The organism is Kitasatospora sp. NPDC101235, assembly GCF_044767505.1.
Lineage (GTDB): Bacteria > Actinomycetota > Actinomycetes > Streptomycetales > Streptomycetaceae > Kitasatospora.
Window position 1 is genome coordinate 301763 of sequence record NZ_JBIWNZ010000001.1, and the last position, 111101, is coordinate 412863.

Below are 111101 nucleotides of genomic sequence, written 5' to 3' on the forward strand. Positions count from 1 at the left end.
CCTCTCCACTGCCGATCCGGACACCGTGCTGGACGCGCTCGACCGCCGCCTGGTGTGCGCGCTCCAGGTGGACGGACGGGCCGAGCCCGGCCGGATCGCCGAGGTGCTGGGCGTCTCCGCCCGGACGGTCACCCGCCGCCTGGGCCGGATGCGGCAGGCCGGGGTGCTGCGGGTGGTCCGGCTGCCGGACGTCGAGGACGCCGCCGTGGGCGCGCTGCTGCTGCGGGTCCGGGTGCTGAGCGGCCGGGTGGACGCCATCGCGCAGGCCCTCGCCGACCGCCCCGACGTCCCGTTCGTCGACGTGATGCTCGGCGGCCACGAGGCCGGCGCCGTGATGCTCACCGACGCCGGCTCCCGCGACCGGCTGCTGTACGGGCAGCTGCCCGCGACCGGCGCCGTCACCGAGACCACCGTCCACGCCGTGCTGCACGCCTTCGCCGACGCCGGGCAGTGGCGGGCCGGGTACCTGACCGAGGAGGAGGCCGCCGCGCTCGCCCGGAGCGCCGTCCCGCGCCCCGCCGCACCGCCGCCGCTGGACGGCCTCGACCGCGCGCTGCTGGAGCGGCTGGGCGAGGACGCCCGGCAGTCCCACGCCGTGCTGGCCGCGGCCGTCGGCGCGCCCGAGTCCACGGTGCGCCGCCGGCTGCACCGGCTGGACGGGGCCGGGCTGCTGCGCACCCATGCCACCGTGGACCCGCGGCTGCTCGGCATGGCCGTGGACGCCAACCTCTGGCTGGACGTGCCGCCCGGCCGGCTCGCCGAGGTCGGCGCGGTGCTGGCCCGCCATCCGCAGGTGCACGGGGTGTTCGCCACCAGCGGCCCGGCCAACCTGCTGGCCACGGTGTTCTGCCCGGACCACGGCGAGCTGTACCGCTTCCTCACCGGCACCCTCGGCCCGCTCGGCGTCGCCCGGGCCGAGACCACCATCACCGCCCGGGCGGTGAAGCGGGCGGGCGTCCTGCTCCGGCAGCCGCCCCGGCGGCCGTGAGGCGTGTCCGAGGGATTCCCGCGGGGGAGCGCGGCGGAGAGGAGGCCGCCGGGGTCGCGGCCGGCCGGCCGTTACCTGTGGGGTAATCGACGCCCGCCGCTCCACCGGGCAGGGTGGTGGCACCCGGCGAGGCCGCCACGGCCCCGGGCTCCCACCCCCTGACAGGAGGCGATCCGCCATGTCCGCCCACGCGAACACCCTCACGCCCGCCCGGCCCGGTTCCGCCTTCTCACTCCGGACGGTGCGCGGTGCCCTCGCCCTGGACGCCCTGGTCACCGGCGGCAACGGTCTGGCCTACCTGGCCTTCTCCGGCCCGCTCGGTGAGCTGCTCGGCGCCGGCCGCACCACCCTGGTCGACGTCGGGCTCTTCCTCCTCGGGTACGCGCTCGCGGTCGGCGCGCTGGCCGCCCGCCGACGGCCGCCGGTGTTCGGGGTGCGGACCGTGATCGACCTCAACCTGGCCTGGGTGGTGCTCAGTCTGGTCGCGATGGAGCTGTGGCTGGAGCCGACCACCGCTGGCTTCGTCTGGATCCCGGCGCAGGCCGCGACGGTGGCCCTGTTCGCGGTCCTCCAGTTCACCGCCCTGCGGCGACAGGCCCGCGAGCAGGGCTAACGCTCCGGCCCGACCACGGACTGCAGGAACCGCACCGTCTCCGCGTCGGCCGGCAGGAAGGTCTCCATGGCCAGCTCGGAGACGGTGACGTCCAGCGGCGTGTTGAAGGTCGAGATGGTGGAGAGGAAGGAGAGCACCCGCTCCTCGTGCCGGATCCGCAGCGGCAGCGCGAACGGGAACCCGTCGGCGGCCGGACCGGCCGCCCGGTCCTCGGCCCGACCGTCCGCCGGGGACCCGACCGGCTCGGGATAGCTGCGGACCTCCTCGTACAGCCGGCGCAGCGGCTCGGCGCGGACCAGCTCCAGCTGCCGTTCCATCCGTTCCAGCAGGTGCCGCCGCCACTGCCACAGGTTGACGATGCGCGGTGCCAGCCCGTCCGGGTGCAGGGTGACCCGGATCGCGTTGAACGGCGGCTCCAGCAGGTGCGGGGCGACGCCGTCCACGAGCAGCCCGAGCGAGCGGTTGGCCGCCAGCACCCGGAAGGACCCGTCGACCACGACCGCCGGGTACGGGTCGTGGGCGGCCAGCAGCCGTTCCAGCCCGCCGCGCAGCGCGTCCATCGACGGGTCGTCCAGCGGCGTCTCGGGGTAGTGCGGGGCGTAGCCGGCCGCCAGCAGCAGGGTGTTGCGCTCGCGCACCGGGACGTCCAGCTGCTCGGCCAGCCGCAGCACCAGCTTCTGGCTCGGCCGGGAACGGCCGTTCTCGACGAAGCTGAGGTGGCGGGCCGAGGAGTCCGCCCGCAGCGCCAGTTGCAGCTGGCTGAGCTGCCGTCGTTCCCGCCAGCCGCGCAGCAGCGGGCCGACGCCGGTTCCCGTCGGGCTGCCCATGCCCGCCATGATCGTCATGGCCCAGGACGGTACTCGAATGAGCCCGGTCGGCGGGAGAGGGCGGTCCGAAGGGGGGCGCGACGGGGCGGTCGCGAGCGGGCTGCCGGGCTCAGACGCCGGTGCTCGACCCCGGGCGGATGACCATGAGCACCACGACCACGGCCCACAGCAGGTTGAACACCCCGGCGGTCATCGGCAGCATCTTCAGGCCGCTGACGGCCTTGGCGTGCTGCTCGTCCGACTGGTCGAGATCGAGCGCGTCCACGGCGGCCTGCTGGCCGGGCAGCACGAAGAGCAGCAGCGCGAGCGCGGCGATCGCGGTCAGCACCATCGAGACGATCACCCAGGACTGCCCGAGCACGTCCATCACCTGGGCCAGGCCGATGCCCAGCACCGGAACCGCGACCCCGAGCAGCGCGTAGACCTGGGTGATCCGGTGCAGCACGCGCAGCACACCGGCGTCGGAGGCCCGGTCCGGCCCGCCGGCCAGCGCGGCCTTCGCCCGGCGCGGGAACATGCTGACGGCCACCGCGACCGGGCCTATGAACAGGACCGACACGAGGACGTGCAGGCTCAGCAGGAACTTGGCCATGGCGGGGCACCCTTTTGAATCCGGTGGGCAACTGGTCGGTGGGCACACGCGTTCGGCGCGCCCACGACCAGGCACGCTAACACCGCTTATCCACCGGCCCGCCGCGCGGGTGGGCGCCGGGGCCCGCCCCGGCCCCGCGTTCAGCCCGCCGCCGTGAGCTCCACGATCCGGGGCGGGGCGGTGCTGACAGCGGCGACGGCGGCCGCGTGCTCCGGGTCGCTCCAGTCGAGCAGGTGCAGGTCCTCGTACCGGCTGCGCAGCGGCGCGCCCGGCGGGACGGACAGCGGCAGGGCGGAGAGGTCGACCCGGCCGAGGGTGTCCAGAGTGGCCCGCCCGATCTTGATCAGCGACTCCTTGCGCACCCAGAGCCGCAGGAACGCCGCTTCCGGCTCCGGGTCGGCCTCGACCAGGGCGAGCTCGGCCGGGGCGAGCACCCGGCGGGCGACCGAGCTCAGCGAGCCGCCCCGGTTGGACAGTTCGACGTCCACCCCGACCGGCTGGAGCCCGGCGCCGGCCGCGACGACGCCCCGGGTGTGCGACAGGCTCACGTGCACCCGGGGGTGGTCCGGCAGGTAGGGCTTGCCGTGGTCGGCGAGTCCGCAGTCCGGGCACTGCTGGGCGAGGACGAGGCCGGCCACCGGTACGCCGAGCAGCCGGGCGGCGCAGAGCCGGACCAGCAGGTGGCCGGCGGTGAAGTCGATCCGCCCGGACTCGTGCCGGAAGCGCGCGGCGCGCTCCCGCTCCACGGCGGTCAGCAGGTGCTCGCCCGCCTCGGGGTGCCGCAGCACGGCGTCGGCGGACGCGACGGCGACGAGCGGCGCGCTCTGTTCCTGGGCCTCGGTGGTCATGGTCCAAAACTAGGGCCTCGCGGCCCGTCAGCGCCTGCCCGGGGGCTGACTGCTCCGTACCGTCCCGGCGCCGGCCTCGCCGTCGGCCGGTGCGACGACGTCGAGCGCCGGTCCGGCCCCGACCGGCCATCACCCGACCGATGAGCCGACCGGCCACCACCCCGGTGGCGGCGGTGAGCTGCCCTCCACCGGTGCCGGCAACGCCCCGGTGGTCTTCGGCCTGGCGGGCGTCGGCCTGCTCGGCCTCGGCGCACTGGCGGTGCTCGCCGTCCGCCGCCGCGGCCGCCACGGCTGACGGCCCGTACGGCCGAGGAGCCGAGCAGCCGGACAGCGGTGCAGGCCGCCCGAGTCGATCCGACCGGGCGGCCTGCGCCGTTTCCGTCTCCGCCCGTGCGCCGTTCGCCGTCTCCGGCCGCCTACCGCCCGGCCGGGTAGTGGGCGAGGCCCGAGGCGAGCAGGCCGAAGGACCGCTCCACCGCCGCCTCGACCCGGGTCCGCACCGCTTCGGCCGGCTCCCCGGCCACCACGGCCCGCCGGACCTCGCCGAGCACCGCCCGGTGGGCCCCCGCGACGGCTCCGGCCACGATCCGGGGGAGCGGGTCCCGGGGCTCGGCCCCCGACTCCTCGGCCAGGACGGCCGCCAGTGCCGCCTCGGCCCGTTCGCCGAGTTCCAGCAGCCGGGCCCGCAGCGCCGCGCTGTCCTCGACGATCCGCCAGAACGCGGCCATCCCCGGGTTCAGCCCGACCGTCGGCTCCCCGCTCGCGAAGGCCGCCAGCAGGTCGGCCCGGACGGCGTCCACGGCGGAACCGCCCGCCGGGCGGTGCCGGACCACTTCGGCCAGGTGGGCGACCACCTCCTCCTGCCGGTCGAAGAACAGGTCCTCCTTGGTCGGGAAGTAGTTGAAGACCGTGTTCGGCGAGACCCCGGCGGCCCGGGCCACCTCGACCACCGTGACCCGGTCGAACCCGCGCTCGGCGAACAGGCCCATGGCGGTGTCGGCGAGCAGCTCCCGGGTCTGCTGCTTCTTGAGTTCGCGAAGTCCCATGGCCGGATTCTATCCGCAGATCATGGTGTCACTTCAAACTTGCAGTGACACCAAAAATATCCGCTACGGTGGCGGCATGACCTTCACCTTCGGCATCTACCCCGGCGGACTGGTCGGTGACGACACCGGCGTGATCGTGCCCGCCCGCCCCGACGACCCGGCCCGGACCACCGCTGCCCTGCGCGAACTCCAGGGCGGCGCGGCGGAGTTCCTGGTCCGCGCCTACCGCTCGTACCCGGGCGGCGAGCACACCCCCGAGCGGCCCGGGCAGTACGCCGTCGAGGGCCGCCGGCTCGACCTGGTGGTCCAGTACCGGGAGCGCAGCGGGGAGTTGGCCGGCTGGCTGGACTTCGTCCGGCGGACGGTCCGGACCGAGGGGCGCCGCCTCGCCCTGCTCCAGATCTGCGAGGAGCCCAACCTCGACCTCCCGCCCGTGGACGGCAGCATCCCGAACGTTCGCCGGGCGCTGGTCGAGGGTGTGGTCGCGGCCAAGGAGGAGGCGCTGGCCCGTGGATTCGGCCACCTGGCCGTCGGCTTCAACGCGGTGCCCTCCTTCGACCCCGCGGACACCTTCTGGTCCGAGCTCGGCCGGCTCGCCGACGAGCGCTTCCACCGCGCCCTGGACTACGTCGGCCTGGACTTCTTTCCGGACGTCTTCCGCTCCGTCCCGCCCGGGCAACTCGCCGACGCGGTACGGGCGGTGCTCACCGGCTTCCGCCGGGACTCGCTGCCCCGGGCCGGGATCGGGCCCGACGTTCCGCTGCGGATCTGCGAGAACGGCTGGCCCACCGGCCCTGGGCGGAGCGAGGCGCGGCAGGCCGAGGTGGTGGCGGAGGTGGTCCGGACGGCGGCCGGGCTCGCCGCCGAACTCAACGTCACCGGTTACGCGTTCTTCGCCCTGCGCGACGCGGACAGCGCGGGCGCCGGGCTGTTCCCGCACTTCGGCCTGCTGCGCGACGACTACACGCCCAAGCCGGCCTTCGCGGTCTACCGCGGACTGGTCGAGGAGCTGACGAAGAGCTGACGAACAGCGGCGAACTGGTAGGCGGTGCAGGCTAGTTCGCCTCGAAGAAGCGCTCCACGGTGCGGCGCTGTGCGGCGACGTCGTGCACCGGCTCGCCGATCACCCGGCCGGCCAGCGCGACGGCCAGTTCGCCGACGTCCTGGCGCAGCAGGCGGGCCGCCTCGGCCCGGTCGGCGGCGATCCGCGCGCGGCCGGTGGCGAGCAGTTCGTCCCGGTCGCGGATGCCCTCCGCGCGGGCGGCGGCCATCGCCGCCGCGCCGCGCTCGGCGTACTCCTCCCGGATCCGGGCCGCCTCGTGCCGGGCCTCGGCCAGCTCCCGCAGGCGGGCCTCCCAGGTGGCCTCGGCCTCGGCGAGCAGGGCCTCGGCGCGTTCGGTGCGCCCCTCGGTGGCCTCCCAGCGTTCGGACTGCACCCGTTCGATCCGGGGGAGCAGGTGGCGGCCGAGCGTCCACAGCAGCAGGAAGAACAGCGCCAGGCCGAGGATCAGCGGGGCCGGTTCGGGCTTGAGCGGGCCGACTTCGAGGTTCACGTACGACCTCCCCGGGTGTGACGTTCCGTCAGTCGGAAGTTTCCCCAAGGGCGACGGCGGTCGAACTCGGCGCGGAGATGAGCTGCGTCACGGCGGGGCCGAAGGCCCGTCCCCGGTTACGTCACCTCGCCCCGGCGGGAGAAGCGTTCCGCCCGCCACTCGCCGCTCTCCAGCACCTCGGCCAGCTGCCGGGCCGCGTCCCACACCTCGGTGTACGACAGGTAGAGCGGGGTGAAGCCGAAGCGCATCAGGTCCGGCGCGCGGAAGTCGCCGATCACCCCGCGCTCGATCAGCGCCTGCACCACGGGGTAGCCGTCGGCGTGCCGCAGCGCGACCTGGCTGCCGCGCCGGGCATGCTCGCGCGGGGTCACCACCTCGACGCCGTCCAGGCCCTCGGTCAGCGACACGAACAGGTCGGTCAGCGCCAGGCTCTTCGCGCGCACCGCCGCCAGGTCGACCCGCTCCCAGACGTCCAGTGAGGCGCCGAGGGCGGCCTGGCCGAGCAGCGAGGGCGAGCTGGTCAGGAACCGGCCGATGCCCGGCTTCGGGTCGTACCCGGGCTCGAAGGCGAACGGCCGGGCGTGGCCGAACCAGCCGCTCAGCGGCTGGAGCGGGCCGGCCGCCAGGTGCCGCTCGGCGACGTACAGGAAGGCCGGCGAGCCGGGGCCGCCGTTCAGGTACTTGTAGGTGCAGCCGATCGCGAAGTCCGCGCCGGCGGCGTCGAGTCCGACCGGCAGCGCGCCCACCGAGTGGCACACGTCCCAGATCATCAGGGCGCCCGCGGCCTGCACCCGGGCGGTGATCCCGGGCATGTCCAGCAGCTCGCCGGTGCGGTAGTCCACGTGCGAGAGGACGACCGCGGCGACGTCCCCGTCCAGGTGCCGGTCCAGCTCCTCGGGGCGGATCAGCGCGCTGCGCGCGCCCTCGACGAGGCCGGTCACGCCCTCGGCGATGTACAGGTCGGTCGGGAAGGCCTCGGCGTCGCCGAGCACCGTGCGCCGGCCCGGGCGCAGCCGCAGCGCGGCCGACAGCACCTTGAACAGGTTGACCGAGGTGGTGTCGCAGACGACCACTTCCTCCGGACCGGCGCCGACCAGCGGCGCGATCCGCCGTCCCAGCCGGTACGGCTGCTCGAACCAGCCGGCGTCGTTCCAGCTGCGGATCAGGTCCCTGCCCCACTCCTCCTCGACCACCTGGCGGACCCGCTCGGACGTGCGCACCGGCAACGCGCCCAGCGAGTTGCCGTCCAGGTAGATCACCCCGTCCGGCAGGGCGAACTCCTTGCGGAACGCCGCCAGCGGGTCGACGGCGTCCAGCGCCGCGCAGTCCTCGCGCGTGGTCATGCCCATCCCCTCGTTCCCCTCGCTCACAGCCTGCTCCGTTCCTGCCCGCTCTGCTCCTGCCCGTCCCGTCACAGTCCGTCCCGTCACAGTCCGTCCCGTCACAGTCCGTCCCGGATCGTCCACAGCTCCGGGAACACGTCCTGCTCGGCGGACCTGCGCAGCCAGGTCAGCCCGCTGGAGCCGCCCGAGCCGGGCTTGCCGCCCATGGTCCGCTTGACCGCGGAGAGGTGGCGCTGGCGCCACCGGGTGACCCGCTCGGCCACGTCCAGCAGGGCCTCGCCGAGCGGCTGGAGCGCGGCGAACTCCGGGTCGGTGTAGACCCGCCGCCAGGCCGCCTCGATCTCCGCGGACGGCTGGTAGCGCTGCTCGGAGGGTGCCCGGTGCGGGGCCAGGCCGCGGCGCGCCAGGAGCGCCAGCGCCTCGTCGTACAGGCCGGGGGAGCGCAGCGCCTCGGTCAGTTCGGCCTGCGTGCCGGGCATCCCGTCGTACATCTTCAGCAGCGCGGCGTTCTTGTTGCCGAGCAGGAACTCCAGCCGCAGGAACGCGGCGGACTGGAAGCCGGAGGCCTCGCCGAACAGCGAGCGGAAGGAGTTGAACTCGTGCGGGGTCATGGTGGCCAGCAGGTCCCAGGACTCCACCAGCACGTCCTGCGCGTGGGTGCCCCGGCGCAGCGCGGCCAGCGCCGCGGTCAGGTCGTCCTCGCGCAGCGCCTGCCGGGCGAGCGTCCACTCGTGCCGCAGCAGGTCGAACAGCAGCTCCATCACCTGGGTGGTGACGATGAACGACAGCTCGGCGGGCTCCTCGCTGCGCGGGTGCTGCAGGCCGTGCAGCTCCTCCAGACGCACGTACTGGGCGTACGGGGTGCCCCGGCCCGGCGCTCCGCCCCGACCGAACGACAGGTTGGGTGTCTCCACCGTGTCGTGCCCCATCGCGACTCCTCCTGATCCTTCCGGGCCCCGTCGCCCGGTCCGGTGAACCAGCCGGACTGCGGGGTTCCACCGGGTGCCCATTGTGCGGCGGAGGTGCCGCCCGCTTGAATGGTCGACGGGCATCGCAACCGCCTTCGGAGCTTCTGTTCGCGAGGCGTTCCGCCGGTTCGCTTTACGAATGGAAATCCCTTGATCCCGACCACCCGGGAGGCCGTCTTGGACGCCGTCGACCGCCGCCTGCTCGCCGAGCTCCAGGCCGACGCCCGGCTCTCGTACAACGAACTCTCCCGCCGGGTGAGCCTGTCCGCACCCGCGGTGGCCGAACGGGTCCGCAGGCTGGAGTCCGAGGGGGTGATCAGCGGCTACCACGCCCACGTGGACCTCACCCGGGCCGGGCTGCCGATCACCGCGCTGGTCCAGATCCAGTGCTACGGCCCGCGCTGCGTGCTGCGCGACCCGGACGTGCCGACCTGGCCGGAGGTGGTCCAGCTGCACCGGGTCACGGGCGGGGCGTGCTGCGTGCTGCTGGTCGCGGTGTCGACGATGGCCGAGTTCGAGGCGGTGTGCGACCGGCTCGGCAGCTACGGCCAGCCGTCCAGCTCGATGATCCTCTCCAGCCCGGTGCCCTGGCGGCCGGTGGTTCCGCGTTGACCGCGGCGGGCGGCTGGCCTTGACGCGGGCGTCAAGGAGTAGGTTGCCCGGCATGCCGAACGAGCGCCACATCCTGCTGCTGCCCGGGAGCCTGCGGGCCGGTTCCACCAACGAGACCGTGCTGCGCACCGCGGCCGCGGTGGCAGCGGACGCCCCGGGCCTGCGGACCACGTACTACGAGGGACTGGCCGGGCTGCCGCACTTCAACCCGGACCACGACACCGACCCGCTGCCGGAGCCGGTGGCCGCGCTGCGGGCCGCGATCGAGGCGGCCGACGCGCTGCTGGTCTGCACCCCCGAGTACGCGGGGACGCTGCCGGGCGCGTTCAAGAACCTGCTGGACTGGACGGTCGGCGGGGTCGAGATCTCGGACAAGCCCACCGCCTGGATCAACGCCGCCGGCCCGGGCCGCGGCCTGGGCGCCGAGGCCACCCTGCGCACCGTCCTCGGCTACACCGGCGCGGCAGTGCTGGACGAGGCCTGCGTCCGGCTTCCGCTGGAGCGCGGCGCGGTCGGCCCGGACGGGCTGGTCGCCGACCCGCTGGTGCGCGAGCGGATCGGCGAGGTGCTGGACCGCCTCGCGGCGGGCTGACCGCCGCCCGCCCCGGGCTCAGTGCCCCTCCGGCAGGTGCACCCCGAGCCCGGCCAGGCCCTCCAGGAACAGCTCGATGCCGACCGCCGCCAGGAGCAGTCCGAGCAGCCGGGACAGCACCTCCAGCGAGGTGCGGTGGGTGCGTCGCATCAGCGGTGCGAGCATCGCCACACAGAGGTAGTTGATCACCGCGACGGCCACGTACGCCCCGGCGACGGTGGCCTTCCAGCCCCAGTTGTCCTGGTTGAGCGAGGCGACCAGGACGGCCGTGATGGCGAGCGGGCTGGCGATGTACGGCAGCAGCAGTTCGCGGATGCCGTCCACCATCGGGTTCGCCAGGTGCTCGTCCTCGTCACCCTCCCCGCCGAGGTGGACGCCGAAGACGAGGGCGACGGCGTAGACGAAGAAGATCGCCCCGCCGGCGAGCTGGAGCGACTGGTCGCTGATGTGGAAGAGGGTGGTCAGGTCGTCGGCCCCGAAGCCGAGCACCAGGCCGATCACCGACGCGATGGCCGTGCTCAGCGCCGCCAGCCGTCGCAGCTCCCGGTTGCTCCTGGTCCCGGCCAGCCGGGCGAAGGACAGCAGGACCTTCGGCGGGCCGACCACGGCGAAGAAGGCGATGAAGGCGCTGCTCAGGTTGAAGACGAACATGAGCCAAGCATGGCCGTGGGCCCCCGGGCGGCCGGTCCGCCACGCCCCGCGGCCGGGCGTGGCGTGAATCTCCTCGCCGGGCGGTTCATTCCTGGTCGCGGGCGAATTCGCCCGAATGGCGGTCCCGGCTCGAAGCGGCGGGCGCTCTCGGGTGCTATGGAGGAAGGGCTGCCACCGAGCAGGCCACTTCGCCGCGGAAGCGAGGATGCGACATGTGCCTGAACCGTAAGGACCTGGGCCTGCTGGCCCTGCGCGGCGCGGTCGGCGGTGTGCTGATCGCGCACGGCACCCAGAAGCTGTTCGGCTGGTTCGGGGGCGGCGGCCTGGAGGGCACCACCCAGGCCATGGAGCAGATGGGCTTCCACCCGGCCCGGCAGAGCGCGCTCGCGGCCGGTCTCGGCGAGGCGGGCGGCGGCGCGCTGCTGGTGGCCGGGCTGGCCACCCCGGCGGCCGGCGCGATGGTGGCGGGGACGATGGCGGGTGCGGTGTCGGTGCACGCGCCGGCCGGTTTCTTCGCGATGTCCGGCGGCTACGAGTACCCGGCCTTCCTCGGCGCGACCGGGCTGGCGATCGGCCTGGCCGGCGCGGGCCGGTACTCGCTGGACCACCTGACCGGCCACGTCTTCGACCGGCCGTGGGTCGGCCTGGTGTCCTTCGTGGGGAGCGTCGCCGGGGCGTACGGCGTGGTCTCGCGGCGCCGGCACCTGGTGCGGCTGCGCGAGGAGCGGGCCGCGGTGGACGCGGACGAGCAGGAGGGCTCGGGGCTCTCGTAGCAGCCGCTTCACCCGGAGGCAGCAGCCCTGCTGGCGGCGGTCCTCCGGCTCTCGGAGGGTGGGCCGGTAGGTGTGCCGGGTAGCCCGGCGCCGACCGGAAACGAGGGACCGCATGGACCGTCAGCCACTCACCCGCACCAGCTCGCCGCGCCCGCCGAGGGCGACCGCACAGGACCTGGACGCACCGCCGCTTCGCCACCAACGGCGTGCGGTGGCAGGGGTGTTGGCGGCGGTGGTGGCCGGCTCGGCGGCGCTCGGGGGCTGTTCCTCCGGCAAGAGTGCGGAGAGTGTGGCCTCCTCGGCGGCGGCCGCGGTGGAGAAGGGTGCGAGCGTCGCGGCCTCGGCCGCCTCGGCGCTGGCCTCGGTGGCCGGCGGGGCGGGTGCGGCGATCGCCTCGGCACAGGCGCAGGCCTCGGCGGCGGTGTCGGCGGCCTCCTCGGCCGTCGCCGGGATCAAGGGCGGGCTGGACGCCAAGGCGGACATCACCACCGGCGCGGTGACCACCGGTTCGGACGGCAAGCCGCAGGTGTCGCTGACCGTCACCAACCACGGGCAGCAGTCGAACCGGTACGTGATCCAGCTGAACTTCACCGACGAGTCCGGCAAGGTGCTGGACGCGACGGCGGTGACCGTCCAGGACGTGGCCCCCGGGCAGAGCGCCCAGGCCACCGCGCACGCCAACCGGGACCTCTCCGGCGCGGTCAAGGCCGAGGTGGCCAACGCCGTCCGCTTCTGACCCGGGCCCGGGGTCCGTCTTCGAACCCCCGTCCGCGGGCCCCGGCGGCCCGGCTCGGCGCGGGGGACGGAACCTTAAGCGGGTCTCAAGGCCCGACAGCACCTCTTGACGGGTGAGTTGGTCTAGTCCATTTTTATTGCCCAGGTGCAGGGAGCCCCTGAACCGGCGTCAGCAGCCTTGTGCTGCCGGCGCCGGTTCGGCACATCCCGGTAGTCCGTCATGGTCTGATCCCGCTCGATTCCCCACCCATGCCTGTCATGTCCCGGTCGTCCGGCCCCACCCCGGACGCGCGCCCCCGGGACGACGGGAACCCCCACAACCAGGAGTCACGCACCCATGCTGCGCTCACGCATTGAAAGGGCCGGGGCCCCGGCTCCGCAGGGCGGCCGCCGACGCCGCCCCAAGAGCATGGCCGCCGTCGCGGTCGGCACCGCCTCCCTGCTGCTCGGCGCCGGCCTCGCGCTGTCCGGCGGCCCCGCGGCCAACGCCGCGACCACCAACTCCACCGGTGCGCCCGCCACCAGCGGCGGCATCAAGGTCGCCTACTACGACCAGTGGTCGGTCTACGCGAACGCGTACTACCCCAAGACGATCCAGGACACCGGCGTCGCCGGGAAGCTGGACTACCTGATCTACGACTTCGCCAACATCCACCCGACCGACCTGGGTTGTTTCGAGGCCACCAAGGCCGCGGACACGAACGACAACAACCCCAACGCGGGTGACGGCGCGGCGGACGCGTTCGCCGACTACCAGAAGAGCTTCGGCGCGGACATCTCGGTCGACGGCGTCGGCGACGTCTGGAACCAGCCGATCGCGGGCAACTTCAACCAGCTGAAGAAGCTGAAGGCGAAGAACCCGAACCTCAAGGTCCTGCTCTCGCTGGGTGGTTGGACCTACTCCAAGTACTTCTCGCCGGCCTCCGCCACGGACGCCTCGCGCAAGCACCTGGTGTCGTCCTGCATCGACATGTTCATCAAGGGCAACCTGCCCGCCGACGCCGGCTTCGGCGGCCCGGGCTCGGGGGCCGGCGTCTTCGACGGCATCGACATCGACTGGGAGTACCCGGGCGGTGGCGGCCACACCGGCAACATCTCCAGCCCGGCCGACAAGCAGAACTTCACGGCGCTGCTGAAGGAGTTCCGCACCCAGCTGGACGCGCAGGGCAAGACGGACGGCAAGACCTACGCCCTGGCGGCGGCGGTCGGCGCCGGCCAGGACAAGATCATGAACGTCGAGACCGACAAGATCGGTCAGTACCTGACCTTCCTCGACGTCATGACCTACGACATGCACGGCGGCTGGGACGCGCAGGGGCCGACCAACCACCAGGCCGCGCTCTACTCGACCCCGGACGACCCGTCGACCCCGGCCAAGCCGGGCAACGGCAAGTACTCGATCGACAACGCCATCAAGGCGTGGACGGTCGGCGACAAGGAGTACGGCATCCCCGGCGGCTTCCCCGCCAACAAGATCAACATGGGTGTGCCGTTCTACTACCGCGGCTGGACCGGGGTGAAGGACAACGGCAAGCACGGCCTGTTCCAGCCCGCCACCCAGCCGGCGGCCGGCGCGGCGATGTCCGGCAACGTCCCCGGCATCCAGATGTACAAGGAGCTCGCGGGCTTCGTCGACAACCCGTCCAAGACCTTCTGGGACGACGCGGCCCAGGCCACGTACTTCTACGACGGCAACACCTTCTGGAGCGGTGAGGACGCCAAGTCGATCCAGGCCAAGCTCGACTACGCGCACTGCAACGGCCTCGGCGGCTCCTTCGCGTTCTCGCTGTACGACCTGGGCACCAAGACCGCCCTGTTCGACAAGATGGTGAGCGCCACCAACGGCTCCGCGGCCTCCTGCCCGGCCCCGCCGACCGGCACGCCGACCCCGACCCCGACCGGCACCCCCACCGGTACGCCGACCGGCACCCCCACGGGCACGCCGACCGGTACCCCGACCGGCACCCCGGCCACCTGCCCGAACGCCCCGAGCTGGGACGCGAACACCACCTACGCGGCCGGCGGCACCAAGGTCTCGTGGAAGGGCCACTACTACACCAACAAGTGGTGGACCAAGGGCGACGACCCGAGCCTGAGCGGCCAGTGGGGCGTCTGGACCGACAACGGTCCCTGCTGACGGCCGACCGGACCGCCGAGGGCCTGACGGACCCTCGCCGCACCTGAAGTGACGAGTCCGGCCCGCCGGGAGGAGCCTCCTCCCGGCGGGCCGGACTCGTCTGCCTTCCCGGACCCCCGGGGTCAGGTCAGGTCGGCGGTGCGCCCGAGCGGGTCCGGCCGGCTCTCCTCGATCCGCCGCAGCATCCGGCCCAGCATCGCGGAGAGCGCGGCGCGCTCCTCGCCCGCGACGTCCTGGAGCAGTTCCTCCTCGAACACCGCCGCCATCCGCATCGACTCCAGCCACTTGTCGCGGCCGGTCTCGGTCAGCTCGATGATCACCCGCACCCGGTTGGTCTCGTCCCGTTCCCGGGTGACCAGGCCGTCGGCCACCATCCGGTCGATCCGGTGCGTCATCGCCGCCGGGGTGAGCCCGAGCCGCTTGGCCAGCTCACCCGGCCCCAGCTGGTACGGGCTGCCGGAGACCACCAGGGCCTTGAGCACCTCCCACTCGGCGGAGGTGATTCCGAGCACAGTCAGCTGCCGGTCGTACGCCACGCCCATCCGCCGGGAGACCCGGTTGAGGGTCTGCACGATCGTCTCCACCTGGGGGTCGACGGTGGGGAACTCCCGCTGGTAGAGGGCCACCTGCTCGGCGATGCCGAACTCCAGGGGGGTGGCCGGGGCGGGCTTGCCGGCAGCCGGCCGCGGCTTGTCCGTAGTCATGCGGACCAGTGTCGCACGAGCATGCACTCCTTAAGCCTTTGACTCCGCACTCTTCTGGTGCTAAGACTTTACCTCGTCAAACTTTAGCTCTGAAATCTTCTGGACTTAAGAGTATCCAGTTGAAACCAGGAAGGGGTGTGCACGGTGACCGGCACGGTGAAGCAGCAGAGGCAGCAGCGGCGTGGAGCGGGCGGCCCGCTGCGCCGCGTCCAGATCGGCAACGCGCTCAGTGCGTTCGGCAGCGGGTTCACGATGCCGTACATGTTCGTGTACGTGGACCAGGTGCGCGGGCTGGGCTCGCTGTCGGCCGGGATGGTGTTCACCGTCTTCGCGCTGGCGGCCCTCGCCGTCCTCCCGTTCATCGGCCGCGGCATCGACAGGTACGGTCCCCGCCCGGTGCTGCTGGCCGGTACGGCACTCGCCGCCACCGGCGCGTTCGCCTTCGGCCACGCCACCGGCACCCCGGCCCTGCTGGTCTCCTCCTTCCTGTTCGGCGCGGGTGTCACCACCTGCCAGCCGGCGCTCGCCACGATGATCGTCCGCTGCTCCACGGCGGCCACCCGCTCGCACGCCTTCGCGCTCCAGTTCACCCTGGTCAACCTGGGTATGGGCATCGGTGCGCTGGTCGGCGGGCAGATCGTGAACGTCACCGACCCGGCCAGCCTCACCCGGCTGTTCACCATCGAGGCGGTGACCTTCCTCGGCCTCGCCCTGGTCACCGGCACCGCCCGGATGCCCAAGGCCCAGCTGACCGTCGTCCAGGAGCGGACCGACGGCCCGACCGGGCTGCGCGCGCTGGTCGCCGACAAGGCGATGGTGCGGCTCTGCCTGCTCGCCGGGCTGATCTTCTTCACCTGCTACGGCCAGTTCGAGTCCGGCGTCGCGGCCTTCGCCACCGACACCGTCGGCACCGCGCCCTCCACCCTGGGCTTCGCGATCGGCGCCAACGCGCTGACCATCGTGGTGCTGCAGATGTTCGTCGTGCGGATCACCGCGCGCCGCCGCCGCACCACCGCGATGGCCGCGGCCGGCGTGGTCTGGCTCGGTGCCTGGGCGATGGCCCTGGTGGCCGGCCTGATCCGGACCGAGACCATGGCCGCCACGGTCGCCATCGTCTCGATCTACGCCCTCTTCGGTGTCGGCGAGTCGCTGCTCGCGCCCACCATGGGCCCGATCGTCGCGGACCTCGCCCCGGCCCGGCTGCTCGGCACCTACAACGCCGGGTACGCCCTGGTGAAGCAGATCGCGATCGCGGTCGGCCCGGCCGTCGGCGTGCTGCTGGTCGGCTCCGGCACCTGGCCGCTCTACCTGGCGGCCATGGCGGGCTCCACGCTGCTGATCGTCGCCCTGGCGCTGCGGCTGCGCCCGCACCTCACGCCGGAGCAGGACAACGCGGCCCCGGTCGTGGTCCGCGCCGTCCCGGTCCGGGAGCTCCAGACCGCCGCGTAGCGAAAAGGCCCGCAAGGGCGTTCGAAGCGGGCGTCGACCAGGTCACCTGGTCGGCGCCCGTCGCGCTTGGCTTCGCGCGCACCGCCACATAGTGTCGGTGGCTGTTGACCGCCCGGCCCGGCCGGAGTGGCAGGACCCGGGCGGAGCCAGGACCCGGGCAGAGCAGACAGGCGAATCGGCGAGGCTATGACGCAAGCGGCGCTCACGCACCCACCGGTGGCTCCGGCCCCCGCCGCCCCGGCACCGGCCCCGCGCGGGGGCCTGGTCCGCTGGGCGGCCGACCGCTCCGGGTGGCTCGGTCCGATCGCCGTCGCACTCTTCGCCGGCCTGCTGCGGTTCTGGAACCTCGGCTACCCCAACGCGTTCGTCTTCGACGAGACGTACTACCCCAAGGACGCCTGGTCGCTGCTCCAGCAGGGCTACGAGGGCACCTGGCCCGACCACGCCAACGCCGACATCCTGTCCGTCCCGCAGTCGATCCCGCTGAGCTCCGCGCCCGAGTTCATCGCGCACCCGCCGCTCGGCAAATGGGTGATGGCGATCGGCGAGCAGCTGTTCGGGCTGAACCCCTTCGGCTGGCGGTTCATGACCGCCCTGCTCGGCACCGTCACCGTGCTGATGCTGGCCCGGATCGGCCGCCGCCTCTTCGGCTCCACCCTGATCGGCTGCACCGCCGCGCTGCTGATGTCGGTGGACGGACTCCAGCTGGTGATGAGCCGGGTCGGCCTGCTCGACGGCATCCAGATGTTCTTCGTGCTCGCCTCCTTCGGCAGCCTGCTGATCGACCGCGACCGCACCCGCGCCCGGCTCGCCGAGGCCGGCGCCGCCGAGGACGCCGACACGGTCCGGCTCGGATGGCGCCCCTGGCGGATCGCCGCCGGGGTGTTCGTCGGCGCCGCCTGCGCGGTCAAGTGGAACGGCGCCCCGATCCTCGCCGCCTTCGGCATCCTGACCGTCCTGTGGGACCAGGCCGGCCGCCGCGGCGCCGGCGCCCGCCACCCCTGGCGTTCCATGCTGCGCCGGGACGCCGTTCCCGCCTTCCTCGCCATGGTCGGCTCCGCCGTGGTGGTGTACGTCGGCGCCTGGAGCGGCTGGCTGGCCAGTGGCGGAAACAGCGGGGGCGGTTACGACCGGCACTGGGCCGACGGGCGCGCCGGGCTCTCCCCGGACAGCGTCCTCGGGATCCCGCTGCCGCAGGTCTCGATGAGCTGGGTGCCCGCGCCGCTGCGCAGTCTGTGGCACTACCACTCACAGATGTACGACTTCAACACCGGTCTGAGCACCCCGCACACCTACCAGTCCAACCCCTTCGCCTGGCTGGTCGACGGCCGCCCGGTCTCGATGTACTGGGAGCAGGTCCCGTACGGGCAGCGCGGCTGCACCTCCTCGGGCGGCTGCGCGGCGCAGATCCTCGGCCTCGGCACGCCGTTCCTGTGGTGGACGGCCTGCTTCGCGCTGGTCTACCTGCTGTGGCGCTGGTTCTTCCGGCGGGACTGGCGCTCGGGCGCGGTGCTGTGCGCGGTGGCCGGGATCTACCTGCCCTGGTTCCGGTACCAGGAGCGGACGATCTTCTCCTTCTACATGGTCGTGCTGGTGCCGTTCCTGTGCCTGGCCGTCGCCCAGATGCTCGGGGCGATGCTCGGCCCGGCCGGGTGCAGCCCCGAGCGCCGCCGGATCGGGGCGATCGGGGCCGGGGCGATCGTGCTCGCGATCGTCGGCTGCTTCGCCTTCTTCTACCCGCTGTACACGGCGGAGGTGATCCCGATGTCGTCCTGGCAGGACCGGATGTGGTTCACCAGCTGGATCTGATGGGCCGGATCTGATGGCCCCGGCGGACTCGGCCGTCCCGGCGATCCCGGCGATTCCCGCGATCCCCGTGGACCTGGCGGTCCCGGCGGACCTGGCAGCCTCCGGTGGTCAGCTGCTGCCGGTCACCCCGGTGCTCGGGGTGGTCACCGCGGTGCTGCTGCTGGCTGCCGTCGCGGTGGCCGGGCGGGGCCTGCTCGGCCACGGGCACGCGGTGCTGCGGGCCGGCTTGCGTGCGGTGGTGCAGCTGGCGGCCGTCGCCGCGGTGATCACCTGGGTGGTCGGTTCGCTCTGGTGGTCGGCGCTGTTCGTGCTGCTGATGTTCTCGGTCGCGGTGCGCACCGCCGGGCGGCGGATGACCCCGGGCCCGGGCTGGCTCTGGGCGGCCGCCCCGATCGGCGCGGGCGTGCTGCCGGTGCTCGCCCTGCTGCTGGGCGTCGGACTGCTGCCGGCCGAGGGCCTGTCCGTCATCCCGGTCGCGGGCATCCTGATCGGCGGTGCGCTCAGCGCGACCTCGCTGGCGGGGCGGCGGGCCCTGGACGAGCTGCGGCTGCGGCGCGGCGAGGTGGAGGCCGCGCTGGCGCTCGGCTTCGAGGAGCGCGAGGCGCGGCTGGAGATCTGCCGGACGGCGGCGGCGACCTCGCTCGTCCCGGCGCTGGACCAGACCCGGACGGTCGGCCTGGTCACCCTGCCCGGGGCGTTCGTCGGGATGCTGCTGGGCGGGGCCTCGCCGGTCCAGGCGGGGGCGGTGCAGCTGTTCGTCCTGATCGGGTTGCTGGCGGTGGAGTCGGTGGCGATCGTGGTGGTGCTGGAACTGGTCGGGCGCGGGCTGGTCGCGGCCGAGCCGGACGGGGGCGTCCGGTAGGCGGGTCCGTCTTTCGGGCCGGGGCGGTGCAGGTCCGGTGGGGCCGGCGACCTCGCCGGACGGGCCGGTCGGCGACGTCCGGTACGCTTGGGCGCGTTGAAGGGGAGTAGCCCTCCACCGGACCGTCGACATACTGGCCCCCAGGGGCCCGGCGCCCGGGGCACCGCTCGATGAGCGTTGCCGGCGAGACCTTCGGCCGCAGTGCTGTGACCATGAACCAGTGCTGTCGGGCCGGAGCGTCCCCTGACGGAGCCGCGGCGGCCGGGCAGCCCGACCGAGGAACCCTTGATGAGTCTGACCGTTGCCGCGTTGACCTTCGGCATCATCTTCCTGGCCGAACTGCCGGACAAGACCGCGCTGGCCAGCCTGGTGCTCGGCACCAAGTACCGCGCGAGCTTCGTCTTCGCGGGCATCGCCGCCGCCTTCGCCCTCCAGGTGGGCCTCGCGCTCGCCGCCGGGCACCTGCTCTCGCTGCTGCCGCACCGCTGGGTGGAGGGCGTCACCGGCGTGCTGTTCCTGGTCGGCGCGGGGATGCTGCTGTTCCACGGCGGCGAGGACGAGGACGAGCACGCCGCCAAGGAGCCGTCCTCGAACAGCTTCTGGAAGGTGGCCGGGGCCAGCTTCGTGGTGGTCGCGATCGCCGAGTTCGGCGACCTGACCCAGATCATGACCGCCAACCTGGCCGCCAAGTACGCCGACCCGCTGGCCGTCGGCCTCGGCTCCTGGCTGGCGCTGTGCGCGGTCGGCGGGATCGCCATCGTGGGCGGGCAGAAGCTGCTCAAGTACGTGCCGATGAAGCTGATCATCCGGGTGGCGGCGGCGATCATGGTGGTGCTGGCGGGCATCAGCCTCTTCGGCGCGATCACCGGCTGATCTTCGGGCCGACCGCTGACCGCCGGCCGATCTCTGGCCGACCGCCTGCTGACGCGCAGCCGTCAGCAGGCGGGGTGCTTCTCCAGGGCGGCGCGGGTGTTGGGCCCGAAGACGCCGCGCTTGTCGCCCTTGACGTCCCACATCCGCTGGACGTAGCCGACGGTGTTCACCGTGATGTCGTCGTACACCCCGGTCACCGGTATGGACGCGAAGCATCTGATGGCCACGGCGAGCTTCTGCTGGAGGTCGGTGACGTCGGGGCCGCTCATCCCGTACTGCAGGACCCGCGGGGTCGGGGTGGCAGCGGGTGTCGGGACCGGGACGGGGGGCGCGGGCGCGGTCGGCGTGGGGGCCGGGGCGGGGGGAACGGCCGGGGCCTCGGCGGTCGGCGTGGCGGCCGGCGGCGGGGTGGCCGTCTTCGTCGGGCTCGGCCTGCGGGTGGGGGTGGGTGTCGGGCTCGGCGCCTCGCTGGTCGGCGCCACCGTGCTCGGGGCGGGCGCCGCCAGGGTGGGCGGGTCCACCGGCGCGGGCACCAGGGTGCTCGTCGGCAGCGGCTGTGCCTGCTTGGCCGGCGGCTCGCCGGAGGGCGTCACCGCGTACGCGACGCCGATGGTGAGCGCCACCAGGGCGGCGCCGATCCCGGCGAGCAGCCCCTTGCGCTGGGCGAGCGGGCGCAGGTCGGCCTGTTCGGCCGCCCGTCTGGCGGCCCGGCCGCCGCCGGCCTCCGGCCCGGGCGTGTCCGGGGCCTGCCCGAAGGGGAAGAGGCCGATCTCGTTCGCGTCCGGCCCTGTCGCCGATCCTGTTGCCTGCGGCTGCGCCGGGTACCCGCCCGGCCCGGTGGGCGGCGCCGGCGGCATGACGGTGGTGGCGTAGGCGTCGGCATCGGGCCCGAGCGGGGCCTGCCCCGGGGCGACGGGCGGCAGCACCGTGGTGGCGTAGGCGTCCGCGTCCGGTCCGAGCGGTGGAGCGGCCGGCGGCCCGGGCTGCCCCGGGGGGACCGGCGGCAGCACCGTGGTCGCGAACGGGTCCACCACCGGCGCGTCCGGGTGGGCCTCGTCGGCCACCTGGCCGGCGGCCTGCGGGACGTACGGGCGGACCAGCGGCGGGCCTTCGAGGTGGGGCAGGACGGCGGTCTCGGTGAGGCGCGGGTCCGGGACGCAGCCGCACCCGGTGGAGCGTGCGGTGCCGCACGTCGGGCAGTGCTGGTCCGGCATCGGCCGGTCCTCCTCGGTTTCGCGTCGACTTCGCGGGCGGTCGTTCGGTCGTTCGGCGCACGTTCCGGGCGGACCGGGGCGCACGATCGCGCCTGATTATGCAGGACCGCCCGAAGGGTGGACAGGGGCGTCCGTCCCCAGTCGGGAGTGTTGTGTCGGTTGGTGCCGGTTGGCTCCTCGGGGAACGCCCGGGGCGCGGCGGTTGTCCCCGGCGCTTACGCTCGGCTCAACCCGACGGAACACATCGGGATGAACAGGCCAGCGCTGTGAGCTGGGAGTGATCATCCGCACGGCCCGGCCGACGGGCCAGCGACCCCACGGAGACGCCATGCCCACGGAGACGTCGTGATGTCGACGGAGACGCGATGATGCCCGCGGAGACGCCGTGGGTGCTTGCGGAGACGGCGTGCACTCCCGCGGAGGCGCCGTGCGTGCCTGCGGAGACGGCGTGCACTCCCGCGGAGACGCCGTGCGTGCCTGCGGAGACGCCATGACCGATCCGCACGCCGCGTCCGACCGGAGCCGCGCGGGCGAGCCCGGCCCGCCGGCGGTCACCGTCCCCAACCTCTGGGTGCCGATCGGCGCCCTGCTGCTGGCGATGCTGCTCGCCGCCCTCGACCAGACCATCGTCTCCACCGCGCTGCCGACCATCGTCAGCGACCTCGGCGGCCTTGAGCACCTCTCCTGGGTGGTCACCGCCTACCTGCTGGCCTCCACCGCCGCCACCCCGCTGTGGGGCAAGCTCGGCGACATGTACGGCCGGAAGCGCTTCTTCCAGGCCTCCATCGTGATCTTCCTGATCGGCTCGATGCTGTGCGGGATCGCCCAGAACATGGGCGAGCTGATCGCCTTCCGGGCGCTCCAGGGCCTGGGCGGCGGCGGGCTGATCGTGCTCTCCCAGGCGATCGTCGGCGACCTCGTCGCGCCCCGGGACCGCGGCCGCTACCAGGGCCTGTTCGGCGCCGTGTTCGGCGTCACCAGCGTGCTCGGGCCGCTGCTCGGCGGACTGTTCGTCGACCACCTCAGCTGGCGCTGGGTCTTCTACATCAACCTGCCGATCGGTGTCGTCGCCCTGGTGGTGATCGCTGCGGTGCTGCACGGGGTGGAGGTCCGGAGGGAGCACCGGATCGACTACCCGGGCACCGTCCTGATCGCCGCCGTCGCCACCTGCCTGGTGCTGATGACCTCACTCGGTGGGACCACCTGGGCCTGGAGCTCCTGGCAGATCGTCGGCCTCGGGGTGCTCGGGCTGGTGCTGCTGCTCGCCTTCGTCCTGGTCGAGCGGACCGCGGTGGAGCCGGTGCTGCCGCTGCGGCTGTTCCGCTCGCGGACGTTCAGCCTGGTGGCGGTGATCTCCTTCGTGGTCGGCTTCGCGATGTTCGGAGCGCTGACCTACCTGCCGACCTTCCTCCAGGTGGTCCATCGGGTCTCGCCCACCATGTCCGGCATCCACATGCTGCCGATGGTGCTCGGCATGCTGCTCACCTCGATCGGCTCCGGCCAGATCGTCGCCCGGACCGGTCACTACCGGGTCTTCCCGATCGCCGGCACGGCCGTGACCACCGTCGGGCTGCTGCTGCTCTCCCGGCTGGACGAGCACAGCAGCACCGCCGAGATGAGCGTCTACTTCCTGGTCTTCGGTCTCGGGCTGGGCCTGGTGATGCAGGTGCTGGTGCTGATCGTGCAGAACTCGGTCGGCTACGAGGACCTCGGCGTGGCCACCGCGGGCGCCACCTTCTTCCGCTCCATCGGGGCGTCCTTCGGCGTTTCCATCTTCGGGACGGTCTTCGCGAGCGGACTGCGCAGCCGGCTCTCCGACGCCCTGGCGGGCGTGCCGCTGCCGCCCGGCTTCCGGCCGGAGGCCATCACCTCCGACCCGCGGGTCATCTCCCGGCTGCCGGCCGCCGTCCAGCAGGGCGTCTACCACGCCTACGCCGAGTCGATCACCCGGGTGTTCCTGTACGCGGTGCCGGTCGTGGTGGTCGCCTTCGTCCTGTCGCTGTTCCTGCGCGAACAGACGCTGCGTACCACCGTCACCGCGCCGGACCTGAGCGAGTCCATCGGGCTCAACCCGGTCGAGCGCACCTCGCTGGACGAGATCGCCCGCGCGCTCTCGGTGCTGAACAGCCGCGAGGCCCGGCGCGACCTCTTCCGGCGGATCACCGAGACCGCCGGACTGGACCTGCTGCCCGCCTCCAGCTGGCTGCTCCTCCAGATGCACCAGCACGGCTCGGTCGAGCCGGCCGAACTGGCCGAGCGGCGGATCGTCCCGGTCGCCGTCATCGAGGAGGCCGTCCGGGAGGTGGAGAGCCGGGGGCTCGCGGCGCGGACCGACGATCTGCCGCTGAGGCTCACCGAACCGGGGGAGGCGGTGGCGCTGCGGCTGGTCGCCGCCCGGCGCACCCAACTCGCCGAACTCCTGGGGGACTGGGACGAGCAGCGGTACGGCGAGCTCTCCGGGCTGCTGAACCGGCTCAGCTCCTCCCTCTGTGCGGGCCTGCGCGACCGGCCGGACTCGTCGGGGCCGGAGCCGCCGTACCGTGGGGAGGGGCGGTCGTTCTGACGGCCTGAAGGACGGCGGGCCTGTGACCGGGAAGGGTGGTGCGGCATGCCGCTCGAAATCGAGCGCAAGTTCCTGCTGGGTTCCTTCGAGCCGCCGGAGACGGCGGTGCGGCAGCACATCGAGCAGGGGTACATCGCCATCAAGGACGACGGGACGGAGGTGCGGCTGCGGCGGATCGGCGGCAGCGGCGTCCTCGGCGTCAAGCGCAAGGCGTCCTCGGCCGGCGCCCCCGTACGGATCGAGGTGGAACGCGCGCTCGGGGAGCAGGAGTTCACCGAGCTCTGGTCGGCCACCGAGGGGGCCCGGCTGGTCAAGGACCGGTACACCTTCGACTCGTCCGGCGTCACGGTCTACGTGGACGTCTACCAGGGGGAGTTGGCCGGGCTGCGCACCGTCGAGGTCGAGTTCGGCTCGGAGGCCGAGGCGGAGGCGTTCTCGGCGCCGGACTGGTTCGGCGCCGAGATCACCGGCGTGAAGGCGTACAAGAACCAGACCCTGGCGACCAGCGGGATGCCCAAGTCCTGACGCCCCAAGGGTGCTGATCGCCTACGGCGCGCCGAACCAGCGCGGGGTGTCGAGGCGGAACGGGTCGCCGGGGGCGAGTCGGCGCAGGCCGTCCTCCAGCTGTCGCAGCTGCTCCTTGCCGAGGGCTGTCGACCACTCCTCGCGCAGTTCGTCGAAGATCCGGGCGGAGCGGAGCAGGCAGTCCACCCCGCGCTCGGTGAGCCGGACCAGCTTGCGCCGGGTGTCGGCCGGATCGGCGGCGCGCTCCACGTAGCCGAGCTGCTCCAGATTGTCGATGGTCTTGCCCGCCGCCTGCTTGGTGACGCCGAGGCGGCGGCCGAGCTCGGAGGCGGTGGTGCCGTGCGGGCCGATCGCCTGGAAGACGAAGCCGTGCATCGGGCGCAGGTCGGGATGGCCCTCGCGGGCGATGCGCTCGTGCAGCTCGTCGATGGTCATCCGGAAGGCGAGCAGCAGGCGCAGCGGCAGTTCGAAGCCCGGCGGGGGCGGTTCGCTTGACACGATAGACAACCTCATTGACGATATGGACAACTTCATTGTCCACCTTAGGGGGTTCCTTCGCCATGCCCGTCATCCGCCGGACCGACGCCCGCCGCACCGAGACCCCGAACGCCCGCATGACCACCTACGCCTCGCCCACCCAGGGCTCCACCTCGCTCGCCGTCTGGCACGTCGACATGACCGCCGGCGCCCAGGGCCCGCTGCACGCCATGGACACCGAGCAGGTCTGGACCCTGCTCACCGGCACCGCCCGGGTCGACCTGGCGGGGGAGACCTTCACCCTCGCCGCCGGCGACACCGCCGTCCTCCCCGCCGACACCGCCCGCCAGGTCGCCACCGACACCGGCTTCACCGCCGTCGTCGCCTCCCCGTCCCCCGCCCACGCCTACAACCCCGACGCCCGAACCCCCGAAGGTGCCTGCGCCCTCGCCCCGCGCGACGACCAGCGCGTCCTGCCGCCGTGGATCGCCTGAGCCTGACGCTGGTGGGGGCGGCCGAGAACTCATCCTCGGCCGCCCCCGCTCGCTGGACTTCGCTACTGCTCGCCCTCGATGTCGTCCCGCAGGTCGTCCAGGTTCTGCTGGCCCTGCTGCTGGCTCTCGGCGGCCTTCTGCTGAGCCTCATCCTGCTGAGGCTTCCGCTTGCCGAGGCGCTCCTTGGCCTCATCCTCGAGCTGCTGGGCCTTGTCCCGGAACTTGTCACCGATACCCATGACCGTTCCCCTGTTCCTCGGGTTCTGGGCTCTACCTCCAGGCTGGCACTCCGGCCCCTTCCTCGCACATGGGCACTTCGCTACCGACCGTAACCATCGCGCCTGCGGACCGCCCGGCCGTGAGGTGTAGGAGACTGCTCCCCGTAGGCAGTCATCGGACCGGCGGCCGCACCAGCGACCCCGGCGGAGCAGAAGGAGCGCCATGTCCGTCGTCAAGATCAACGTCCTGACGGTACCGGCCGAGCAGCGCGAGGTGCTGGAGCAGCGCTTCGCCTCCCGGGCCGGCGCGGTGGAGAACTCGGACGGCTTCGAGTGGTTCGAACTCCTCCGCCCCGTCGAGGGCACCGACCAGTACCTCGTCTACACCCGCTGGCGCGACGAGGAGTCCTTCAAGGCCTGGATGGAGGGCCCCATGAAGGCGGCCCACCAGCACGGCGGTGAGGGCGAGGCCCCCAAGCGCCCCGCCGCCTCCGGCTCCACCCTCTGGTCCTTCGAGGTCGTCCAGTCCGCGGGCCCCAAGGCCTGACGTCCGAAGGGCAGTTGCGCGCCCCGGGGTTCCGTGAACCCCGGGGCGCGCGGCTGTGTGCGGGCTCGGGCGGTCAGGCGGCGGCGTCGAGGAGGGCACGGAGGCCCGGGAGGGGGTCGCGGGCGGCGCGCCACAGGAGGCGGAGACGGAGGGGCGGGAGGTCGAGGGGGAGGCGGACGAGCGTGCCGGCGGCGAGGTGGTCCTGGACGGCGCAGGCGGGGAGGAGGGCGATGCCGAGGCCCTGTTCGGCGCAGGCGCGGGTGACGGGGAGGGCGCCGGTGTGGAGGCGTTGGACGTGGTGGCCGAGGAGGCGTTCGCCGGCGAGGTGGTAGGAGCAGGCGGGGGTGTCGACGAGGAGGCGGTGACCGCGGAGGTGCTCGCGGGTGAGGGTGGTGGCGTGGGCGAGCGGGTGGGTGGGGGAGGCGACCAGGGCGAGGGGGACGTCCTGGAGGTCGAGGTGGTCGAGCGGGGCGGGCGGCAGGTAGAAGCCGAGTGCGCCGAGCGGGCCGGGGGAGTCGAGGATGAGGGCGGCTTCCAGGGCCCCGGCCGCGACGCCGCCGAGCAGGCCGTCGCGGGCGGTGTCGGTGTGCAGGGATATCTCCAGGCCGGGCCGGCGGTCGGCGAGACGCGCTAGGACGGCCGGGACGTGGGTGGCGGCGATGGCCGCCAGGGCGCCGAGGCGCAGGCGGGCCCGGGTGGCGACGACGTCGCGGCGGGCCTGTTCGGCCTGGTCGAGGAGTCGGCGGGACCAGGGCAGCAGCCGTTCCCCGGCCGAGGTGAGCGTCATGTCGCGTCTGGCCCGGTCGAACAGTTCGGCGCCGAGGCTGTGTTCGAGGGTGCGGACCTGTTCGGAGACGGAGGACGGGGCGAGGCCGAGCGCCACGGCCGCGCCGGTGACGGTGCGGTGGGCGACGACGGCCTCGAAGACGCGCAACTGACGTAGTTCCACTGGCTCCCCCGAACGGCCTCGTTCCCGGTGCTGCGGGACAGCGTACGGGGGCGGAAGGGGGCGTTCCTGGATTCCGGCCGGTTCGGCGGCTTCAGAGGCTCACCGCCGTCTCCCGTTTCATGTGGGTCAGCTTCTCCGGGTTGCGCACCGAGTAGATGCCGGTGATCCGCCCCTCGTCGAGGCGCATCGCCACCACCAGGTCGATCTCCCCGTCGACCCGCAGGATCAGCGCCGGGTGCCCGTTGACCTGGGCGGACTCCGTCGTCCCCAGCGGTCCCCACACCGCCACGCCGGCGGCCAGCAGGCGGGCCACCGGCCCGGCGCCGACGGTGGGCCGGGGCATGGCCTGCTTGACGCCGCCGCCGTCGCTCATGGCGACTACGTCGGGGGCGAGGAGGTCCAGCAGCTGCTGCAGGTCGCCGGTCTCGACGGCCCGTTGGAAGGCGGCGATGGCGGTGCGGGCCTCGTCGGCCGAGACGGCGCCGCGCGGTCGGCGGGCGGCGACGTGGGCCCGCGCCCGGTGAGCGATCTGGCGGACCGTGACCGGCGTCTTGTCGACGGCCTCCGCGATCTCCTCGTACCCGAGGCCGAACACCTCGCGCAGCACGAACACCGCCCGCTCGGTGGGCGCGAGGGTCTCCAGGACCATCATCATCGCCATCGAGATGCTGTCCGCCAGCTCGACCTGCTCGGCCACGTCCGGCGAGGTGAGCAGCGGTTCGGGCAGCCACGGGCCGATGTACGACTCCTTGCGCCGGCCGATCGTGCGCAGCCGTCCGAGCGCCTGCCGGGTGGCGATCCGGACCAGGTAGGCGCGCTGGTCCCGCACGGTGGCGAGGTCGACGCCGGCCCAGCGCAGCCAGGTCTCCTGGAGGACGTCCTCGGCGTCCACCGCGGAGCCGAGCATCTCGTAGGCGACGGTGAACAGCAGGTTGCGGTGGGCGACGAACGCCTCGGTGGCCGGGTCGGGCCGGCGGCCGTCCGCGTGCTCGCTGCTCATCTCGGGTCTCCTTCCGGTCGGCTGGTGCCTCCCACAGGACGCCGGCGCCCGCCGATCCGTGACACCCCACACCGTGTGACCTGTGTCATACCGGCGCCGGTGTCACGCGGCGTGGCCCGCCGGCATCTTCTGCCCGACCGAACGAAAAACGCAACGCGTCGGCAGGAGGCCGAGATGACGGTGGTACCCGAGATGAAGGTGGTCGTGCTGGGCGCCGGTTACGCGGGCATGCTCGCGGCGAACCGGGTCGCGAAGAAGGTGCGGGCCGCCGAGGTGACGGTGGTCAACCCGCGCCCGGACTTCGTGGAGCGGGTGCGGCTGCACCAGCAGGTCGCGGGGACGGGCGCCGCCGCGACGCCGATCGCGTCGATGCTCCGGGCGGGGACCACGCTGAAGGTCGGCACCGTCGACCGGATCGGCGACGGCCTCGTCGCCCTCGACGACGGGACGGGCCTCACCTTCGACTGGGCGTTCCTCGCCGTGGGCAGCACGGTGCGGCCGATGCCGGGCACCGTCCCGGTGGGCAGCTGGGAGGGCGCGGAGCGGGCCCGTACCGAGCTGGCCGCGCTGCCTGCCGGGAGTGCGGTCACGGTGGTCGGCGGCGGTCCGACCGGGATCGAGACGGCGGCCGAGGTCGCCGAGGCGCGGCCGGACCTGCGGGTGCGGATCGTCGGGGCGGCGGTGGCCGAGGCCTTCTCCGGCACGGCGCATCGGAAGGTTCGGGACGGGCTGGCGGGCCTGCGGGTCGAGGTGGTGGACGACAGCGTCGTGCGGGCCGCCGACGGTGCGGTGCACCTCGGGTCGGGCGTGGCGCTTCCCTCCGACCTGACCCTGTGGGCGATCGTGTCGGGCGTCCCCGACCTCGCGGCCCGCAGCGGCCTCACCGTCGACGAGGACGGCCGCGCGGTCGTGGACGCGTCCCTGCGCAGCGTCGACGACGAGCGGATCTTCGCCATCGGCGACTGCGCGGCGGTCCCCGGCGCCCGCTTCGCCTGTGCGCTCGCCGGCCCGCAGGCGGCTCACGCGGTGGACAACCTGCGCCGCCTGCTCGCGGGTCGCACGCCCGCGCCCTACGAACCGCGTTACATCGCCCGGGCCGTCACCCTCGGCCGGGGCGACGCGGTCGGCCAGTTCACCCGGCGCGACGACACTCTCCGGCGGACGCACGTCGCCGGACGCGCCGGGGTCATGATCAAGGAACTGGCCTCCCGCGGCGGCAAGTTCGGCGCCCGCACGGGCATCGGTGGCTGACTGCCCTGTTCAGCCGGCGAGCGCGTGGGCCTCGTGCAGGGTGGCGGTCGCGTCGGCGTTGTCGCCGTGGACGAGTTGTGCCATGGCCAGGTCGGTGAGTGCCCTGACCAGGCGCCGGGTGTCGTCGGCGGGGTCCGTCGCGTGGAGGCGGCGTTCGATCTCGACGCTCCGCCGCAGCCGGGGGAGCGTGAGGTGGGTGTAGCAGGTCGGGTGGTCCCCCAGGACCGCCCGGCGCAGGTCGAGCCGCCGGGTGAGGGTGCCGAGGGTGGCGAGCAGGTCGCGGTCGTCCGGCAGGGGCGGCGGGCCGTCGGTGTGCTCGGGCGTGCAGTCCTCGTCCGGCGGGCAGGAGGCCTCGGGCGTTCCGGTGATGGCCTCGACGGCCTTCGCGAGGACGTCCAGTCCGTCCTCGAAGGACGCACGCAGGCTGAAGGACCAGTGGTGGAGGCTCAGACCCAGCACCGGCTGGAGGCGTTGGCTCGGGTCGACACCGAGCGCGAGCGGGTCCGGGGCGTCGGCTGCGGCCTGTTCGTCCCGCACCCCGGAGCGGGCGAACAGCGAGCTCCGCAGGGCTTCGTGGAAGCCGAAGTTGCCGCCGCTGCCGCGGGCGGGCAGGCGCTCGCAGGAGCGGGCGGCCTCCGCGAGCAGGTGGTGGGCCTGCCCGGGGTCGCCGAGGTCGGCGAACCACAGTGCGGCACCGGCGGCCCGCAGTGCCGTGACGGGGCTGCGGGCCGGTTCCGCACGGTCGTCGCGCAGCCAGGCGAGGGCCTCGTGTTCGACGGCCACGGCCTCCTCGGTGCGGTCCGCGAGGCGGAGCATCAGCGTGAGGTCGAGCAGCCGCCACGTCAGGTCGCTTCCGCCCTGCTCGGTCACCGCCCGGGAGCGGTCGGCCACCGCGCGGGCGGCGTCCACGGCTTCGTCGAACCGCCCCGCCTCGGCGAGGCCGTGGGCGAGGTCGGCGCGCATGACGGCGGCCCGGCCGAGGTCCGGTACCGGTTGGTCCGCTTCGGCACGCCGGGCCAGGTCGGCCGCCTCCTGCCGGGCGGCGAGGGCTCGGTCGTCGGCGTGGGCCAGGGAGTGGTGCAGGGCGAGGGAGGACAGGGCGTGGCAGGCGGCGCCCAGGTGTTCGGTGCCGCCGTCGGCGACCAGGGCGCGGTAGATGCCGGCGGACTCCTCCAGGAACGGGATGGCGTCCTCGGGCCCGGGCCTGGGATGGTTGTAGGCCCGGCCCCGCAGCGCCTCGGCCAGCGCGGGCAGGCCCGAGGCGGGGTCGGTGCGGGCCTGGACCCGGAGCCGGGCGACCGTCTCGTCGGTGACCGGATCCCGCCTCATCGGTGCGCTCCTCGTGCGGTGCGGTCGGACGGGGCTCCGCAGGTGGTGGTCACACGCTTCCTTCCGGGGGCAGGGCGCGGGGGTCTCCAACCCGAACGCCCGTCCGCCCGGGATGAGTTCCGGACATCGGCGATGCTGTTTCGCGGAGTAGCTCGCGAGAGGTTCCGGCACACGGGGGCACAGCGTCGAACTTTTGTCGCGGAAGGGGCGGTGGTGGAGCCGTTGACGGCCGACGGCCCCGGTGCCACCATCACGCCGTGACCGATGGCTTCACCCTCCCGATCCGCATCCCGCTCAGTCTCTGGCAGCGCGTCGGCATGACCGTGGTCTTCGGGGTCTGCCTCCTCGTCGCGGTCGCCGTCACGCAGGACCCTGGGGGCGCCAGGGTCTTCGGCGCGGTGATGGGCGTCGCCTCGGCGGTGATGCTCTATCGAATCCTGCGGATGGGGCTGGTCATCGACGACTTCGGGGTCACCAGCCGCACGGTGGAGTGGACCCACCGGATCGCCTGGTGCGAGATCGCCTCGGTCGACCTGGCCGACGCCGGTTCCCTCGGCAGCCTCTCGAAGGCGCTGGCGCTCAGGACCCACAAGGGCCGAAGGGTCGTCCTGCGCAGCCTCGCCGGCTACTCGACCCGCGGTACCGTCACCCGGCTGGAGCAGACGAAGGCACAGTTCGAAGCGACGCTCGCCGGCCACCGGACGGGCTGCGCGACCTGCGCGCGCAGCGGTCGCGCGTAGCCGCGTCCGGCGGGGAACGCGCGGCCTTGGCAGCTGCGCGGGGAGCTGCCACTGAGTGGGAAGTCGGACGGGCCGACTTCCCGCGCGGGTCCGTCTGCTGCCCGCGCCCTACCCGCCGAGCGTGCCGTCCAGGTACTCCTGCACCGGCGGGAACAGCGGGAACGGCACGTACTCGGCCAGCTCGGCGTGGGACGCCCACACCACCCGGTCCAGCTCGTCGGAGTCCACCACCATGGCGGTGCCGCCGACCACCTCGCAGGCCGTGTACGCCATCCGCCGCCCGCTCTGCGGATGCACCCGCTCGCCGAGCAGCCTGGCCGCGGCGACGTGGAGGCCGGTCTCCTCGGCGGTCTCCCGGACGGCCGCCGCCTCGGGGGACTCGTTCGGCTCGACCTCCCCGGCCGGGAACTGCCAGGACAGCTCGCCCTCGGCGACCCGCCGCCGCACCATCAGCACCCGGCCGTCCTTGACCACGATCGCGACGGCGACGGCGGGGAGTTGCTCGGGGTTCTGCTCGGTCATCGCTCTGCTCCTCGGGCCTGCGCCGGTGTCGACGCCATCTTCGCCCGAGGCCATGGCCCCGATCGGCAGGGCTCCGCCCGCCGCGTGTCGTGCCGGCTGCCGGTTACCGGTGCGCCGGTCCGTAGAGCGCGGACGGCGCGCCGGTGGCCAGCGCCCAGTAGCGGTCCCCGTACGACCAGTGCCACCACTCGGTGGGGTAGTTGACGAGGCCGGCGCCGGTCAGGACGCCGCTGAGCAGCCGCCGGTTGGCGCGGGCCTGCGCGCCGATGTTCTCGGCATGGGTAGCAGGCTCCCGCGCTCTCCTCGGGGTTGGCGTTGACCCTGGTGCCGAGGTCGAGCTCACGGCCGTCGGCGTCGGCGAGGGTGAGGTCGACGGCGGCCCCGGCGCTGTGCGGCGCGATCTCCGGCGGCGAGACGTAGCGGCTGGCCGCCGACCTGATCCGGTCGTCCGACCAGTCGGGGTTCGCGGCTCGCAACTCGGCGGCGTACTCGTCGAAGTAGCGGCTCTGGAGGGCCGGGGGACGGAAGCCCTCGACGAACAGCAGCCGCAGGCCGTCGGGCAGCGCCGCCTGCGCGTCGAGCAAGGTCCAGAACGCCGGCCCGCAGGCGCGCGAAGGCGCGCCGGTGCCGTCCTGCTTGCGCTCGTCGACGAGTAGCCCGCTACAGGCCCGTACGTCCAGCAGCGGCTCGTCGCAGTTTGCGACGGGGATTGCGGCGACCTTCGGGTCGGACATGAGGATGATCTGAATTCTTGAGTGCAGACCCCTGCTTCAGCTGGGGGTTGGCTCTTGCTGTGCCGGAGCCGCGAAGCGGCGCGATTCGCTGCGTTGTCAGTGGCGTGGGCTAGGTTGATCGCAGCTTCCGAAGGGGGTGTTTCGCCATGTTGTCCGGGCGTCGGTACCGGCTTGAACTCGACTCGACGCAGGCCGGGTTGTGTGAGATGTTCGGCGACATCTGCCGGGTGGTGTGGAACACCGCGTTGGAGCAGCGGCGGGAGTATCGGCGGCGGGGTGCGTGGATGGACTACGTGCCGCAGGCCGCCGAGCTGGTGGAGGCGAAGCGGGAGTTTCCGTGGCTCGGGGATGCGCCGTCGCATGTGTTGCGGCAGACCCTGCGGGACTTGGACCGGGCGTGCCGCGAGCACGGGACGTTCAGGGTCCGGTGGCGCTCGAAGGCCCGCTGGTCGCCGTCGTTCCGGTTCCCGGCGGGGAACCTGATCACGGTGGAGCGGATCGGCCGCAGGTGGGGCCGGGCGAAGCTCCCCAAGCTCGGCTGGGTGCGCTTTCGCTGGTCCCGGCCCCTGGGCGGCAAGGTGCGATCGGCGACCGTCACCCGCCATGGGCGGCACTGGATGGTGTCGTTCCTGGTGGAAGACGGCAAGGACACACCGCAGCGGCACGCCCTGCCGGACCGGGCAGTCGGCGTGGACCGGGGCGTGAAGGTAGCCGCGACGACCAGCGACGGCACCTTCCACAACCGCGCGTACGCCACGACCGGCGAGACGAAACGACTGCGCCGCCTGCACCAGCAACTCGCCCGGTGCACGCGCGGCAGCAACCGCCGCCGAGCCGTGCTCGCGAAGATCAACGCGATCACCGGCCGCATCCGCCACCGCCGCGCGGACTTCTGCGCCCAGACCGCCCACACACTGACCACCGCGAACGCACTGGTGGACATCCTCAACGCCGCAGGGCATGCGGTGTCAGGGCGTGGAGACCTCGCCACGAGGCGGTCCGTGAAACGCCAACCACCGGCGACGCGCGCACGCACGGGGCGAAGCCCCCGCGCGGCAAGCACGGCCGGAATCCCCGTGCCTTAGCGCAGGGAGGAAGCCAACTCGCTCAACACGCCTCCTCTGAAAGGAAACCAACGCTACGGGAGGAGATCCGGATACGTGGTCCCCGTGCGGGCTCGGGCGAGAGAGCGACGCGGACGCGGAGGGCGAGCGGGACAAGCGGTGCTCTGAACCGGTCGGGGGTGTGGAAGAAAGCTCGCTCCGGTTCCGATGAGGTGCTCTCAACTGGCCCGCAGGCGTTCCAGGAACTCGGGGACGCCGTCGACCTGGCGGTAGGGCTTGAAGGCCGGCGCGAGCTCGCGGACCAGGGTGACGCAGCGAGGCGCGCCGATGCGGGTGGCCAGGTCGAGCGACTCGCTGGTGACGGACACGGCCTGCTCGATGTCCTTGGCCTTCAGGTGGCTTCGGGCCTGGTAGGTCAGGAAGATGCCGCGTGTCTTGTCCCTGGCGCGGGGCAGCAGTGCCATCCCCTCCGCCATTTGGGCATGGGCTTCGTCCGTCCGGCCGAGGTCCAGGAGGCACTGGCCGGAGTCCACGGCCAGGTCGGCGGGGCTCATCCACGCGCACCACCCGGGTGCGAGGTCGGCGGCTTCGACGGCGAGGGCGGATTCGGCGTCGGACAGGTCCCGGTAACAGGCGGAGTGGTCGCCAAGTGCCGCGTGGGCCCTGGCGCGGCGGAGGAGGAGCAGGGATCGGGCGGTGGGGTGGGAGACGCCGGACAGGGCGTGGCCGAGCTGATCGATGGAGACTTTCGCCTTGCCGAGCCAGTTGGCCTGGTAGGCGAAGTCGGACAGTACTCCGGCACCGTGGTCGCGGTCGCCCGCGGCGTTCGCGGATTGCAGAGCGGCCTCCCAGAGCTTTCCGGCTGCCCAGTGTCGGCCCTGGTCGAAGCGGTGCCAGCCGCAGGTGGTGGCGAGCGAGGCGGCCAGTTGGTGGAGGCGGCGGCCGGTCCTCTCGACGTAGCGGCCTTCCTTGATGAGGCCCGTGACGGTGGCCAGGTGGGCATCCATCAGTCGGACGGTGTGCTGCCGCTGTTCGGTGGGCAGGGCCGTCAGCTTCCTGCTGGTGTCCTCCAGCCAGTCCACGAGTTCGCCGTCCACTTGCTTGCCGTTCAGGGCCGACGTGAGGCGTTCGGGCTCGGCGACGGCCCACTGGGCGGCCAGGCCGCCCAGCGAGATCGCGCTGAAGGTCATGAAGCTGCGGCGGTCCATGGCGGCTCTCTGTGCGTCGTGGAGTGCTCGAACGGTGTGGGTGGCGCCCAGTGGCAGTGGCTCGTCACGTCCGGGCAGCCAGTAGGGCCAGCCGTACGCCTCCATGTCCGTAAGCGGGACTTCGAAGGCCTCGGCGATGAGGAGCTGGGAGTCGATGTTCGGCGTCTTGCGCCAGTGCTCCCACCGGCTGATGGCCGTCTTGTCGGCACCGGAGAGGAGTCCGTGACGGCGGGCGGCCTTGTTCAGCTCCGCGACGAGGTCGCTCTGCGACCAGCCGCGCAGTTCGCGTGCGTAGGCGAGGGGGTGCCGGGTCAGGTCGTCCACGGGGTCAATCCCATCATCGACAGTGACCGAGAGCCTACTGCCGGCGACGGCGGGACAACCCCGGGACTACGGACAATGCCTGTTCGGCGACCGCGAGTTGGGCTGTACTCGACTCACGCCGACTGAGTTCCTTCACGAACTGGAAGGGCTCTGCCCGTGAAACGCCATGTTGCGGTCATCGTCAACGGCCTCCAGGCCCGCGAAGACCCCGGCCCGGCGGCGCGGCCGGGATCGCCTATTCCTCCGTTTTCCGCCTTGGAAGGAGCACTGCCATGTCCTGGCCCGAGCCGAAACCGCCCCCGCCGAAGCCGGCGGGCCCGCGCACGCCCCGCCCGCCGGACCGGTAGACCGGCGACCACGATCTCCAGCACGTCGAAAGGAACGGAACATGAGCAAGCACGGCGGAGGGCCCGGCAGCGACGGGCCCGGTACGGCGGGCGGAGGCAAGGGCGGCAGCCACTCCGGGAAGCCGGACACGGCGTCGCAGGACGGCAAGCGGGACGCGCCGCCCACCAACCTGCCCAAGCCGTCGAAGCCTTGAGGGGGAATGCCGCGTGGAGTGGAACGTGCTCACCGACGCGCTCCGGGAGTCCGGGGCGCTGTCGGTCGACTGGGAACCGGCGTTCCGGGCCGTGCCCCGGCGACTGTTCGTTCCGGACCTGATCCACCACGGGGGTGAGTGGATCGACCGGACGGAACGCCCGGTCGAGTGGGGCGAGTTGGTCGCCTCGGACATCCCGCTCGTGACCCGGCTGGACGAGGACGGCAGCACGCCGTCCTCGTCCAGTTCGATGCCGACCGTGGTGGCGCGGATGCTCCGACACCTCCAGGTTGCCGACGGCATGCGGGTGCTGGACATCGGCACCGGCGCGGGCTGGACGGCCGCGTTGCTGGCCCGCCGGCTCGGAGCGGAGAACGTCACCACCATGGAGCTGGACCCTGAACTGTCCGGTGCCGCGTGGTGCCGCCTGGTGGCACATTGCCTGCCGGCCCGGACCGTTGTCGGCGATGGAATGCTCGGCCATCCGGCGGACGCGCCGTACGACCGGGTTCACGTCACCGCGGCCGTGCAGCGCGTCCCCGGGGCGCTGATCGAGCAGACGGCGCCCGGCGGCGTCATCGTCGTCCCGTACGGCACGGCGTTCTGCAACGGCGGGTTGCTGAAGCTCACCGTCGCCGACGACGGCCGTTCTGCGAGCGGGCCGTTCGTCGAGGACGTCGCCTTCATGTGGGTGCGGGACCAACGCCCCGGGAGCGGCGAGTTCGAGATCGAGGACGTCCGGCACGGCCCGTCCGAACTCGACCCCGCCGCCGTGGCCGCCCACACCGACGCGGCCTTCGCGATCGGGCTGCGACTGCCGGGCCTGTTCCGGCAGGAGGTGTGGGCGGGCTACGACCGTTTCGGTACCGGCCGGTTCGAGGTGTGGGACGGGGTCTCGTACGCCCACTGCCGCCTCGCCGACTGGGACGGCAGGCACGCCGTCTCGCAGTCCGGCCCCCGCAACCTGTGGGACGAGGTGACCGCCGCCCACGCCTGGTGGCGGCGCCAGGGCGAGCCGGGCCTCGCTCGGTTCGGCCTGACCGTCACCGTCGAGGGCGAGCACCGGGTGTGGCTGGACGAGCCGGAGCGTGTGGTCGGTGGATGAGGCGGTGTGAAGCGCGCCCCAGGCTTGCGAGCCCGGGGCGCGCCGGACTGTGCGCGCTCGCGCCGCCCGAATGGGTGATGCGGGCGGAAGTTTGATGGAGTGTTACGGCATTACGGTGAATATTGCCGTGCCGGGTGCTCCAAGGGGCGCTCGGTGCGTGAGCAAAAGTGATCCCCGGCGGTGCGCCAACACCCCGGGGTTTGGCACCAGGAGCAAAGGACTCCCGAATGCAGATTCATCGTATCCCTCAGCACGCGCCCGGATACACGATCCTCGACAACGGCCACGTCGTCCGTAAGCACTCGCTGAGTTGGGCCGCGCGCGGGCTCCTGAGCTACCTGCTCAGCCTGCCGGACGGCGCCCGCGAGGACGTCCGTACGCTCGCCGCCAAGAGCGTGGAGGGGCGGACGACGGTGGCGCGGGCGCTGCGGGAGTTGGAGGCGGCGGGGCACTACGTGCGTCGTACGTTGCGGGACCCGCAGACCGGGCAGGTGCGGACGGTCGTCGCGGTGCACGAGGTGCCGGTGACGGGCAAAGCGGTGCAAACCGTGCCGCCGCTTCCCGCACCCCCGGCCGCCGGTGTTCCAGCTCCAGGCGTGCCAGGTGTCGGGAGGGCGGGAAGCCCTTCCAAGGAACCGAAAACAAAGGACGTGGAAGAGCCTTCCGTCCGTCCACCCGAGAAGTTGACGGCGGGCATGGCGCTGCTGCTCGAACTCGGCCGCCGGGAGCCGCGGATGGCCCTGGCGGGCAAGCCGCTGTGCGACCAGGCCGCGCGGGTGGAGGGGCTGCTGGCGGGTGGGTGGACGCGGGAGGCGCTGGCAGGCATCATCGCGGCGCCCCTGCCGGACAAGGTCACCCACAGCGTCGGGGCGATCGTGGCGGCGCGGATCGCCAAGCTGCCCGCCGTTCCCGCACCCCGACAGGCGGGCGACGGCCCGAGGAGGCACGAGTGCCCCGGGCGCAGCGGATTGTGCGGGCGGCCCGTGGCCGGGCCCGGGCAGGTGTGCGGGGCCTGCCGGGCGGCAGCGGGGTAGGGACAGCCCCCCGGGGGATTCGCCGGTCAGCAGGAGGGTCGCGACCGAGGCGGGCGAGGAGGATCGGGTGCGTCGCAAGGATCTGACTCCCCGTCAAGGATCGAGGCTCGAAATGTCCCAGGCCACGCAGCAGAAGCCGTTGTCCATCAGCCGATCCGAGTGCCCGCCCGGGCCGGTGCGGGTGGCCTTCGCCCTGTGGGTCACGGCCGTCGCCGCCGGGGCGTTCGAGACCGTTCTGGCGGTCGGCAGGATGCTGGCCGGTGGTTCGGGCTCGGCGGGGGAGATCGTCGTGGGCCTGGCGGTGCGACTGCCCGTCTTCACCGCCGCGCTCCTGGTCGCGCGGCAGATGCGTCGCGGCCGGGGCTGGGCGCGGATCGCGCTGGCGTTCGGCCTCGGCGTTCTGGGGACGGCGTCGATGGTGGTGTCGCCGATCCAGGCGCTGGCCCGGGGCCGCTCGCTGAGCTGGGAGTGGGCGCAGGCCGGGCCGATGGACCTGGCCTTCGCGGCCAGCCGGGGCGTGCACGTGGGGGCCGTGCTCACCGCGGTGGTGCTGATGTTCCTCCCGGTGACCAACGCCTACTTCCGCCGTTCCCGGCGGCTCACGACTCCGGCGGGCGGAAGGTGACCGGGGCGTCGAAGGCGGCGCGGCGGGTGGTCCGGCGCAGGGCGCGCAGGACGGGGGTGCCGAGGGTGAGGCACAGCACCACGGTGAGCACCGCCCTCGGCAGGTCCCAGCCCAGCGACGTGGTCAGGCAGTAGGCGGCGAAGCGGACCAGGTTGGCGGGCAGCGGGTCGCCGGGGACGAAGGAGATGGAGCCGGCCAGGCCGCCGATGTACGGCCAGCCCTGGAGGTTCATGATCGTGCCGTACAGCAGGGACGCGGTGGCCCCGTACCCCGCCAGCAGCACGAGTTCGCGGCGGCCGCGGAGCGTCGCGGCGCCCGGCAGCAGCCCGGCCCCCAGGCAGACCCAGCCCATGGCGAGCATCTGGAACGGCAGCCACGGCCCGACCCCGCCGGTCAGCAGCGCGGAGGCGAACATCGACAGTGAACCGAGCACGAAGCCGAAGCCGGGGCCGAGCACCCGCCCGGACAGCACCATCAGGAAGAACATCGGCTCCAGCCCCGCCGTCCCCGCGCCGAGCGGCCGCAGCGCCGCGCCCGCCGCGGCCAGTACGCCCAGCAGGGCCACGGACTTGGCGTCCAGGCCGGGCGCGCCGCCGCCCGCCGAGCGGCCCTCGGAGATCTGGGCGACGACGACGGCGAGGAGGAGCGGCAGCAGCAGCGCGAACAGCCACGGCGCGTCCGTGGAGTGGCCGACCAGCGCCGACTTGGTGGAGGCGAGCAGCGGCCAGCCGAAGGCGGCGACGCCGACGAAGGAGACGGACACCAGCGCCGTTATCGACCGGCGGCCCAGTGGGACGGGGCGAGTGCTCATGCGTCCAGCGCCTCCGCGACCTGGTGCACGGTGAGCCACGGCCCCGGCGCCAGCACCTTGGCGACCTGCGGGGCGAAGGCCGGGGAGGAGACCACCACCTCCGCCGTCGGCCCGTCCGCGACGATCTCGCCCTCGGCCAGGATCACCGTGCGGTGGGCGAGTTCGGCGGCCAGCTCGACGTCGTGGGTGGCGAGCAGCACGGCGTGGTTCTCGGCCGCCAGGCCGCGCAGGATCTCCACCAGCCGGGCCTTGGCGGCGTAGTCGAGCCCGCGGGTCGGCTCGTCCAGGAGCAGCAGCGGGGGCCGGGCGGTGAGCACGACGGCGAGGGCGAGGGTGAGCCGCTGGCCCTCGGAGAGATCGCGCGGGTGGGCGTCGTCGGCGATGCCGGGCAGCAGGCGCTCGACCAGCGCGCGACACGTACCGGCGGCGGCGCCCGCGTCGGTGTCGGCCGCGGCGCACTCGGCGGCGACCGACTCGCCGTACAGCAGGTCGCGCGGGTCCTGCGGGACGAGGCCGACCTCGCGGATCAGCTCGGCGGGCCGGGTCCGGTGCGGGGTGCGGCCGCCGACCCTGACGCTGCCGGAGGCGGGGGCGTGCAGGCCGACCAGGCTGCCCAGCAGGGTGGACTTGCCGGCGCCGTTGCGGCCCATCAGGGCGGTGATCTCGCCGGGGTGGAGCGCGAGGTCCACGCCGCGCAGCGCCGGGACGGGGCCGCGCCGCACGACGAGGCGGTCGGTGCCGGCGATCGGCTCGGCGGGCCTGGCGACGGCGGCGGACGGTGCCCGGCCGTCCAGTTCGGCGCGCAGCGGGGCGGCCTTGCGGCGCGCGTCGCGGACCGAGAGCGGCAGCGGCCGCCAGCCCGCGAGCCGGCCGAGGCCGACCACCGGCGGGTGCACCGGGGAGTGGGCCATCACCTCGGCGGGCTCGCCGAGGACGGGCGGGGCGTCGGGGGTGAGCAGCAGCACCTGGTCGGCGTACTGGACGACCCGCTCCAGCCGGTGCTCGGCCAGCAGCACGGTGGTGCCGAGGTCGTGCACCAGCCTCTGGAGGACGGCCAGCACCTCCTCGGCCGCGCCCGGGTCGAGCGCCGAGGTGGGCTCGTCCAGGACCAGCACGCGCGGGTGCACGGTGAGTACGGAGCCGATCGCGACGCGCTGCTGCTGGCCGCCGGAGAGGGAGGTCAGCGAACGGTCGCGCAGGTCGGCGAGGCCGAGCAGGTCGAGGGTCTCCTCGACCCGGCGGCGCATCACGTCGCCCGGCAGGCCCAGGGACTCCATGCCGTAGGCGAGTTCGTCCTCGACCGTGTCGGTGACGAAGTGCGCCAGCGGGTCCTGCCCCACCGTGCCGACCAGGTCGGCGAGTTCGCGCGGCCGGTGCTCGCGGGTGTCCCGGCCTCCGACGGTGACCCGGCCGTGCAGCACCCCGCCGGTGAAGTGCGGCACCAGGCCGCTGACCGTCCCCAGCAGGGTGGACTTGCCGGAGCCGGACGGGCCCACCAGCAGGCAGAGTTCGCCCTCGGGGACGGTGAGGTCGACGCCGTTCAGGACGGGCGCGGCGGCGTCCGCGTACCGGACGGAGACCTGCTCGAAGGTGATCACGATGCCCTCCGGGGCGGGGTCGGGGCGGCGAACGCCGGTACCAGGCCGAGCAGGACGGTCAGCACGGCGGCCAGCGGCAGCGCGGGGACGGTCGGCGGGACGACGGTGGGGGCGAAGGCGGCCGGGTCCTGCGCGGCCAGGTAGGTGGTGAGGGCCGCCACGGCCGCCCCGGACCCGGCGGTCAGCCACTCGGGGAGTGCCCAGGGGTCGGGCCGGTAGCGGCTCCTGACGGACCGTCGACTGCCGAGGAGCAGTCCGGCGGAGGCGGCGGCCAGGCCGAGCAGCAGGACGGGCAGCGCCCAGCCCGCGCCACCGGCCGTCAGCAGCCCGTACGCGGCCAGGCAGACTCCGAGCAGTCCGGCCAGGGTGAGCGCGGCCGTCGCCCGGGCGAGCCGGTGCGGGACGTCGGCGGTGCGGCCGAAGCCCCGGGTGTCCATCGCGGCGGCCAGCGCGATGGACCGCTCCAACGCGCCCTCCAGCACCGGGAGTCCGACGCTCAGCACGGCCGCGACGCCCTTGTCGGTGCGGCCGCGCAGGCGCCGTGCGGCGCGCAGCCGGCGGACGTCCGCGATCAGGTTCGGCGCGAAGGTCATCGCCACCACCACCGCCACGCCCGCCTCGTAGAGCGCGCCGGGCAGGGCGCGCAACAGGCGGGCCGGGCTGGCCAGGGAGTTGGCGGCGCCGACGCAGATCAGCAGGGTGGCCAGCCGCAGCCCGTCGTACAGCGCCGCGAGCAGCCCCTCGGCGGTGACCCGGCCGCCGATCCGCACGCCCTGCGCCCAGGCGGGCAGCGGGACTTCGGGCAGTGTGAACAGCACATGGGTGCCGGGGACGGGCGAGCCGAGGAACACCGCGAACACCAGCCGGATGCCGAGCACCAGCAGGCCCAGCCGCAGGAACGCCCCGTACGAGCGCGACCAGGGCGCATCGCCGCGCCGGGCCGCGACCACGTACCCGGCGACGGCGACGAGCAGCAGCAGGATCGCCGGGTTGGTGGTGCGGGTGGCCGCCGCTCCGAGCCCGAGTGCCCACAACCACCAGGCCCCGGGATGCAGTTGACGGGGGCCGACGGGCGGCCGGGTGCTACGGGCGGTGCTGCTCACGGTTGGTCGTCCAGGGGTGGGGGATCAGGGGTGACGGCGGCGGCGGGCCTGCCAGACGGCGCCGCCGGCGAGGGCGGCGACGAGCGCACCACCGGCGATCAGCCCGACGTCCGGGCCGCTGCCGTGGTCGTTCGACGTGGCACCGGCGCCCGGCTGGGCGGCGCCGGCCGCACCGACCTGGTCGCCGCAGCCCGCCTTCGGGTACCCGGCGATGGCGCACAGCAGCCCGTTGGTGTCGTAGCGCAGCGGCGGGGCGACGGCGGCCAGCACCTCGGCCGAGGTGGCGCGGGGCGTGACACCGGCACAGGCGGTCCGCTGCCCGGGCACCGCGGCGGTGGACGAACCGGCGTCCTCGGCGGTCCCGAAGTCCAGCACGACGGCCACCCGCTTGCGTCCCTCCTGCGCGGGCGTGTCCGCGCAGATCTCGGCGAAGCTCCCGGCCGTCCGGGGCTTCGCTGCGTCCCGCCCGCCGTCCGGGCTCAACGCGAACCGCCACCCGTCCACCGCCCCGTCCGGCGGCACCGCGACGGCGGGCCCCTGCTGCTGGTACGTCCAGCTCCTGTCCTCGGTGCCGCGCCAGAACGACCAGTACCGGTACCCGGCGGCCTGCGCCGGCGCGGCGGATGCGAGCAGCAGCACCGCCCCGAGGAGGGGGAGGAGCAGTGCGGCGAGGGACCGGGTCCGGCCGGTTCGGGTGCGGTCGGCCGCGGCGGGGCCCGGGCCGCCCGGGGCGCGGTGGGGTGCGGGACGCATCAGAGGTGCGCGTTGCGCTTGCGCTGGAAGCTGAGCAGGAGGCCGCCGCCGACGCCGATGAGCAGGCCGACGCCGATGAACCAGTACTGGCCGATGCCGTCGTCCTTCTTCTCCGCCTTCTCCGCCGGGGCGGACGTCTTGGCGGCGGGGGCCTCGGTGGCCTTGGGCGTCGGACCGAGGGCGGTGAGCTGCCCGGTCAGGGCGGCGGTGTCGCGGTGGGCGGCCTGGGAGACCAGCAGGAGGGTGGCGGTGGCGCCGGCGTCGGTACCGCCCTTGGTCCAGGTGGCGCCCTCCTTGGCGAGCCAGTCGACGGCGCCGGCGGCCTGCTGGGGGTGGCCGCTCTGGGTGAGGGCGAGGGCGGCCCAGGCGGTGGCGGTGTAGTCGGGGGTGGGGGCGGCGCCCGGGGTGGTGAGGCTGAGGTGGTCGCCGCCCGCCGCGAGCTGGGCGGTGAGGTAGGCGCCGACGGCCTCGCCGGAGTCCGCGTGCGAAACCGGGGCCGGGGCGGCCGCGGCGTCGCAGGCGAGGGCCTTGGGCGCGGCGTCGGCGTGCACCGAGGTGGCGACCGGCAGGTGGCCGCCGCCGGCGGCGAGCGCGGCCTGGCCGCCGGCCAGGGCGTTCGGGGTGAGGGCGCCGCCGGCCGGGTCGGTCTGGTAGGCGAAGGCGCCGCGCTGGTCGGCGGGGGCGGCGCAGCCGAGCTGGAACAGGGCGAGCCCGTCGAAGGCGGACTTGCCGGCCTTGGCGACGCCCGCAGGGTCGGTCCTGGTGGCGAACAGCGCGTTGACGGCGAGGCCGGTGGAGTTGGCGTCGCCCGGGTTGCCCGGGTTGTAGGCCCAGCTGCCGTCGGCGTTCTGGTTGGCCTTGAGCCACGCGACGCCCTTGTCGACGGCCTCCTGGTGCCCGCCGAGGGCGACCAGGGCCTGGATGGCGACGGCGGTGGCGTTGCTGTCCTCGAACTTGGCGTCGCAGGCGGTGCCGGCGGCCCGGTAGGAAGGCCAGCCGCCGTCCTCGCACTGCTGGCCGGTGAGCCAGCCGACCGCGGAGTCGGCCGGGGTGACCTTGCCCGCCGTCAACGCGGTGAGCGCGAGGGACTGCCGCCAGACGCCGTCGTACGTCGGGTCGCTCTTGCCGTACAGGCCGTCCGGGATGGCGGGCGTGGGGACCTCGGCGAGGGCCGGGCCGGCGGCGAGGCCGGTGAGCAGTGCGGCGGACAGGGCGGCGGCGCCCAGGCGGGCGGCGGTCAGCATGGTGCGGGTGTGCCTTTCGGTGAGCGGTGGTGGCCCGGGCGGGGCCGTTCCGTAGTCCTCGACGGTGCCGGGCGCGTGCGTCCGGACTGGCCGCTCGCCCCTCCCCGGGCGCTCCGACTCGCCCGGCGGCCGGGTGCGGCGCCGGACTCACGGCTGCGGGGTCAGCGCCGGATTCGCACCGGCTTTCCCCGGGGGAGGAACGGGATGGAGTTGTGCTGCCCGTCGACTCTAGCCGCCGGAGCGCGCCGGGCGGCCCGGCCGTGGCAGGAACAGGTTCCAGTCGGAGGCGTCCCGGGGCAGGGCGGGCGGCCGGTTCACGGCAGGGTGAGCAGCCGGGCCGCGGTGTGCAGGTCGGCCCGGACCTCGGCGATCGAGGCGCGGCCGGAGAGCCAGGCGACGAGCGCCGAGTGCCAGGTGTGCTCGATCACCCGCACGGCCGCGCGCTGGCTCTCGGTGGGCGGTCCGGACTGGCCGATGGCGTCCAGGATGAGCTGTCCGGTGGCCGCGCTGACCTGGTCCACCTCGGCCCCGACCGACCGGTCCGCGAAGGACAGTGCCCGGACCATCGCCTCGGCCAGCAGGGGCTCGCGCTGCAGCGCGTGGAAGGCCCGGGTGAGGGTGTCGGCGACCCGCAGCGCCGGTTCGACGTCGGTCGGCGGGTGCCGCCGGATGTGCTCGTGGAGGCCCTGCAGCTGCTCCAGCATCACCGCCACCAGCAGGTGCACCTTGGACGGGAAGTACCGGTAGAGCGTGCCGAGGGCGACCTGCGCGCTCTCCGCGACCTCCCGCATTTGCACCGCCTCGTACCCGCCCCGCACCGCCAGCGCGGTGGCGGCCCGCAGGATGCGCCGGCGCCGCTCGGCCTGGCGAGCGGTCAGCGGCGGCTCGCCCGGAGGCGGAACCGGCGGCAGGGGGGAGGGAGAGGCTGACGGTGAGGGCGGCGGCAAGGGGGCTCCCGGGCGGGCGAGAGTGGCGGTGTGCTCCACGTGGTCGGCAGGATTCGGCGTGGCGGGAATCACCAGCCCTGGCTCCTGAGGAAAAGCTACGGGCCGGTATCTTCGAGGTCTCTCATTGTTCACGCGTTCGATGACGAGTTCCACAGCCACTGAAACCTGATCTACTTTAGCGACCGGACGCACGACCGGCAGCACCGAGAGCAGCTAGAGAAGAGGGCCCAGGATGACCGCGCAGCCGCTGCGGATTGCCCTGCTGTCGTACCGCGGGGACCCCTTCTGCGGCGGTCAGGGCGTGTACGTACGACACCTCTCGCGCGAGCTGGCCAGGCTCGGCCACCACGTGGACGTGATCGGCGCCCAGCCCTACCCGGTGCTCGACGAGGTCGACGGCCCCGGCTCGGTTCGCCTGGTCGAGCTGCCCAGCCTGGACCTCTACCGCGCCGACGACCCCTTCCGCACCCCGGCCCGCGACGAGTTCCGCGGCCCGGTGGACGTGCTGGAGTTCGCCACCATGCGCACCGGCGGCTTCCCCGAACCGCTCACCTTCTCGCTGCGCGCCCGGCAGTACCTGGCCGCCCACAAGGGCCGCTACGACGTGGTGCACGACAACCAGACCCTCGGCTACGGCCTGCTCGGCCTGGCCCGGCACGGCTTCCCGCTGGTCACCACGATCCACCACCCGATCACCGTGGACCGGCAGCTGGAGCTGGACGCAGCCACCACCCGGGTCAAGCGGCTCTCGCTGCGCCGCTGGTACGCCTTCACCCGGATGCAGCGCCGGGTCGCCGCCCGGCTGGACCGCGTGATCACCGTGTCCGGCACCTCGCGGCGCGAGATCGCCGAGCACCTGGGCGTCGCGCCGGGCGCGATCTCGGTGGTGCCGATCGGCGCCGACACCCGGCTCTGGTCGCCCTCGGAGGAGATCGAGCGGGTCCCCGGCCGGATCGTCACCACCTCCAGTGCGGACGTCCCGCTGAAGGGCCTGGTCTTCCTGGTCGAGGCGCTGGCCAAGGTCCGCACCGAGCGGGACGCCCACCTGGTGGTGGTCGGCAAGCCGCAGAAGGAGGACGGGCCGGTGGCCGAGGCGGTGCGCCGCTTCGGGCTGGCCGAGCACATCGAGTTCCGCAGCGGGCTGACCGACCGGGAGCTGGTCGACCTCTACCGCTCGGCCGAGGTGGCCTGCGTCCCCTCGCTGTACGAGGGCTTCTCGCTGCCCGCCGCCGAGGCGATGGCCACCGGCACCCCGCTGGTCGCCACCACCGGCGGGGCGATCCCGGAGGTGGCCGGGCCCGACGGGGAGACCTGCCTGGCGGTGCCGCCGGGGGAGGCGGACACGCTGGCCGGCGCGCTCGGCCGGCTGCTGGACGACCCGGAGCTGCGGGCCGGGCTCGGCGCGGCCGGGCGGGAGCGGGTGCTGGCCCGGTTCACCTGGGAGCGGGCTGCCGAGCTGACCGCCGAGGCCTACCGCGCGGCGATCGCCACCGGCACCGGCGCCCGGGCCCGCTCGGGGCCGGGCTGGCGGTACGTGGCCTGAGCGGTGCGTGCCCGAGCGGCGCGCTCCCGGGCACAAGCGCCCCGAGCAACGGACTGAGTGGTCTGACGAAGCGTCATGAACGCTTGGCAGCAATAGGAATGGGAGTCCAGCAGTGCTGACCGTCGATTTCTCGCGCTTCCCGCTCGCCCCCGGCGACCGGGTGCTCGACCTGGGCTGCGGCGGGGGCCGGCACGCGTTCGAGTGCTACCGCCGCGGCGCCAACGTGATCGCCCTCGACCAGAACGCCGAGGAGATCGCCGAGGTCGGGAAGTGGTTCGCGGCGATGGAGCAGGCCGGTGAGGCCCCCGAGGGTGCGTCGGCGGTCGCGATGCAGGGCAACGCGCTGGCGCTGCCGTTCGAGGACGAGTACTTCGACAAGATCATCATCTCCGAGGTGATGGAGCACATCCCGGACGACAAGGGCGTGCTCAACGAGATGTTCCGGGTCCTCAAGCCGGGCGGCCTGCTCGCCGTCACCGTGCCCCGCTGGCTGCCGGAGAAGATCTGCTGGGCGCTGTCCGACGAGTACCACGAGGTCGAGGGCGGCCACATCCGGATCTACCGGGGCGACGAGCTGCTCGGCAAGCTCAAGGACGCCGGCCTGGAGCCGTACGGCACCCACCACGCGCACGCGCTGCACTCGCCGTACTGGTGGATCAAGTGCGCCGTCGGCGTCGACAACGACAAGGCGCTGCCGGTCAAGGCGTACCACCAGCTGCTGGTCTGGGACATCGTCGGCACCCCGGTGATCAGCCGCCTCACCAAGGCCGCCGAGCGTGCGCTCAACCCGGTGATCGGCAAGAGCTTCGTCGCGTACGCCTCCAAGCCCAACCGCGCCGAGCCCCAGCGGGCACAGGCATGACCGCCGCCGTCCCCGAGGTGCTGCTGCTCGACGGGGTGCTCGACGCCGAGCAGGCCGCCGACACCGTGCGCAGCATCCTGGCCGAGCAGCGCCCCGACGGCTCCATACCCTGGTTCGCCGGCCACCACCTCGACCCCTGGGACCACACCGAGGCCGCGATGGCCCTCGACACGGCCGGCGAGCACGCCGCCGCGGAGGCCGCCTACCGCTGGCTCGCCGCCGCCCAGAACCCGGACGGCTCCTGGTACGCCGGCTACACCGACGGCGTGGTCACCGACCGGGCCAAGGAGAGCAACTTCTGCGCGTACATCGCGGTCGGGGTCTGGCACCACCACCTCAGCACCGGTGACGACACCTTCCTGGAGTGGATCTGGCCGGTCGCCCGGCGCGCCCTCGACTTCATCGTCGGGCTGCGGCTGCCCGGGGGTCCGATCGCCTGGCGCATCGACGAGGACGGCACCGCCACCGACGAGGCGCTGCTCACCGGCTCGTCCAGCATCCTGCACGCGCTGCGCTGCGGCCTGGCCATCGCCGAGTACCTGGAGGAGCCGCAGCCCGACTGGGAGCTCGCGGCCGGGCAGCTGGGGCACGCCGTCGCCCACCACCCCGAGCGGTTCCTGGACAAGGACCGCTACTCGATGGACTGGTACTACCCGGTGCTCGGCACCGGCCTGCGCGGTGAGGCGGCGGTGGCCCGGATCGAGCGGGACTGGGAGCGCTTCGTCGTCCCCGGCCTCGGCGTGCGCTGCGTCAGCGACCGCCCGTGGGTGACCGGCGGGGAGAGCGCCGAGCTGGCGCTCGCGCTCTGGGCGATCGGCCAGTCCGACCGCGCGGTGGACATCCTGCGCTGGATCCAGAAGCACCTGCGGCACGAGGACGGCTCCTACTGGACCGGGTACGTCTTCGAGGACGACGCGATCTGGCCGCAGGAGCGCACCACCTGGACGGCCGGGGCGCTGCTGCTCGCGGTGGCCGCGCTCGGCGGGGACCCGGCGACGGTCTCGGTCTTCGGCGGGGAGCAGCTGCCCGCCGGGCTGGTGGTCCAGGACTGCTGCTGAGCGCAGCGCACATGCAAAAGGGGCGGGACCGGTTCTCCGGTCCCGTCCCTTTTGCATGTGCGTCCGAGGACGGGTGCGTGCCCGACGTCGGTGTGCTCCGGGGGCGTCAGCCGCGCTGGATGCCCGTGGTGTCGGCCAGCACGCCCTGGTTGCCGTCCGGCAGCTGGGCGACCAGCGCGGTGCCGCGCTGTTCGACGGCCAGGTACCAGGTGCCCGGAACGATCTCGCCGACCGGGGCGCCGGCCGGGTTGTCCTTCGGGGCCAGCTGGCGCGGGGCCGGGACGGCGAACCAGAACGGCTGGAAGTCCGCCGCCGGGGCGGCCGCCTGCGGCTGCGCGGCCGGGGCCGGCTGCGGGGCCGGGGCGGCGTCGTGCGGCTGGGCGGCCGGGGTCGGCTGGCCGGGCTGGGGCTGGCCGGCGCCCGGGTAGCCGTAGCCGCCCTGGCCGCCGAACGCCGGGTCGTGGCCCTGGGCCGGGTAGCCGTACTGACCGGGCTGGGGCGCGCCCGGGTGACCGGGCTGGCCGGGGTAGCCGTACTGGCCGGGGACGGCTGCCGGGCGGTCGGTGACCAGCGGGGCCTTCAGCGCGGGCACCAGGGGGCTCGCGGCGGCCGCACCGGCGAGCACGATCAGCGAGATCACGCCGAGCCAGGCGCCGAAGCCGTGGCTGATGCTGCCGACGGACGGGCCGCCGCCCAGCGACCAGAGCGAGGTCCACAGCGCCACCACGGCGAACGCGATGCCCCACTGGTCCAGCCGCAGGCCGAGCACCTGGCGGTTGGTGGCGGCCGGGCCCTGGAAACGCTGCACCAGGATCAGCGCGGCGGCGACGATGCCCAGCAGGTAGATCGAGGGCAGGATGGGGAACAGCTCGGTGCTCCACGCGTTCTGCGAGGTTTTCCCGCAGTACCGGCCGCTGCAGTCAACGGTCCAGTAGGGCAGGAAGGAGGCGATGAAGAGCAGGACGGCCGCGCCTGCGACGGCGGCGTCTCCCCTGGTGAGAGCGCGCAGATTCACTAACGTTCCCCTCGTTGACGTGTCGTGGACGGTGGTTCGTGCGGTCGGGCTGACCGGTCGAAACTCCCGAACGGACCAGAAGCCTAGGCCCAACCGTCCTGCCGGTGCACGGCGGGACCGGGAATGGGGCGAAGTCGTTGCAAACCGCGCGGTCCGGGCGGAGTGTCGTCCTCCGCCGATGCGCGACCCAACTTCCTTACCGCTCTTCGGTCTTCTCTTGGGTCGTCAGGAACGCGGTCAGCGCGTCGGCGATCCCCTGGGCCGCCTGCTGGCGCCACTGAGGGTCCGTCATCCGCTTCGCGTCCGTCGAGTTGCGCATGTTACCGCACTCGATGAACACCTTGGGGACCGTGGAGAGGTTGAGGCCGCCCAGGTCGGAGCGGGTGTCCAGGCCGTCCTTGGCGATGTAGTCCGCGTACGGCTCACCGGTCGCGGCGTGGAACTGCTCGCGCAGCAGCAGGCCGAGCCGGTGCGAGGGGGCGACGATCGTCGTGTTGTCCGCTTTTCCGGCCGCCACCCGGGCGGGCATGATCACGTGGAATCCGCTGCCGCTCGCCGGGCCGCCGTCCCCGTGCACCGAGACCGCGACGTCGGCGTGCGCGTCGGCGCCCGCGCGGGCGCGTTCGTCGATGCACGGGCCCCACGGGCGGTCGCCGTCCTGCACCAGCACCACCTTGGCGCCCCGGGCGGCCAGGATGGCGCGGGCCCGGCGGGAGACGTCCAGGGTGTACTCGGCCTCGGTGTAGCCGGCGTTGGTCTCGGTCCCGGTGGTGTCGCACTCCTTGCGGGTGTTGCCGATGTCCACCTGGCGGTTGATCTCGGCGGTGTGGGCGGAGTTGCCGGGGTTGTGGCCGGGGTCGAGCAGGACGGTGCGGCCGGCCAGGCTGGTGGCGGCGTCGGCGGGCGCGGGTGGGGGCGGTGTCGGGGTTTCGGTCGCAGGGGTGGTGGGCGGCGGCTCGACCGGAGGGGTGAGGGGTGTCGCGGCCGCGGTGTCGGCGGGGCTCGGCTGCTCGGGGGCCGGGGTCGTGGTGGCCGCCGTGGCCGCGGCCGTCGTGGCCGGGGCCGCCGTGGCGCCCGCCGGGCCGGAGTGGTCGAGGGCCCGCCAGCCGAACCAGCCCGCCGTGCAGAGCGGAACGGCCACGGCCGCGGCCGTGGTGGCGCGCAGCAGGGCGGAGCGGCGGGGCGGGCGGGGGGTGGAACCGGTCACTGGTCGGTCAGATCCTGTCCTGGGTGCGCGGAGTCAGACCGTAGTTCTTCGCGATCGGGTTCCACTTGGTCATGAAGTCCGTCTTCGCCTGGGTGGCCTGCGGGTTGAGCTCGTCCGCGTGCTTCTTGTCCGGGGTGGCCGGCGCCCTGCCGGTGCAGCCCTGGGCGGCGACGGCGCGTGCCCAGCTCGCGTACGCCTTGTCGATGTCGGCCGACAGCTGCCAGGCGGACCTCAGCGAGTTCAGGGCGTCCGCGCCGCCCGGCAGGTCCGTGACGCTCAGCTGGGAGAGCTTGGTCAGCAGGGCGGCCCGCTGGCTCGCGCCGCTGTCGAAGGTCTGGGCGGCACTCTCGATGTCGGCCTTCGACGGGCAGCTGGTCACCTTGGCGACGGCGCTGCCGATCGGGGCCTTCGCGTTCTCGCCCTCGCTGAGCAGGCTGTCCAGCGCCTCGGCCTGGGCCTTGGCGCCCGGACCGGCGCCGGTCGCGGTCGGGGACGGCGTGCCGGCGGGCGAGCCGGACGCGTTCGCGGCGGCGCTCGGCGCGCCGTCCGTACCCGTGGGTGCGGGGGCGGGCGGCAGGTTGTCCGAACCGGTCGCCGGGGCCGAAGCCGGGGCGGGCGCGGCCTGGCCGTCCTTGTCGCCGCCGCTGCGGACGGCGAACAGCAGGCCGCCGCCGATCGCCAGCACCAGGAGCAGCGCGAAGCCGATCAGCAGCGGGGCCTTGCGGTTGGTCGGCCGGTCCTCGTCGTCCGCGTGGCCGGTCGGACAGTCGGGCTGGGTGCCGTACGGGGGCTGCGGGGGCGCGGCGGGCGGCTGCAGGAGGTAGTCGTGGCCGGGGGCCTGCTGCGGTGCCGGCGGCTGCGGGCCCGCGTGGGAGGGGAACGGCGGGGCCGCGGGCGGGGCGGGCGGGGGCGGCGGGGTGGCGCCGGGGAACAGCCGGGCGGTCGGCGGGTCGTAGCCGGGCGAGGAGGCCAGGTACGGGCGGGCGCCCAGCGGCGGGCCCTGGTCGCCGACGGCGCCGGGCGCGGGCGGCGGGGCCACCGGGCCGGGGTGGGCGGCGGACTGCGGCGTCGCGGGCGGCTGGGGTGCGGTGGGCGGCTGGGGTGCCGCGGGGGCGGGCTGCGGATCGGCCGGGCGCTGCGGGCCGCGCACCCAGCCGCCGGCGCCGCCGCGCGCGGTGGGGTCCCAGACCGCCGGAGCGCTGTTCTGCTGGTCCGTCATGTCGCTGCTGGCCCCCACCGTCCGCCGATGCTCTGCCTGGTGCTGCGCGGCCACCGTACCGTTCGAACCCCTGCCCGACAGCCCCAGCACGACGTTAGAGCATCGGCGCGGGGCCGGGGGATCGAACGGGCTACCGGGCGGTGCGGCGCAGGACGCGCAGGGAGCCGGTCACCGAGATCTCCTCGAAGCCCTCGGCCAGCGCCCGCAGGTACACCCGGTACGGGGCCTGGCCGCCGTCCGCCGGGTCCGGGAAGACATCGTGCACCACCAGCAGGCCCTCCGGCGCCAGGTGCGGCACCCAGCCTTCGTAGTCGCCGGTCGCGTGCTCGTCGGTGTGCCCGCCGTCGATGAACACCAGCCCCAGCGGGCGCCCCCACAGCGCGGCGATCCGCGGCGAGCGGCCGACCAGCGCCACCACGTGCTCCTCCAGCCCGGCGGCGTGCAGGGTGCGGCGGAACCGCGGCAGGGTGTCCATCAGCCCGACCTCGGGGTCGACCAGGGTCGGGTCGTGGTACTCCCAGCCGGGCTGCTGCTCCTCCGAGCCGCGGTGGTGGTCGACGGTCAGCGCGACCGTCCCGGCCTCCCGGGCCGCCGCCGCGAGCAGGATCGCCGAGCGGCCGCAGTAGGTGCCGATCTCCAGCACCGGCAGCCCGGTGCTCCGCGCCGCCGCCACCGCCGCCGCGTACAGCGCGAGTCCCTCGTCCACCGGCATGAACCCGGTGGCCCCCTCGAACGCCGCCAGCACCTCGGGCGCCGGCTCGGCGCTCAGCAGCAGGTCGGACATGGGGGAGCTCCTCGGGGTCGGGACGCGGGCGGACGTGCACGGACCCTACTCGACGGTAGCGGGGGCCGTGGCGCCGGGGCGCGCGGTGCGGGCCGGGGCCGTCCGGTGCCGTCCGGGGCATCCGGTAGCGCGGGAGATGTCCGTGTGGACGCCGACACGGCGGTGATCGCGGGGTGGTCCGGCGGTGGAAGGGCGGTGAACTCGTACAGTCCTGCCGCCCGGTCGTTGTGGAACGCGTTCCCGTCGCGTTGCGCCGCCCGTGCCAGAATCGGCGCGACCGTCGATCCGCGGCACACCAGGCACCCCGGGAGCAGCACCATGCGCGCAGCCGTCCTGCACAAGACCGGCCAGGAGGTCCTCGACGTCCGCGAGGACGTGACGGCCGTGGGCTTCGGGCCTGGCACCGTACGGGTGCGGATGCGCGCCGCCAGCCTCTGCCACTCGGACCTCTCCGCGATGAGCGGCGTGCTGCCGCAGCCCGCGCCGTTCGTCCCCGGGCACGAGGGTGCCGGGGACGTGGTGGAGGTCGGCGAGGGCGTCACCGGCCTCGCCGCCGGCGACCGCGTGGTGCTCTGCTGGATGGCCCCGTGCGGCCGCTGCGACCACTGCCGCCAGGACCGCGGCCACCTGTGCATCGCCAGCCTGCGCAGCCTCGGCACCCCGGGATTCCGGATCGCCGAGGGCGAGCTGAGCGCCTCCGGCTTCTACGGCACCGGGGCCTTCGCCGAGGAGGTCGTGGTCGCGGCGAACGCCGTCATCAAGGTGCCCGCCGACCTCCCGTACGAGGCCGCGGCCCTGATCGGCTGCGGGGTGACCACGGGCATCGGCGCCGCGGTGAACACCGCCCGGGTCGAGCCCGGCGCCTGTGTCGCGGTGATCGGGGCGGGCGGGGTCGGCGTGGCCACCGTGCAGGGCGCCCGGGTCTGCGGCGCCGGCCGGATCACCGTCGTCGACCCGGTGGCCTCGCGCCGCGAGCGCGCCCTGGCCTTCGGCGCCACCGAGGCGATCGCGCCCGAGGACCTGAAGGCCGCGGCCAAGAAGCTGCCCGGCGGCGGCTTCGACTACGTCTTCGAGGCGGTCGGCCGCGCGGCCACCGTCCGGGCCGGCTACGAGGCCGCCCGGCGTGGCGGCGCGGTGGTGGTCATCGGCGCGGGCGCGCAGGACGACCTCGCGCAGTTCACCATGGGCGAGCTGTTCTTCAACGAGAAGCGCCTGCTGCCCTCGCTCTACGGCGGGGCGACGGTGGCGCGCACCATCGGGCTGGTCGTGGACCTCTGGCGGGCCGGGCGGATCGACCTCGACGGCATGGTCACCCACCGGGTGGTGCTCGCGGACGTCAACGAGGCGATCGCGCAGATGCGCAGTGGCGAGGCGCTGCGGACGGTCGTGACGATGGGCTGAGGCCCGGTCGTGGCGACGGGCCGAGGGCGGGCCGGATACGGACTGCGGGACGAAGCGAGGGCCCGCCGGGGGAGTCCGTGCCCTCCCGGCGGGCCCTCGTGCGAGGTGCTGCTGCGTGCTGCCCTGGTGCTGCTGCGGTCAGCCCAGCGCACCGGCCGCGCGGTGGCGGCCGTGCGGGTCGGTCTCCGGGCTGTCGTCGGCGGCGGAGCCACCGCGGTGGCGGCCGTGCGACACGGTGCCCTTGGCCGTCTTCTCGTCGGCGTCGGTCCCGGTAACCGCGGGTCCGGTGGTGTCGGTGAGGGTGTCGGACATGAGAATCGTCTTTTCCGTGCGGAGGGTGCAGGTCATCGGCGCCCGGCCGGCGCCGGTGGCGCACGGTCGGGTCCCCGATCAGGCGCTCGGTACGCGCCCGTAGCCGGTGATCGCGGCCCGTGCCCCGGCCACCATAACGGCCGGGACGGACGAGATCCTATCGAGATCACGACGCGAGTCCCGTGCTGGTCCGGGGCCTGGAACCGAGCCAGTGGCCGACCAGCTCGCGGTAGAGCGGGGACAGTACCTGGAGATCGCCGTGCCGGGCCAGCAGCCCGCGCCCGCCGTCCAGCAGCAGCACCCGGTCCGCCCGCAACGCGGAACTGATGCGGTGCGCAACGACCACCAGGGTCCCCGGGCGGGCCGCGAAGGCTCGCTCGACCCGCTCCTCCGCGGGGGCGTCCAGACGGCAGGTCGCCTCGTCCAGCACCACGACCGGGGCTGGGGACAGGTAGGTCCGCACCAAGGCCAACAACTGGCGCTCACCTGCGGAGAGTTCACTCGGATCGCCTAGTGCGGCGTCCAGGCCGCCCAAGCGGGCCACCAGCCGCTCCGCGCCCAGCAGGGCCACGGCGTGGGCGAGGCGGGCGTCGGGGGCGTCGGGGGCGTGCCCGGGGGGCCAGGTGAGGTTCTCGCGGACCGTGCCCGGGAACACGTACGCCTCCTGCGGCACCAGCGCCACCAGCCGGGCCCGCCCGGGCGGCGCACCGCCGACCGTCACCCGCCCCTCCGTCGGCACCAGTACCCCCGCGAGCAACCCCGCCAGCGTCGACTTCCCCGCCCCGCTGGGCCCCACGATCGCCACGTGCTCCCCGGCCCCGAAATCGGCATCGACCCCGTCCAACACCGGCACGGCACCGCCACCGTGCCCGTACCGAACCCCCACCAGCCGTATCCCGGGGGCGGGGCGGGCGTGATCCGCTCCGCGTCCGGGCATCAGCGGCTCCGGCATCCGAGGGCCGGGTGCCTGGTCCGGCCCGCCCGCGCCGCCGACTGCTCGGTGTCGACCAGTGGGAGCGTGAATCACATGGCCTGCGCCCCCGGCCGCCGCTCTGTGCCCGGACGCGCACGTACCACCCGGCGACGGCCCCGGAGTCCAAGCCTCGGGCGCCTGTGCCGGCCCGCCCGCGCCGCCGACTGCTCGGTGTCGGCCGGCCGTGGGCTCTGCGTCCGCGGTTCGGCCGGATGTGCCGCTGCTGTCCGGGCTGTTGGTACCAGTCCACGTGGCGGGTCGGGCGTGCCCGGTGGTCGCGGCCAGACGGTCGAGGATGACGGCCAGGTTGAGCAGCCAGCCGCCGACGGTACCGGCCAGAGTCCTGACAGCCGGGTCCAACTGCTGGACGAGGTAGGTGGCGACGCCGAGCAGTTCGCCCGGCGTCAGGGCGCGGTGGGCGAGCAGCCAGGGCGCCGCCGCGACGACGGCCAGGACCGGCAGGCGCCCGCCGAGCGCCACCACCAGTGCGCGCAGGGCCGAGGCACGGCCCAGGGCGCGGGAGGCGGCGGCGCTCGCCTGGGCGGCCTCGGTCAGCGCGCGGGCGACCTCCTCCCCGGTGCCGCCGGCCTGGACGTCGCGCAACCCGTGCAGCGCCCGCCCGGCCTCGGCGGCCAGCCGCTCCTCGGCCAGCACCACCGCCCGCCTACGGGTCACCATCGGGCGCAGCAGCCGCGCGAACAGCAGCCCGGCGGCCAGCAGCGGCAGCACGACCAGCGGCAGCACGGCAGGTGCGAGCAGCGCCAGCCCGATGAGGGCGGCGACCAGCGTGACCCCCACCCCGCGCAGCGTGCGGAGCAGGGTCGCGGTCAACTGCCGTGCGGACTCCACCTGCTCGGTGAGCCTGGCGACCTCGGCCGGATCGGCCGACGGCCGGGCGAGCGCACTGTGGACCACCCGCTCGACCAGGGCGTCCCGCAGGGGCTCCACCACCCCTGCCAGGTACGGGAACCCGGCCCGCGTCGCGTACGCCCGGACGGCCATGGCCGCGCCGAACCCGCCCAGCCAGGCCACCCCGACCCCGGGCCGCCCGATCAGGAAGCCCTGGTCGACGGAGGCCGAGACGAACAGCCCGGACACCAACGGCGGTAACGCCTCCACCCCGGACCACAGGAGCATCCGCACCAACGGCCGCCGCGTGACCGCCAACTGCCGCAACAGCAACTCCCACCCGGGCGAGACGCCGAACGCGAGAAGTCGGCCGGGCCGACTTCCCGTGCGGGCGTGGAAGGGAGGCCTCGGCGCGGAGTCGTGTGCGCGGTGGTGCCGGTGTGGGGCTGGTGGCGTGAGAAGTCGATTCCGCCGACTTTTCGCGCGGCCGGTCGGGGTGAGGGGGTTGCGTGGTGGTGTGGACTGCACGGTGGCTTGTCTCTCGGCTGTGGGCGGGTTCGGGCGATGCGTGAGAAGTCGGCCGGGCCGACTTCCCGTGTGGGCCGTCACCCGGCGGCCGTCGCCTGGAGGGCCGTGTCCGCGAGGGTGGCGCGGTAGTCGGGGTGGGCGAGCAGGGTGTTGTGCGGGGCGAGGGCGCGCAGGAGGCCGGCGTCCAGCCAGGCGACCAGGTCGGCGCGGGCGGCGATGGTGGCGCGGTGGGCGATCACCAGGCGGGTGCGGCCGTGGGTGGCGTGGTCGAGGGCCTCGGTGACCTGGTACTCGGTGGCGAGGTCCAGGCCCGAGGTGGCGTCGTCCAGGACGACCACCCGGGTGGGCCGGGCCAGCAGCCGGGCGAGTCCGAGGCGCTGCAACTCGCCGCCGGAAAGGCGGAGTTCGTCCAGCGGGGTGTCCCAGCCGTGTGGCAGCCGGCGCAGGAAGCCGTCCGCGCGGGCCGCCGCCGCCTCGGCCGGGCCGGCGCCCGCCAGCGCCTCGCGGACCGTACGGCCGACCAGTTCGGGCCGGGCGAAGGCGTAGCCGACCGCGTGCCGCAGCTCGGACGGTGCCAGAGCGGCCACCGGGACGCCGTCGATCAGCACGGTGCCCTCGTCGGGATCGCGCAGCCGCCCCGGCAGTGCGGTCAGCAGGGACTTTCCGGAGCCGGAGCGGCCGACCAGCGCGACCGTACGGCCGCCGGGGACGGTGAGGTCGAGCGGGCCGAGCAGCACCCGGTCGCCGTCGCGCACCACCACGCCCCGGAACGAGACCTCCCCCGGCCCGCCCGGCGGAAGCCCGGCCGTGCCGCAGGGCGCGGCGGGGAGCGCCAGCAACTCGTCCACCCGGGCCTGCCCGGCGCGCGCGTGGGCGACTCCGACCAGCGCCTCGACCTGCTCGAACAGCCCCGCGCCCAGTGCCGCCCAGCCGGCCGCCGCGGCGAGCGCACCGGGGGCGAGGGCGCCGTCCGCGAGCAGCGTGCCGGCGGTGGTGAGCACCGTGACCTCGACCAGGGCGATCAGCAGGGTCGCCTGCCAGGCGGTGCGCCGCTGCGCCGCCCACAGCGCGTGCCCGGCCGCCGACAGCTCCGGAAGCGGCGCCAGCACCCGTGCGGCCTCGTGCTGTTCGGCGCCGGCCGCGTGGATGCTGCGCAGCCCGCCGAGGGCGCCGCTCAGCAGCGCGGCCATCGAGGCCTGGACCTCCTGGTAGCGGGCGAACACCGGTCCGGCCTGCCGCAGGAAGAGGCGGATCAGCAGCACCCCGGGCACCACGCCCGCGAAGAAGGCGAGCGCCAGCCACGGCGACAGCACCGCCAGCCCGACGATCGCGCCCACCGAGGTGAGCAGCGCGGTGGCGGCGCCGAGGGCGGCGGGCAGCCGCCCGCCCGCGTCCCCGGCCGAGCCGAGCAGCCGGGCGGCGAGGTCGCCGGGCGGAGGTCCGCCGCGCAGCCGGCCGCCGGGCCCGAGGGCGAGCAGGTGGCGGACCATGCGTCCGCGCAGGGCGGCGGTGGCCTCGGCGGCGCAGGCCGGTCCGGCCGCCGCGGCGGTGGCGTTGGCGGCGGCGGCCGCGCCCAGGAGGAGGGCGAGCAGCAGGAAGGCGCCGGGACCGGAGCGCCGGCCGAGGGCGGCGTCGACGGCCCCGGCGAGCACGCCGGGCAGGGCGAGGGTGGTGGCGGCCTCGACCGGCAGGGCGATGCCCAGCGCGAGGGGCCGGCCGGTGGCGCGGCGGGGCAACTGGAAGCTCCCGTCGGATAGTCCCGATAGTTCCGATAGTTCCAAGGGTTCCAAGAGTCCGGGCGGCCCGGGACGGTGCCCGGGAAGGCCGGTGCCGTCCCTGCCTGTCCGGACAGGCAGGGACGGCACCCGGTGGCTACCGCCTGGTCAGCCGACGCCCGAGCGCACGGCTCGGGGCCTGGTCAGCTGACGGTGAAGAGCAGGCAGGTCAGGATGAGGCAGGTGTACTGACAGCCGTTGCCGTGGCCGGTCAGCTCGACCGACTCGGTCTCCGGCAGGTCCTGGAGCGCCGCGAGGTCGGTCTCGAAGTCCACCATGTTCTCCATGATTGTTTCCTCCCCTTGAGGTACCCGTTGAGGTATCCGCCCGCCGCGATCTGCGTGCGGGCGTCAGGTGTCGCACCCCGGGCGGCCTCCATCCACCGCGCCGGGGCTGATGCCCCGGGCCTCAGCGGGCCCGGGAGTCTGTGAACTGTGAAGTGCGGGCGGCGGATCAGCCCGGACGGCCGGTCCGCAGGAACGCGGCCAGCAGTTCGTGCAGCACGGCGGCGCCCTCGTCGGCGAGCACCTCGTGCCCGGAGCCGGCCGCCTCGACGTACCGGAAGTCCTCGCCCTCGACCCGGCCGATCCGCAGCAGCTCGTGCCGCAGTGACCGGGACTGGCTCACCGGTACGACCTCGTCCCGGTTTCCGTGCACGACCAGCAGTGGCGCGCTCAACCGGTGCGCCAGTTGCAGCACGTCGCGCGGTCCGCGGGCGTCGGCGATCGGTTCGCCGCCGCCCAGGCGAGTGGTCAACGCCCTTACGGGGGGCGCCGCTTCGGCGAGGAGCCGGGCGCCGGACAGGAACGGTGCGACCACCGCGCAGCGGGCGACCTGCTCGGCCGGCGCGTGTGCGGCCGCCAGCAGCGCCAGGAACGCGCCGTAGCTGACCCCGAAGAGGGCCGGCGGTTCCAGGCCGAGGGCGGCACGCTGGCCCGCGATGCCGTCCAGCAGGTACAGGACGTCGTCAAGGTCGGGCCCGCCCCAGGCGCCCCGGATGGCCAGTGCGTGCGCCACGCCGTAGCCGGTGGAGCCGCGCTGGTTCGGCGCGACGACGGCGAGGCCCTCGGCGGCCATCCGCTGCAGCGCCGGGTCGAACTCCAGCCGCCAGGCGTCGGCCGGGCCGCCGTGCAGCGCCAGCACCAGGTGCGGGCTGCTCAGCCAGGCGTCCCCGCCGTACACAACGGCCTCCAACGGGCCTGCCGGGCCGGCGAGTTCAAGGCTCTGCGCGGGATGCCAGCGGCCACCGTCCCCGGGCGGGGTGCTGCCGTCCAGCCGCCAGCCGGGCGGCGCGGTCTTCACCGGGCGCACCCCGCCGGGCTGCCAGGGCAGTACGGTGTCCCGCCACGGGCCGGGCAGCCCCGAGGCCAGCGGCGCGAGTTGCAGCGGCAGTGGCATCGGGCCGGAGGCGGCCGGGAGGGGGCCGTGCGCCAGCAGTGCGTCCACGTCCAGGGTGGCCAGCGCCGCGGGGTGGTCGGGCGAGGAGTACGGCAGCCGCAGCCCCGACTCGCTCCAGTGCCCGACCGCGCCGAGCCGCCCGGGCGGCACCGGCAGCGGGTCCAGCCGCCCGGCCGAGGGCCGCCACAGCGCGAGCGCCGAACCCGCGCCGTGGTCGATCTGCACCGCGACCCGGGGGCCGTCGGCCGCCACCCGCAGTGCGACCGGTCGCAGGAACATGCCCGCGACGTGCAGGCACTCCGGGAACCGCAGCGGCTCGCCGGTGCCGAGGACGCCCCAGCCGAGCCGGTCGGTGCCGGGCGCGTCGCTGCGCACCATCGCGAACCGGCTGTCCGGGTCGAACAGCACCAGGCGGTCGTTGCTGTGCGGGCCGATCTCCAGCAGTGGGGTGGTGCGGCCGTTGCGCAGGTCGAGCACCACGCTGCGGACCAGGCCCGCGTTCACCCGGTCCAGCGCGAGCAGCGTGCCCGTGCGGTCCAGCCAGGTGCCGCCACCGTGCAACCCCGGGATCTCGGCGACCTGTTCGGGCTCGCTGCCGTCCGTGCGCACCAGCCAGACGGTGGTCGCCGGGCGGGTGTCACTGCCGAGTGCGACCGCCACCGGCGTCCGCGGGCCGGCCCCGGCCTGCGCCGGGAGCGGCAGCACCCGCAGTCCGGCCATCCGCAGTGAACCCGACTGCTCCTCCAGGGTGCCGTTCCCGCCGGACGAGAGGAGGACGAGGTCGTGCCGATCGCCGTCGTGCCGGCAGGTCAGCACCGATCCGTCGGGCAGCGCGACCAGCTGTGAGCGCAGGCTCTCCGAGCGGTTGCCGGGCAGCGGCAGTGCGGTCGGCGTGGCCGGCTCGCCGTCCTGCGGCAGTCGCCAACTCTCCACGTACCAGCCGCTGTCGGCGGAGGAGGCGAGGCAGGCGGCGTGGCTGCCGTCGGCGGCGAAGGTGAAGCTCAGACGGCGCAGGGCCTGGGTCATGGTCCGGGTGGCCACGTTCATGCTCCGCTCACCCCGATGATGCCGGACCGGCCTGCGCTGCCGGACGGGCCCGCGGCGTCGGACGGGCCTGTGGTGTCGGACGGGAGCCGGCGTACGGTCGGTGGCGCCGGGTCCAGCCAGAGCCGGGGCCCGCCGTGGCGCAGCCGCAGCAGGAAGGCCAGCGGGCCTGCCGTGCCGGTGCCGTAGCCGGCGGCGCAGCCGGTGCCGGTCTCGTCCGGGAGCACCCGGAGGCCGTCGCGCACGGCCGCTCGGGCAGCGATCAGCTGGGCCAACTCCTCGGCGCCCGCGCGGAATTCGGACTCCCCGGTGGTCTCGGCGAGGTCCAGCAGGTACTCGCCGTCGCCGGCCAGTCCGTGGCAGGCGCTCGCCCCGCCGTGCCAGCGGGCCGCCAGTACGGCGCGTCCGGCGGCGCGGGCGAGGTCGAGCGTGTCGGTGTCGCCGGTGACGCGGGCGAGCCGCAGCAGGAAGCTGCCCGCGCCGGAGGATCCGCTGCACCAGTGGGAGAGCCGAATGTGCTCCGGATCGCCCGCGCTCTGCGGCCACCAGGCGGTGTCGCGCTCGCCGCCCCACCGTGCGGTGGCGGCGAGCGTCCGCCCGGCCTCGGCGGCCCCGGCGAGCAGGGCCCGCTCGCCGGTCGCCCCGGCGGCGGCGAGGAGGAAGGCGCCCACGCCGGCCGCGCCGTGGGCGAAGCCGAGGTGGGTGATACCGGCGAGCGCGGAGTCGAAGTCGGCGGGCACCGGCCAGACCGTCCCGTACGGTTCGCGGCGTGCGGCGGCGAGCAGGGTGCGGGCGCAGCGGGTGGCCCGGTCGAGGAACTCCGGTCCGTCGAACTCGTCGGCTGCGAAGCGGAGTTGGGTGAAGCCGGAGCCGGCCGCGCCATGGCACACGTCGGGGTTGGGCCACTCGACGGGGATCCGGCGGGCGAGCCCGGCGGCGCGGCCGGCCAGCGCGTCGTCTCCCAGGGCGCGGGCGGCGTCCAGCAGGGCCCAGGCCGTCCCGGACCGTCCGAAGTGCAGTCCGGGCAGCACCACCGGTTCGGCGGCGGCGCGCCGCTCGATCCAGTCCGCCGCGGTCCGGGCCGTCGCCGCGGCCTGCGCCCGTACCTGTTCCGGCAGCCCGTCGGCCGCCACCGCCCGGGCCAGTACGGCCAGCACCCCGGCGGCGCCGTGCTGCACATTGCACGGGTCGGTCCGCTCCCCGGCGGGCACCACCGGCCACAGCCGGTCCCGGCGCCCGGGCGTGGCGGTGGCGGTGAGGTGGCGCAGGCCGTCGTGCAGGACGCGGTCGAGGGGCGGGGCGGCGTCCGAGGCCGCTCCCTGGCGGGCGGGGGCATGCCACAGCGGGGTGACGGCGGTGGACCCGGCGCCGCCCGTGTCCGGGTCGCCCTCGCGCAGTGCCGCCCGTGCCAGGGCCGTCCCCCATCGCTGTTGCGGCTCCTCGGCGCGCAGTCCGAGGACCACCGGCGCCAGCCGTCGCGCCGTCGCACCGGTGCGGGCCGCGAGGGCGAGCCAGCGGCCGAGGCGTTCGGCGACCGGGCGGGCCTGCGGGAGGTCCTCCGGCAGCAGCGGGTCGTGGCCGGTGGCCAGCAGGAAGAGCAGCCCGCCGAGGGCGTACAGGTCGACGGCCGGGTCGGCGACGCTGCTGCGGGCGGCGGCGAGTCTGCCGGGCCCGTGCTCGGGGGCGCGGTAGCCGGGGGTGCCGGCCGAGCCCGCGAGGCGTCCGGTCCGGGTGGCGAGTTCGAGGTCGACCAGCCGCAGCGTGCCGTCCGGGCGGACCATGACGTTGCCGGGGGAGAGGTCGCGCAGCACCAGCCCCTGGGCGTGCACCCGCTCGACCAGGTCGAGCAGGCCGTGCGCCACCGGCCCGGCCTCGGCCCAGTCGACGTCGGGGCTTCCGTCGCGCCGCAGGCGGGCGGCCACCCAGCTGCCCAAGGGCTGCCCGGCGATTCGTTCCTGCACCAGGAAGACGGAGTCCTCCTGCTCGATCAGTTCGATGGCGCGCGGCGCCAGTCCCTGCCCCGCCAGCCGGGCGAGCAGCGCGGCCTCGTGCCGCAGCGCGTCGCGGGCATCGGTGCCGGCCCGGTCCACCTCCATGTGCGCCCGGGCCTGCTTGACCACGACCTCGGCGCCGCTCGACGCCTCCCGGCCGAGGAACACTCCGCCCTTCGCGCCGTGCCGGACGGCGGCGGTCACCGCGTACCGCCCGGCCAGCAGCACCCCGCCCCGGCGCCGGCCCGAAGCCCTGCCCGAGTCCGCACCCGCGCCGGCCGAGGGTGCAGGGGCGAACGGGTCCCGCGCCCACCCCGGCGCCCGGTACGAGCCCCCGCGCACGTCCTCGGCCCGCTCCCCGCCCGGCCCGCGCAGCACCGAGCGGTACTCCCCGTCGTTGCCCAGCTCCGCCGGCAGCGCGAACGCGCCGTACCGGTAGTGCACACGGCTCCCGGCCCGGTACGGCCGGTCGGAGAGCACCACCGGCCCCGGCAGCCCGATGGTGGCCCGGTCGAGCTCGGCCGCCAGCCGCTGGAACTGCACGTCGTCGGCCGGGTAGACGGTGATGAACTTGCCCGCCGAACCGCGGTCGCTGTTACGGGAGTTGAGCTCGCTCAGGCGCTCCTGCGCGGCGGCGAACTTGAAGCTGCACGGGTCTTCGGCGAGCACCTGGACCACCGCCGAGAGCACCGCCTCGCCCGCCGCCGAGGCCGCGCTCACATGGAGCTTCCACCCCTGCTCCGGCAGCGGCGAGGACGCGGACGGCCTGGCCGTGCACCAGAAGCCACCGACGGTGACGTCCCAGTCCCCGCCGCCTCCCCGGCCTCCGGCACCGGCCAGTGCCGCCCGCGTCGTCTCCGGCCACGAACCCGCCGCACCCGGGCCGCGCTCCACCGATCCCCTGTCCCCGGCCGTACGCAGCGATGTGCCCGCCCCCATTCGCCACCACATCCCTTCGTCGCGGCCGCCGCCCGGGTGCCCACTGCTCGTGGCACCGGGGCGTGCGGCCCGGCCTGATCGGTTCCCTCTTGTGTGCCACCCCGAGAGGGGTGGGAGCGCGGACCGTGCGGTCCGGCGGGCCCGCGGCCCGCTCCGGCGGAGTGCCCCTCCTCGGTGTCCCCGGTAGGGGCTACTGCCGGGGCAACTCCCGTTCGCAGGACTGAAGTTAGTTTCGAGAAAACCGGCAGCTCAACGCAGAGCCGGTCACTTCACTCTTAAGGGTGATCCAGCGGCGGTTTCGAATTCGTACGAGCGCACTGATGTGAGCAGTGGGAACCCGGCGCACCGGTGTGTACGGTCCGCGCGGGGCGGTTCGAGCGCCCCCCACCGCGGGTTGACTCCCGTCCGGCCGCAGGTTGACGCGCATCCGTACGCCCTCGGCACCCCCGTCCGAACAGCCGGAGCGGTCCGGCGACGAGCAGGCGGCAAGCGATTCGAACGTCGTCCCCACGCCGCCCACCCCGTGCCCGGTCGGCATCCACCCCGTGCCCCGGCCGGCACTCACCCCGCTGCCCACCCCGCCGCCCGTCCCACGCCCGGCCCACGCCTGGCCCGGACCCGAACGGCCGAGGCCCGACCGCCCCCGCGCGCACGGTAGTCTCGACAGGTGCCGAAACTGTCCGACGTCATCACCGCGCTCGAAGAGGTCTACCCGCCGCAGTGGGCGGAGTCCTGGGACGCCGTCGGCCTGGTCTGCGGAGACCCTCAGGCCGAGGTCAACCGCGTGCTGTTCGCCGTCGACCCCGTCCAGGCGGTCGTCGACGAGGCCGTGGAGTGGGGCGCCGACCTCGTCGTCACCCACCACCCCCTCTACCTGCGCGGCACCACCAGCGTCGCCGCCACCACCTTCAAGGGCCGGGTGGTGCACACGCTGATCACCAACGGCATCGCCCTGCACGTCGCCCACACCAACGCCGACCACGCCGACCCCGGCGTCTCGGACGCGCTCGCCGAGGCGGTGGGCCTGCGGGTGACCGGCCCGCTGGTGCCGGACCCGACCGACCCGCTGGGCCGCCGCGGCACCGGCCGGATCGGTCTGCTGGAACCCCCGCTGGCCCTCTCCGCCTTCGCCGCCCAGGTCGCCCGGGGCCTGCCCGCCACCGCCGCCGGCGTCCGCGTCTGCGGCGACCCGGACCGGCTGGTCAGCCGGGTCGCGGTGTGCGGCGGCTCGGGCGACAGCCTCTTCGCCGACGTCCGGTCGGCCGGCGTGGACGCCTACCTGACCGCCGACCTGCGTCACCACCCGGCCTCCGAGGCCGCCGAGGCGGCGCCCGTCGCGCTGCTCGACGCCGCCCACTGGGCCACCGAGTGGCCCTGGCTCACCCTGGCCGAGCGGGCCCTGCTGGCCGCCGCCGACAAGCGCGGCTGGGCCGTGGAGACCAAGGTCTCCCACCGGGTCACCGACCCGTGGACCGCACACGCCCCCATGTCCTTCACCGCCTGACCCGATTCACAGGAGCTCTCCGCTTGAACGCCGCGCCCGCCGACCAGATCCGCCTGCTCGACCTCCAGGCCATCGACTCGAAGCTCGACCAGCTGGCCCACCGGCGCCGGAGCCTGCCCGAGCACGCCGAGATCGAGAAGGCCACCGCAGACCACACCGCGCTCAAGGACCTCGTCGTCGCCGCCGAGGCCCAGAAGGGCGACACCGCCCGCGAGCTGACCAAGGCCGAGCAGGACGTCGAGCAGGTCCGTGCCCGTGCCGCCCGCAACCAGCAGCGCCTGGACTCCGGCGCGATCACCTCGCCGAAGGACCTGGAGAACCTCCAGCACGAGATCGGCTCGCTCGCCAAGCGCCAGGGCGACCTGGAGGAGGTCGTGCTGGAGATCATGGAGCGCCAGGAGAGCGCCAACACCCGGGTCGAGGAGCTGTCCGCCCGCCTGGAGCACTCCACCGTCGTCCTCACCGAGGCCGAGGGCCGCCGCGACGCCTCCTTCGCCGAGATCGACGAGGAGGCCGGGAAGGTCAAGCGCGACCGCGAGACCGTCGCCGCCGTCATCCCGGCCGACCTGCTGAAGCTCTACACCAAGCTGCGCGACACCCAGGGCGGCGTCGGTGCGGCCCGCCTCTACCAGCGCCGCTGCGAGGGCTGCCGCACCGAGTTCTCGATCACCGAGCTGAACGCCATCAAGGCCGAGCCGGCCGACAAGGTGGTCCGCTGCGAGAACTGCTCGCGGATCCTGGTCCGCACCTCCGACTCGGGCGTCTGAGCCGGTGACGGCGCGCTTCATCGTCGAGGCTGACGGCGGGTCCCGGGGCAACCCGGGGCCGGCCGGCTACGGCACGGTGGTCCGCGACGGGGACACCGGGCAGATCGTCGCCGAGGCCGCCGAGTTCATCGGCCACGCCACCAACAACGTGGCCGAGTACAAGGGCCTGATCGCCGGGCTCAGGGCGGCCCGCGAGCTGGACCCGGACGCCTCGGTGGACGTCCGGATGGACTCCAAGCTGGTCGTCGAGCAGATGTCCGGGCGCTGGAAGATCAAGCACCCCGACATGCAGCCGCTCGCCGCCGAGGCGCGCACCCTCTTCCCTCGCGGCCGGGTCACGTACACCTGGATCCCGCGCGAGCGGAACAAGGACGCCGACCGGCTGGCCAACGAGGCGATGGACGCCGGCAAGGCCGGGCGCCAGTGGGAGCCCAGGGCTTCCCGGGCCGTGGCGGAACCCCCGCTGGAGACCGCCGCCCCCAAGGCCGGCTGGGCCGCCCCGGCCGACCTCGGCACCCCGACCACGTTCGTCCTGCTGCGCCACGGCGAGACCCCGCTCACCCCGGAGAAGCGCTTCTCCGGCAGCGGCGGCAGCGACCCGGAGCTCTCCGACAAGGGCCGCTGGCAGGCCGAGCGGGCCGCCGAGGCGTTGGCCGCGCGCGGCAGCGTCCAGGCGGTCGTCTCCTCCCCGATGCGCCGCACCCGGCAGACCGCCGAGACCGTCGCCGCCCGGCTCGGCCTGGAGGTCCGGTACGAGGACGGGCTGCGCGAGGTCGACTTCGGCGACTGGGAGGGCCTGACCTTCGCCGAAGTGCGGGAGCGGTACCCGGACGACCTGACCGCCTGGCTCGGCTCCGCCAAGGCCAGGCCGACCGGCAGCGACGAGAGCTTCGCCACGCTCACCCACCGGGCCGGCGTCGCCCGGGACAAGATCCTCGCCCGGTACGCGGGAAAGACCGTGCTGGTGGTCTCGCACGTCAGCCCGATCAAGACCCTGGTCCGGCTGGCGCTCGGCGCCCCGCCGGACTCGATGTACCGGATGGAGCTGTCCGCCGCCTCGATCTGCGCCGTCCAGTACTACGCGGACGGCAACGCCTCGCTGCGGCTGCTCAACGACACCTCGCACCTGCGGTAGGGACGTCCGTCACCGGGGTGCTCAGTGCACCTCGGTGACCACCACGTCCAGCTGCCACGGCTTGCGCGCCGTGCCCTCCGCCGCCGGCTCGACCCGGTGGCCCAGCTCCAGCAGCGCGTCCATCAGCTCGCCCGGCGTCTTCGGTTCGGCGCCGGCGAGCAGCAGGTCCCGGACGATCCGCCCCTTGGTCGCCTTGTTGAAGTGGCTGACCACGCTGCGCTTGCCGTTGCGCTCCTGGAGCACCCGGACGGTCGCGGTACGGGAGGCCACCTCGCCGGCCGGCTTCCAGGCCGCCGCGTAGGCGGAGCTGCGCAGGTCCAGCACCAGCCCGTCCGCGACCTCGGGGAGCACGGGGGCCATCGCGCTCCGCCAGTACGCCCCGAGCGCCCCCAGCTCCGGGAGCTTCACGCCCATCGAGCAGCGGTAGGACGGAATCCGGTCGGAGATCCGCACGGCACCCCAGAGGCCGGAGAAGACCAGCAGCGAGCGCTCGGCCCGGTCGTACGCGGCGGCGTCCAGGGTGGCCAGGCCGAGGTTGTCGAACAGCACCCCGGTGTACACCTCGCCCGCCGGGCGGGCACCGGCCGTCGGCAGTCCGGCGTTCTTGGCGATCTCGCCGCGCAGGCCCGGGGAGAGGCCGAGCACCTCGGCGGCGGTGTCCTCGTCGCCCCGGCAAAGCCCGACCAGCGCCTCCAGCACCGCGCCGCGCGCCGCCGTCAGCCCGGGCAGCGACAGCCGCTCCAGCGCCACCGGCCCGCCGTCCCCGGACGCGGCCTTGCCCTCCGAGGGCGGCAACAGCACCAGCACAGCGGACTCCTTCAACACTTCGTGGCGGACGAACCCAGCAACCCTACTGCGGCCGTCGCCCGACCCCCGCCCCCGCGACCACGGCCGCCCCGGCCCCCAACGCCGCACAAAGCGGCGAGTAGTACCGCACGTTCAGCCGCCGGAACCGGTCCGATCGCTCACTCACCCGTCCGAACAGCACCGGCCCGCCGAGCCCGCGCGCCAGCAGTACCCCGGCCACCGTCCGCACCCCGGCCCGCCGCAACCTCCGCGGCCCCACCGCCGGCAGCACCCCGGCCTCCGCCCCCACCAGGTACGCGGCCGTCCCCAGCAGCCCCGCCACTGCGACGCATGCCGCCGCCGGGGGCACCCCCTCGCCCGCCCCCACCACGGTGTCCGCGAACTCCTCCGGTGTCCGCAGCGGCCACGGCGTCACCGCCCACACCGCGTGCAGCGCCCCCACCGCTGCCAGCGCCGCCGACACCGCCGCCCCGGTCGCCCTGATCCCGCCCATCGCCCACGAACCCCCTTCGTCAACGGTCACCCGCTCCCCACCGTACGAGTGCTTACACCGCGCCCCGGAGGCCGCGGCAATTCGGTGGGCCGCTGCGGCGTTCACCACTACGGTGAGCGGCGAGGAGAGTGAACACGATGACCATGCGACCCCTGGACCTGGTGCCGGGCGACGGCGACGCCGTGGAGGAGTCCCTGTCCGTGCGCCTGCCCGCCGGGCTGCCGGCCGAGACCCGGCAGGCGCTGGAGTTCGCGCTGCGGGCGGCCGGGCCCGCTGCGACGGAGCCGCGGCCGGGCTGCCGCTCGGCCGGGTGATCGACGTCCGGCTGACGGCGGCCGACCCGGCCACCCGGACCGTCCGCTTCACGGCGGTCCAGGCCTTCTGCCCCCGTCCGGGCTCTTCCCCCGTCCGGCCCCGTCCCGTCCCGCCCCGCCACCCGGACGCGCCGCCCACCTGACCGGGCCCGCCCCGCGGTGGGAGGATCGGTCCGTGCCCGACCTCCAGCCCCGCGCCGCCGTGCCGACGCCCGCCCCCGGGCCCACGCTCGGGCGCCGCCACCGCCTGCTCGTCCTGGCGATCTGCTGCCTGAGCCTGTTCATCGTCGGCCTCGACAACACCGTGGTGAACATCGCCCTGCCGGCGATCCAGCGGGACCTGGGCGCCCCGCCGTCCGGGCTGCAGTGGATCATCGACGCCTACACCCTGGTGCTGGCCTCGCTGCTGATGCTGTTCGGCTCGGTGGCCGACCGCTTCGGCCGCCGCCGGGTCTTCCAGACCGGCCTGGTCTGCTTCGCGCTCGGCTCCCTGCTGTGCAGCCAGGCGCCGAGCCTGGGCTGGCTGGTGGCGTTCCGGGCGCTCCAGGCGGTGGGCGGCTCGATGCTCAACCCGGTGGCGATGTCGATCATCACCAACACCTTCACCGACCCGAAGGAACGCGCCCGGGCGATCGGCGTCTGGGGCGGTGTGGTCGGCATCTCGATGGCGCTCGGCCCGCTGCTCGGCGGCTTCCTGGTGGACGGTGCGGGCTGGCCGTCGATCTTCCTGATCAACGTCCCGGTGGCGCTCGCCGCCATCGCGCTGACCGCCCGCTACGTCCCGGAGTCCCGTGCGCCCCGGCCGCGCCGACTGGACCCGGTGGGGCAGCTGCTGATGATCGTGCTGCTCGGCTGCGGCACCGCCGCGATCATCGAGGGCCCGGCCAACGGCTGGACCTCCCCGCTGATCCTCACCCTGGCCGCGACCGCCCTGGCCGCGCTGATCGCCTTCCCGCTCTGGGAACGGCGGGTGGCCGAGCCGCTGGTGGACCCGCGGTTCTTCGCCAGCGCGCCGTTCACCGGCGCCACCGTCACCGCGGTCTGCGCCTTCGCCGCGCTCGGCGGCTTCCTCTTCCTCAACACCCTGTACCTCCAGGAGGTCCGCCACTACGGCCCGGTCGAGGCCGGCCTGTGGACGCTGCCGATGGCCGGGATGATGCTGGTCTGCGCGCCGCTGTCCGGACGGATCGTCGGTAGCCGGGGCCCGCGCCTGCCGCTGGTCGCGGCCGGTCTCGGCCTCGCCGCGAGCGGACTGCTGCTCACCCGGCTCACCGCGGACTCCCCGCCGGCCCTGCTGCTGGTCGCGTACGCGCTGTTCGGCTTCGGCTTCGGCATGGTGAACGCGCCGATCACCAACGCCGCCGTCGCCGGCATGCCGCGTGCCCAGGCGGGCGTGGCGGCCGCGGTCGCCTCGACCAGCCGGCAGATCGGCCAGTCGCTGGGCGTGGCGGTGATCGGTACGGTCGTCACCTCGGCCGTGGTCGGCCCGGTCGCGACCGGTTTCGCACCGGCCAGCCACGCCGGCTGGTGGATCCTGGTCGGGCTCGGCGGCGCCGTCCTCACGCTCGGCCTGGTCACCACCACCGCCTGGGCGAGCGCGACGGCCGCCCGGGTGGCCGCCCGCCTCGGCTCCGAGGCACCGGCCGTCCGGTCCGGTGTACGGGAGGCGCCGCCCGAGCGGCTACGATGACCACTACGGCGGAAGAGCCGGCCGGGCGGTCGCGACGGGTCCCAGACCCGCCGAGGAACGTCCGGGCTCCACAGAGCAGGGTGGTGGGTAACGCCCACCCGGGGTGACCCGCGGGACAGTGCCACAGAAAACAGACCGCCCACCGCTTTTCGTGGTGGGTAAGGGTGAAACGGTGGTGTAAGAGACCACCAGCGACCGGGGTGACCCGGCCGGCTAGGTAAACCCCACCTGGAGCAAGGTCAAGATCGGTGCCCTCGGGCACCGTGCGCGGACGTTTGAAGGCTGCTCGCCCGAGTCCGCGGGTGGACCGCACGAGGCTGTCGGCAACGGCAGCCCTAGATGGATGGCCGCCTCCCCGGGCCGCGCAAGCAACCCGGGAGACAGAACCCGGCGTACAGGCCGACTCTTCCGCCCCCTTTCCTTCCCGCCGTCCGGCGCGGGGCCCCGTCAGGCGGGGCGGGCGCCGACGGCGTCGCGGATCTGGTCGCCGAGACCGCCGTTGACGCGGGCACAGTTGGCGCAGCAGAAGAACATGCCCGCCACTTCGACGCCGTGGCCGACGATGCGGACGTTGCACTGCTCGCAGCGCGGGGCGAGCTTCTCCATCGCGCACTCGAAGCTGTCGAAGGTGTAGGTGTCGCCGGTGACCGTCTTGATCTCGAAGGCCAGCCAGTAGTCGTTGCCGCAGGTGACGCAGATGGCCATGGCGGCCGTCTCCTTCCGGTGGGGCCGCCCCGGGCGGGGTGGCTCGTTTCCCAGTGTCGGAGGGCCGGTCGGCCACGGCCACCCGGAGGGACTGTCGGGCGGAGGAGAGCGGACGGGGCGGGCTCAGGCGGAGCGGGCGGCGAGGTCCTCCAGGGCGCGGACGGCGCGGTCGGCGTCGTCGGCGGCGACGAACAGGTGGTCGTGGTGGAAGCCGGCCACCACGTTGCAGCTGATGCCCTCCTCGGCGAGCCGGCCGGACACGGCGGCGGTCAGCCCGACGGCCTCCAGCGCCGAGTGGATCCGCAGGGTGATCCAGGCCGCCACGTACTCGTAGCGCAGCCCGAGCGCGTCCGCCTCCTCCTGGGCGACCACCATCGTCACCCCCTCGGGCTCGGCGACGGTCACCACCGGCCGCATGCCGGCGGGCACCCGCGCGGGGAGCGTGCAGTAGACGTACCGCCCCGGGTTGAGCTGCGGGCTCATCCCGCGCAGCAGCGTCGCAAGGTCTCGTTCTGCGGCCATGCCCGCCACCGTAGCGGCTGGCCGGGGGATGCGGCGTGCTCCGCGGGCGTGTCGGATTTCGTTGACGAGCGACAGTCACCGATATATCGTCGAACTATCGAGACAGTGACTCGACTGGCTCGTTCGACTCGGAGATCCGAGGAGGTGGGTGCGATGCGCTCAGAACGTCAAGGAATGAGTTTCCGTTGGGAGGGTCCGCGCGGCGGCGGTCGACGCCGCGGCCCGGGCCCGGAGTTCCGGGGGATGCCCGGTGGGGGCGTCGAGGGCCGGGAGGCGTTCGGCGGCTTCGGCCCGCCGTTCGGTGGCGGCCCCGGCCGGCCGATGGGCGGCCCGTACGGCCACGGCTTCGGCGGGCACGGTGGCCGGCGCGGTGGTCCGCACTCGCGGCGCGGCGGGCGGGCCCGGCGCGGTGACGTGCGGGCCTCGCTGCTGGCGCTGCTCAAGGAGCGGCCGATGCACGGCTACGAGATGATCGCCGAGATCACCGAGCGGACCGGTGGGGCCTGGCGGCCCAGCCCGGGATCGATCTACCCCAACCTCCAGCTGCTGGAGGAGGAGGGCCTGATCACCGCGGAGGAGGTCGGCGGCAAGCGGCTGGTGTCGCTCACCGAGGCGGGCCGGGCCGAGGCCGACGCCGGGCCGGCAGAGCCGTGGGCGGAGGCTGGCCGGGAGGTCGACTGGGAGGCCGTCCAGGAGGTCGGCCAGGCACTCGCCGCCGTCGACCAGGCGATCCGCCAGGTCATGGCCACCGGTACCGAGGCGCAACGCACCAAGGGCCTGGCAGTGCTGACCGAGGCCCGGAAGAAGCTGTACCTCATCCTCGCCGAGGACGACTGACCGCCCCGGGGGAAGCGGCCGGGGGAGAGCCCGCGGGGGAGCGGGACGGACGGTGCTGCTGCCTGGGCGGTCCGGGGGAGGGCCTCACGGCCGGACCACGAACAGTGCCACGCACACCAGCAGCAGCACCGCCCAGCCGAACCAGAGCCAGGCGTTCGGCTCGATGACCACGCTGTAGAGGCACACCACCAGGAGCAGAACTCCGGTGACGCCGGCGACCTGCCGGTTGTGGTGCCCGACCGCCCGCGAGCGGTTCCTCGGGTGCCGTGCCGTCCTCGCCATGCCGACCTCCCCGGGAGGCGAACGAAGGGCGACGACGAGGCGTGTGGCCCGTCAGCCGGAGGCGCGGGCGGTGGCCGCCTCGTCGTACTCGTAGCGCCAGAACCAGCTCAGGCCCCGAACCTGCTTGCTCCGGACGTACACCAGTGTGCGCGCGGGGGCCTCGCCGTGCGCGGGGACCGGGACCTTGTACTTCTTGGGCACGCCGAGCATCGGCCCCAGCGGGATGGGGAGGATCCTGCCGTCCAGGGGGCCGCCGACGAATTCGGTGTCCGCGCTCTTCATCCCTCCAGGGTCTCACCTCCGCGGGTGACCGGGGACCGGCCCGTGCGGGAGCGGGAACCGGGGCGACCGGGAGCTCCGGGACGGGAGGGCGGGCGGGAGGCCTCGTGAGGGCGGCGTGCCGGGAGTGTGCCCGTGGGCGTCACCGCGAGTGTGACCGGAGAGGCACTGCCCCCGGTCATCCGAAGGCCCTCCGCACCCTTATCCTTCCTGTTACGCCCTCGGGGTCCACCCGGGTCAGCGGGCCCCGTACGGGCCGGGCGAGGCGCGAATTCGCGCGCCCTCCGGCCGATTTGGCGCGGACAGCATGCTGCCGTGACTGCGTACCGTGACCCGGGCGTCGGCCGTCCGGTGACCCCGGGCAGCGGCCGGCGGGGCGCGGACGTCAGGGCCGAGCACCCCGGGAAGCAGCCGGGGGCGCCGTGCGTTGCGTCGGAGTGGAACGTCGAACGCTGTGTCGCACCAGGCACGGCAGTTGCGCGGAAGGGGCCCGATGGAAGCCGGCAGCAGGTGGACGACCTGGTGGCAGAAGCGTGATCGTCAGCGGGCGGGGGGCGCGGACGGCCCGGCCGCCGGACTCGATCAGCTGCTCGGCGCGGTGCGCGCCGGATTCCCGCTCGCGCCCGCCGCCCATCCGGCCGGCTACCGGTGTTCCTGTGACCGGGTGGCCTGTCCGGCCCCCGCCCAGCACCCGGTCTCCTTCGCCTGGCAGACCCAGGCCACCACCGACCCCGAGCAGCTCTCCCGCTGGCTCGCCCGGGACCCGCAGGCCAACTTCATCACCGCCACCGGCCGGGTGCATGACGTGCTGGACGTCCCGGCGGAGGCCGGACGGCTGGCGCTGGAGCGGCTGACCGCGCTGGGCGTCGACGGACCGGTCGCCGCCGTCGGCGAGGACCGCTACCTGTTCTTCACCGCCACCCGCGGCACCCCGCAGGACGAGGACGAGTGGTGGCCGAGCGCGCTCGACTCCACCCCGGACACCATGTCCGAGCACCCCGGGCTGCGCTGGCACTGCCGCGGCTCGTACACCCTGCTGCCGCCGGCCGCGCTGCCGGACGGCTCCCGGGTGCAGTGGCTGCGCGGGCCCGAGCAGCCGCTGCCGGACCCGCTGCGCGTCCTGGACGTGCTCACCGACGCCTGCACCGAGGTGGGCGCCGTCGCCGAGGAGCAGTGGCTGATCGGCTGACGACGCCCGGGCGGTACGGCGTTGCGGCGTTACGGCGTTACGGCAGGGTGAGGATCTCCGCGCCGTCCGCCGTGACCACGAGGGTGTGCTCGAACTGGGCGGTGCGCTTGCGGTCCTTGGTGACGACCGTCCAGCCGTCCGCCCAGATCTCGTAGTCGTACGTGCCGAGGGTCAGCATCGGCTCGATGGTGAAGGTCATGCCCGGCTTGATCACCTCGGTGGCCCGCTCGCTGTCGTAGTGCGGGATGATCAGGCCGGAGTGGAACGACGTGTTGATGCCGTGTCCGGTGAAGTCCCGCACCACGCCGTAGTCGAAGCGCTTGGCGTAGGACTCGATGACCCGCCCGATGACGTTGATCTGACGACCCGGCTTGACCGCCTTGATCGCCCGGTTGAGGGACTCCCGGGTGCGCTCGACCAGCAGCCGGGACTCCTCGTCCACGTCGCCGACCAGGTAGGTGGCGTTGAGGTCGCCGTGCACCCCGTGGATGTACGCGGTGGCGTCGATGTTGACGATGTCGCCGTCCTGGAGCACGGTCGAGTCCGGGATGCCGTGGCAGATCACCTCGTTGATCGAGGTGCAGACGGACTTGGGGAAGCCCCGGTAGCCGAGGTCGGACGGGTAGGCGCCGTGGTCGCACATGTACTCGTGGGCGACGGCGTCCAGCGCGTCGGTGGTGACGCCGGGGGCGATCAGCTTGGCCGCCTCCTCCATCGCCCGGGCGGCGATCCCGCCCGCGATCCGCATCTTCTCGATCGTCTCGGCGGTCTGCACCTCGGGCCCGGTGTACGGCGTCGGCGCGGGCTTGCCGACGTATTCGGGGCGCGCGATGTGCGCCGGGACCTTGCGGGTGGGGGACTGGATGCCGGGTACGAGAGCCATGCCGCGAGTCTAGTCGCCGGGCCCCACCGCCCCGGGGGGTGTGCGGCCCCGCCCGGGGCGGGGAATGATCGGTACCGACCCATCCCTCTGGCCTTCTGAACGGGAGAGCGCCATGCCCCTCGGATTCAACCGCAAGCCGACCGGCAAGCCCGGCGAGTGGTTCTACTGCATCAAGCACAACAAGGTGGAAGAGGGCCCGGAGTGCCCGGCGAAGGACCGCCTGGGACCGTACGCCACCCCCGAGGAGGCCGCCCAGGCGCTGCGGATCGCGGACGAGCGCAACCGGGAGTGGCGGAACGACCCGCGCTGGAGCGACCAGCCCGAGGAGAAGGACGAGTAGCCCCCGGTCGGCGCGGCCGACGCGATCGGAACACCGGGGGCGCCCGGCCCGGTCACGCCGCCGCGGCGGCCTCCCGTTCGGCGCGTTCGTGCTCGGCGCGGACGGCGGCGGCGTGCGGGTCGGTGCGGTCGTCGTAGGCGAGCAGCTTCGGCAGGGCGGCGGCGACGGCGAGCACGGCGACGACGCAGGCGGCGCCGCCGGCCCAGACGGCGGCGCGCACGCCGACCAGCCCGGCCATGGTGCCGGCCCGGACCTGGCCGAGCTGCGGGCCGACGGAGTAGCTGAGCAGTTCGACGCCGGCCATCCGGCCGCGCACCTCGTCCGGGATGGACTGGTTCCACATGGTCGAGCGGGCGAGCCCGCTGATCTCGTCGGCGCCGCCGGCCAGCGCCAGGCCGAGCAGCACCAGCCAGATGTGCTCGGTCAGTCCGGCGAGCGCCATCGCCGCGCCCCAGCCGATGGCGGCGACCACCAGCAGCCGCCCGTGCCGGTGGATGCGGGAGGTCCAGCCACTGGTCGCGCCGACCAGCAGGGCGCCCAGGGCCGAGGCCGCGTACATCGGGCCGAGCGCCCAGTCCGCCCCCAACTCCGAGGCCAGGAAGGGGAAGACGGCCACCGGGTAGGCGAACAGCATGGCGCAGAGGTCGATCGCGTAGGTGCCGAGCAGGTCCTTGCGGCTCCACGCGTAGCGGACGCCGGTGAGCACGGCCCGCAGGGACGGCCGCTCGGCGCCGGTGAGCGGCGGCACGGCCTTGATCCGGACGAGCAGCAGCAGCGAGACGGTGAAGGAGAGGACGTCCAGCGCGTACGCGGTCTGCACCCCGGCGAAGGCCACCACGACCCCGGCCAGCGCCGGTCCGGCCACCGAAGCGGCGTTGTGGTACAGCGACTTGAGGGCGAACGCGGCGGTCAGGTGCTGGTGCGGGACGAGCCGGGGGAGGAGCGAGTCCAGTGCCGGGCGCTGGATGCCGTCGGCGGCCGCGACCAGCGCGGCGACCAGGTAGATCGGCCAGAGCAGCGGGTTCGGCAGCAGGGCGTTGAGCAGCAGCAGCCCGGCCAGCAGGCCGAGCGCGACCTCCGCCCGCAGCACCAGCTTCCGGCGGTCCAGGGCGTCGGCGAGGGCACCGCCCCACAGGCCGAAGACGATCAGCGGCACGAGTTCGACGGCGCCGATCAGGCCGACCGCGAAGGAGGATCCGGTGAGCTCCTTGATCTGCATCGGCACGGCGACGAGGGTCAGGAAGCCGCCGAAGCTGGTGACGCAGCCGGAGGTCCACAGGTAGCGGAAGTCTCGCGAGGCGCGCCAGGGGGACAGGTCGGGCGTCAGCGAGCGCAGCAGCGTCCGGGCGCGACCGGGCACGGGGGGATGCGGGGGTTCGTCGACGTTCACGAACCGTCATCCTCGGACGGCGCTCGCCGCTTCCGCAAAGGGTTTTCGACCGCCGGCGAACCGACCGTCCGGCGAACCCGGGGGCCGGCCCCGGCTACCAGCGGCTGATCGCGGGCGGCGAGGTCAGCCGCCCGGCGAGTTCGGCGAGCCGGTCCCGGACGGAGCGGCGGCCGGCCCGCTGCCCGGCTGCGGCGCTGACCAGGTGCTGGGCGAGGTCGAAGGGCTCCCCGGCGGTGGTGCCGACGGCCAGCCGCTCGTGCGCGAGCCCGCGGAGGTCGCCGAGATCGCAGATGTCTCCGGAGCCACCGAGGTCGCCGGGGCCGCCGAGGCCGCCGGGGTCACCCGGCCCACCGGCCGTGGCCGGGGCGCCCCCGTCCAGCGCGAGTACGGTCGCGCCGTGCCGCCGGGCGTCGTGCACCCGCTCCAGCAGCGGGGCGCCGGCCGCCTCCGGGGCCACCACCAGCACGGTGGCGCCGCGCCCGGCCTCGGTGAGCCGCCGCAGGTCGTGCGTCAGGTGGGCGGGGGCGTCGGCCGGCGGGCGGTGCCGCACCAGGGTGGGCGCCAGCCGGGGGACGTCCGACCAGGCGGCCTCGTCGTCCAGGTGGGCGGCCAGGTGCCAGGGCTCGTACCCCTCGGTTCCGACCAGCAGCAGCCCGCTCGCCCCGCGCCGTTCCACGGAGCGGCGCAGCGACCCGGCGAAGCCGCCGATCGCCTCCAGCCAGCCCGTTCCCGTCAGCCGTTCCCGGAGTGCCGAAACTCTCACCGCGTCCATGCGGGCCAGGATGTCCCGCCGGGCCGGGGATTTGGCAGGATCGGCCCATGACTTCCCTCGATTCAGTGACGAACCCGGCCCACGAGGTACCGGACGTCTCGCAGCTGGTGGTCGGTGTCCTCGGCGGCACCGGCGACCAGGGGCGGGGCCTGGCCCTGCGGCTGGCCAAGGCCGGCCAGCAGGTGATCATCGGCTCCCGTGACGCCGCCCGGGCCGAGGCCTCGGCGGCCGGGCTGGGCCTCGGCGTGCGCGGCGCCGACAACGCCACCGTCGCCCGGGAGAGCGACGTGGTGATCATCGCGGTGCCCTGGGACGGCCACGCCGCCACCCTGACCGCGCTGCGCGAGGAGCTCGCGGGCAAGATCGTCGTCGACTGCGTCAACCCGCTGGGCTTCGACAAGCAGGGCGCGTACGCGCTGAAGCCGGAGGAGGGCAGCGCCGCCGAGCAGGCCGCCGCACTGCTGCCGGACTCCCGGGTCACCGCCGCGTTCCACCACCTCTCGGCGGTCCTGCTCCAGGACGAGTCGGTGGAGACCATCGACACCGACGTCATGGTGCTCGGCGACGACCGGGACGCCACCGACGTCGTCCGGGGCCTGGCCGCCCGCATCCCCGGGATGCGCGGCATCTTCGCGGGCCGGCTGCGCAACGCCCACCAGGTGGAGGCGCTGGTCGCCAACCTGATCTCGGTCAACCGCCGCTACAAGGCCCACGCGGGCCTGCGGATCACCGACGTCTGACCACCGGATGCCGTGTCGACCTCACCCCGGACCTGCTCCGGAGGTGAGGTCGGCGACAATGGGTCCCGGCCGCAACCCGGCCGTCCGTACCCGGTCCGAGGAGTCCGCCGCCATGCCCCGCACGTCCCTGCTCGCCCTGATCGTCGTCGTCCTCGCGCTGGTCGCCGCCGTCTTCTCGCTGACCCAGGGCCTGTGGCTGGGCCTGATCTGGCTCCCGCTGGCCGGCGTGGCGAGCAACGTGCTGTGGATGAACCGCCGCAGGGCGAAGCTCGCCGAGGCCGTCGCGGCTGCCCAGCAGGACTGACCGGCCAGGGCCGACCGGCCCCAGGGGCTAGTTCGTCCAGAACCTGAACAGCTCGTGGCCGATCTGGCTGTACAACCTGTCGACGCCGATCAGCTCCATCACGCCGTATACGGCGTCGAAGAACAGCGCGTTCACCTGAGGCTGCCAGAGCAGGGCGAACACCGCGAGCATCCCGTACGGCGCGAACGGCTCGACCGACCGCCGGGTCTTGTGCGACAGCCAGGGCTCGATGATCCCGTAGCCGTCCAGGCCCGGCACCGGCAGCAGGTTCAGCAGGACCGCGCCCAGCTCCAGCATGCCGAGGAAGCCCAGGGCCAGGGCGAGCGGCGAGACCTGGAGCTCGTAGCCGTTCCACGAGGTGGTCACCTGGGGGTCGTCCAGCCAGCCCGTGGCGACCGGGAGCAGGAGCAGCACCGCGCCGACCAGGTTCACCAGCGGCCCGGCCGCCGAGACCAGGCTGTGCTTGAGCCGCCCCTGGATGCGGTGCCGCTCGATCCAGACCGCGCCGCCGGGTAGGCCGATGCCGCCGAGCAGCACGAACACGATCGGCAGCACGAAGCTGAGCAGCGCGTTGGTGTACTTCAGCGGGTTGAGCGTGAGGTAGCCCTTGGCGCCGACGGTGATGTCACCGCCGTGCAGCGCGGTGCGCGCGTGGGCGTACTCGTGGAGGCAGAGCGAGACCATCCAGCCCGTCACCACGAAGAGGAAGATCCCGAACCGCATGTTGCCGTAGCCGGAGTACAGCGCCCAGCCGGAGGTGCCGAGGACGGCGAGGAGCACCCAGAACACCGGGCTGATCCGGCGGTCCTCGCTGCGGGAGCGCGGCGTGGCGGCGAAGGTCATGGTGTGGGTGCTCCGTGGGCAGGGGGAAGAGGGGCGGGCGTGGGCCGGGGTCGATCATGCCGGGTGGGCCGGTGACCGGACAAGCCGCTCCGGGTGAACGTCCGGGCGTGCGGCGGCGTTCCACCCCACGCGGCGTTCCACCCCACGCACCGGGGCCGGGACGGCCCTGCACAATTGTGCGGCCCTTGCCCCGCCGATCGACCAGAATGGTCCGGTGCACTACGGCATCCTCGGGACGACGACGGCCCACCACGACGACGGCACCCCGGTACCGATCGGCGGTGCCCGGCTGCGGGCCCTGCTCACCGCCCTGGCCCTGCGGCAGGGCCGGCCGGTGCCGGCCGACGTGCTGGTGGACGAGGTGTGGGAGGCCGAGCCGCCGCAGGACTCCTCCGCCGCGCTCCAGACCCTGGTCGGCCGGCTGCGCCGCACCATCGGCCGGGACGAGGTCGGCTCCGGCCCGGCCGGGTACTGGCTGACCGGCCCGGCCACCGACCTCGCCGACTTCCAGCGGCTGACCGGCGAGGGCCGCCGCGCCCTCGACGCCGGGGACCACGCGCTCGCCGCCGGCAAGCTGTCCGCCGCCCTGGCGCTGTGGCGCGGCCCCGCGCTGGCCGACCTGCCGGACCGCACCGGCCCGGCGGCCCGGCTGGACGCCCAGCGCGAGGAGGCCCGCCGCCACCGGATCACCGCCGACCTCGGCCTCGGCCGGGCCGCCGAGCTGGTCGCCGAGCTGGCCGAGCTGTGCGGCCGGCAGCCGCTGGACGAGCCGTTGCAGCTGCTGATGATCCGGGCGCTGCACGAGAGCGGACGGACGGCCGAGGCGCTGCGCCACTACGAACGGACCAGGCGCGCGCTGGCCGAGGAGCTCGGCGTCGACCCGGGCCGCGGACTCCGCTCCCTGTACGCCGAGTTGCTCGCGCCGGACGCTCACGAGGCGCCGAAGCCGGAGCCCGTCCGCGCCCCGGTGCCGGTGCCGGCGCCCGTTGCCGCGCCCCAACTCCCGCGCTCCGGCGGCAATCTGCGCGGCCGGCTGACCAGCTTCGTCGGCCGCGAGGAGGATCTCGCCGCGCTGCGCGGCATGCTGACGGGCCGTCGACTGGTCACCCTGACCGGCCCGGGCGGCTCCGGCAAGACCAGCCTCTCGACGGAGGCCGGCCGCGCCGAGCAGTCCGCCGGAGGCTGGCCGGACGGCGTCTGGGTGGCCGAACTCGCCCCGCTGGAGAGCCCGGACGCGGTGCCCGCCGCCGTGGTCTCGGCGCTCGGCCTGCGCGAGATCGTGCTGCACAGCACCAACATGGTCGCCGAGGTGATCGACAAGCGGGCCGAGAACCCGGTGCGCCGGCTGGTCGAGCACTGCGGCCACCGCCGGATGCTGCTCGTCCTGGACAACTGCGAGCACCTGATCCAGGCCGCCGCCGACCTCGCCGACGTCCTGCTCGCCGAGTGCCCCGGGCTGACGGTGCTCGCCACCAGCCGCGAGCCGCTGGGCGTGCCCGGGGAGACGGTGCTGCCGGTCGAGCCGCTGCCCGACCCGGTGGCGCTGCGGCTGTTCGCCGAGCGCGCCGCCGCCGCCCGTCCCGGCTTCGACCCGCAGAGCGACCCGGAGGCCTGCGCCGAGATCTGCCGCCGGCTGGACGGGCTGCCGCTGGCCATCGAGCTGGCCGCCGCCCGGCTGCGGGTGATGACGCCGCGCCAGATAGCCGACCGGCTGGACGGCCGGTTCTCACTGCTCACCGCGGGCAGCCGCACCCTGCTGCCGCGCCAGCAGACCCTGCGCGCGGTGGTCGACTGGAGCTGGGACCTGCTGGGCAAGCGGGAGCGGGCGGTACTGCGCCGGCTCTCGGTGTTCGCGGGCGGCTGGCAGCTGGAGGACGCCGAGGCGGTCTGCGCCGACGGCGTCGAGGTGGCCCCCGGCGAGGTCGCCGACCTGCTGCTGTCCCTGGTCGACAAGTCCCTGCTGGTGGCGGACCTGGACGGGGCCAGCCTGCCGCGCTACCGGATGCTGGAGACCATCCACGAGTACGCGGCCGAGCGCCTTGCCGGGGCCGCCGCCGAGCGCGCCGCCACCGAGGCCCGTCACCTCGCGCACTTCCGCACCATGCTCTCCGTCGCCGACGGCCAGATCCACGGCCCCCGGCAGCTGCACTGGCTGACGGTGCTGGAACGCGAGCAGGACAACATCCGGATCGCGTTGCGTCGGGCGATCGACCTGCGGGACGAGGAACAGGCGCTGCTCCTCGCCCTCGGCATGAGCTGGTACTGGTCGCTGCGCGGCTACAGCATGGAGGCGCGCACCTGGTACAGCGCGGTCGCCGCGCTCGGCCCGGACCCGTTCGGCCCGGACGCCCCGCGGCCGGTGCCGCTGGAGCGCAGCGTGTTCGCCTACGAGCTGCCGCTGTCCGCCGGGGTGGTCGAGGAGGCCCGCCGGCTGCTCGCGATGTTCCGGCTGATCGGGCTGTTCGAGGGCAACCTGGACGTCCTCGGCGACCCGGAGGCGATCGAGGTCGCCCATCGGCTGATGGGCGTCTACACCCCGGATCTGCCGCAGGCCTACCGCTTCCCGGCGCTGATGCGGGTGTTCGGGGCCTTCCTGGCCGGTCGCCTGGAGGAGATGAAGGACCTGATCGACGACGCCGTGCGCGGCTGCGAACAGCACGGCGGGGTGAGCGACCTGGCGTTCATCCTGCAGGTCCGGGCCAGGATGATGAACGACTGGCCGAGCGGTGAGGCGCAGAGCATCGAGGACGGCGAGCGCTCGCTGGAGCTGTACGAGCAGTCGGGCGACCTCTGGGGGATCTCCCAGGCGCTGTCCGCGCACGGCGAGTCGCTGGCCAACCGGGGCGAGTCCGAGGCCGCCGCCGAGGCGTACGCGCGGGCGATCGAGCTGGTCGAGGAGCTGGGGGCGCCGCAGGAGGTGCCGATCCTGCGGGTGAACCTGGGCAGCGCCCTGCTGGAGCACGACATGGACCGCGGCGAGCGGGTCATCCGCGAGGCGCTGGCCTCGATCGACACCCCGGGGCTCAACCAGTCCACCACCGGGGCGCTGATGTTCGGCCACCTGACGCTCTGCGGCATCCACGCCCAGCGCGGCGAGTTCGAGCGGGCGCTGGCCGAGCTGGACGAGCTGGACACGGTCCGGGTCGGGGGTTTCGCGCCGAGCCTGGTGACCGGGATGCTGCTGAGTTCCCGCGGCTGGATCACCGCCCGGGCCGGGGACCCGGATGCGGGGTTCGAGCTGCTGCGCGACGGCTGGCGGCAGCTGCGGGCGGTGACGGCCGCGAGCGGCTTCTTCGAACACATGACGGTCCTGGTGGTGCCGGCGGTGACGGCGGTGCTGTGCGCCTTCGCCCAGTACGACGGCGACCTGGAACGGGCCCGGGTGGCGGCCGTGCTGACCGGCGCGCACGGTGGGCTGAACGGCCCCAAGGGCGGCTACCTGGACCGGGTCGAGCGCGCGCGTTCGGAGGCCGTCCTGCGGGAGCTGATGGGGGATGCCGGGTACGAGGAGGCCCGGGCCGACGGGGTCGGGATGACCCAGGAGCAGGCCTTCGACCTGCTGGAGGGGCTGATCGGCTAGACCGCGCGTGGGCCCGTACGGCCGGTGCCCGTCCCCTGGTCACCGGCCGCACGGGCCCGTACTGCGGCCGGCGCCTGTCCCGGGCGGCCGGCCGTCCCGTCCGCCGGCACTTCCCCCGACGGGGCCGACGGTGGTCACGGGGGGTCAGGTCCGCTTGCGGAAGCGGGCGACCGCCAGCGGGGCGAAGACCGCGGTGACGGCGGCCGACCAGATCAGCACGATCATCACCGGGTGGGCGATCGCACCCTCGCCGTTGAGCAGCGCGCGGGAGGCGTCGGCCAGCTGGGACAGCGGGTTGACCTTGGTGAAGGCCTGCAGCCAGCCCGGCATGGTGTCGGTGGGCGCGAAGATCGAGCTGCCGAACTGCATCGGCATCAGGACCAGCATCGAGACGCCCTGGACGGCCTGGGCGCTCTTCATCGACATGCCCAGCAGCATCGAGATCCAGGTGATCGACATGCCGAACACCAGCGACAGGCCGACCGTGGCCAGCAGCTCCGGGATGCCGGTCTTCAGTTGGAAGCCGAGGAGGAAGGCGAAGGTCAGCAGGATCGCGGAGGACAGAAGGGCGCGCAGGGTCTCCGCGACGAGCTTGGACAGCAGGACGGAGGAGCGGCCGATCGGCAGGGTGCGGAAGCGGTCCATCACCCCGGTCTGGAAGTCGGTGTTCAGTCCGGTGCCGACGGCCAGCGCCAGCGTCATGCCGGTCTGTCCGAGCAGGCCGGGAATCATGAACTGCTTGTACTTGTCCGGGTCCTGGGCGAAGATCGCGCCGCCGAAGACGTAGACGAACAGCACGGTGAAGATGATCGGCATCAGCACGGCGTCGAACATCGACTCCGGGTCGGCCTTGATCCGCATCAGGTTGCGGCGGGTCAGCGCGCCGATGTGGCGCAGGTTGGCGGACAGGCCGATCCGGCCGTCGTCGGCCGGGGAGGCCTCGACCCCGGCGGGGCCGAGCGTGGCGGTGGTCATGCGACGGGCTCCTTGACGAGGGCGTCGGCGGACGCGGTGGCCGCGTCGGCGGTGGGCTTGCCGGTGATGGCGAGGAAGACCTCGTCCAGGCTGGGCACCTTGGTGTCGATGGCGGCGATCGCGAAGCCGCGTCCACCGAGCACCCCGATCACGGCGGTGAGCTGCTCCTCGTCGACCAGCGGCACCGCGAGCAGGCCGTCGTCGGGGGAGATGGTTGCGGAGGCGATCCCGGTCTCGTGCAGGCAGCGGGCCATCTCCGGCAGCGCGGCCGGGTCGGCCGGGCGGATCTGGAGGATCTGGCCGCCGACCTTGGCCTTGAGCTCGGCGACGCCGCCGTTGGCGATCACCCTGCCCCGGTCGATGACGGTCAGCTCGTGGGCGAGCTGCTCGGCCTCCTCCATGTACTGGGTGGTGAGCAGCACGGTGCAGCCCTCGGCGACCATCCGCTGCACCTCGTCCCAGACCTCGTTGCGGGTGCGAGGGTCCAGGCCGGTGGTGGGCTCGTCCAGGTAGAGCACCCGGGGGCGGCCCATCATGCTGGCGGCCAGGTCGAGGCGCCGGCGCATGCCGCCGGAGTAGGTCTTGGCGATGCGCTTGGCAGCGTCGGTGAGCGAGAAGCGCTCCAGCAGCTCGCTGGCCCGGGCCTTGGCCTCCCGGCTGGGGAGGTCGAGCAGCCGGCCGATGAGGTAGAGGTTCTCGTACCCGGAGAGCAGCTCGTCCACGGAGGCGTACTGGCCGGTGAGGCCGATCGTGCGGCGCAGCTGCTTGGGCTGGCGCAGCACGTCGTAGCCGCCGACGAACGCGGTGCCGGCGTCCGGCTTGATCAGGGTGGAGAGGACCCGCACCAGGGTGGTCTTGCCCGCGCCGTTGGGGCCGAGCAGGGCGAGGACGGTGCCTTCGCGGACGGTGAGGTCGACGCCGTCGAGGGCCTTGGTGCTGCCGAAGTGCTTGACGATGCCGTGGACCTCCACGGCGTTCCCGGCTGTTCCCCGCGTGTTCGGGGCGGTCGCGATTCCTGTCATGCCTCCAGGTTGTCCGCCCCGGCTGTCAGCCCCCTGTCGCGGACCCCCGCCCGCTGTCAGCCCGCTGTCACCGGGAGCCCGCAGCCGTCCGGGCATGACAGCGGCCCCGCTCCGAGCAGCTCGGAGCGGGGCCGCGGAGGGGCGTGCGTCAGTGGAAGCTGTGCTCCGCCGCCGGGAAGGCGCCGGTGCGCACGTCCTGCGCGTACGCCCGGGCGGCGTCGCCGAGGACGGTCCGCAGGTCGGCGTACTGCTTGACGAACTTCGGCACCCGGCCGGCCGTCATGCCGGCCATGTCGGTCCAGACCAGCACCTGGGCGTCGGTGTCCGGCCCGCCGCCGATGCCGACGGTCGGGATCGCCAGCTGCTCGGTGACCTGGGCGGCCAGCTCGGCCGGTACGGCCTCCAGCACCACCGCGAAGGCCCCCGACTGCTGGACGGCCTTGGCGTCGCGCAGCAGCTGGTGCGCCGCCTCGTCGCCGCGGCCCTGGACCGGGTAGCCGCCGAGGGCGTGCACGGACTGCGGGGTGAGGCCGATGTGGGCCATCACCGGGACGCCGGCCTCGACCAGCAGCTCGATCGAGCGGGCGCTGCGCTCCCCGCCCTCCAGCTTGACCGCGCCGACCCCGGCCTCCTTCATCAGCCGGGCTGCGTTGTGCATGGCCTGGGCGGGGGACTCCTGGTACGAGCCGAACGGCAGGTCGGCGACGATCATGGCCCGCTTGGTGCCGCGGACGACGGCGGCGGAGAGCATCACCATCTGATCCATGGTCACCGGGACGGTGGTCTCGTAGCCGAGGTGGCAGTTGCCCGCCGAGTCGCCGACCAGCAGCACCGGGATGCCGGCCTCGTCGAACACGCCTGCGGTGAGGGCGTCGTAGGCGGTGAGCATCGACCACTTCTCGCCGCGCTGCTTGGCGGCGGCGAGGTCGCGGACGGTGACCCGGCGGTTGGTGACCCCGCCGTAGAGGGGGGTGGTCGACGCCTGGTTCTGGGCAGGCGAAGGCGTAGAAGCGTTCATCGAACGGACTCCTGAAGGGTTGTCGTCTCGTGGCGCCGTGCGGCGTCCCCGGATCCCCTCCATGCTTGCACGCCCCGGCGCGAGCGCAAAGAGGGGTGCGTGCGTCCCGGTGGAATCCGCCACACACCGGGCGGGCGGGCCTCCCGCGCCGGGGTGCGCGGGAGGCCTCCGAATTTGCCTTCTCTTTTCGAAACGGATTCGTCTCGTATCGTATCGGCCGCTACTCTGGTGCGGGGGGTTACGAGACGTATGCGGCTCGGAATGCCCGCCAGTGCAACGCCAACACGGATGGGAAGACCAATGACCACCGCAGCCGCGCCACCTCGCGTGCCGGAAGCCATCCACCGCCGGCGCTGGGCGATCCTCGGCACCCTGCTGCTCGCCCTGCTCGTCGTCGTGCTCGACAACTCGATCCTCAACGTCGCGATGAAGACCATCGCGACCCCCGCGCCGGTCGGCCTCGGGGCCACCCAGAGCGACCTGGAATGGTCGATCAACTCCTACACCCTGGTCTTCGCCGGGCTGCTGTTCACCTCCGGCCTGCTCGGCGACCGGTTCGGCCGCAAGCGCGCGCTGCTGGCCGGCATGGCGGTCTTCGGCGTCGCCTCGCTGCTGTCCGCGCTGGCCGCCTCGCCCGGTGAACTCATCGGCTACCGCGCCCTGATGGGCGTCGGCGGCGCGCTCGCGATGCCCGCCACGCTGGCGATCATTATGAACGTCTTCGAGCGCTCCGAGCAGCCCAAGGCGATCGGGATCTGGGCCGGCGCCGTCGGCCTGGCCATCGCCATCGGCCCGATCACCGGCGGCCTGCTGATCGAGCACTTCTGGTGGGGCTCGGTCTTCCTGGTCAACGTCCCGATCGTGGTCGTCGCGGTGATCGCGATGGTGATCCTGGTCCCCGAGTCCAAGGACCCCAACCCGGGCCGGATGGACCCGGTCGGCGTGCTGCTGTCGATCATCGGGCTGGTCGCGCTGATCTACGGCATCATCAAGGGCGGCGAGCTGGCCGACTTCACCGTGGTCGAGGCCTGGGCGCCGACCCTGGTCGGCGTGGTCGCGCTGGCCGCCTTCGTCTGGTTCGAGCGCCGCACGCCGTTCCCCGCGCTGGACGTCACCTGGTTCCGCGACAAGGTGTTCAGCGCCTCCGTGGTGGTCGTCGGCGTGATCTTCTTCGCACTGATGGGCGTCTCCTTCTTCGGCGTCTTCTACATCCAGAGCGTGCGCGGCTACAGTGCCCTCCAGGCCGGCCTGCTGATGCTGCCGATGGCCGCCGCCCAACTGCTGTTCGCCCCGCGGGCCCGGCTGGTGGTCGACCGGCTCGGCGTCGCCGCCACCGCGGCCGGCGGCATGCTGCTGGTCGCGCTCGGCTTCGTCGGCTACGTCGTGCTGACCGCCACCAGCCCGATCTGGGTGCTGGTCGTGCTCGGCCTGGTGATGGGCGCCGGCATGGCGCACGTCATGCCGCCGGTCACCGTCGCGATCATGGCCTCGCTGCCCCGGGAGAAGGCCGGCGCCGGCTCGGCCGTCAACAACACCTTCCGCCAGGTCGGCGGCTCGCTCGGGGTCGCCGTGCTCGGCGCGGTGCTCTCCACCGTCTACCGCGACGGGATGGCCGACACCCTGACCCAGCTGCCCGAGGGGCTGCGCGACAAGGCCGGCGAGTCGCTGGAGGCGACCCTGGCCATCGCCGACCGCCTCCCCGGCGGCCAGGCGCTCATCACCCCCGCGAAGGACTCCTTCATCCACGCCATGCACGTGGTGGCCTCGCTCTCGGTGGGCGTCTCGCTCATCGGCGCCGCGGCCGCCTGGTTCCTGCTGCCGCGCCGCCCGGCCGCCCCTGCGGGCCCGGGCGGCCAGGTCCCCGAGCAGCGCGGCCAGGAGCGGGAGGCGGCGGCCGCGGACGCCTGAGGCCGCACCGCAGCTGAGTGACAATGGCCCTGTCCCCCGGGTACGCCCCGGGAGGCAGGGCCCGGGTCCGGGGCAAGGTCCCCTGCCGCGGACCCACCGAGGGACACGCCACGGCGCCTGCGCGACCGGGGAGAGCGAGGGAGAGGCAGCGGGGATGAAGACGGACACGCCGACCGCCGGCACCGGGCAGCACTGCGCGGAGGTACGCCGTGGCCGGCCCCGCAGTGAGGCCGCCGAGCAGGCCATCTTCAGGGCCGTCGAGGACCTGATGGCCGGCGGCACCGCGCTGTCCGAGCTCACCATCGAGGGCATCGCCGCCGCCGGCGGCGTCGGCAAGGCCACCATCTACCGGCGCTGGCCCAACAAGGAGGCCCTGCTGGTCGACGTGGTCAGCCGGCTGGAGGAGCCACTGCCGGAGCCCACCGGCGCCGGCGCCCGGGCCGACCTGATCGCACTGGTGGACCACGTCCGCCGGCGCGGCCTGGCCAAGCGCACCCGCTGGGTGCTCAAGGCCGCCATGGGCCAGATGCAGACCCTGCCCGAGCTGTACACCGCCTACCGGGAGCGGGTGATCAAGCCGCGCCGGGCGGTCGGGCTCGGCCTGATCCGCCAGGCCGTCGCCGAGGGCGTGATCCGCGACGACCTCGACCTGGACCTGCTCAACGACCTGCTGATGGGGCCGATCCTCTACCGCAGCATCCTGTGGGACGACTCCGACCTGGAGGACCCGGACCTGGCCCGCAAGCTGGTCGACTCCGTGCTCGAAGGCCTCGCGCCCCGCTGATCCGGCCGAACGTGGCCTCGCTCACCAAACCGGGCCACGCCGGAACCCGCTCCGGGGGACCGACGTCTGTCCCGGCATAGGCTGAGCCGGGTATCCGGTCGAACCGGCACCGGACCGGCGGCGGCACGAGCGACGGGAGCCACTTGATGGCGCAGGCGGACAGGACCGAGCGGATCGTGGCACCCGGGAGCGGCGCCGACGACCCGGCCCCCGCGTCGCGTCGCGTCGGCTTCCTCGGCCTGCGCCACTGGGGCCGGGACGCCCGCGGCAGCAGCACCTGGCGACGCGGCCTGGTGGTCGCCGCGCTGGCCGTGCTCACGGCCGTGCTGTTCGCCTTCCACGCCGAGGTGCCCAACCGGGTCGGCAACCTCGGCAGCCTGCTGGAGACCTTCCTGCCCTGGCTGGGCCTGGCCGTCCCGGTGCTGCTGGTGCCCGCGCTGCTGCGCCGCTCCGCCACCGCGCTGCTCGCCCTGCTGCTGCCCGTCGTGCTCTGGGTCAACCTGTTCGGCGGCCTGCTGAACGACAAGCGGGGCGGCCCGGGCGACTGGACGGTGGTCAGCCACAACGTCGCCGCCGCCAACACCGACGTGCCCGGCACCATCCGCACCCTGGTGGACTCGGGCGCCCAGATCGTCGCCCTGCAGGAGCTGGCCGGCAAGCCGCTGCGCTCGTACGAGACCGGGCTGGCCGGCGCCTACCCGTACCACGAGGTGCAGGGCACCGTCGGGCTCTGGTCGAAGTACCCGATCAGTGACGTCTCCCCGGTGGACCTGAGGATGGGCTGGACCAGGGCCTTCCGCGCCCAGGTCGGCACCCCGCAGGGCCCGGTCGCGGTGTACGTGGCGCACCTGCCCTCGGTGCGGCTGAAGGCCGAGGGCGGCTTCACCGTCAACCAGCGGGATGTCAGCGCGCAGGCGCTGGGTGACGCGATCCAGGCCGAGCCGCTGAAGAAGGTCCTGCTGCTCGGCGACCTCAACGGCACCATGAACGACCGCAGCCTCGCGCCGGTCACCTCGCAGATGCGATCGGCCCAGGGCGCCGCCGGTGACGGCTTCGGCTTCAGCTGGCCGGCCGCCTTCCCGATGGCCCGGATCGACCAGATCATGAGCAAGGGCGGGCTGGACCCGCTGGACTCCCGCACCCTGCCGCGGGACGGCAGCGACCACCTTCCGGTGGCCGCCACCTACCGGTACCAGCCGCTCCGCTAGGCCGTGCGCCTCAGCCGCGCCGCCAGCGGTTGGTGATCGGCAGGCGGCGGTCCCGGCCGAAGTTCTTGACCGAGATCTTCGGGCCCGGCGGGTACTGGCGCCGCTTGTACTCGGCGGTGTCGACCAGCCGGACCACCCGGTCCACCACGGCCGGGTCGAAGCCGGCCGCCACGATCGCGTCCCGGCCCTCGTCGTCCTCGATGTAGCGGGCCAGCACGCTGTCCAGCAGGTCGTAGTCGGGCAGCGAGTCGGTGTCCACCTGGTCCGGCCGCAGCTCGGCGGACGGCGGCTTGGTGATGGTGTGCTCCGGGATCGGCGGCACCTCGCCGAGCCGCTCGGCCTCCTCGTTGCGCCAGCGGGCCAGCCGGAAGACCAGCGACTTGTAGACGTCCTTGATGGGCCCGTAGGCGCCGACCGAGTCGCCGTACAGGGTCGAGTAGCCGACCGCCAGCTCGCTCTTGTTGCCGGGCGCGAGCACGATGTGCCCCTCCTGGTTGGAGATCGCCATCAGCAGGGTGCCGCGCAGCCGGGACTGGAGGTTCTCCTCGGCGAGGCCGGTCAGCTCGGTGGCCCCCAGGTAGGCGTCGAACATCGGGGCGATGGAGACGGTCCGCAAGCGCAGCCCGGTGCGGCGGGCCAGCTCGGCCGCGTCGTCCCGGGAGTGCTGGGAGGAGTAGCGGCTGGGCATCGAGACGCAGTGCACGTTCTCCGCGCCGACCGCGTCCACCGCGATCGCGGCCACCAGCGCCGAGTCGATGCCGCCGGAGAGGCCGATCAGCACCGACTCGAAGCCGTTCTTGGTCACGTACGCCCGGGTGCCGGAGACCAGCGCGGCCCAGATCTCGGCCTCGTCCGAGATCCGCGGCGCCACCTCGGCGGTGAGCCTCCTCCGGCCTTCGGCCGGAGGAGCCCCCACGGCGGGCGCGGCCTGCGGCTCGCCGTCCAGCTCGGTGCGGACCAGGTGCAGCCCGTCGCTCAGCAGCAGGCCGTCGGTGTGGTCGCGGCCGGCGGCCGGCAGGTCCAGGTCCAGCACCAGCAGGTGCTCCTCGAACTGCGGGGAGCGGGCCAGGACTTCGCCGTCCGCGCCGACCACGATCGAGTCGCCGTCGAAGACCAGCTCGTCCTGGCCGCCGACCATGTTGACGTACGCCAGGGTGCAGCCCGCCTCTGCCGCCCGGCGCCGCACCAGCTCCAGCCGCTGGTCGTCCTTGTTCCGCTCGTACGGGGAGCCGTTGACCACCAGCAGCAGCCCGGCGCCGATCTCGCGGGCGGCGGTGACCCGGCCGCCGTCCTGCCAGATGTCCTCGCAGATGGCCAGCGCGACGTCCACCCCGTGCACCCGCAGCACCGGCAGCTGGTCGCCCGGGACGAACCAGCGGAACTCGTCGAACACGCCGTAGTTGGGCAGGTGGTGCTTGGCGAAGCGGGTCACCACCTCGCCCCGGTGCAGCACCGCGGCGCAGTTCTGCGGGGAGCCGGCCGGGCGGTTGAAACGTGGCGAGGCGTGCTCGGAGCGCCCGAGGTAGCCGACCACCACCGGGACCTCGCCCAGCCCGTCCGCCGCCAGCCGGCCGGCCAGCTCGACCAGTGCACCGCGGGAGCCCTCGACGAAGGAGCGGCGCAGGGCGAGGTCCTCCACCGGGTACCCGGTGAGGGCCATCTCGGGGAAGGCCACCAGCTGCGCGCCGGCCTCCACGGCCTGCCTGGTCCAGCGCACCACCTCATCGCTGTTGCGGGCGAGGTCACCGACCCAGGGGTCGATCTGGCTCAGGGCGAGACGGAGAGTGGGCATGCCTCCGAGTCTAATCGTCTAACTGACGCAATGTCCTGGGCGGTCCCCGGCGGCGGGGGTCGGCACTGCGGCGACCGGTGCGGATCGGCCATGATGGGGGCAACCGCTTCACGAGGTCTTTCCGGGGCCTCCGGGGCGTAACACGAGCGTAAAGAGCAGAGGTGAGACTGTCCCCATGGGCAAGCAGCAGCAGTTCGTGCTTCGGACGCTCGAAGAGCGTGACATCCGGTTCGTCCGGCTGTGGTTCACCGACGTGCTCGGATTCCTGAAGTCGGTCGCGGTGGCACCGGCCGAGCTGGAGCAGGCCTTCGAGGAGGGCATCGGCTTCGACGGCTCGGCGATCGAGGGCTTCGCCCGCGTGTACGAGTCCGACATGATCGCCAAGCCGGACCCGACCACCTTCCAGATCCTGCCCTGGCGCTCGGAGACCCCGGGCACCGCCCGGATGTTCTGCGACATCCTGATGCCGGACGGCTCGCCCTCCTACGCCGACCCGCGGTTCGTGCTCAAGCGCACCCTGGAGAAGGCCTCCGAGCAGGGCTTCACCTTCTACACCCACCCGGAGATCGAGTTCTTCCTGCTGAAGAACCTGCCCGGCGACGGCACCCCGCCCATCCCCGCCGACCAGTCCGGCTACTTCGACCACACCCCGCGCGGGGTGGGCCACGACTTCCGCCGCCAGGCGATCACCATGCTGGAGTCGATGGGCATCTCGGTCGAGTTCTCGCACCACGAGGGCGCCCCCGGCCAGCAGGAGATCGACCTGCGCTACGCCGACGCGCTGTCCACCGCCGACAACATCATGACCTTCCGGCTGGTCATGAAGGAGGTCGCGCTGGAGCAGGGCGTACACGCGAGCTTCATGCCCAAGCCGTTCTCCGAGCACCCCGGCAGTGGCATGCACACCCACGTCTCGCTGTTCGAGGGCGACCGCAACGCCTTCCACGAGTCCGGCGCCGAGTACCAGCTGTCCAAGGTCGGCCGGTCCTTCATCGCCGGCCTGCTGAAGCACGCCGCCGAGACCGCCGCCGTCACCAACCAGTGGGTGAACTCCTACAAGCGGATCTGGGGCGGCTCCCAGCGCACCGCGGGGGCCGGCGGCGAGGCGCCGTCCTACATCTGCTGGGGCCACAACAACCGCTCGGCGCTGATCCGGGTGCCGATGTACAAGCCGGGCAAGCAGGGCTCCACCCGGATCGAGGTCCGCTCCCTGGACACCGGCTGCAACCCGTACCTCGCCTACGCCGTCACCCTCGCGGCCGGCCTGAAGGGCATCGAGGAGGGCTACGAGCTCCCGCCCGGCGCCGACGACGACGTGTGGGCGCTGTCCGACTCCGAGCGCCGGGCCCTCGGCATCCAGCCGATGCCGCAGAACCTCGGCGAGGCCATCGACCTGATGCAGCGCAGCGAACTCGTCGCCGAGACCCTCGGCGAGCACGTCTTCGACTTCTTCCTGCGCAACAAGCGGCAGGAGTGGGAGGAGTACCGCTCCGAGGTGACGCCGTTCGAACTGCGGAAGAATCTGCAGGTGCTCTGACGGCTTGTCGACTGGCGTGGGCCGTGTGGGCGGTGTACCCCGCGCACGTTAATCCGTTGGGCCAATGCGGTTACTCTGCAGCGGTGCGAGCCGTGGCGGGGTGACGAAGAGGCGTATTCAGAAGATCCGTTTTGCGGATCATCCTGGAGTGTCATGCGTACTCGAATCACCATCCTGGCCTTGTCCGGACTGACCTCGGCCGCCCTCGTGTGGGGTGCCGGCTCCGTGGCCTACGCCTCGCCCTCCGCCGACCACCGCGCAGCCGCCGAATCGGCGGAGGCCCGGGGTAATTGGGTCGACGGGCTCCTCCGTGCCGCGGAGGGCACAAGCAACGCCACCCATGCCTGGACCTTCGGCAATCATGAAGCCCTCGCACCCAAGCTGGCGGCCCGTCAGCCCCACCGGGCGGACGACCCCGCCGAGGTGGGCGCCGGCACCGAGGCGGCCGTCGCCGCCGAGCCGGGCGCGGCGGCTCAGCCGGCCGAGCAAGGAACCGAGAAGGACGAGACGGCGGGTCAGCCGGGCGAGGACGACTCCGAGCGCGGTCGGCCCGCGGCCCGGCCGTCGAAGCTCGGGTTCCTCAAGGAACTGGGCGGACTGGACGAACTGTCGTCCCGCACCGGCAAGCACTGCCACAAGGACCACCACGCCCCCGAATGCCCCTGCCCCCCCGGCGACCATGGTGGGCACGAGGGGCATGAGAGCCACGAGGGCCACGGTGGCCAGTCGGACAAGCCCGAGCACAAGCCCGAGCACAAGCCCGAGCACAAGCCCGAGAAGCCCGAGAACAAGCCCGAGAACCAGGCCCAGGCCCAGGCCCAGGACCAGGCCCAAGCCCAGGAGCAGGCCCAGAGCCAGGACCAGGCCCAGAACGGCCAGCAAACCCAGGACCAGCAGGTCAACGTGACGGTCCTCGTGGAGAACACCGTCAACAACGACAACAGCGCGAACAACAGCGCCGCCAGCAACGCGGAGAACAACGTCACCAACGTGAACAAGGCCAAGTTCAGCGTGATGGAGCAGGAGCCGCACAAGCCGGTCCACCAGGGGCACAAGGGTGGCCACGAGGAGCACAAGGGCGGCCACGAAGAGCACAAGGGCGGCCACGAAGAGCACAAGGGCGGCCACGAGGAGCACAAGGGCGGCCACGAGGAGCACAAGGGCCACAAGGGCCACCAGGGCGGTCACGAGGAGCACAAGGGCCACCAGGGCGGCCACGAGGAGCAGAAGGTCCGGCACCACGGGGAGCTGGCCGAGACGGGGAGCGGGGCGTCGCCGGCCCTGCTCGGTTTCTCGGCGGCGTTCCTCGCGGCGGGCGCGATGGCCATGCGGATCAGCCGACGCTCCGCATGACCGGGCCCGGCCCGCAGGGCGCCGGGTGAGCGCCGGCGGTGGCCGGAACATTCAGTGACCGACGGGCGGTGCGCGCACGGCGCACCGCCCGTCGGTCGTGTGTTCGCCGGACCGGCTCAGCGCAGCTCGGCGAGCGGCGTGCGGCCCGGGTCCATCGGCTCTTCCCGGACCAGACTGCCCCAGACGGCCATCCGGTACAGCGAGGTGTAGACCGGTGTGCAGGTCGTCAGGGTGATGTAGCGGCCCGGCTCGGTGTACGGAGAGCCGGTGGGCACCGGGGCGATGACACCGGTGTCGTACTTGGAGGTCTCCGGCAGCGTGGCGTCGACCCGGTAGACGTACCAGCGGTCGCGGGTCTCCACGACCAGAGGGTCGCCCGGCTTCAGCCGGTCCAGGTCGTGGAACTTCGCGCCGTGCCCGTCGCGGTGGGCGGCGAGGGCGAAGTTGCCCTGCGCGTCCCAGGGCATGGCCGACGGGTACGGCGCCGTGTAGACGCCGACGACCCCGTCCGCGAGGGTGTCCTCGTCGGCACCGACCTTGACCAGCACCTGGTAGCCGGCGCCCAGGGCCGGCACGTGGAGGAAGCCGATGCCGCCGCCCGCGTCGTACGGCGGCGGCGCGGCGGTGCTCGCGGCGCCGGTCGGTGAGACCGTCGGGGCCGCCGCCGACCAGGCCTGGCGCAGCCGCTCGGCGGAGCGGTCCGCGTGCCGGTCGGCCGTGAGGTTCGTCCACCACAGCGAGTAGACGACCAGCAGGGCCAGCAGCACACCGACGGTGAACAGCAGGTCGCCGAACACGCCGGCCGCGACCCGGAGGGGGCGGCGGCGCGGGGTTCGCTCCTCGGCCGGATGCTCGGGCGCCACCGGTCGTCCCTTCGGATGGCGGCGGGGGCGGATCGGAGCAGGGCGGCACCTGGCAGGGGAGCCGCCACCGGGGGCGTCCTGGCTGGTCATGCGCGTACTCCACCGCGCCCGTGCGCCGGCGGGCAAGCCGACACGCCACGTCGTCGCCCGGCCTCTGCGCCCGGCCGGCCGGTGACCGGGCGGGCTCGTTTGGTTACCCGGCGGCGGGCCCCAGGGGCGCGTAACCTGCTGGGGCGGACGGATGGAGGGGCCGATGGCGATGGAGGAGCAGCGGGCCGGGAGCCGGGTCAGCCGGCCGGAGAACCGGCTGGTCCGGCGCGGGTTCACCGACCCGGCGCGGGCGGTGCGGCTGTTGGAGGGCCCCGGGCTGGAGGGCCTGGCCGACGACCCCCTGCTGCTGGACGCGCTCGGCGCCACCGCCGACCCCGACCTCGCGCTGCTCGGCCTGGCCCGGCTGCTGGAGGCCGCCGACGCGGCCGACCGGCACACCCTGCGCGACACCCTCACCACCTCCAAGCCGCTGCGCGACCGGCTGCTCGGGGTGCTCGGCGTCTCCACCGCGCTCGGTGACCACCTGGCCCGGCACCCGCACGACTGGCACGTGCTGGTCACCTTCGAACTGCGCGACATGCACCCCGGCCCGGAGGACTTCCGCCGCGCCCTCACCGAGGGCGTGCGCACCGGCGACCGCGGCCCGGCGGACGCGCTGCGGGTCGCCTACCGCCGCTGCCTGCTCGCCATCGCGGCCCGCGACCTCACCGGCACCACCGACCTCGCGCAGACCGCCGCCGAACTCGCCGACCTGGCCGGCGCCACCCTCCAGACCGCCCTGGACCTCGCCGCCGAGCACGACCCGGAGGCCGCCGCGGCCTGTCGGCTCGCGGTGATCGGCATGGGCAAGTGCGGCGGCCGCGAACTCAACTACGTCTCGGACGTGGACGTGGTGTTCGTCGCCGAGCCGCGCGAGGGCGTGGGCGAGCAGGAGGCGCTCAAGGCCGCGACCCGGCTGGCCGCCGCCCTCACCCGGCTGTGCGCGGACACCACCGGCGAGGGCACCATCTGGCCGGTGGACGCCAACCTGCGCCCCGAGGGCCGCAACGGCCCGCTGGTGCGCACCCTGGCCAGCCACCTCGCCTACTACCAGCGCTGGGCCAAGACCTGGGAGTTCCAGGCGCTCCTCAAGGCCCGCCCGGTCGCCGGGGACGCGGAGCTCGGCACCGCGTACGTCGAGGCGCTCGCCCCGATGGTCTGGCAGGCCGCCGCCCGGGAGAAGTTCGTCGCCGACGTGCAGCAGATGCGCCGCCGGGTGGTCGACTCCATCCCGGTCACCGAGCTGGACCGCCAGCTCAAGCTCGGCCCGGGCGGCCTGCGCGACGTCGAGTTCTCCGTGCAGCTGCTCCAGCTGGTGCACGGCCGCACCGACCCGGCGCTGCGCAGCGGCAACACCCTGGAGGCGCTGGCCGCGCTCTCCCGGGGCGGGTACGTGGGCCGGGCGGACGCCGCCTCGTTGGACGCCGCGTACCGCTTCCTGCGCTCGCTGGAGCACCGCATCCAGCTGTACCGGCTGCGCCGCACCCACCTGATGCCCACCGGGGCCGAGGACCTGCGCCGGCTGGCCCGCTCGCTGGCGGCGCTGATCAACGACGACACCCGCGCAGACCCGGTGGCCGCGCTGCACCGCGAGTGGAAGCGGCACGCGGTGGAGGTCCGGCGGCTGCACGAGAAGCTGTTCTACCGGCCGCTGCTCGACGCCGTCGCCGAACTGCCGCCGGGCGCCACCGGGCTGACCCCGGAGGCGGCCCGGGCCCGGCTGGAGGCGCTGGGCTACGCGGACCCGGCGGCCGCGCTGCGGCACATCAGCGCGCTCGCCTCCGGGGTGAGCCGCAAGGCCGCGATCCAGCGCACCCTGCTGCCGGTGCTGCTCGGCTGGTTCGCCGAGTCCGCCGACCCGGACGCCGGGCTGCTCAACTTCCGCCAGGTCTCCGACGCGCTCGGCCGCACCCCCTGGTACCTGCGGCTGCTGCGGGACGAGAGCGCCGCCGCCGAACAGCTGGCCAGGGTGCTGTCGGCCGGCCGGCTCGCCCCCGACCTGCTGCTGCGCGCCCCCGAGGCGGTGGCCATGCTGGGGGATCCGCAGGGTCTGGAACCGCGTGGCCGGGCCGCCCTGGAGGGGGAGATCCGGGCCGCCGTCGGCCGGGCCGGGTCCACCGCCGCCGCGGTGGCCTCCGCCCGCTCGGTGCGCCGCCGGGAGCTGTTCCGTACCGCCGCCGCGGACGTGCTCGGGCGGCTCGGGGAGGACCCGGCCGAGGCGCTGGACACCGCGGGGGAGGCGCTCACCGCGCTCAACGCCGCCACCCTGGGCGGCGCGCTGCGCGCCTGCGTCGCCGGGTGGGAGGCCGAGCACGGGGACCTGCCGACCCGGATCGCGGTGATCGCGATGGGCCGGTTCGGCGGCCACGAGCTGGGCTACGGCTCGGACGCGGACGTGCTCTTCGTCCACGAGCCGCTGCTCGGCTCGCTGGAGGAGGAGGCCGCCCGGGCCGCCCAGGCGGTCTGCCACGAGCTGCGCACCCAGTTGGGCGCGCCCTCCACGGAGCCGCCGCTGCTGGTCGACGCCGACCTGCGACCGGAGGGCCGCAGCGGCCCGCTGGTGCGCACCCTCGCCTCGTACGCGGCCTACTACCGGCGCTGGTCGCACGCCTGGGAGAGCCAGGCGCTGCTGCGGGCCGAGCCGGTGGCCGGGGACGAGGAGCTGGGCACGCGGTTCCGGCGGCTGATCGACCCGCTGCGCTACCCGGGCACCGGGGTGCCGGAGCGGGACCTGGTGGAGATCCGCCGGATCAAGGCGCGGATCGAGGCCGAACGGCTGCCGCGCGGGGCCGACCCGACCACCCACACGAAGATCGGCCGGGGTGGGCTGGCGGACGTCGAGTGGACGGTTCAGCTGCTCCAGCTCCAGTACGGGCACGGCGTGCCGGCCCTGCGCACCACCCGGACCAGGGCGGCCCTGGCGGCCGCCGTCGAGGCCGGGCTGGTCGAGCCGGAGGACGCCGAGGTGCTGGACACGGCCTGGGTGCTGGCCTCCCGGGTGCGGGCGGCGGTGATGCTGGTGCGCGGGCGGCCCGGGGACAGCTTCCCGGGGGAGGCCCGGGAGCTGGCCGGGGTGGCCCGCTACCTCGGATACGGCTCGGGGCACAGCGGCGAGCTGCTGGACGACTACCGGCGGATCACCCGGCGGGCCCGGGCGGTGGTGGTCCGGCTGTTCTACGGATCCGACTGACCGGGCACGGATCCGACTGACCGGGTCGGTCCACGGCTCCGGCGGGTACGCGAAAGGGGCCCCGGTCGGGGCCCCTTCGGGAGGTCGGCAGGCTAGCGGCGAACGGTGCTGACCGCGGGCTCGCTCCACTGCTCCGGGACGGTGATCGGCTGCTCGGCCACCGTCTCCCGGGCGGGCACCCTGGGCAGCTTGTAGACCCACTCGTGGTACAGCCAGCGGGCGGTGAGGAAACCCAGCGCCAGGCAGAGCTCGCCGCCGACGGCGTCCATCCAGAAGTGGTTGGCGGTGGAGACGATGACCACCAGGGTGGCGGCCGGGTACATCAGGCCGAGCGCCTTGACCCACTTCCGGCGGGCCAGGAAGAAGATCGCCAGACCGCACCACATCGACCAGCCGATGTGCATCGAGGGCATCGCCGCGTACTGGTTGGAGACGTGCGCGGCGGGGCCGGAGGCCATCGAGCCCCAGGTGCCGTGGGCCTTCACGGTGTCGATGAAGCCGCCGTCGGTCATCAGCCGGGGCGGGGCCAGCGGGAAGAAGTAGAAGCCGACCAGGGCGATCCCGGTGGTCACGAACAGCACCGAGCGGGCCGCGACGTAGCGGCCGGGGTGGCGGCGGTAGAGCCAGACCAGCACGCCGATCGTGACGACGAAGTGCAGGGTGGCGTAGTAGTAGTTCATGCCCGTGATGAGCCACCCGACGCTGTCCACGGCGTGGTTGATCGAGTGCTCGACGGCGATGCCGAGGTGCTGCTCCAGGTCCCAGATCCAGCGTGCGTGCTTCTGGGCTATCGCTTCCTGTTCGGGAACCGCGTTGCGCACGATCGAGTAGATCCAGTAGCTGATCCCGATCAGTGCCAGCTCGAACCAGATCCGCGGCCGGGCCGGCGATCGGCGCTGGGCGCTGATGCGCTCGCGCAGCGCGGCGGTACGGGACTGGGCGGCGCGGGTGGTTCCGTCGGGCAGGCGGCCGGGGAGGGCCTTCACTGCTTCGGAACCGCTACCACTGGCCGCGTCGGCGCGCCCGGCGTCGCCTCGCTGGATCTCGGTCGGTTCCCCCATGGACGGCAAGTCTGCCAGACCACTCGTAGCCGGCTGCTCATCCTCTGGCAGTGGATTCTTCACCGGCCGTCCCCCTTGAGGGCTACGGGCCGGCTCCCACCGGGGTAGGGGGTGCTCTGGGGTTCGGTGCGTACCGGTGGGACGGACATGGGTCCCATTGTCACGCCCGTCGCTCCAGAGGAGTAATCGGGGTGGTCGGAGACGGTCGCCCACCTGGAATTTCCCGGCACGAAACGGTTTCTGCATCTTGCTGAAACATATTGCAGGCCGCTAGCTTCCTGGGAAATCGATCGCCCCTTCCCCTAAGGGAGCCCTCAGTGGCCGATGTCCCGCTCCGCCCCCGACGGAGCACTGCCCGACGAAGTACCGGCCGCCGCAGACCGCCAGGCCGCACGGCCGTCCTGCTGGCCGCCGCACTGACCGCCGCCACCCTCGGCAGCGCCCCCGCGGCCCTTGCCGCCGCCCCGCCGGCCCCGCCCTCGGACGCCGCGCTGGCGGCCACCGCCGGGCGGCACGACCTCACCCGCGAGCAGTTCTACTTCGTCCTGCCCGACCGCTTCGCCAACGGCGACGCCGCCAACGACACCGGGGGCATCACGGGCGGGCGGCTGGAGAACGGCTTCGACCCCGCCGACAAGGGCTTCTACCACGGCGGCGACCTGGCCGGACTGATACAGCGGCTCGACTACGTCCAGAACCTCGGCACCACCGCGATCTGGATGGCCCCGATCTTCAAGAACAAGCCGGTGCAGGGCAGCGGGGCCGACGCCTCGGCCGGCTACCACGGCTACTGGATCACCGACTTCACCCAGGTCGACCCGCACTTCGGCACCAACGAACAGCTCAAGGAGCTGATAGCCAAGGCACACGCCCGCGGCATCAAGGTCTTCTTCGACGTCATCACCAACCACACCGCCGACGTCGTCGACTACGCCGAGAAGCAGTACGGCTACCGTTCCACCGGCGCCTACCCGACCCTCGACGCGGACGGGAACCCGGTGGACGAGACCGCCGTCGCCGACGCGGGCGCCCCCTGGCCGAAGATCACCAAGGACTCCTTCCCCTACACCCCGGTCTTCCGCAGCCCGGCCGACGCCGGAGCCAAGACCCCGTCCTGGCTCAACGACCCGGCGCTGTACCACAACCGGGGCGACTCGACCTTCGTCGGCGAGTCCGCCACCGAGGGCGACTTCAGCGGCTTGGACGACCTCGACACCCAGAACCCCAAGGTGGTGAAGGGCTTCGAGAAGGTCTACCAGCAGTGGGTCAGGGACGCCGGCGTGGACGGCTTCCGGATCGACACCGTCAAGCACGTCGACATGGCGTTCTGGCAGCAGTGGGCGCCCGCGCTCAAGGACTTCGCCGCCAAGCAGGGCAACCGGAAGTTCTTCATGTTCGGCGAGGTCTACTCCGGGGACCCGGCGGTCACCTCGCCGTACGTCACGAAGGGCAGGCTCCAGGCCACCCTGGACTTCCCGTTCCAGGGCGCGGCCCGCTCCTACGTCTCGCAGGGCGGCTCGGCGCGCAACCTCGCCGACGTCTACGCCCAGGACTACCGCTACACCAGCGCCGACACCGACGCGTACGAGCTGCCGACCTTCCTCGGCAACCACGACATGGGCCGCTTCGGCTCCTTCCTGCTCGCCGACAACCCGGGCGCCGACGACGCGACCCTGCTGAGGAAGGACCGGCTCGGCAACGAGCTGCAGTTCCTCACCCGCGGGCAGCCCGTCGTCTACTACGGCGACGAGCAGGGCTTCACCGGCGCGGGCGGCGACAAGGACGCCCGGCAGGACCTGTTCGCCTCCAAGACCGCCTCGTACAACGGCGACCGGGTGCTCGGCGGCCCCTCCGGCCCGGCCGACCGGTACGGGCAGGGCGGCGAGCTCTACCAGGGCATCGCCGGGCTGGCCAGGCTGCGCCGGGACAACCCGGCACTGGCCGACGGCGCCCAGATCGAGCGCTACGCCGCCGACGGCGCGGGCGTGTACGCCTTCTCCCGGATCGACGCCGGGCAGCAGGTCGAGTACCTGGTCGCGGTCAACAACGCCACCGAGGCGAAGACCGTCACCCTGGACACCTTCTCGGCGGGGATGGGCTTCGACCGGATCTACCCGTCCGCGGGGGAGCGGATCACCAGCGGCGGCGACCGCAAGGTGACGGTCACCGTGCCGGCGCTCTCCTCCGTGGTGTTCAAGGCGGGCGGCAGGCTCGCGGCCGTCGGTGCCGCGCCGCAGCTCTCGGTGCAGCCGCCGGCGGACGGCTCGACCGGGCTGGTCACGGTCGGCGCCACGACGGGCGGCGGCTTCAACCGGGTGAGCTTCGCCGCCCAGATCGGCAACGGGCCCTGGCAGACGCTGGGCACGGCCGACACCGGGAAGTACGCCGTCACCCAGGACCTGGCCGCCGTCGCCCCCGGCACGGTGGTCCGCTACAAGGCCGTCGTGCAGGACTCCAGCGGTCACCTGCGCTCCGCCACCGCGAGCTTCACCACCGGCACCCCCGCGCCCAAGCCGGCGCCCACCGCCGGCTCGCGCCCGTACGCCGTCGTCCACTACAACCGGCCGGACGGCGACTACGACGGCTGGAACCTCTACGCCTGGGGCGACCTCGCCGACGGCGAGGCCACCCAGTGGCCGGCCGGGCACGCCTTCACCGGGCGGGACGCGTACGGCGCCTTCGCGTACGTGCGGCTCAAGCCCGGTGCCTCGGACGTCGGGTTCGTCGTCGAGAAGGACGGCGTCAAGGACGTCGACGCCGACCGGCACCTCGACGTCGGCAGCACCGGTGAGGTGTGGCTCAAGCAGGGCGACCCGGCCGTGCGCACCGCCAACCCCGGGCCGGCGAACAGCCAGCCCGCGAACACCGCCGTCATCCACTACAACCGGGCCGACGGCGACTACGACGGCTGGGGCCTGCACGACTGGACCGGCGCGGCCACCCCGACGGACTGGGGCAAGCCGCTGCTGCCCGCGCGCCGCGACGCCTTCGGTGCCGTCTTCGAGGTGCCGCTGGCCCCCGGGGCGACCAGCCTCAGCTACATCCTGCACAAGGGCAACGACAAGGACCTGCCCGCCGACCAGTCGCTGGACTTCGCCGTCAACGGCAAGGAGGTCTGGATCCTCGGCGGCCGCGAGGGCTACCTGCTGCCGCAGAACCCGGCCGCCTCCTCGCAGATCGACCTCACCGGCGCCAAGGCCCAGTGGATCGACGCCAGGACCGTCGTCGTCCCGGCGAACTTCGGCGCGGGCGACGACGCCCTGGCCGGCGGTACCAGCGCCCAGCTGGTGTACGACCCCGAGGGCGGCATCCGGGCGGACCGGGGCACGCTGACCAAGCCCGGCAAGTGGCTGCGGCTCACCCCGGTCAAGGGCGGGCTGACCGACGCGCAGAAGGCCAAGTACCCGCACCTGGCGGGCTACCGGGCCTTCACCGTGGACACCCGGGACGCCGCCCGCGTCCCGGCCGCGCTGCGCAGCCAGCTGCTGTTCACCGAACACCTGCCCAGCGGCGCCGTGCCGGCCGCCACCGGGGTGCAGATCCCGGGCGTGCTGGACGACCTGTACGCCGGGCGGACCGGCAAGGTGGACTTCGGACCGGCCTACTACAGCGGCAAGGTGGCGCTGTCGCTGTGGGCGCCGACCGCGCAGGAGGTCTCCGTCCAGGTCTTCGACAGCGCCACCGGGGGCACCCCGAAGACGCTGCCGCTGAAGCTGGACGACGAGACCGGGGTGTGGGAAGTCGTCCGTGACAAGCGCGAGTTGGACGGCAAGTACTACCTGTACCAGGTGAAGGTCTGGGCGCCCTCGACGCAGCAGCTGGTGGTCAACACCGTCACCGACCCGTACTCGGTGGCGCTCTCCACCGACTCCGGGCGCAGTCTGGTCGCCGACCTCGACGCCAAGGCGCTCAAGCCCGCGGGCTGGGACGACCACGCCCGCCCGCCGGCCGTCCCGCCCGCGCAGCAGCAGATCCAGGAGCTGCACGTCCGGGACTTCTCGGTCGAGGACCCCACCGTCCCGGCGGCCGAGCGCGGCACCTACCTCGCGTTCACCGAGTCGAACTCGGCCGGGATGCAGCACCTTCGGGAGCTCGCCAAGGCCGGGGTGACCACGGTGCACCTGCTGCCGACCTTCGACATCGCCACCATCCGGGAGAACCGGGCGGACCAGAAGCTGCCGGCCTGCGACCTCAAGTCCCTTCCGCCGGACGGCCCGAAGCAGCAGGAGTGCGTGGCGGCCGTGGCCGCCGACGACGCGTACAACTGGGGCTACGACCCGCTGCACTACAACGTGCCGGAGGGCTCCTATGCCGCTGCCACCGACCCTGGGGGTACCTCCCGGCCGGAGGCTGGGGGAGGCGTGGCCCGCACCGTGCAGTTCCGGCAGATGGTGCAGGCGATGCACGCGGCCGGGCTGCGGGTGGTGCTGGACGTGGTGTACAACCACACCGCCGCCAGTGGCCAGGCCGAGCACTCGGTGCTGGACCGGGTGGTGCCCGGCTACTACCAGCGGCTGGACGCCAACGGCAAGGTGACGACGGACAGTTGCTGCTCCGACACCGCGCCCGAGCACGCCATGATGAACCGGCTGGTGGTCGACTCGGTGACGCTGTGGGCCCGCGAGTACAAGGTGGACGGCTTCCGCTTCGACCTGATGGGCCTGGACCCGAAGTCCACCATGCTGGACGTGCAGGCCGCGCTGCGGAAGATGACGCCGGACTCGGACGGCGTGGACGGCAGGAACGTCTTCCTGTACGGCGAGGGCTGGAACTTCGGCGTCGTCGCCAACGACGCCCGCTTCGAGCAGGCCACCCAGCAGAACATGGCCGGCACCGGCATCGCCACCTTCGACGACCGGCTCCGGGACGCCGCCCGCGGCGGCAACTTCATGCTGAACTCCGCCCAGCAGCAGGGCTTCGCGTCGGGTCTGTACACCGACCCGAACGGCTCGGCCGCGAACGGCACCCCGGAGGAGCAGAAGGCCCGGCTGCTGCACCAGATGGACCAGCTGAAGGTCGGGCTGACCGGCAACCTGGCGGGCTACTCCTTCACCGACAGCTCCGGAAAGTCCGTCACCGGCGCCCAGGTCGACTACAACGGCGCCCCGACCGGGTACGCGGCCAAGCCCGGTGAGGCGGTGGAGTACGTGGACGCCCACGACAACACCGACCTCTTCGACGCGCTCGCGTACAAGCTGCCGGCCGGCACCGCGCCCGCCGACCGGGCCCGGATGCAGGCGTTCGGGCTCTCGCTCACCGCGCTCACCCAGGGCGCGGGCTTCGCCCAGGCCGGCAGCGACCTGCTGCGTTCCAAGTCGCTCGACTCCAACTCCTACGACTCGGGGGACTGGTTCAACGCGATCCACTGGCCCGACCCCTCGACGGGGGCGGCGGACGGCAACGGCTGGGGCCGCGGCCTGCCGATGGCGAAGGACAACCAGGAGCAGTGGGCGGCTGCCCGGTCCCTGCTGGCCGACCCGAGGCTGACGGTGGGGGCGGCCGACATCCGGGCGGCCTCGGCGCAGTACCAGGAGTTCCTGCGGATCAAGCAGTCCTCGCCGCTGTTCTCGCTGCCCACCCTGGCCGCCGTCCAGCAGCGGCTCTCCTACCCGCTCTCCGGCACCGCCGGCGAGACGCCCGGGGTGCTCACCCTGCACCTGGACGGCACCGGGCTGCCGGGGGCGGAGAAGGGCGTCACGGTGGTCTTCAACGCCACGCCCACGGCGCAGGCGCAGACCGTGCCGGCGCTGGCGGGCACCGGCCAGGCGCTGCACCCCGTCCAGGCCGGCGGGACGGACCGGGTGGTGCAGCGGTCCGGCTTCGACGCCGCGACCGGCACCTTCACCGTGCCGGGCCGCACCGTGGCGGTGTTCGTCCAACACTGATTCGTACACCACGACAACTCCCGGGCCCCGTACCACTGTTCAGGTGGTGCGGGGCCCGGTTCCGTTCCGGACGCACATTGGCCGGAAACCTCTGGTGGCACGGCCGGAACTGTGACGTGCCGGGTCCACCGGGCGCTGCCGGCCACCCGCCGGTGCCCGCCGGGGTTCTGAGTGCTGGTCATCGACCGCCGATAGTGATCGAACTTTGCCCGGGGTATGAAAACCGTGTTCACGAGTTCGTCGTGGGGTAACACAACTGACGGACCGGCCTGCATACGGTTTCGGTAATGAATCGGCCAATCCGTGGCATGCATCTGTCATTAAAGGCTCGGTTGCTGCCACGATTCCCCCGGCTGTAGTCGAGGGGGCCCCACCCCCCGGTGCAGCTGTTCCAGTTCAGGTGCAGCGCGTCCCGACCCTGCAAACGAGTTGTGAGCACCGCATCCGCACTCCCGTCGTACCCGGCGGGGGCCCCCACTGCGCCGCGACCCCGCGGCCCAGGTTTTCTCTCCACCGTGCGCGACCCAGCGCCGGTCGGAAAAGGAGTCCGCATGTCCCGTTACGCTCACGCCCGGAAGGCGGCGGTTGTCATGGCCGCCTCCACCGCGCTGCTGGTCACCGGCATACCGGTGATCGCCCAGGCGGCCACGCCGGATGCGCCGGCCGCCGTCGCGGCCCAGCAGGCGAACCGCGCCCAGCTGATCTCCGCCGCGAACCAGCAGACCACCTCCCTCGCCCAGAGCCTGGGCCTGAGCGGCTCGGAGAAGCTGGTCACCAAGGACGTCATCCAGGACGCGGACGGCACCCGCCACCTGCGGTACGAGCGCACCCTCAACGGACTGCCCGTCCTGGGTGGGGACCTGGTGGTGCACCAGGCGCCCACCGGTGCGACCAAGAGCGTCGACCGGGCCAGCACCGCCACGCTGAGCGGTGTGGACACCACGCCGAAGCTGGCCGCGCCGGCCGCGCAGAGCGCCGCGCTCGCCGCCGAGTCGGGCGCCGCGGTCGACACCGCGCCGCGCCTGGTGGTCTGGGCCGCCGACAACAGCCCCCGGCTGGCCTGGGAGACCGTCGTCTCCTCCACCAAGTCGGACGGCACCCCGAGCAAGATGCACGTCGTCACCGACGCCACCAGCGGCCAGGTCATCCAGCAGTGGGACGGCATCGAGACCGGCTCCGGCAAGGGCGTCTTCGTCGGCAACGTCACCATCGGTACGACCCAGTCGGGTTCGACGTACCAGATGAAGGACGGCGCCCGCGGTGGGATGTACACCACCAACCTGAACCACGGGACCTCGGGCACCGGCACGCTGTACAGCAAGTCCACCGACACCTGGGGCGACGGCACCGTCAACAACGGCGAGTCCGCCGCGGTCGACGCCCACTTCGGCGTCGCGGCCACCTGGGACTACTACAAGAACACCTTCGGCCGCAACGGCATCCGCAACGACGGTGTCGGCGCCTACAGCCGCGTCCACTACGGCAACAACTACGTGAACGCGTTCTGGGACGACTCCTGCTTCTGCATGACGTACGGCGACGGCAGCAACAACACCGCGCCGCTCACCGAGCTGGACGTCGCGGGCCACGAGATGAGCCACGGCGTCACCTCGGCCACCGCCAACCTGACCTACTCCGGCGAGTCCGGCGGCCTCAACGAGGCCACCTCGGACATCTTCGGCACGATGGTCGAGTTCTCCGCCAACATCCCGACCGACAACCCCGATTACCTGATCGGTGAGTTGATCAACATCAACGGGAACGGCACCCCGCTGCGCTACATGGACAAGCCGTCCAAGGACGGCGCCTCGGCCGACTACTGGTCCTCCACCGTCGGCAACAAGGACGTCCACTACTCGTCCGGCGTCGCCAACCACTTCTTCTACCTGCTGTCCGAGGGCAGCGGCGCGAAGGTGATCAACGGCGTCAGCTACGACTCGCCGACCCAGGGCAACATCTCGGTCACCGGCATCGGCCGGGACAAGGCCGCGGCCGTCTGGTACCGCGCGCTGACCACCTACATGACCTCCAGCACCAACTACGCCGCGGCGCGCACCGCGACGGAGAAGGCGGCCACCGACCTGTACGGTGCCGGCAGCGCCGAGCTGGCCGCGGTCAGCACCGCCTGGGCGGGCGTCAACGTCGGCACGGCGCCCTCGGGCGGCGTCACCGTCACCAACCCGGGCAACCAGTCCACCGCAGTGGGCGGCGCGGTCAACCTCCAGATCAACGCCACCGGCGGCACCGCCCCGCTGACCTACAGCGCGACCGGCCTGCCCACCGGGCTGTCGATCTCCTCCTCCGGTGCGATCACCGGCACCGCCTCCACCGCGGGCACCTACAACGTGACCGTCACGGCGAAGGACTCGGCCGGCAAGACCGGCACGACCAGCTTCACCTGGACCGTCTCCGCCGGTGGCGGCAGCTGCACCCCGGCGCAGCTGCTGGGCAACGAGGGCTTCGAGAGCGGCACCGCCGCCCCGTGGACGGCGTCCAGCGGCGTGCTGAACAGCAGCACCTCGCAGCCGGCCCGCAGCGGTTCGTGGAAGGCGTGGCTGGACGGCTACGGCTCCTCGCACACCGACTCGCTGTCGCAGACGGTGAGCATCCCCTCGGGCTGCAAGGCGACGCTGAGCTTCTGGCTGCACATCGACACCGCCGAGTCGGGCAGCACCGCGTACGACAAGCTGACCGTGTCGGTGAACGGCACCACGCTGAAGACCTACTCCAACGTGGACGCCGCGGCCGGCTACCAGCAGCGCACCTTCGACCTGTCGGCCTACGCGGGCCAGACGGTCACCGTGAAGTTCACCGGGACCGAGGACTCCTCGCTCCAGACGAGCTTCGTGATCGACGACACCTCCGTCCAGACCGGCTGAGCCCGGTCCGGCTCCTGAGGGGCCGGTGAACCAGGACAGGTGAGGGGCCCGGTGGCTACGGCTGCCGGGCCCTTGTCGTGCCGTCCGGTGGTGGGTGATGCGGAAACGTTGGTGCAGAAACGTATCTCCGGGGGCGTGAGCAAGGTCTTGACGGTCCGTTCGGGCACCTCTAGGTTCAGCGCTGCAAGTTTCCGGCAAGTTGCAGAAACTTCCTGCATGGCTTCGCCCCCCTCCGGCTGTCCCAACCCCAGCCACCCCCAGGAGACGACGTGGTCACCACCGCCCCCACCCTCCCCCAGCCTTCGGCCGGGGGGACCCCCAGGCCCGCCCGCGCGGCCGGTGCGCTCGCCGCCTCGGCGGCGCTCGCGCTCTCGCTCGGCACCTCCCTCGGTGCCCCCGCCGCCCAGGCCGCCCCGCCCGCGAACAACGGCAAGGACGTCACCGCCACCCTCTTCGAGTGGCGCTTCGACTCCGTCGCCCAGGCCTGCACCTCCACCCTCGGCCCCAAGGGCTACGGCTTCGTCGAGGTCTCCCCGCCGCAGGAGCACATCCAGGGTTCGCAGTGGTGGACCTCCTACCAGCCGGTCAGCTACAAGATCGCCGGACGGCTCGGCGACCGCACGTCCTTCAGGAACATGGTCGCCGCCTGCCACGCGGCCGGGGTCAAGGTGATCGCCGACGCGGTGGTCAACCACATGTCGGCGGGTTCCGGCACCGGCACCGGCGGTACCGCGTACACCAAGTACAACTACCCCGGCACGTACCAGAGCCAGGACTTCCACTCCTGCCGCCAGCCGATCACCAACTACCAGGACCGCGCCAACGTCCAGAACTGCGAGCTGGAGAGCCTCTCCGACCTGGACACCGGCAGCACGTACGTCCAGACCACCATCGCGCACTACCTGGACGACCTGGCCTCGCTCGGCGTCGACGGCTACCGGGTCGACGCCGCCAAGCACATCGCCGCCGCCGACCTCGCGGCGATCAAGGCCAAGATGGCCAACCCCAAGGCCTACTGGGTCCAGGAGGTCATCTACGGCGCCGGCGAGCCGATCCAGCCGACCGAGTACACCGGCACCGGCGACCTGGACGAGTTCCGGGTCGGCACCGACCTCAAGCGGATGTTCACCACCGACAAGCTCGCCAACCTCAGCGGCTGGGGCGCCTCCTGGGGCTACCTGCCGAGCGGCCAGGCGCGCGGCTTCGTCGACAACTGGGACACCGAGCGCAACGGCTCCACCCTCAACTACACCTACGGCAACACCTACACGCTGGCCAACGTCTTCCTGCTGGCCTCGCCGTACGGCGCCCCCAACGTCTACTCCGGCTACTCCTTCACCAACAAGGACGACGGCCCGCCGAACGGCGGCACCGTCAACGCCTGCTACCAGGACGGCTGGAACTGCACCCACGCCTGGCGGCAGGTCGCCAACATGGTCGGCTTCCGCAACGCGGTGGCGGGCACCGGGGTGACCGACTGGTGGTCCAACGGCAACAACGCGATCGCCTTCGGCCGCGGCAACAGGGGCTACGTCGCGATCAACCACGAGAGCGGCGCGATCACCCGGACCTTCCAGACCGGGCTGCCGGCCGGCACCTACTGCGACGTCCAGCACGGCGACCCGCAGCCGGGCGGCGGCTGCACCGGCCCGACGTACCAGGTGGGTGCCAACGGGCAGTTCACCGCGACGGTCGGCGCGGGCGACGCGGTCGCGCTGTACGTCCAGTCCGGCGCGAGCGTCTCCGGTGCCTCGTTCAACGTCAACGCCACCACCTCGTACGGTCAGAACCTCTACGTGGTCGGCGACGTCGCGGCGCTCGGCGGCTGGGACCCGGCGAAGGCGCTGCCGCTCTCCTCGGCGGGCTACCCGGTCTGGTCGCTGGCGCTGTCGCTGCCGGCCGGCACGTCCTTCCAGTACAAGTACGTCCGCAAGGACACGAGCGGTGCGGTGACCTGGGAGTCCGGCGCCAACCGGACGGCGACGGTGCCCTCGGGCGGGACGGTCACGTTGAACGACACCTGGCGGCCGTGAGCCGTGGTCCCGGGTCCGGCCGGGCGATCCGGCCGTGACCCGGGAGCACCGGCGTCCACCGGCGTCCATCGGCCGGGCGGGGGCGGCGGGGCGCTGCGCCACCGGTACTCGCACGAGGGGTGACGGCCCGTCCGTCACCCCCGGCCGATGTACGGCATGGCCGTCGCCATCACGGTGGCGAACTGCACGTTGGCCTCCAGCGGCAGCCCGGCCATGTGTCGCACGGTGCGTGCCACGTCGGCCACGTCCATGGTCGGCTCGGGGGCGATCCGGCCGTCCGCCTGCCGCACGCCCGTGCCCATCGCCGCCGTCATGTCGGTCGCCGCGTTGCCGA

99 protein-coding genes, 1 other RNA gene, 1 pseudogene and 1 riboswitch (2 of these 102 running past the window's edge) are annotated in these 111101 nt (G+C 73.7%); of the genes and pseudogenes, 50 read left to right on the forward strand and 51 right to left on the reverse strand.

All coding sequences use genetic code 11. The features are described from left to right. Together ACIRRH_RS01450 and ACIRRH_RS01455 are read left to right on the forward strand one after the other, a co-directional pair. A protein-coding gene (locus ACIRRH_RS01450) for an Lrp/AsnC family transcriptional regulator (protein ID WP_403060056.1) crosses the window boundary here: on the forward strand, positions 1-988 show its 3' portion. 5 nt of this gene lie to the left of the window's left edge; the window shows 988 of its 993 coding nt (coding positions 6-993); its start codon lies off the left edge, out of view; it ends in the stop codon at positions 986-988. 178 nt (positions 989-1166) lie between these two features. Beyond that, the gene (locus tag ACIRRH_RS01455) at positions 1167-1601 is read left to right on the forward strand and encodes a hypothetical protein (protein WP_403060059.1); all 435 of its coding nucleotides are present in this window, start codon (positions 1167-1169) and stop codon (positions 1599-1601) included. Here ACIRRH_RS01455 and ACIRRH_RS01460 read toward each other — a convergent pair. The 3 genes from ACIRRH_RS01460 to ACIRRH_RS01470 all read right to left on the reverse strand — a co-directional run bounded on the left by ACIRRH_RS01460 (position 1598) and on the right by ACIRRH_RS01470 (position 3868). Next, on the reverse strand, positions 1598-2446 hold the full coding sequence (locus ACIRRH_RS01460) for a helix-turn-helix domain-containing protein (RefSeq protein WP_403060062.1): 849 nt from the start codon (positions 2444-2446) through the stop codon (positions 1598-1600). The two genes, ACIRRH_RS01455 and ACIRRH_RS01460, sit on opposite strands and share 4 nt — an antisense overlap. A gap of 91 nt (positions 2447-2537) precedes the next feature. After that, a complete protein-coding gene (locus tag ACIRRH_RS01465; RefSeq protein ID WP_403060065.1) occupies positions 2538-3020 on the reverse strand; it encodes a DUF2269 family protein in 483 nt (160 codons plus the stop codon). Between the two features lie 140 nt (positions 3021-3160). Then, the gene (locus ACIRRH_RS01470; RefSeq protein WP_403060068.1) at positions 3161-3868 is read right to left on the reverse strand and encodes a 4'-phosphopantetheinyl transferase family protein; all 708 of its coding nucleotides are present in this window, start codon (positions 3866-3868) and stop codon (positions 3161-3163) included. A 178-nt stretch (positions 3869-4046) separates the two neighbouring features. Between ACIRRH_RS01470 and ACIRRH_RS01475 the strand changes: the two genes are divergently transcribed. Continuing rightward, on the forward strand, positions 4047-4163 hold the full coding sequence (locus ACIRRH_RS01475) for an LPXTG cell wall anchor domain-containing protein (RefSeq protein ID WP_403061069.1): 117 nt from the start codon (positions 4047-4049) through the stop codon (positions 4161-4163). Between the two features lie 121 nt (positions 4164-4284). Here the strand turns inward: ACIRRH_RS01475 and ACIRRH_RS01480 are convergent, their stop codons facing one another. After that, positions 4285-4914 (reverse strand): TetR/AcrR family transcriptional regulator, encoded by a 630-nt coding sequence (locus ACIRRH_RS01480; RefSeq protein ID WP_403060071.1) that lies wholly within the window; start codon positions 4912-4914, stop codon positions 4285-4287. 76 nt (positions 4915-4990) lie between these two features. On the opposite strand from ACIRRH_RS01480, the gene ACIRRH_RS01485 reads away from it, so the two are divergent. Further along, entirely contained in the window at positions 4991-5938 is a 948-nt protein-coding gene (locus ACIRRH_RS01485) for a hypothetical protein (RefSeq protein ID WP_403060074.1), read from the forward strand. Positions 5939-5969: 31 nt separating this feature from the next. On the opposite strand, the gene ACIRRH_RS01490 is transcribed toward ACIRRH_RS01485, so the two are convergent. The 3 genes from ACIRRH_RS01490 to ACIRRH_RS01500 all read right to left on the reverse strand — a co-directional run bounded on the left by ACIRRH_RS01490 (position 5970) and on the right by ACIRRH_RS01500 (position 8739). After that, positions 5970-6467, reverse strand: a complete 498-nt coding sequence (locus ACIRRH_RS01490; protein WP_403060077.1) for a F0F1 ATP synthase subunit B — start codon at positions 6465-6467, stop codon at positions 5970-5972. Positions 6468-6583: 116 nt separating this feature from the next. Further along, positions 6584-7810 carry a kynureninase gene (gene kynU / locus ACIRRH_RS01495; RefSeq protein ID WP_403060080.1) on the reverse strand — a complete coding sequence of 409 codons (1227 nt, stop codon included), beginning with the start codon at positions 7808-7810 and terminating at the stop codon, positions 6584-6586. A gap of 98 nt (positions 7811-7908) precedes the next feature. Further along, positions 7909-8739, reverse strand: a complete 831-nt coding sequence (locus tag ACIRRH_RS01500; protein WP_403060083.1) for a tryptophan 2,3-dioxygenase — start codon at positions 8737-8739, stop codon at positions 7909-7911. Between the two features lie 189 nt (positions 8740-8928). Here ACIRRH_RS01500 and ACIRRH_RS01505 point away from each other — a divergent pair, with 189 nt between their 5' ends. Both ACIRRH_RS01505 and ACIRRH_RS01510 read left to right on the forward strand, forming a co-directional pair. Next, positions 8929-9390: an Lrp/AsnC family transcriptional regulator gene (locus ACIRRH_RS01505; RefSeq protein WP_403060086.1), complete on the forward strand. Its 462-nt coding sequence runs from the start codon at positions 8929-8931 to the stop codon at positions 9388-9390. 52 nt (positions 9391-9442) lie between these two features. Further along, a complete protein-coding gene (locus ACIRRH_RS01510) occupies positions 9443-9982 on the forward strand; it encodes an NADPH-dependent FMN reductase (RefSeq protein WP_403060089.1) in 540 nt (179 codons plus the stop codon). A gap of 18 nt (positions 9983-10000) precedes the next feature. On the opposite strand, the gene ACIRRH_RS01515 is transcribed toward ACIRRH_RS01510, so the two are convergent. Continuing rightward, positions 10001-10633 carry a MarC family protein gene (locus tag ACIRRH_RS01515; protein WP_403060092.1) on the reverse strand — a complete coding sequence of 211 codons (633 nt, stop codon included), beginning with the start codon at positions 10631-10633 and terminating at the stop codon, positions 10001-10003. A 212-nt stretch (positions 10634-10845) separates the two neighbouring features. Between ACIRRH_RS01515 and ACIRRH_RS01520 the strand changes: the two genes are divergently transcribed. From ACIRRH_RS01520 to ACIRRH_RS01530, 3 genes are all read left to right on the forward strand, one after another. Then, positions 10846-11406, forward strand: coding sequence for a DoxX family protein (locus tag ACIRRH_RS01520; RefSeq protein WP_224284115.1), 561 nt, complete (start codon positions 10846-10848; stop codon positions 11404-11406). A gap of 112 nt (positions 11407-11518) precedes the next feature. Next, on the forward strand, positions 11519-12142 hold the full coding sequence (locus ACIRRH_RS01525) for an FxLYD domain-containing protein (protein ID WP_403060095.1): 624 nt from the start codon (positions 11519-11521) through the stop codon (positions 12140-12142). A 336-nt stretch (positions 12143-12478) separates the two neighbouring features. Further along, entirely contained in the window at positions 12479-14278 is a 1800-nt protein-coding gene (locus tag ACIRRH_RS01530) for a glycosyl hydrolase family 18 protein (RefSeq protein WP_403060098.1), read from the forward strand. 122 nt (positions 14279-14400) lie between these two features. On the opposite strand, the gene ACIRRH_RS01535 is transcribed toward ACIRRH_RS01530, so the two are convergent. Further along, entirely contained in the window at positions 14401-14982 is a 582-nt protein-coding gene (locus tag ACIRRH_RS01535; protein ID WP_403060101.1) for a MarR family winged helix-turn-helix transcriptional regulator, read from the reverse strand. Between the two features lie 144 nt (positions 14983-15126). Here ACIRRH_RS01535 and ACIRRH_RS01540 point away from each other — a divergent pair, with 144 nt between their 5' ends. From ACIRRH_RS01540 to ACIRRH_RS01555, 4 genes are all read left to right on the forward strand, one after another. After that, positions 15127-16431, forward strand: coding sequence for an MFS transporter (locus tag ACIRRH_RS01540; RefSeq protein WP_403060104.1), 1305 nt, complete (start codon positions 15127-15129; stop codon positions 16429-16431). 186 nt (positions 16432-16617) lie between these two features. Continuing rightward, on the forward strand, positions 16618-18240 hold the full coding sequence (locus ACIRRH_RS01545) for a dolichyl-phosphate-mannose--protein mannosyltransferase (protein WP_403060107.1): 1623 nt from the start codon (positions 16618-16620) through the stop codon (positions 18238-18240). A 13-nt stretch (positions 18241-18253) separates the two neighbouring features. Then, entirely contained in the window at positions 18254-19102 is an 849-nt protein-coding gene (locus ACIRRH_RS01550) for an ABC transporter permease (protein ID WP_403060110.1), read from the forward strand. Between the two features lie 285 nt (positions 19103-19387). After that, entirely contained in the window at positions 19388-19975 is a 588-nt protein-coding gene (locus tag ACIRRH_RS01555; RefSeq protein ID WP_403060113.1) for a TMEM165/GDT1 family protein, read from the forward strand. A 62-nt stretch (positions 19976-20037) separates the two neighbouring features. Here ACIRRH_RS01555 and ACIRRH_RS01560 read toward each other — a convergent pair whose 3' ends face one another. Next, positions 20038-21189 (reverse strand): hypothetical protein, encoded by a 1152-nt coding sequence (locus ACIRRH_RS01560; protein WP_403060116.1) that lies wholly within the window; start codon positions 21187-21189, stop codon positions 20038-20040. 490 nt (positions 21190-21679) lie between these two features. On the opposite strand from ACIRRH_RS01560, the gene ACIRRH_RS01565 reads away from it, so the two are divergent. Continuing rightward, positions 21680-23752, forward strand: coding sequence for an MFS transporter (locus tag ACIRRH_RS01565; RefSeq protein WP_403060119.1), 2073 nt, complete (start codon positions 21680-21682; stop codon positions 23750-23752). A 45-nt stretch (positions 23753-23797) separates the two neighbouring features. After that, a complete protein-coding gene (locus tag ACIRRH_RS01570; RefSeq protein WP_403060122.1) occupies positions 23798-24277 on the forward strand; it encodes a hypothetical protein in 480 nt (159 codons plus the stop codon). 21 nt (positions 24278-24298) lie between these two features. On the opposite strand, the gene ACIRRH_RS01575 is transcribed toward ACIRRH_RS01570, so the two are convergent. Beyond that, positions 24299-24775 (reverse strand): MarR family winged helix-turn-helix transcriptional regulator, encoded by a 477-nt coding sequence (locus ACIRRH_RS01575; RefSeq protein ID WP_403060125.1) that lies wholly within the window; start codon positions 24773-24775, stop codon positions 24299-24301. Positions 24776-24837: 62 nt separating this feature from the next. On the opposite strand from ACIRRH_RS01575, the gene ACIRRH_RS01580 reads away from it, so the two are divergent. After that, positions 24838-25248, forward strand: coding sequence for a cupin domain-containing protein (locus tag ACIRRH_RS01580; protein ID WP_403060128.1), 411 nt, complete (start codon positions 24838-24840; stop codon positions 25246-25248). A 62-nt stretch (positions 25249-25310) separates the two neighbouring features. On the opposite strand, the gene ACIRRH_RS01585 is transcribed toward ACIRRH_RS01580, so the two are convergent. Continuing rightward, positions 25311-25487: a hypothetical protein gene (locus ACIRRH_RS01585; protein WP_403060131.1), complete on the reverse strand. Its 177-nt coding sequence runs from the start codon at positions 25485-25487 to the stop codon at positions 25311-25313. Between the two features lie 202 nt (positions 25488-25689). Here ACIRRH_RS01585 and ACIRRH_RS01590 point away from each other — a divergent pair, with 202 nt between their 5' ends. Continuing rightward, the gene (locus ACIRRH_RS01590) at positions 25690-26013 is read left to right on the forward strand and encodes an antibiotic biosynthesis monooxygenase family protein (RefSeq protein WP_403060134.1); all 324 of its coding nucleotides are present in this window, start codon (positions 25690-25692) and stop codon (positions 26011-26013) included. A gap of 73 nt (positions 26014-26086) precedes the next feature. Here ACIRRH_RS01590 and ACIRRH_RS01595 read toward each other — a convergent pair whose 3' ends face one another. After that, positions 26087-26947, reverse strand: a complete 861-nt coding sequence (locus ACIRRH_RS01595) for a LysR family transcriptional regulator (RefSeq protein WP_403060137.1) — start codon at positions 26945-26947, stop codon at positions 26087-26089. A gap of 106 nt (positions 26948-27053) precedes the next feature. Continuing rightward, positions 27054-27962 carry an RNA polymerase sigma-70 factor gene (locus tag ACIRRH_RS01600; protein WP_403060140.1) on the reverse strand — a complete coding sequence of 303 codons (909 nt, stop codon included), beginning with the start codon at positions 27960-27962 and terminating at the stop codon, positions 27054-27056. Between the two features lie 174 nt (positions 27963-28136). Between ACIRRH_RS01600 and ACIRRH_RS01605 the strand changes: the two genes are divergently transcribed. Beyond that, positions 28137-29213: an NAD(P)/FAD-dependent oxidoreductase gene (locus ACIRRH_RS01605; RefSeq protein WP_403060143.1), complete on the forward strand. Its 1077-nt coding sequence runs from the start codon at positions 28137-28139 to the stop codon at positions 29211-29213. 9 nt (positions 29214-29222) lie between these two features. On the opposite strand, the gene ACIRRH_RS01610 is transcribed toward ACIRRH_RS01605, so the two are convergent. Next, positions 29223-30542, reverse strand: a complete 1320-nt coding sequence (locus ACIRRH_RS01610; RefSeq protein ID WP_403060146.1) for a hypothetical protein — start codon at positions 30540-30542, stop codon at positions 29223-29225. A gap of 257 nt (positions 30543-30799) precedes the next feature. On the opposite strand from ACIRRH_RS01610, the gene ACIRRH_RS01615 reads away from it, so the two are divergent. Further along, the gene (locus ACIRRH_RS01615) at positions 30800-31282 is read left to right on the forward strand and encodes a hypothetical protein (RefSeq protein ID WP_403060149.1); all 483 of its coding nucleotides are present in this window, start codon (positions 30800-30802) and stop codon (positions 31280-31282) included. 108 nt (positions 31283-31390) lie between these two features. On the opposite strand, the gene ACIRRH_RS01620 is transcribed toward ACIRRH_RS01615, so the two are convergent. Both ACIRRH_RS01620 and ACIRRH_RS01625 read right to left on the reverse strand, forming a co-directional pair. Beyond that, positions 31391-31804 carry an NUDIX hydrolase gene (locus tag ACIRRH_RS01620; protein WP_403060152.1) on the reverse strand — a complete coding sequence of 138 codons (414 nt, stop codon included), beginning with the start codon at positions 31802-31804 and terminating at the stop codon, positions 31391-31393. Between the two features lie 103 nt (positions 31805-31907). Then, a pseudogene (locus ACIRRH_RS01625) lies at positions 31908-32538 on the reverse strand (M15 family metallopeptidase). A 146-nt stretch (positions 32539-32684) separates the two neighbouring features. On the opposite strand from ACIRRH_RS01625, the gene ACIRRH_RS01630 reads away from it, so the two are divergent. Next, the gene (locus ACIRRH_RS01630) at positions 32685-33623 is read left to right on the forward strand and encodes an RNA-guided endonuclease InsQ/TnpB family protein (RefSeq protein ID WP_403060155.1); all 939 of its coding nucleotides are present in this window, start codon (positions 32685-32687) and stop codon (positions 33621-33623) included. A 197-nt stretch (positions 33624-33820) separates the two neighbouring features. On the opposite strand, the gene ACIRRH_RS01635 is transcribed toward ACIRRH_RS01630, so the two are convergent. Next, positions 33821-35134, reverse strand: coding sequence for a helix-turn-helix transcriptional regulator (locus ACIRRH_RS01635; protein ID WP_403060158.1), 1314 nt, complete (start codon positions 35132-35134; stop codon positions 33821-33823). 388 nt (positions 35135-35522) lie between these two features. On the opposite strand from ACIRRH_RS01635, the gene ACIRRH_RS01640 reads away from it, so the two are divergent. From ACIRRH_RS01640 to ACIRRH_RS01655, 4 genes are all read left to right on the forward strand, one after another. After that, positions 35523-35675 carry a hypothetical protein gene (locus ACIRRH_RS01640; protein WP_403060161.1) on the forward strand — a complete coding sequence of 51 codons (153 nt, stop codon included), beginning with the start codon at positions 35523-35525 and terminating at the stop codon, positions 35673-35675. 13 nt (positions 35676-35688) lie between these two features. Beyond that, positions 35689-36780: an rRNA adenine N-6-methyltransferase family protein gene (locus ACIRRH_RS01645; RefSeq protein ID WP_403060164.1), complete on the forward strand. Its 1092-nt coding sequence runs from the start codon at positions 35689-35691 to the stop codon at positions 36778-36780. A 227-nt stretch (positions 36781-37007) separates the two neighbouring features. Further along, positions 37008-37814: a helix-turn-helix domain-containing protein gene (locus ACIRRH_RS01650; protein WP_403060167.1), complete on the forward strand. Its 807-nt coding sequence runs from the start codon at positions 37008-37010 to the stop codon at positions 37812-37814. A gap of 112 nt (positions 37815-37926) precedes the next feature. Further along, complete coding sequence (locus ACIRRH_RS01655; protein WP_403060170.1) at positions 37927-38439, forward strand: hypothetical protein; 513 nt, start codon at positions 37927-37929, stop codon at positions 38437-38439. On the opposite strand, the gene ACIRRH_RS01660 is transcribed toward ACIRRH_RS01655, so the two are convergent. The 6 genes from ACIRRH_RS01660 to ACIRRH_RS01685 all read right to left on the reverse strand — a co-directional run bounded on the left by ACIRRH_RS01660 (position 38414) and on the right by ACIRRH_RS01685 (position 44859). Continuing rightward, on the reverse strand, positions 38414-39250 hold the full coding sequence (locus ACIRRH_RS01660) for an ECF transporter S component (RefSeq protein WP_403060173.1): 837 nt from the start codon (positions 39248-39250) through the stop codon (positions 38414-38416). The genes ACIRRH_RS01655 and ACIRRH_RS01660 overlap by 26 nt on opposite strands. Next, positions 39247-40848, reverse strand: a complete 1602-nt coding sequence (locus ACIRRH_RS01665; protein WP_403060176.1) for an ABC transporter ATP-binding protein — start codon at positions 40846-40848, stop codon at positions 39247-39249. Before ACIRRH_RS01665 ends, ACIRRH_RS01660 begins: the two co-directional genes overlap by 4 nt. Beyond that, positions 40845-41951 carry a CbiQ family ECF transporter T component gene (locus ACIRRH_RS01670; RefSeq protein ID WP_380769309.1) on the reverse strand — a complete coding sequence of 369 codons (1107 nt, stop codon included), beginning with the start codon at positions 41949-41951 and terminating at the stop codon, positions 40845-40847. Before ACIRRH_RS01670 ends, ACIRRH_RS01665 begins: the two co-directional genes overlap by 4 nt. A 24-nt stretch (positions 41952-41975) precedes the next feature. Beyond that, positions 41976-42704, reverse strand: coding sequence for an SCO2322 family protein (locus ACIRRH_RS01675; RefSeq protein ID WP_403060180.1), 729 nt, complete (start codon positions 42702-42704; stop codon positions 41976-41978). Next, a complete protein-coding gene (locus ACIRRH_RS01680; RefSeq protein WP_403060183.1) occupies positions 42704-43948 on the reverse strand; it encodes a prenyltransferase/squalene oxidase repeat-containing protein in 1245 nt (414 codons plus the stop codon). The genes ACIRRH_RS01675 and ACIRRH_RS01680 overlap by 1 nt, the downstream gene beginning before the upstream one ends. A 112-nt stretch (positions 43949-44060) precedes the next feature. Further along, positions 44061-44131: riboswitch (cobalamin riboswitch) on the reverse strand. 131 nt (positions 44132-44262) lie between these two features. Then, positions 44263-44859 (reverse strand): TetR family transcriptional regulator, encoded by a 597-nt coding sequence (locus ACIRRH_RS01685; protein ID WP_224284203.1) that lies wholly within the window; start codon positions 44857-44859, stop codon positions 44263-44265. A gap of 268 nt (positions 44860-45127) precedes the next feature. Between ACIRRH_RS01685 and ACIRRH_RS01690 the strand changes: the two genes are divergently transcribed. The 3 genes from ACIRRH_RS01690 to ACIRRH_RS01700 all read left to right on the forward strand — a co-directional run bounded on the left by ACIRRH_RS01690 (position 45128) and on the right by ACIRRH_RS01700 (position 48358). Then, on the forward strand, positions 45128-46438 hold the full coding sequence (locus tag ACIRRH_RS01690; protein WP_403060186.1) for a glycosyltransferase family 4 protein: 1311 nt from the start codon (positions 45128-45130) through the stop codon (positions 46436-46438). Between the two features lie 112 nt (positions 46439-46550). Beyond that, entirely contained in the window at positions 46551-47300 is a 750-nt protein-coding gene (locus ACIRRH_RS01695) for a class I SAM-dependent methyltransferase (RefSeq protein WP_403060189.1), read from the forward strand. Beyond that, positions 47297-48358 carry a prenyltransferase gene (locus ACIRRH_RS01700; protein WP_403060192.1) on the forward strand — a complete coding sequence of 354 codons (1062 nt, stop codon included), beginning with the start codon at positions 47297-47299 and terminating at the stop codon, positions 48356-48358. The genes ACIRRH_RS01695 and ACIRRH_RS01700 overlap by 4 nt, the downstream gene beginning before the upstream one ends. Positions 48359-48464: 106 nt before the next feature. Here the strand turns inward: ACIRRH_RS01700 and ACIRRH_RS01705 are convergent, their stop codons facing one another. The 4 genes from ACIRRH_RS01705 to ACIRRH_RS01720 form a co-directional block, all read right to left on the reverse strand. After that, a complete protein-coding gene (locus tag ACIRRH_RS01705) occupies positions 48465-49373 on the reverse strand; it encodes a hypothetical protein (protein WP_403060195.1) in 909 nt (302 codons plus the stop codon). Between the two features lie 196 nt (positions 49374-49569). Continuing rightward, positions 49570-50580 carry an N-acetylmuramoyl-L-alanine amidase gene (locus ACIRRH_RS01710; RefSeq protein ID WP_403060198.1) on the reverse strand — a complete coding sequence of 337 codons (1011 nt, stop codon included), beginning with the start codon at positions 50578-50580 and terminating at the stop codon, positions 49570-49572. Between the two features lie 7 nt (positions 50581-50587). Further along, positions 50588-51799, reverse strand: a complete 1212-nt coding sequence (locus tag ACIRRH_RS01715) for a hypothetical protein (RefSeq protein WP_403060201.1) — start codon at positions 51797-51799, stop codon at positions 50588-50590. A gap of 130 nt (positions 51800-51929) precedes the next feature. Further along, entirely contained in the window at positions 51930-52583 is a 654-nt protein-coding gene (locus ACIRRH_RS01720) for a class I SAM-dependent methyltransferase (protein ID WP_403060204.1), read from the reverse strand. Positions 52584-52901: 318 nt separating this feature from the next. On the opposite strand from ACIRRH_RS01720, the gene ACIRRH_RS01725 reads away from it, so the two are divergent. Then, positions 52902-53984, forward strand: a complete 1083-nt coding sequence (locus tag ACIRRH_RS01725; protein WP_403060207.1) for an alcohol dehydrogenase catalytic domain-containing protein — start codon at positions 52902-52904, stop codon at positions 53982-53984. 138 nt (positions 53985-54122) lie between these two features. Here ACIRRH_RS01725 and ACIRRH_RS01730 read toward each other — a convergent pair whose 3' ends face one another. The 6 genes from ACIRRH_RS01730 to lanL all read right to left on the reverse strand — a co-directional run bounded on the left by ACIRRH_RS01730 (position 54123) and on the right by lanL (position 63793). Next, positions 54123-54296 (reverse strand): hypothetical protein, encoded by a 174-nt coding sequence (locus tag ACIRRH_RS01730; RefSeq protein WP_403060210.1) that lies wholly within the window; start codon positions 54294-54296, stop codon positions 54123-54125. 166 nt (positions 54297-54462) lie between these two features. Further along, a complete protein-coding gene (locus ACIRRH_RS01735) occupies positions 54463-56406 on the reverse strand; it encodes an ATP-binding cassette domain-containing protein (protein WP_403060213.1) in 1944 nt (647 codons plus the stop codon). Positions 56407-56723: 317 nt separating this feature from the next. Then, the gene (locus tag ACIRRH_RS01740) at positions 56724-58382 is read right to left on the reverse strand and encodes an ATP-binding cassette domain-containing protein (protein WP_403060216.1); all 1659 of its coding nucleotides are present in this window, start codon (positions 58380-58382) and stop codon (positions 56724-56726) included. 182 nt (positions 58383-58564) lie between these two features. Then, positions 58565-58708: a VenA family class IV lanthipeptide gene (locus ACIRRH_RS01745; protein ID WP_350630852.1), complete on the reverse strand. Its 144-nt coding sequence runs from the start codon at positions 58706-58708 to the stop codon at positions 58565-58567. Between the two features lie 166 nt (positions 58709-58874). Then, positions 58875-60866 (reverse strand): alpha/beta fold hydrolase, encoded by a 1992-nt coding sequence (locus ACIRRH_RS01750; RefSeq protein WP_403060219.1) that lies wholly within the window; start codon positions 60864-60866, stop codon positions 58875-58877. Then, a complete protein-coding gene (gene lanL, locus ACIRRH_RS01755; RefSeq protein WP_403060222.1) occupies positions 60863-63793 on the reverse strand; it encodes a class IV lanthionine synthetase LanL in 2931 nt (976 codons plus the stop codon). Before lanL ends, ACIRRH_RS01750 begins: the two co-directional genes overlap by 4 nt. Before the next feature lie 667 nt (positions 63794-64460). On the opposite strand from lanL, the gene ACIRRH_RS01760 reads away from it, so the two are divergent. Genes ACIRRH_RS01760 through ACIRRH_RS01770 form a run of 3 tightly spaced genes read left to right on the forward strand, consistent with a single transcriptional unit; the run spans position 64461 to position 67199 of the window. Continuing rightward, the gene (locus ACIRRH_RS01760; RefSeq protein ID WP_403060225.1) at positions 64461-65297 is read left to right on the forward strand and encodes a Nif3-like dinuclear metal center hexameric protein; all 837 of its coding nucleotides are present in this window, start codon (positions 64461-64463) and stop codon (positions 65295-65297) included. A gap of 23 nt (positions 65298-65320) precedes the next feature. Then, the gene (locus ACIRRH_RS01765) at positions 65321-66064 is read left to right on the forward strand and encodes a zinc ribbon domain-containing protein (RefSeq protein WP_403060228.1); all 744 of its coding nucleotides are present in this window, start codon (positions 65321-65323) and stop codon (positions 66062-66064) included. Between the two features lie 4 nt (positions 66065-66068). Next, entirely contained in the window at positions 66069-67199 is a 1131-nt protein-coding gene (locus ACIRRH_RS01770) for a bifunctional RNase H/acid phosphatase (protein WP_403060230.1), read from the forward strand. 21 nt (positions 67200-67220) lie between these two features. On the opposite strand, the gene yaaA is transcribed toward ACIRRH_RS01770, so the two are convergent. Next, positions 67221-68006, reverse strand: a complete 786-nt coding sequence (gene yaaA / locus ACIRRH_RS01775) for a peroxide stress protein YaaA (RefSeq protein ID WP_403060232.1) — start codon at positions 68004-68006, stop codon at positions 67221-67223. Between the two features lie 43 nt (positions 68007-68049). Then, positions 68050-68529 carry a DUF3995 domain-containing protein gene (locus tag ACIRRH_RS01780; RefSeq protein ID WP_403060235.1) on the reverse strand — a complete coding sequence of 160 codons (480 nt, stop codon included), beginning with the start codon at positions 68527-68529 and terminating at the stop codon, positions 68050-68052. 107 nt (positions 68530-68636) lie between these two features. On the opposite strand from ACIRRH_RS01780, the gene ACIRRH_RS01785 reads away from it, so the two are divergent. From ACIRRH_RS01785 to rnpB, 4 genes are all read left to right on the forward strand, one after another. Then, positions 68637-68813 carry a hypothetical protein gene (locus ACIRRH_RS01785; RefSeq protein ID WP_403060238.1) on the forward strand — a complete coding sequence of 59 codons (177 nt, stop codon included), beginning with the start codon at positions 68637-68639 and terminating at the stop codon, positions 68811-68813. Continuing rightward, positions 68810-68956 (forward strand): hypothetical protein, encoded by a 147-nt coding sequence (locus tag ACIRRH_RS01790; RefSeq protein ID WP_403060240.1) that lies wholly within the window; start codon positions 68810-68812, stop codon positions 68954-68956. Before ACIRRH_RS01785 ends, ACIRRH_RS01790 begins: the two co-directional genes overlap by 4 nt. A 32-nt stretch (positions 68957-68988) precedes the next feature. Beyond that, entirely contained in the window at positions 68989-70503 is a 1515-nt protein-coding gene (locus ACIRRH_RS01795; protein WP_403060243.1) for an MFS transporter, read from the forward strand. A 13-nt stretch (positions 70504-70516) separates the two neighbouring features. Next, positions 70517-70914: RNase P RNA component class A (gene rnpB, locus ACIRRH_RS01800), an RNA gene on the forward strand. 36 nt (positions 70915-70950) lie between these two features. Here rnpB and ACIRRH_RS01805 read toward each other — a convergent pair. Both ACIRRH_RS01805 and ACIRRH_RS01810 read right to left on the reverse strand, forming a co-directional pair. Further along, the gene (locus ACIRRH_RS01805; protein ID WP_403060246.1) at positions 70951-71208 is read right to left on the reverse strand and encodes a Prokaryotic metallothionein; all 258 of its coding nucleotides are present in this window, start codon (positions 71206-71208) and stop codon (positions 70951-70953) included. A 123-nt stretch (positions 71209-71331) separates the two neighbouring features. Then, positions 71332-71730, reverse strand: coding sequence for an ACT domain-containing protein (locus tag ACIRRH_RS01810; RefSeq protein WP_224273954.1), 399 nt, complete (start codon positions 71728-71730; stop codon positions 71332-71334). A gap of 153 nt (positions 71731-71883) precedes the next feature. Between ACIRRH_RS01810 and ACIRRH_RS01815 the strand changes: the two genes are divergently transcribed. Continuing rightward, positions 71884-72567 (forward strand): PadR family transcriptional regulator, encoded by a 684-nt coding sequence (locus tag ACIRRH_RS01815; protein WP_403060249.1) that lies wholly within the window; start codon positions 71884-71886, stop codon positions 72565-72567. Positions 72568-72651: 84 nt separating this feature from the next. Here the strand turns inward: ACIRRH_RS01815 and ACIRRH_RS01820 are convergent, their stop codons facing one another. After that, entirely contained in the window at positions 72652-72849 is a 198-nt protein-coding gene (locus ACIRRH_RS01820) for a hypothetical protein (RefSeq protein WP_363381558.1), read from the reverse strand. 51 nt (positions 72850-72900) lie between these two features. Continuing rightward, the gene (locus ACIRRH_RS01825) at positions 72901-73131 is read right to left on the reverse strand and encodes a hypothetical protein (protein WP_403060253.1); all 231 of its coding nucleotides are present in this window, start codon (positions 73129-73131) and stop codon (positions 72901-72903) included. A gap of 490 nt (positions 73132-73621) precedes the next feature. Here ACIRRH_RS01825 and ACIRRH_RS01830 point away from each other — a divergent pair, with 490 nt between their 5' ends. After that, on the forward strand, positions 73622-74317 hold the full coding sequence (locus tag ACIRRH_RS01830) for a bifunctional DNA primase/polymerase (RefSeq protein ID WP_403060256.1): 696 nt from the start codon (positions 73622-73624) through the stop codon (positions 74315-74317). A gap of 37 nt (positions 74318-74354) precedes the next feature. Here the strand turns inward: ACIRRH_RS01830 and map are convergent, their stop codons facing one another. Next, positions 74355-75200 (reverse strand): type I methionyl aminopeptidase, encoded by an 846-nt coding sequence (map, locus tag ACIRRH_RS01835; protein WP_224284298.1) that lies wholly within the window; start codon positions 75198-75200, stop codon positions 74355-74357. A 112-nt stretch (positions 75201-75312) separates the two neighbouring features. On the opposite strand from map, the gene ACIRRH_RS01840 reads away from it, so the two are divergent. Beyond that, positions 75313-75540 (forward strand): hypothetical protein, encoded by a 228-nt coding sequence (locus ACIRRH_RS01840; protein ID WP_403060259.1) that lies wholly within the window; start codon positions 75313-75315, stop codon positions 75538-75540. A 52-nt stretch (positions 75541-75592) separates the two neighbouring features. On the opposite strand, the gene ACIRRH_RS01845 is transcribed toward ACIRRH_RS01840, so the two are convergent. Continuing rightward, positions 75593-76930, reverse strand: a complete 1338-nt coding sequence (locus tag ACIRRH_RS01845; protein WP_403060262.1) for an MFS transporter — start codon at positions 76928-76930, stop codon at positions 75593-75595. A gap of 94 nt (positions 76931-77024) precedes the next feature. Continuing rightward, positions 77025-77702, reverse strand: coding sequence for a hypothetical protein (locus ACIRRH_RS01850; protein WP_403060265.1), 678 nt, complete (start codon positions 77700-77702; stop codon positions 77025-77027). 47 nt (positions 77703-77749) lie between these two features. On the opposite strand from ACIRRH_RS01850, the gene npdG reads away from it, so the two are divergent. Next, positions 77750-78442, forward strand: a complete 693-nt coding sequence (npdG, locus tag ACIRRH_RS01855) for an NADPH-dependent F420 reductase (RefSeq protein ID WP_403060268.1) — start codon at positions 77750-77752, stop codon at positions 78440-78442. A gap of 112 nt (positions 78443-78554) precedes the next feature. Then, complete coding sequence (locus ACIRRH_RS01860) at positions 78555-78746, forward strand: hypothetical protein (RefSeq protein ID WP_403060271.1); 192 nt, start codon at positions 78555-78557, stop codon at positions 78744-78746. 27 nt (positions 78747-78773) lie between these two features. Here ACIRRH_RS01860 and ACIRRH_RS01865 read toward each other — a convergent pair whose 3' ends face one another. Next, entirely contained in the window at positions 78774-79589 is an 816-nt protein-coding gene (locus tag ACIRRH_RS01865) for a site-2 protease family protein (RefSeq protein WP_403060274.1), read from the reverse strand. Positions 79590-79803: 214 nt separating this feature from the next. Between ACIRRH_RS01865 and ACIRRH_RS01870 the strand changes: the two genes are divergently transcribed. Further along, the gene (locus tag ACIRRH_RS01870) at positions 79804-83169 is read left to right on the forward strand and encodes an AfsR/SARP family transcriptional regulator (protein WP_403060277.1); all 3366 of its coding nucleotides are present in this window, start codon (positions 79804-79806) and stop codon (positions 83167-83169) included. A gap of 144 nt (positions 83170-83313) precedes the next feature. Here the strand turns inward: ACIRRH_RS01870 and ACIRRH_RS01875 are convergent, their stop codons facing one another. The 3 genes from ACIRRH_RS01875 to panB form a co-directional block, all read right to left on the reverse strand. Beyond that, complete coding sequence (locus ACIRRH_RS01875; protein ID WP_403060279.1) at positions 83314-84144, reverse strand: ABC transporter permease; 831 nt, start codon at positions 84142-84144, stop codon at positions 83314-83316. Next, on the reverse strand, positions 84141-85166 hold the full coding sequence (locus ACIRRH_RS01880) for an ATP-binding cassette domain-containing protein (protein ID WP_403060282.1): 1026 nt from the start codon (positions 85164-85166) through the stop codon (positions 84141-84143). The genes ACIRRH_RS01875 and ACIRRH_RS01880 overlap by 4 nt, the downstream gene beginning before the upstream one ends. A gap of 148 nt (positions 85167-85314) precedes the next feature. Then, entirely contained in the window at positions 85315-86184 is an 870-nt protein-coding gene (panB, locus tag ACIRRH_RS01885; protein ID WP_403060285.1) for a 3-methyl-2-oxobutanoate hydroxymethyltransferase, read from the reverse strand. A 300-nt stretch (positions 86185-86484) separates the two neighbouring features. Here panB and ACIRRH_RS01890 point away from each other — a divergent pair, with 300 nt between their 5' ends. From ACIRRH_RS01890 to ACIRRH_RS01900, 3 genes are all read left to right on the forward strand, one after another. Further along, complete coding sequence (locus tag ACIRRH_RS01890; RefSeq protein WP_403060288.1) at positions 86485-88092, forward strand: MFS transporter; 1608 nt, start codon at positions 86485-86487, stop codon at positions 88090-88092. Between the two features lie 154 nt (positions 88093-88246). Further along, positions 88247-88876, forward strand: a complete 630-nt coding sequence (locus ACIRRH_RS01895) for a TetR/AcrR family transcriptional regulator (protein WP_403060291.1) — start codon at positions 88247-88249, stop codon at positions 88874-88876. 146 nt (positions 88877-89022) lie between these two features. Continuing rightward, positions 89023-90084, forward strand: a complete 1062-nt coding sequence (locus tag ACIRRH_RS01900) for an endonuclease/exonuclease/phosphatase family protein (protein WP_403060294.1) — start codon at positions 89023-89025, stop codon at positions 90082-90084. A gap of 10 nt (positions 90085-90094) precedes the next feature. Here the strand turns inward: ACIRRH_RS01900 and ACIRRH_RS01905 are convergent, their stop codons facing one another. Then, complete coding sequence (locus tag ACIRRH_RS01905) at positions 90095-91876, reverse strand: NAD+ synthase (RefSeq protein WP_403060297.1); 1782 nt, start codon at positions 91874-91876, stop codon at positions 90095-90097. 175 nt (positions 91877-92051) lie between these two features. On the opposite strand from ACIRRH_RS01905, the gene glnA reads away from it, so the two are divergent. Both glnA and ACIRRH_RS01915 read left to right on the forward strand, forming a co-directional pair. Next, positions 92052-93413, forward strand: a complete 1362-nt coding sequence (gene glnA / locus ACIRRH_RS01910; protein WP_224280893.1) for a type I glutamate--ammonia ligase — start codon at positions 92052-92054, stop codon at positions 93411-93413. A gap of 153 nt (positions 93414-93566) precedes the next feature. Next, positions 93567-94766, forward strand: coding sequence for a hypothetical protein (locus ACIRRH_RS01915; RefSeq protein WP_403060300.1), 1200 nt, complete (start codon positions 93567-93569; stop codon positions 94764-94766). 116 nt (positions 94767-94882) lie between these two features. Here the strand turns inward: ACIRRH_RS01915 and ACIRRH_RS01920 are convergent, their stop codons facing one another. Further along, complete coding sequence (locus tag ACIRRH_RS01920) at positions 94883-95629, reverse strand: class E sortase (RefSeq protein WP_403060302.1); 747 nt, start codon at positions 95627-95629, stop codon at positions 94883-94885. Between the two features lie 253 nt (positions 95630-95882). Here ACIRRH_RS01920 and ACIRRH_RS01925 point away from each other — a divergent pair, with 253 nt between their 5' ends. After that, a complete protein-coding gene (locus tag ACIRRH_RS01925) occupies positions 95883-98909 on the forward strand; it encodes a bifunctional [glutamine synthetase] adenylyltransferase/[glutamine synthetase]-adenylyl-L-tyrosine phosphorylase (RefSeq protein ID WP_403060304.1) in 3027 nt (1008 codons plus the stop codon). Between the two features lie 92 nt (positions 98910-99001). Here ACIRRH_RS01925 and ACIRRH_RS01930 read toward each other — a convergent pair whose 3' ends face one another. Next, on the reverse strand, positions 99002-99970 hold the full coding sequence (locus ACIRRH_RS01930; RefSeq protein WP_403060307.1) for a phosphatase PAP2 family protein: 969 nt from the start codon (positions 99968-99970) through the stop codon (positions 99002-99004). Positions 99971-100287: 317 nt separating this feature from the next. Here ACIRRH_RS01930 and pulA point away from each other — a divergent pair, with 317 nt between their 5' ends. The 3 genes from pulA to ACIRRH_RS01945 all read left to right on the forward strand — a co-directional run bounded on the left by pulA (position 100288) and on the right by ACIRRH_RS01945 (position 110767). After that, positions 100288-105855 (forward strand): pullulanase-type alpha-1,6-glucosidase, encoded by a 5568-nt coding sequence (pulA, locus tag ACIRRH_RS01935; RefSeq protein WP_403060310.1) that lies wholly within the window; start codon positions 100288-100290, stop codon positions 105853-105855. A gap of 551 nt (positions 105856-106406) precedes the next feature. Continuing rightward, entirely contained in the window at positions 106407-108734 is a 2328-nt protein-coding gene (locus tag ACIRRH_RS01940) for a M4 family metallopeptidase (protein ID WP_403060313.1), read from the forward strand. 269 nt (positions 108735-109003) lie between these two features. Next, positions 109004-110767, forward strand: a complete 1764-nt coding sequence (locus ACIRRH_RS01945; protein WP_403060316.1) for a carbohydrate-binding module family 20 domain-containing protein — start codon at positions 109004-109006, stop codon at positions 110765-110767. 134 nt (positions 110768-110901) lie between these two features. On the opposite strand, the gene ACIRRH_RS01950 is transcribed toward ACIRRH_RS01945, so the two are convergent. Further along, a protein-coding gene (locus ACIRRH_RS01950; protein ID WP_403060319.1) for an SDR family oxidoreductase crosses the window boundary here: on the reverse strand, positions 110902-111101 show its final stretch. 544 nt of this gene lie beyond the right edge of the window; 200 of the gene's 744 nt are visible here — the last part of the coding sequence; its start codon lies beyond the right edge, outside the window; the stop codon is at positions 110902-110904.

Excerpts from the sequence above, each read along its gene's own strand:
- ACIRRH_RS01850 (WP_403060265.1), bottom strand. The coding sequence starts at position 77,702 with ATGGACGCGGTGAGAGTTTCGGCACTCCGGGAACGGCTGACGGGAACG.
- ACIRRH_RS01485 (WP_403060074.1), top strand. The coding sequence starts at position 4,991 with ATGACCTTCACCTTCGGCATCTACCCCGGCGGACTGGTCGGTGACGAC.
- ACIRRH_RS01565 (WP_403060119.1), top strand. The coding sequence starts at position 21,680 with ATGACCGATCCGCACGCCGCGTCCGACCGGAGCCGCGCGGGCGAGCCC.
- ACIRRH_RS01830 (WP_403060256.1), top strand. The coding sequence starts at position 73,622 with ATGGAAGCCGGCAGCAGGTGGACGACCTGGTGGCAGAAGCGTGATCGT.
- ACIRRH_RS01525 (WP_403060095.1), top strand. The coding sequence starts at position 11,519 with ATGGACCGTCAGCCACTCACCCGCACCAGCTCGCCGCGCCCGCCGAGG.
- map (WP_224284298.1), bottom strand. The coding sequence starts at position 75,200 with ATGGCTCTCGTACCCGGCATCCAGTCCCCCACCCGCAAGGTCCCGGCG.
- ACIRRH_RS01930 (WP_403060307.1), bottom strand. The coding sequence starts at position 99,970 with ATGGGGGAACCGACCGAGATCCAGCGAGGCGACGCCGGGCGCGCCGAC.
- ACIRRH_RS01585 (WP_403060131.1), bottom strand. The coding sequence starts at position 25,487 with ATGGGTATCGGTGACAAGTTCCGGGACAAGGCCCAGCAGCTCGAGGAT.
- ACIRRH_RS01530 (WP_403060098.1), top strand. The coding sequence starts at position 12,479 with ATGCTGCGCTCACGCATTGAAAGGGCCGGGGCCCCGGCTCCGCAGGGC.
- ACIRRH_RS01545 (WP_403060107.1), top strand. The coding sequence starts at position 16,618 with ATGACGCAAGCGGCGCTCACGCACCCACCGGTGGCTCCGGCCCCCGCC.
- ACIRRH_RS01520 (WP_224284115.1), top strand. The coding sequence starts at position 10,846 with ATGTGCCTGAACCGTAAGGACCTGGGCCTGCTGGCCCTGCGCGGCGCG.
- ACIRRH_RS01640 (WP_403060161.1), top strand. The coding sequence starts at position 35,523 with ATGAGCAAGCACGGCGGAGGGCCCGGCAGCGACGGGCCCGGTACGGCG.
- ACIRRH_RS01725 (WP_403060207.1), top strand. The coding sequence starts at position 52,902 with ATGCGCGCAGCCGTCCTGCACAAGACCGGCCAGGAGGTCCTCGACGTC.
- ACIRRH_RS01675 (WP_403060180.1), bottom strand. The coding sequence starts at position 42,704 with ATGCGTCCCGCACCCCACCGCGCCCCGGGCGGCCCGGGCCCCGCCGCG.
- ACIRRH_RS01660 (WP_403060173.1), bottom strand. The coding sequence starts at position 39,250 with ATGAGCACTCGCCCCGTCCCACTGGGCCGCCGGTCGATAACGGCGCTG.
- ACIRRH_RS01460 (WP_403060062.1), bottom strand. The coding sequence starts at position 2,446 with ATGACGATCATGGCGGGCATGGGCAGCCCGACGGGAACCGGCGTCGGC.
- panB (WP_403060285.1), bottom strand. The coding sequence starts at position 86,184 with ATGAACGCTTCTACGCCTTCGCCTGCCCAGAACCAGGCGTCGACCACC.
- ACIRRH_RS01825 (WP_403060253.1), bottom strand. The coding sequence starts at position 73,131 with ATGAAGAGCGCGGACACCGAATTCGTCGGCGGCCCCCTGGACGGCAGG.
- glnA (WP_224280893.1), top strand. The coding sequence starts at position 92,052 with ATGGGCAAGCAGCAGCAGTTCGTGCTTCGGACGCTCGAAGAGCGTGAC.
- ACIRRH_RS01650 (WP_403060167.1), top strand. The coding sequence starts at position 37,008 with ATGCAGATTCATCGTATCCCTCAGCACGCGCCCGGATACACGATCCTC.
- ACIRRH_RS01630 (WP_403060155.1), top strand. The coding sequence starts at position 32,685 with ATGTTGTCCGGGCGTCGGTACCGGCTTGAACTCGACTCGACGCAGGCC.
- ACIRRH_RS01570 (WP_403060122.1), top strand. The coding sequence starts at position 23,798 with ATGCCGCTCGAAATCGAGCGCAAGTTCCTGCTGGGTTCCTTCGAGCCG.
- ACIRRH_RS01865 (WP_403060274.1), bottom strand. The coding sequence starts at position 79,589 with ATGACCTTCGCCGCCACGCCGCGCTCCCGCAGCGAGGACCGCCGGATC.
- ACIRRH_RS01715 (WP_403060201.1), bottom strand. The coding sequence starts at position 51,799 with ATGACGGACCAGCAGAACAGCGCTCCGGCGGTCTGGGACCCCACCGCG.
- ACIRRH_RS01785 (WP_403060238.1), top strand. The coding sequence starts at position 68,637 with ATGACCATGCGACCCCTGGACCTGGTGCCGGGCGACGGCGACGCCGTG.
- ACIRRH_RS01600 (WP_403060140.1), bottom strand. The coding sequence starts at position 27,962 with ATGAGCAGCGAGCACGCGGACGGCCGCCGGCCCGACCCGGCCACCGAG.
- ACIRRH_RS01890 (WP_403060288.1), top strand. The coding sequence starts at position 86,485 with ATGACCACCGCAGCCGCGCCACCTCGCGTGCCGGAAGCCATCCACCGC.
- ACIRRH_RS01720 (WP_403060204.1), bottom strand. The coding sequence starts at position 52,583 with ATGTCCGACCTGCTGCTGAGCGCCGAGCCGGCGCCCGAGGTGCTGGCG.
- ACIRRH_RS01905 (WP_403060297.1), bottom strand. The coding sequence starts at position 91,876 with ATGCCCACTCTCCGTCTCGCCCTGAGCCAGATCGACCCCTGGGTCGGT.
- ACIRRH_RS01590 (WP_403060134.1), top strand. The coding sequence starts at position 25,690 with ATGTCCGTCGTCAAGATCAACGTCCTGACGGTACCGGCCGAGCAGCGC.
- ACIRRH_RS01605 (WP_403060143.1), top strand. The coding sequence starts at position 28,137 with ATGACGGTGGTACCCGAGATGAAGGTGGTCGTGCTGGGCGCCGGTTAC.
- kynU (WP_403060080.1), bottom strand. The coding sequence starts at position 7,810 with ATGACCACGCGCGAGGACTGCGCGGCGCTGGACGCCGTCGACCCGCTG.
- ACIRRH_RS01500 (WP_403060083.1), bottom strand. The coding sequence starts at position 8,739 with ATGGGGCACGACACGGTGGAGACACCCAACCTGTCGTTCGGTCGGGGC.
- ACIRRH_RS01735 (WP_403060213.1), bottom strand. The coding sequence starts at position 56,406 with ATGCTCCTGTGGTCCGGGGTGGAGGCGTTACCGCCGTTGGTGTCCGGG.
- ACIRRH_RS01680 (WP_403060183.1), bottom strand. The coding sequence starts at position 43,948 with ATGCTGACCGCCGCCCGCCTGGGCGCCGCCGCCCTGTCCGCCGCACTG.
- ACIRRH_RS01535 (WP_403060101.1), bottom strand. The coding sequence starts at position 14,982 with ATGACTACGGACAAGCCGCGGCCGGCTGCCGGCAAGCCCGCCCCGGCC.
- ACIRRH_RS01810 (WP_224273954.1), bottom strand. The coding sequence starts at position 71,730 with ATGGCCGCAGAACGAGACCTTGCGACGCTGCTGCGCGGGATGAGCCCG.
- ACIRRH_RS01860 (WP_403060271.1), top strand. The coding sequence starts at position 78,555 with ATGCCCCGCACGTCCCTGCTCGCCCTGATCGTCGTCGTCCTCGCGCTG.
- ACIRRH_RS01805 (WP_403060246.1), bottom strand. The coding sequence starts at position 71,208 with ATGGCCATCTGCGTCACCTGCGGCAACGACTACTGGCTGGCCTTCGAG.
- ACIRRH_RS01840 (WP_403060259.1), top strand. The coding sequence starts at position 75,313 with ATGCCCCTCGGATTCAACCGCAAGCCGACCGGCAAGCCCGGCGAGTGG.
- ACIRRH_RS01610 (WP_403060146.1), bottom strand. The coding sequence starts at position 30,542 with ATGAGGCGGGATCCGGTCACCGACGAGACGGTCGCCCGGCTCCGGGTC.
- ACIRRH_RS01750 (WP_403060219.1), bottom strand. The coding sequence starts at position 60,866 with ATGAACGTGGCCACCCGGACCATGACCCAGGCCCTGCGCCGTCTGAGC.
- ACIRRH_RS01900 (WP_403060294.1), top strand. The coding sequence starts at position 89,023 with ATGGCGCAGGCGGACAGGACCGAGCGGATCGTGGCACCCGGGAGCGGC.
- ACIRRH_RS01550 (WP_403060110.1), top strand. The coding sequence starts at position 18,254 with ATGGCCCCGGCGGACTCGGCCGTCCCGGCGATCCCGGCGATTCCCGCG.
- ACIRRH_RS01730 (WP_403060210.1), bottom strand. The coding sequence starts at position 54,296 with ATGTCCGACACCCTCACCGACACCACCGGACCCGCGGTTACCGGGACC.
- ACIRRH_RS01820 (WP_363381558.1), bottom strand. The coding sequence starts at position 72,849 with ATGGCGAGGACGGCACGGCACCCGAGGAACCGCTCGCGGGCGGTCGGG.
- ACIRRH_RS01880 (WP_403060282.1), bottom strand. The coding sequence starts at position 85,166 with ATGACAGGAATCGCGACCGCCCCGAACACGCGGGGAACAGCCGGGAAC.
- ACIRRH_RS01700 (WP_403060192.1), top strand. The coding sequence starts at position 47,297 with ATGACCGCCGCCGTCCCCGAGGTGCTGCTGCTCGACGGGGTGCTCGAC.
- npdG (WP_403060268.1), top strand. The coding sequence starts at position 77,750 with ATGACTTCCCTCGATTCAGTGACGAACCCGGCCCACGAGGTACCGGAC.
- ACIRRH_RS01480 (WP_403060071.1), bottom strand. The coding sequence starts at position 4,914 with ATGGGACTTCGCGAACTCAAGAAGCAGCAGACCCGGGAGCTGCTCGCC.
- ACIRRH_RS01620 (WP_403060152.1), bottom strand. The coding sequence starts at position 31,804 with ATGACCGAGCAGAACCCCGAGCAACTCCCCGCCGTCGCCGTCGCGATC.
- ACIRRH_RS01925 (WP_403060304.1), top strand. The coding sequence starts at position 95,883 with ATGGCGATGGAGGAGCAGCGGGCCGGGAGCCGGGTCAGCCGGCCGGAG.
- ACIRRH_RS01690 (WP_403060186.1), top strand. The coding sequence starts at position 45,128 with ATGACCGCGCAGCCGCTGCGGATTGCCCTGCTGTCGTACCGCGGGGAC.
- ACIRRH_RS01815 (WP_403060249.1), top strand. The coding sequence starts at position 71,884 with ATGCGCTCAGAACGTCAAGGAATGAGTTTCCGTTGGGAGGGTCCGCGC.
- ACIRRH_RS01455 (WP_403060059.1), top strand. The coding sequence starts at position 1,167 with ATGTCCGCCCACGCGAACACCCTCACGCCCGCCCGGCCCGGTTCCGCC.
- ACIRRH_RS01580 (WP_403060128.1), top strand. The coding sequence starts at position 24,838 with ATGCCCGTCATCCGCCGGACCGACGCCCGCCGCACCGAGACCCCGAAC.
- ACIRRH_RS01940 (WP_403060313.1), top strand. The coding sequence starts at position 106,407 with ATGTCCCGTTACGCTCACGCCCGGAAGGCGGCGGTTGTCATGGCCGCC.
- ACIRRH_RS01895 (WP_403060291.1), top strand. The coding sequence starts at position 88,247 with ATGAAGACGGACACGCCGACCGCCGGCACCGGGCAGCACTGCGCGGAG.
- ACIRRH_RS01655 (WP_403060170.1), top strand. The coding sequence starts at position 37,927 with ATGTCCCAGGCCACGCAGCAGAAGCCGTTGTCCATCAGCCGATCCGAG.
- ACIRRH_RS01470 (WP_403060068.1), bottom strand. The coding sequence starts at position 3,868 with ATGACCACCGAGGCCCAGGAACAGAGCGCGCCGCTCGTCGCCGTCGCG.
- ACIRRH_RS01915 (WP_403060300.1), top strand. The coding sequence starts at position 93,567 with ATGCGTACTCGAATCACCATCCTGGCCTTGTCCGGACTGACCTCGGCC.
- ACIRRH_RS01465 (WP_403060065.1), bottom strand. The coding sequence starts at position 3,020 with ATGGCCAAGTTCCTGCTGAGCCTGCACGTCCTCGTGTCGGTCCTGTTC.
- ACIRRH_RS01875 (WP_403060279.1), bottom strand. The coding sequence starts at position 84,144 with ATGACCACCGCCACGCTCGGCCCCGCCGGGGTCGAGGCCTCCCCGGCC.
- ACIRRH_RS01510 (WP_403060089.1), top strand. The coding sequence starts at position 9,443 with ATGCCGAACGAGCGCCACATCCTGCTGCTGCCCGGGAGCCTGCGGGCC.
- lanL (WP_403060222.1), bottom strand. The coding sequence starts at position 63,793 with ATGGGGGCGGGCACATCGCTGCGTACGGCCGGGGACAGGGGATCGGTG.
- ACIRRH_RS01515 (WP_403060092.1), bottom strand. The coding sequence starts at position 10,633 with ATGTTCGTCTTCAACCTGAGCAGCGCCTTCATCGCCTTCTTCGCCGTG.
- ACIRRH_RS01745 (WP_350630852.1), bottom strand. The coding sequence starts at position 58,708 with ATGGAGAACATGGTGGACTTCGAGACCGACCTCGCGGCGCTCCAGGAC.
- ACIRRH_RS01560 (WP_403060116.1), bottom strand. The coding sequence starts at position 21,189 with ATGCCGGACCAGCACTGCCCGACGTGCGGCACCGCACGCTCCACCGGG.